107 protein-coding genes (1 of these 107 running past the window's edge) are annotated in these 111,786 nt (G+C 64.9%); 46 read left to right on the plus strand and 61 right to left on the minus strand.

All coding sequences use genetic code 11. The features are described 5' to 3' along the window. The first annotated feature begins 64 nt into the window (after positions 1 to 64). Positions 65 to 706 carry a YceH family protein gene (locus ACODRW_RS09975; RefSeq protein ID WP_107797836.1) on the plus strand — a complete coding sequence of 214 codons (642 nt, stop codon included), beginning with the start codon at positions 65 to 67 and terminating at the stop codon, positions 704 to 706. Positions 707 to 797: 91 nt separating this feature from the next. Further along, the gene (locus tag ACODRW_RS09980; RefSeq protein ID WP_107797835.1) at positions 798 to 1,334 is read left to right on the plus strand and encodes a YfaZ family outer membrane protein; all 537 of its coding nucleotides are present in this window, start codon (positions 798 to 800) and stop codon (positions 1,332 to 1,334) included. Positions 1,335 to 1,392: 58 nt separating this feature from the next. Here the strand turns inward: ACODRW_RS09980 and ACODRW_RS09985 are convergent, their stop codons facing one another. Next, a complete protein-coding gene (locus tag ACODRW_RS09985) occupies positions 1,393 to 1,764 on the minus strand; it encodes a cupin domain-containing protein (RefSeq protein WP_488905655.1) in 372 nt (123 codons plus the stop codon). A gap of 69 nt (positions 1,765 to 1,833) precedes the next feature. Continuing rightward, complete coding sequence (locus ACODRW_RS09990; RefSeq protein WP_488905656.1) at positions 1,834 to 3,006, minus strand: MFS transporter; 1,173 nt, start codon at positions 3,004 to 3,006, stop codon at positions 1,834 to 1,836. A 94-nt stretch (positions 3,007 to 3,100) separates the two neighbouring features. Here ACODRW_RS09990 and ACODRW_RS09995 point away from each other — a divergent pair, with 94 nt between their 5' ends. Beyond that, positions 3,101 to 3,877: an AraC family transcriptional regulator gene (locus ACODRW_RS09995; RefSeq protein ID WP_488905657.1), complete on the plus strand. Its 777-nt coding sequence runs from the start codon at positions 3,101 to 3,103 to the stop codon at positions 3,875 to 3,877. A gap of 26 nt (positions 3,878 to 3,903) precedes the next feature. Here ACODRW_RS09995 and ACODRW_RS10000 read toward each other — a convergent pair whose 3' ends face one another. The 4 genes from ACODRW_RS10000 to dsdA form a co-directional block, all read right to left on the minus strand. Beyond that, on the minus strand, positions 3,904 to 5,916 hold the full coding sequence (locus ACODRW_RS10000) for a M13 family metallopeptidase (protein ID WP_488905658.1): 2,013 nt from the start codon (positions 5,914 to 5,916) through the stop codon (positions 3,904 to 3,906). 202 nt (positions 5,917 to 6,118) lie between these two features. Next, complete coding sequence (locus tag ACODRW_RS10005) at positions 6,119 to 6,820, minus strand: glutathione S-transferase family protein (RefSeq protein WP_488905659.1); 702 nt, start codon at positions 6,818 to 6,820, stop codon at positions 6,119 to 6,121. A gap of 98 nt (positions 6,821 to 6,918) precedes the next feature. After that, positions 6,919 to 7,845 (minus strand): DNA-binding transcriptional regulator DsdC, encoded by a 927-nt coding sequence (dsdC, locus tag ACODRW_RS10010; protein ID WP_488905660.1) that lies wholly within the window; start codon positions 7,843 to 7,845, stop codon positions 6,919 to 6,921. A gap of 14 nt (positions 7,846 to 7,859) precedes the next feature. Next, complete coding sequence (dsdA, locus tag ACODRW_RS10015) at positions 7,860 to 9,218, minus strand: D-serine ammonia-lyase (RefSeq protein WP_488905661.1); 1,359 nt, start codon at positions 9,216 to 9,218, stop codon at positions 7,860 to 7,862. A 171-nt stretch (positions 9,219 to 9,389) separates the two neighbouring features. Here dsdA and panS point away from each other — a divergent pair, with 171 nt between their 5' ends. After that, entirely contained in the window at positions 9,390 to 10,343 is a 954-nt protein-coding gene (panS, locus tag ACODRW_RS10020) for a ketopantoate/pantoate/pantothenate transporter PanS (protein WP_488905662.1), read from the plus strand. A gap of 34 nt (positions 10,344 to 10,377) precedes the next feature. On the opposite strand, the gene moaC is transcribed toward panS, so the two are convergent. The 21 genes from moaC to gatC form a co-directional block, all read right to left on the minus strand. Next, a complete protein-coding gene (gene moaC, locus ACODRW_RS10025) occupies positions 10,378 to 10,857 on the minus strand; it encodes a cyclic pyranopterin monophosphate synthase MoaC (protein WP_486636388.1) in 480 nt (159 codons plus the stop codon). Positions 10,858 to 11,024: 167 nt separating this feature from the next. Continuing rightward, a complete protein-coding gene (locus ACODRW_RS10030) occupies positions 11,025 to 11,207 on the minus strand; it encodes a hypothetical protein (protein WP_019102328.1) in 183 nt (60 codons plus the stop codon). Positions 11,208 to 11,209: 2 nt separating this feature from the next. After that, positions 11,210 to 12,121 carry a UDP-3-O-acyl-N-acetylglucosamine deacetylase gene (lpxC, locus tag ACODRW_RS10035; RefSeq protein WP_199225982.1) on the minus strand — a complete coding sequence of 304 codons (912 nt, stop codon included), beginning with the start codon at positions 12,119 to 12,121 and terminating at the stop codon, positions 11,210 to 11,212. A 111-nt stretch (positions 12,122 to 12,232) separates the two neighbouring features. Further along, positions 12,233 to 13,423 (minus strand): cell division protein FtsZ, encoded by a 1,191-nt coding sequence (gene ftsZ / locus ACODRW_RS10040; protein WP_039755403.1) that lies wholly within the window; start codon positions 13,421 to 13,423, stop codon positions 12,233 to 12,235. Between the two features lie 90 nt (positions 13,424 to 13,513). Further along, a complete protein-coding gene (gene ftsA, locus ACODRW_RS10045; RefSeq protein ID WP_197081372.1) occupies positions 13,514 to 14,725 on the minus strand; it encodes a cell division protein FtsA in 1,212 nt (403 codons plus the stop codon). 46 nt (positions 14,726 to 14,771) lie between these two features. Continuing rightward, complete coding sequence (locus ACODRW_RS10050) at positions 14,772 to 15,497, minus strand: cell division protein FtsQ/DivIB (RefSeq protein WP_019102324.1); 726 nt, start codon at positions 15,495 to 15,497, stop codon at positions 14,772 to 14,774. Beyond that, entirely contained in the window at positions 15,487 to 16,398 is a 912-nt protein-coding gene (locus ACODRW_RS10055; RefSeq protein ID WP_235089845.1) for a D-alanine--D-alanine ligase, read from the minus strand. Before ACODRW_RS10055 ends, ACODRW_RS10050 begins: the two co-directional genes overlap by 11 nt. A gap of 23 nt (positions 16,399 to 16,421) precedes the next feature. Further along, positions 16,422 to 17,813 carry a UDP-N-acetylmuramate--L-alanine ligase gene (gene murC / locus ACODRW_RS10060; protein ID WP_488905663.1) on the minus strand — a complete coding sequence of 464 codons (1,392 nt, stop codon included), beginning with the start codon at positions 17,811 to 17,813 and terminating at the stop codon, positions 16,422 to 16,424. Positions 17,814 to 17,850: 37 nt separating this feature from the next. Further along, complete coding sequence (gene murG, locus ACODRW_RS10065; RefSeq protein WP_107797820.1) at positions 17,851 to 18,933, minus strand: undecaprenyldiphospho-muramoylpentapeptide beta-N-acetylglucosaminyltransferase; 1,083 nt, start codon at positions 18,931 to 18,933, stop codon at positions 17,851 to 17,853. Between the two features lie 130 nt (positions 18,934 to 19,063). Further along, positions 19,064 to 20,221, minus strand: coding sequence for a putative lipid II flippase FtsW (gene ftsW, locus ACODRW_RS10070; RefSeq protein WP_019102074.1), 1,158 nt, complete (start codon positions 20,219 to 20,221; stop codon positions 19,064 to 19,066). Next, positions 20,218 to 21,597 (minus strand): UDP-N-acetylmuramoyl-L-alanine--D-glutamate ligase, encoded by a 1,380-nt coding sequence (gene murD, locus ACODRW_RS10075; RefSeq protein ID WP_227106469.1) that lies wholly within the window; start codon positions 21,595 to 21,597, stop codon positions 20,218 to 20,220. The genes ftsW and murD overlap by 4 nt, the downstream gene beginning before the upstream one ends. Positions 21,598 to 21,605: 8 nt before the next feature. Beyond that, the gene (gene mraY, locus ACODRW_RS10080) at positions 21,606 to 22,691 is read right to left on the minus strand and encodes a phospho-N-acetylmuramoyl-pentapeptide-transferase (RefSeq protein WP_107797818.1); all 1,086 of its coding nucleotides are present in this window, start codon (positions 22,689 to 22,691) and stop codon (positions 21,606 to 21,608) included. A gap of 1 nt (position 22,692) precedes the next feature. Next, positions 22,693 to 24,054 carry a UDP-N-acetylmuramoyl-tripeptide--D-alanyl-D-alanine ligase gene (locus ACODRW_RS10085; RefSeq protein ID WP_488905664.1) on the minus strand — a complete coding sequence of 454 codons (1,362 nt, stop codon included), beginning with the start codon at positions 24,052 to 24,054 and terminating at the stop codon, positions 22,693 to 22,695. Continuing rightward, positions 24,051 to 25,532 (minus strand): UDP-N-acetylmuramoyl-L-alanyl-D-glutamate--2,6-diaminopimelate ligase, encoded by a 1,482-nt coding sequence (locus ACODRW_RS10090; protein WP_107797816.1) that lies wholly within the window; start codon positions 25,530 to 25,532, stop codon positions 24,051 to 24,053. The genes ACODRW_RS10085 and ACODRW_RS10090 overlap by 4 nt, the downstream gene beginning before the upstream one ends. A gap of 7 nt (positions 25,533 to 25,539) precedes the next feature. Continuing rightward, positions 25,540 to 27,288: a peptidoglycan D,D-transpeptidase FtsI family protein gene (locus ACODRW_RS10095; RefSeq protein ID WP_107797815.1), complete on the minus strand. Its 1,749-nt coding sequence runs from the start codon at positions 27,286 to 27,288 to the stop codon at positions 25,540 to 25,542. Continuing rightward, positions 27,288 to 27,560, minus strand: coding sequence for a cell division protein FtsL (ftsL, locus tag ACODRW_RS10100; RefSeq protein WP_107797814.1), 273 nt, complete (start codon positions 27,558 to 27,560; stop codon positions 27,288 to 27,290). Before ftsL ends, ACODRW_RS10095 begins: the two co-directional genes overlap by 1 nt. Then, positions 27,557 to 28,519, minus strand: a complete 963-nt coding sequence (gene rsmH / locus ACODRW_RS10105) for a 16S rRNA (cytosine(1402)-N(4))-methyltransferase RsmH (protein WP_107797813.1) — start codon at positions 28,517 to 28,519, stop codon at positions 27,557 to 27,559. Before rsmH ends, ftsL begins: the two co-directional genes overlap by 4 nt. Further along, entirely contained in the window at positions 28,516 to 28,962 is a 447-nt protein-coding gene (gene mraZ, locus ACODRW_RS10110) for a division/cell wall cluster transcriptional repressor MraZ (RefSeq protein ID WP_107797812.1), read from the minus strand. Before mraZ ends, rsmH begins: the two co-directional genes overlap by 4 nt. A gap of 375 nt (positions 28,963 to 29,337) precedes the next feature. Next, complete coding sequence (gene gatB, locus ACODRW_RS10115; RefSeq protein WP_488905665.1) at positions 29,338 to 30,765, minus strand: Asp-tRNA(Asn)/Glu-tRNA(Gln) amidotransferase subunit GatB; 1,428 nt, start codon at positions 30,763 to 30,765, stop codon at positions 29,338 to 29,340. 54 nt (positions 30,766 to 30,819) lie between these two features. Continuing rightward, positions 30,820 to 32,298 (minus strand): Asp-tRNA(Asn)/Glu-tRNA(Gln) amidotransferase subunit GatA, encoded by a 1,479-nt coding sequence (gene gatA / locus ACODRW_RS10120; RefSeq protein WP_488905666.1) that lies wholly within the window; start codon positions 32,296 to 32,298, stop codon positions 30,820 to 30,822. A 112-nt stretch (positions 32,299 to 32,410) separates the two neighbouring features. After that, on the minus strand, positions 32,411 to 32,698 hold the full coding sequence (gatC, locus tag ACODRW_RS10125) for an Asp-tRNA(Asn)/Glu-tRNA(Gln) amidotransferase subunit GatC (protein ID WP_043592439.1): 288 nt from the start codon (positions 32,696 to 32,698) through the stop codon (positions 32,411 to 32,413). Positions 32,699 to 33,063: 365 nt separating this feature from the next. Between gatC and ACODRW_RS10130 the strand changes: the two genes are divergently transcribed. The 6 genes from ACODRW_RS10130 to ACODRW_RS10155 all read left to right on the plus strand — a co-directional run bounded on the left by ACODRW_RS10130 (position 33,064) and on the right by ACODRW_RS10155 (position 41,747). Beyond that, a complete protein-coding gene (locus ACODRW_RS10130) occupies positions 33,064 to 34,107 on the plus strand; it encodes a rod shape-determining protein (protein ID WP_043592385.1) in 1,044 nt (347 codons plus the stop codon). Between the two features lie 139 nt (positions 34,108 to 34,246). Continuing rightward, complete coding sequence (gene mreC / locus ACODRW_RS10135) at positions 34,247 to 35,152, plus strand: rod shape-determining protein MreC (protein WP_107797809.1); 906 nt, start codon at positions 34,247 to 34,249, stop codon at positions 35,150 to 35,152. A 6-nt stretch (positions 35,153 to 35,158) separates the two neighbouring features. Beyond that, complete coding sequence (mreD, locus tag ACODRW_RS10140; RefSeq protein ID WP_107797808.1) at positions 35,159 to 35,662, plus strand: rod shape-determining protein MreD; 504 nt, start codon at positions 35,159 to 35,161, stop codon at positions 35,660 to 35,662. Between the two features lie 15 nt (positions 35,663 to 35,677). Further along, on the plus strand, positions 35,678 to 37,618 hold the full coding sequence (gene mrdA, locus ACODRW_RS10145; RefSeq protein WP_107797807.1) for a penicillin-binding protein 2: 1,941 nt from the start codon (positions 35,678 to 35,680) through the stop codon (positions 37,616 to 37,618). Next, positions 37,599 to 38,693 (plus strand): rod shape-determining protein RodA, encoded by a 1,095-nt coding sequence (gene rodA / locus ACODRW_RS10150; RefSeq protein ID WP_107797806.1) that lies wholly within the window; start codon positions 37,599 to 37,601, stop codon positions 38,691 to 38,693. The genes mrdA and rodA overlap by 20 nt, the downstream gene beginning before the upstream one ends. Positions 38,694 to 39,011: 318 nt before the next feature. After that, a complete protein-coding gene (locus tag ACODRW_RS10155; RefSeq protein WP_488905667.1) occupies positions 39,012 to 41,747 on the plus strand; it encodes a M16 family metallopeptidase in 2,736 nt (911 codons plus the stop codon). Positions 41,748 to 41,769: 22 nt separating this feature from the next. Here ACODRW_RS10155 and dinB read toward each other — a convergent pair whose 3' ends face one another. The 3 genes from dinB to ACODRW_RS10170 all read right to left on the minus strand — a co-directional run bounded on the left by dinB (position 41,770) and on the right by ACODRW_RS10170 (position 44,040). Then, complete coding sequence (gene dinB / locus ACODRW_RS10160; protein WP_107797804.1) at positions 41,770 to 42,927, minus strand: DNA polymerase IV; 1,158 nt, start codon at positions 42,925 to 42,927, stop codon at positions 41,770 to 41,772. A 13-nt stretch (positions 42,928 to 42,940) separates the two neighbouring features. Continuing rightward, the gene (locus ACODRW_RS10165) at positions 42,941 to 43,246 is read right to left on the minus strand and encodes an Rdx family protein (protein WP_107801578.1); all 306 of its coding nucleotides are present in this window, start codon (positions 43,244 to 43,246) and stop codon (positions 42,941 to 42,943) included. Positions 43,247 to 43,566: 320 nt separating this feature from the next. Further along, on the minus strand, positions 43,567 to 44,040 hold the full coding sequence (locus ACODRW_RS10170; RefSeq protein WP_488905668.1) for a copper chaperone PCu(A)C: 474 nt from the start codon (positions 44,038 to 44,040) through the stop codon (positions 43,567 to 43,569). A 188-nt stretch (positions 44,041 to 44,228) separates the two neighbouring features. Here ACODRW_RS10170 and ACODRW_RS10175 point away from each other — a divergent pair, with 188 nt between their 5' ends. The 4 genes from ACODRW_RS10175 to ACODRW_RS10190 all read left to right on the plus strand — a co-directional run bounded on the left by ACODRW_RS10175 (position 44,229) and on the right by ACODRW_RS10190 (position 46,989). Then, on the plus strand, positions 44,229 to 44,873 hold the full coding sequence (locus ACODRW_RS10175) for a MarC family NAAT transporter (RefSeq protein WP_488905669.1): 645 nt from the start codon (positions 44,229 to 44,231) through the stop codon (positions 44,871 to 44,873). 21 nt (positions 44,874 to 44,894) lie between these two features. Further along, positions 44,895 to 45,728, plus strand: coding sequence for an AraC family transcriptional regulator (locus ACODRW_RS10180; protein ID WP_488905670.1), 834 nt, complete (start codon positions 44,895 to 44,897; stop codon positions 45,726 to 45,728). Between the two features lie 248 nt (positions 45,729 to 45,976). Continuing rightward, the gene (locus tag ACODRW_RS10185; protein WP_107797801.1) at positions 45,977 to 46,681 is read left to right on the plus strand and encodes an AzlC family ABC transporter permease; all 705 of its coding nucleotides are present in this window, start codon (positions 45,977 to 45,979) and stop codon (positions 46,679 to 46,681) included. Next, the gene (locus tag ACODRW_RS10190; RefSeq protein WP_227106459.1) at positions 46,678 to 46,989 is read left to right on the plus strand and encodes an AzlD domain-containing protein; all 312 of its coding nucleotides are present in this window, start codon (positions 46,678 to 46,680) and stop codon (positions 46,987 to 46,989) included. Before ACODRW_RS10185 ends, ACODRW_RS10190 begins: the two co-directional genes overlap by 4 nt. Before the next feature lie 162 nt (positions 46,990 to 47,151). Here the strand turns inward: ACODRW_RS10190 and map are convergent, their stop codons facing one another. From map to ACODRW_RS10210, 4 genes are all read right to left on the minus strand, one after another. Next, positions 47,152 to 47,943: a type I methionyl aminopeptidase gene (map, locus tag ACODRW_RS10195; RefSeq protein ID WP_107797799.1), complete on the minus strand. Its 792-nt coding sequence runs from the start codon at positions 47,941 to 47,943 to the stop codon at positions 47,152 to 47,154. 39 nt (positions 47,944 to 47,982) lie between these two features. After that, positions 47,983 to 49,296, minus strand: a complete 1,314-nt coding sequence (locus ACODRW_RS10200; protein ID WP_107797798.1) for a sodium-dependent transporter — start codon at positions 49,294 to 49,296, stop codon at positions 47,983 to 47,985. A gap of 216 nt (positions 49,297 to 49,512) precedes the next feature. Continuing rightward, positions 49,513 to 50,889: an amino acid permease gene (locus ACODRW_RS10205; protein ID WP_488905671.1), complete on the minus strand. Its 1,377-nt coding sequence runs from the start codon at positions 50,887 to 50,889 to the stop codon at positions 49,513 to 49,515. A gap of 494 nt (positions 50,890 to 51,383) precedes the next feature. After that, positions 51,384 to 52,766: an amino acid permease gene (locus ACODRW_RS10210; protein ID WP_235084993.1), complete on the minus strand. Its 1,383-nt coding sequence runs from the start codon at positions 52,764 to 52,766 to the stop codon at positions 51,384 to 51,386. Positions 52,767 to 53,279: 513 nt separating this feature from the next. Here ACODRW_RS10210 and ACODRW_RS10215 point away from each other — a divergent pair. Continuing rightward, positions 53,280 to 54,008 (plus strand): glycine zipper 2TM domain-containing protein, encoded by a 729-nt coding sequence (locus ACODRW_RS10215; protein ID WP_488905672.1) that lies wholly within the window; start codon positions 53,280 to 53,282, stop codon positions 54,006 to 54,008. A 119-nt stretch (positions 54,009 to 54,127) separates the two neighbouring features. Here the strand turns inward: ACODRW_RS10215 and ACODRW_RS10220 are convergent, their stop codons facing one another. The 10 genes from ACODRW_RS10220 to bioB all read right to left on the minus strand — a co-directional run bounded on the left by ACODRW_RS10220 (position 54,128) and on the right by bioB (position 64,800). Next, positions 54,128 to 54,985: a sterol desaturase family protein gene (locus tag ACODRW_RS10220; RefSeq protein ID WP_235084995.1), complete on the minus strand. Its 858-nt coding sequence runs from the start codon at positions 54,983 to 54,985 to the stop codon at positions 54,128 to 54,130. A gap of 122 nt (positions 54,986 to 55,107) precedes the next feature. After that, positions 55,108 to 55,761 carry a glutathione S-transferase family protein gene (locus tag ACODRW_RS10225; RefSeq protein ID WP_107797795.1) on the minus strand — a complete coding sequence of 218 codons (654 nt, stop codon included), beginning with the start codon at positions 55,759 to 55,761 and terminating at the stop codon, positions 55,108 to 55,110. A gap of 90 nt (positions 55,762 to 55,851) precedes the next feature. Beyond that, complete coding sequence (locus ACODRW_RS10230; protein ID WP_107797794.1) at positions 55,852 to 56,751, minus strand: patatin-like phospholipase family protein; 900 nt, start codon at positions 56,749 to 56,751, stop codon at positions 55,852 to 55,854. A 15-nt stretch (positions 56,752 to 56,766) separates the two neighbouring features. Then, a complete protein-coding gene (locus tag ACODRW_RS10235) occupies positions 56,767 to 57,312 on the minus strand; it encodes a GNAT family N-acetyltransferase (RefSeq protein ID WP_488905673.1) in 546 nt (181 codons plus the stop codon). Between the two features lie 4 nt (positions 57,313 to 57,316). Next, positions 57,317 to 58,219 carry a malonyl-ACP O-methyltransferase BioC gene (gene bioC / locus ACODRW_RS10240; RefSeq protein WP_107797792.1) on the minus strand — a complete coding sequence of 301 codons (903 nt, stop codon included), beginning with the start codon at positions 58,217 to 58,219 and terminating at the stop codon, positions 57,317 to 57,319. After that, positions 58,216 to 58,980 (minus strand): pimeloyl-ACP methyl ester esterase BioH, encoded by a 765-nt coding sequence (gene bioH, locus ACODRW_RS10245; protein WP_488905674.1) that lies wholly within the window; start codon positions 58,978 to 58,980, stop codon positions 58,216 to 58,218. Before bioH ends, bioC begins: the two co-directional genes overlap by 4 nt. A gap of 24 nt (positions 58,981 to 59,004) precedes the next feature. Then, positions 59,005 to 59,634, minus strand: a complete 630-nt coding sequence (locus ACODRW_RS10250; protein ID WP_107797790.1) for a class I SAM-dependent methyltransferase — start codon at positions 59,632 to 59,634, stop codon at positions 59,005 to 59,007. Beyond that, a complete protein-coding gene (locus tag ACODRW_RS10255) occupies positions 59,624 to 62,473 on the minus strand; it encodes a bifunctional diguanylate cyclase/phosphodiesterase (RefSeq protein ID WP_488905675.1) in 2,850 nt (949 codons plus the stop codon). The genes ACODRW_RS10250 and ACODRW_RS10255 overlap by 11 nt, the downstream gene beginning before the upstream one ends. A gap of 72 nt (positions 62,474 to 62,545) precedes the next feature. Then, a complete protein-coding gene (gene bioF / locus ACODRW_RS10260) occupies positions 62,546 to 63,700 on the minus strand; it encodes an 8-amino-7-oxononanoate synthase (RefSeq protein WP_488877223.1) in 1,155 nt (384 codons plus the stop codon). A 116-nt stretch (positions 63,701 to 63,816) separates the two neighbouring features. Beyond that, a complete protein-coding gene (gene bioB / locus ACODRW_RS10265; protein ID WP_107797787.1) occupies positions 63,817 to 64,800 on the minus strand; it encodes a biotin synthase BioB in 984 nt (327 codons plus the stop codon). A gap of 144 nt (positions 64,801 to 64,944) precedes the next feature. Here bioB and ACODRW_RS10270 point away from each other — a divergent pair, with 144 nt between their 5' ends. The 3 genes from ACODRW_RS10270 (at position 64,945) to ACODRW_RS10280 (ending at position 67,165) form a co-directional block, all read left to right on the plus strand. Continuing rightward, the gene (locus tag ACODRW_RS10270; protein WP_488905676.1) at positions 64,945 to 65,655 is read left to right on the plus strand and encodes a double zinc ribbon domain-containing protein; all 711 of its coding nucleotides are present in this window, start codon (positions 64,945 to 64,947) and stop codon (positions 65,653 to 65,655) included. Positions 65,656 to 65,695: 40 nt separating this feature from the next. Beyond that, positions 65,696 to 66,160 (plus strand): tRNA (cytidine(34)-2'-O)-methyltransferase, encoded by a 465-nt coding sequence (locus ACODRW_RS10275; protein WP_081555202.1) that lies wholly within the window; start codon positions 65,696 to 65,698, stop codon positions 66,158 to 66,160. A 132-nt stretch (positions 66,161 to 66,292) separates the two neighbouring features. Continuing rightward, on the plus strand, positions 66,293 to 67,165 hold the full coding sequence (locus ACODRW_RS10280) for a septal ring lytic transglycosylase RlpA family protein (protein ID WP_107797786.1): 873 nt from the start codon (positions 66,293 to 66,295) through the stop codon (positions 67,163 to 67,165). 179 nt (positions 67,166 to 67,344) lie between these two features. Here ACODRW_RS10280 and yihA read toward each other — a convergent pair whose 3' ends face one another. Then, positions 67,345 to 67,977 carry a ribosome biogenesis GTP-binding protein YihA/YsxC gene (gene yihA / locus ACODRW_RS10285; RefSeq protein ID WP_107797785.1) on the minus strand — a complete coding sequence of 211 codons (633 nt, stop codon included), beginning with the start codon at positions 67,975 to 67,977 and terminating at the stop codon, positions 67,345 to 67,347. A 91-nt stretch (positions 67,978 to 68,068) separates the two neighbouring features. Between yihA and ACODRW_RS10290 the strand changes: the two genes are divergently transcribed. From ACODRW_RS10290 to ACODRW_RS10315, 6 genes are all read left to right on the plus strand, one after another. Beyond that, positions 68,069 to 68,686 carry a c-type cytochrome gene (locus ACODRW_RS10290; protein ID WP_107797784.1) on the plus strand — a complete coding sequence of 206 codons (618 nt, stop codon included), beginning with the start codon at positions 68,069 to 68,071 and terminating at the stop codon, positions 68,684 to 68,686. 167 nt (positions 68,687 to 68,853) lie between these two features. Continuing rightward, positions 68,854 to 70,872 carry a cytochrome c biogenesis protein ResB gene (locus ACODRW_RS10295; protein WP_107797783.1) on the plus strand — a complete coding sequence of 673 codons (2,019 nt, stop codon included), beginning with the start codon at positions 68,854 to 68,856 and terminating at the stop codon, positions 70,870 to 70,872. Then, on the plus strand, positions 70,872 to 72,017 hold the full coding sequence (gene ccsB, locus ACODRW_RS10300; protein WP_107801571.1) for a c-type cytochrome biogenesis protein CcsB: 1,146 nt from the start codon (positions 70,872 to 70,874) through the stop codon (positions 72,015 to 72,017). The genes ACODRW_RS10295 and ccsB overlap by 1 nt, the downstream gene beginning before the upstream one ends. A gap of 136 nt (positions 72,018 to 72,153) precedes the next feature. Beyond that, positions 72,154 to 73,734, plus strand: coding sequence for a TerC family protein (locus ACODRW_RS10305; protein WP_227106442.1), 1,581 nt, complete (start codon positions 72,154 to 72,156; stop codon positions 73,732 to 73,734). Further along, positions 73,721 to 74,080: a GIY-YIG nuclease family protein gene (locus ACODRW_RS10310; RefSeq protein WP_227106440.1), complete on the plus strand. Its 360-nt coding sequence runs from the start codon at positions 73,721 to 73,723 to the stop codon at positions 74,078 to 74,080. The genes ACODRW_RS10305 and ACODRW_RS10310 overlap by 14 nt, the downstream gene beginning before the upstream one ends. 75 nt (positions 74,081 to 74,155) lie before the next feature. Continuing rightward, complete coding sequence (locus ACODRW_RS10315; protein ID WP_199225780.1) at positions 74,156 to 74,497, plus strand: hypothetical protein; 342 nt, start codon at positions 74,156 to 74,158, stop codon at positions 74,495 to 74,497. 203 nt (positions 74,498 to 74,700) lie between these two features. Here the strand turns inward: ACODRW_RS10315 and ACODRW_RS10320 are convergent, their stop codons facing one another. From ACODRW_RS10320 to ACODRW_RS10345, 6 genes are all read right to left on the minus strand, one after another. Beyond that, positions 74,701 to 75,435 (minus strand): amino acid ABC transporter ATP-binding protein, encoded by a 735-nt coding sequence (locus tag ACODRW_RS10320; RefSeq protein WP_107797780.1) that lies wholly within the window; start codon positions 75,433 to 75,435, stop codon positions 74,701 to 74,703. A 5-nt stretch (positions 75,436 to 75,440) separates the two neighbouring features. Beyond that, positions 75,441 to 76,115 carry an amino acid ABC transporter permease gene (locus tag ACODRW_RS10325; RefSeq protein ID WP_107797779.1) on the minus strand — a complete coding sequence of 225 codons (675 nt, stop codon included), beginning with the start codon at positions 76,113 to 76,115 and terminating at the stop codon, positions 75,441 to 75,443. Further along, on the minus strand, positions 76,112 to 76,852 hold the full coding sequence (locus tag ACODRW_RS10330; RefSeq protein ID WP_474455403.1) for an amino acid ABC transporter permease: 741 nt from the start codon (positions 76,850 to 76,852) through the stop codon (positions 76,112 to 76,114). Before ACODRW_RS10330 ends, ACODRW_RS10325 begins: the two co-directional genes overlap by 4 nt. A 162-nt stretch (positions 76,853 to 77,014) precedes the next feature. After that, the gene (locus tag ACODRW_RS10335; protein WP_019102383.1) at positions 77,015 to 77,920 is read right to left on the minus strand and encodes a glutamate/aspartate ABC transporter substrate-binding protein; all 906 of its coding nucleotides are present in this window, start codon (positions 77,918 to 77,920) and stop codon (positions 77,015 to 77,017) included. A 126-nt stretch (positions 77,921 to 78,046) separates the two neighbouring features. After that, positions 78,047 to 78,844 carry a 16S rRNA (adenine(1518)-N(6)/adenine(1519)-N(6))-dimethyltransferase RsmA gene (rsmA, locus tag ACODRW_RS10340; RefSeq protein ID WP_107797776.1) on the minus strand — a complete coding sequence of 266 codons (798 nt, stop codon included), beginning with the start codon at positions 78,842 to 78,844 and terminating at the stop codon, positions 78,047 to 78,049. Between the two features lie 176 nt (positions 78,845 to 79,020). Next, positions 79,021 to 80,199, minus strand: a complete 1,179-nt coding sequence (locus ACODRW_RS10345; protein ID WP_253313540.1) for a multidrug effflux MFS transporter — start codon at positions 80,197 to 80,199, stop codon at positions 79,021 to 79,023. 19 nt (positions 80,200 to 80,218) lie between these two features. On the opposite strand from ACODRW_RS10345, the gene ACODRW_RS10350 reads away from it, so the two are divergent. From ACODRW_RS10350 to ACODRW_RS10440, 19 genes are all read left to right on the plus strand, one after another. Then, the gene (locus ACODRW_RS10350) at positions 80,219 to 80,374 is read left to right on the plus strand and encodes a hypothetical protein (RefSeq protein WP_158274200.1); all 156 of its coding nucleotides are present in this window, start codon (positions 80,219 to 80,221) and stop codon (positions 80,372 to 80,374) included. A gap of 73 nt (positions 80,375 to 80,447) precedes the next feature. Next, on the plus strand, positions 80,448 to 81,044 hold the full coding sequence (locus ACODRW_RS10355) for a Maf family protein (protein WP_488905677.1): 597 nt from the start codon (positions 80,448 to 80,450) through the stop codon (positions 81,042 to 81,044). 17 nt (positions 81,045 to 81,061) lie between these two features. Continuing rightward, on the plus strand, positions 81,062 to 82,558 hold the full coding sequence (gene rng, locus ACODRW_RS10360; RefSeq protein WP_048413615.1) for a ribonuclease G: 1,497 nt from the start codon (positions 81,062 to 81,064) through the stop codon (positions 82,556 to 82,558). A gap of 7 nt (positions 82,559 to 82,565) precedes the next feature. Then, entirely contained in the window at positions 82,566 to 83,276 is a 711-nt protein-coding gene (locus tag ACODRW_RS10365; protein WP_488905678.1) for a TIGR02117 family protein, read from the plus strand. A 34-nt stretch (positions 83,277 to 83,310) separates the two neighbouring features. Then, the gene (cysE, locus tag ACODRW_RS10370) at positions 83,311 to 84,090 is read left to right on the plus strand and encodes a serine O-acetyltransferase (protein ID WP_107797772.1); all 780 of its coding nucleotides are present in this window, start codon (positions 83,311 to 83,313) and stop codon (positions 84,088 to 84,090) included. Further along, complete coding sequence (locus tag ACODRW_RS10375) at positions 84,087 to 84,890, plus strand: DUF3658 domain-containing protein (RefSeq protein ID WP_488905679.1); 804 nt, start codon at positions 84,087 to 84,089, stop codon at positions 84,888 to 84,890. Before cysE ends, ACODRW_RS10375 begins: the two co-directional genes overlap by 4 nt. 134 nt (positions 84,891 to 85,024) lie before the next feature. Beyond that, positions 85,025 to 85,867 (plus strand): isopenicillin N synthase family dioxygenase, encoded by an 843-nt coding sequence (locus ACODRW_RS10380; protein WP_488905680.1) that lies wholly within the window; start codon positions 85,025 to 85,027, stop codon positions 85,865 to 85,867. Between the two features lie 277 nt (positions 85,868 to 86,144). Then, positions 86,145 to 86,375, plus strand: a complete 231-nt coding sequence (locus ACODRW_RS10385) for a DUF2061 domain-containing protein (RefSeq protein ID WP_019102374.1) — start codon at positions 86,145 to 86,147, stop codon at positions 86,373 to 86,375. A 118-nt stretch (positions 86,376 to 86,493) separates the two neighbouring features. Beyond that, positions 86,494 to 87,021: a GbsR/MarR family transcriptional regulator gene (locus ACODRW_RS10390; protein WP_107797769.1), complete on the plus strand. Its 528-nt coding sequence runs from the start codon at positions 86,494 to 86,496 to the stop codon at positions 87,019 to 87,021. A gap of 114 nt (positions 87,022 to 87,135) precedes the next feature. Next, the gene (locus ACODRW_RS10395) at positions 87,136 to 87,507 is read left to right on the plus strand and encodes a hypothetical protein (protein WP_488905681.1); all 372 of its coding nucleotides are present in this window, start codon (positions 87,136 to 87,138) and stop codon (positions 87,505 to 87,507) included. Next, complete coding sequence (locus ACODRW_RS10400; RefSeq protein ID WP_488905682.1) at positions 87,504 to 88,343, plus strand: NAD-dependent epimerase/dehydratase family protein; 840 nt, start codon at positions 87,504 to 87,506, stop codon at positions 88,341 to 88,343. The genes ACODRW_RS10395 and ACODRW_RS10400 overlap by 4 nt, the downstream gene beginning before the upstream one ends. Continuing rightward, positions 88,340 to 88,708, plus strand: coding sequence for a DoxX-like family protein (locus ACODRW_RS10405; RefSeq protein ID WP_107797766.1), 369 nt, complete (start codon positions 88,340 to 88,342; stop codon positions 88,706 to 88,708). The genes ACODRW_RS10400 and ACODRW_RS10405 overlap by 4 nt, the downstream gene beginning before the upstream one ends. Beyond that, positions 88,705 to 89,175 (plus strand): DUF2269 family protein, encoded by a 471-nt coding sequence (locus ACODRW_RS10410; protein ID WP_488905683.1) that lies wholly within the window; start codon positions 88,705 to 88,707, stop codon positions 89,173 to 89,175. Before ACODRW_RS10405 ends, ACODRW_RS10410 begins: the two co-directional genes overlap by 4 nt. A 70-nt stretch (positions 89,176 to 89,245) precedes the next feature. After that, complete coding sequence (locus tag ACODRW_RS10415; RefSeq protein WP_488905684.1) at positions 89,246 to 91,336, plus strand: acyltransferase family protein; 2,091 nt, start codon at positions 89,246 to 89,248, stop codon at positions 91,334 to 91,336. A gap of 121 nt (positions 91,337 to 91,457) precedes the next feature. Continuing rightward, positions 91,458 to 93,614 carry a UvrD-helicase domain-containing protein gene (locus tag ACODRW_RS10420; protein ID WP_488905685.1) on the plus strand — a complete coding sequence of 719 codons (2,157 nt, stop codon included), beginning with the start codon at positions 91,458 to 91,460 and terminating at the stop codon, positions 93,612 to 93,614. An 85-nt stretch (positions 93,615 to 93,699) separates the two neighbouring features. Next, a complete protein-coding gene (locus tag ACODRW_RS10425; protein WP_107797762.1) occupies positions 93,700 to 95,415 on the plus strand; it encodes a tetratricopeptide repeat-containing response regulator in 1,716 nt (571 codons plus the stop codon). Then, positions 95,403 to 96,143: a LytR/AlgR family response regulator transcription factor gene (locus tag ACODRW_RS10430; RefSeq protein WP_227106391.1), complete on the plus strand. Its 741-nt coding sequence runs from the start codon at positions 95,403 to 95,405 to the stop codon at positions 96,141 to 96,143. The genes ACODRW_RS10425 and ACODRW_RS10430 overlap by 13 nt, the downstream gene beginning before the upstream one ends. Positions 96,144 to 96,371: 228 nt before the next feature. After that, positions 96,372 to 98,072 (plus strand): hydrogenase maturation protein, encoded by a 1,701-nt coding sequence (locus ACODRW_RS10435; protein WP_488905686.1) that lies wholly within the window; start codon positions 96,372 to 96,374, stop codon positions 98,070 to 98,072. Positions 98,073 to 98,350: 278 nt separating this feature from the next. Beyond that, positions 98,351 to 99,808 carry a sensor domain-containing diguanylate cyclase gene (locus ACODRW_RS10440; protein WP_158274199.1) on the plus strand — a complete coding sequence of 486 codons (1,458 nt, stop codon included), beginning with the start codon at positions 98,351 to 98,353 and terminating at the stop codon, positions 99,806 to 99,808. 27 nt (positions 99,809 to 99,835) lie between these two features. On the opposite strand, the gene ACODRW_RS10445 is transcribed toward ACODRW_RS10440, so the two are convergent. The 7 genes from ACODRW_RS10445 to ACODRW_RS10475 form a co-directional block, all read right to left on the minus strand. Further along, positions 99,836 to 101,191, minus strand: coding sequence for a nucleobase:cation symporter-2 family protein (locus ACODRW_RS10445; protein ID WP_107797758.1), 1,356 nt, complete (start codon positions 101,189 to 101,191; stop codon positions 99,836 to 99,838). Positions 101,192 to 101,301: 110 nt separating this feature from the next. Next, positions 101,302 to 101,805 (minus strand): ureidoglycolate lyase, encoded by a 504-nt coding sequence (locus tag ACODRW_RS10450; RefSeq protein WP_488905687.1) that lies wholly within the window; start codon positions 101,803 to 101,805, stop codon positions 101,302 to 101,304. A gap of 42 nt (positions 101,806 to 101,847) precedes the next feature. After that, on the minus strand, positions 101,848 to 102,888 hold the full coding sequence (alc, locus tag ACODRW_RS10455) for an allantoicase (RefSeq protein WP_488905688.1): 1,041 nt from the start codon (positions 102,886 to 102,888) through the stop codon (positions 101,848 to 101,850). 47 nt (positions 102,889 to 102,935) lie between these two features. Then, the gene (locus tag ACODRW_RS10460; protein WP_486636360.1) at positions 102,936 to 103,553 is read right to left on the minus strand and encodes a LysE family translocator; all 618 of its coding nucleotides are present in this window, start codon (positions 103,551 to 103,553) and stop codon (positions 102,936 to 102,938) included. A gap of 24 nt (positions 103,554 to 103,577) precedes the next feature. Beyond that, positions 103,578 to 104,090 carry a 2-oxo-4-hydroxy-4-carboxy-5-ureidoimidazoline decarboxylase gene (gene uraD, locus ACODRW_RS10465; protein WP_253313552.1) on the minus strand — a complete coding sequence of 171 codons (513 nt, stop codon included), beginning with the start codon at positions 104,088 to 104,090 and terminating at the stop codon, positions 103,578 to 103,580. Continuing rightward, positions 104,081 to 105,019 carry an allantoinase PuuE gene (puuE, locus tag ACODRW_RS10470; protein WP_488905689.1) on the minus strand — a complete coding sequence of 313 codons (939 nt, stop codon included), beginning with the start codon at positions 105,017 to 105,019 and terminating at the stop codon, positions 104,081 to 104,083. The genes uraD and puuE overlap by 10 nt, the downstream gene beginning before the upstream one ends. Positions 105,020 to 105,036: 17 nt before the next feature. Continuing rightward, positions 105,037 to 105,777 (minus strand): GntR family transcriptional regulator, encoded by a 741-nt coding sequence (locus tag ACODRW_RS10475; protein ID WP_488905690.1) that lies wholly within the window; start codon positions 105,775 to 105,777, stop codon positions 105,037 to 105,039. 177 nt (positions 105,778 to 105,954) lie between these two features. Here ACODRW_RS10475 and uraH point away from each other — a divergent pair, with 177 nt between their 5' ends. From uraH to ACODRW_RS10490, 3 genes are all read left to right on the plus strand, one after another. Beyond that, positions 105,955 to 106,308 carry a hydroxyisourate hydrolase gene (gene uraH / locus ACODRW_RS10480; RefSeq protein ID WP_107797751.1) on the plus strand — a complete coding sequence of 118 codons (354 nt, stop codon included), beginning with the start codon at positions 105,955 to 105,957 and terminating at the stop codon, positions 106,306 to 106,308. Between the two features lie 33 nt (positions 106,309 to 106,341). Then, a complete protein-coding gene (locus tag ACODRW_RS10485) occupies positions 106,342 to 107,598 on the plus strand; it encodes a urate hydroxylase PuuD (protein WP_488905691.1) in 1,257 nt (418 codons plus the stop codon). A gap of 401 nt (positions 107,599 to 107,999) precedes the next feature. After that, complete coding sequence (locus ACODRW_RS10490; RefSeq protein ID WP_488905692.1) at positions 108,000 to 108,449, plus strand: hypothetical protein; 450 nt, start codon at positions 108,000 to 108,002, stop codon at positions 108,447 to 108,449. A 306-nt stretch (positions 108,450 to 108,755) separates the two neighbouring features. On the opposite strand, the gene ACODRW_RS10495 is transcribed toward ACODRW_RS10490, so the two are convergent. From ACODRW_RS10495 to ACODRW_RS10505, 3 genes are all read right to left on the minus strand, one after another. After that, positions 108,756 to 109,382, minus strand: coding sequence for a hypothetical protein (locus ACODRW_RS10495; RefSeq protein ID WP_107801121.1), 627 nt, complete (start codon positions 109,380 to 109,382; stop codon positions 108,756 to 108,758). Between the two features lie 182 nt (positions 109,383 to 109,564). Then, positions 109,565 to 110,026 (minus strand): YiiD C-terminal domain-containing protein, encoded by a 462-nt coding sequence (locus tag ACODRW_RS10500; RefSeq protein WP_488905693.1) that lies wholly within the window; start codon positions 110,024 to 110,026, stop codon positions 109,565 to 109,567. Then, on the minus strand, positions 110,007 to 111,786 hold the 3' portion of the coding sequence (locus ACODRW_RS10505) for a prolyl oligopeptidase family serine peptidase (RefSeq protein WP_488905694.1). 227 nt of this gene lie beyond the right edge of the window; 1,780 of the gene's 2,007 nt are visible here — the last part of the coding sequence; its start codon lies off the right edge, out of view; it ends in the stop codon at positions 110,007 to 110,009. The genes ACODRW_RS10500 and ACODRW_RS10505 overlap by 20 nt, the downstream gene beginning before the upstream one ends.

The raw sequence follows: 111,786 nt of genomic DNA on the forward strand, positions 1-111,786 counted from the left end.
ATCGCTAAATGCCAATCCGGCCAGCCGTCGCCCCCGGCGTCGGCAGCCTCAAGCGGAGACATGGATGGATACACATCAACTGGAAGCGCATGAAGTGCGCGTGCTGGGCGCCCTGGTGGAAAAACAGGCGCTGACCCCGGACGCCTACCCGATGACCTTGAACGGCCTGGCCTCGGCCTGCAACCAGCTGACCAGCCGCGAACCGGTGATGCAGCTGTCCGAAGCGGACATCAGCGCGGCGCTGGACAGCCTGATCGCCAAGAAGCTGGCGAGCGAGCGGCTGCCGGCCGGCAGCCGGGTGGCCAAATACGAGCACAGGCTCAATTACGAATGGAATATCGAAGGCGCGCGGCTGGCGGCGCTGGCCCTGCTGATGCTGCGCGGACCGCAAACCTCGGCGGAAATCCGCACCCGTTCCGGCCGCATCTACGGCTTCAGCGGCGTGGAGGAAGTGGAAACCGCTCTCAACGCGCTGGCCGACAAATACCCGCCGCTGGTGCTGAAGCTGGAGCGCCAGCCCGGCGAGCGCGAGGCGCGCTGGGCCCATCTACTCAGCGGCGAGCCGCAATCGCTGCCGGCCGCCGGCGACAACGGCTGCGGCGTGATCGAGGTGGGCATCGCCGGCCGCGTCGCCGCCTTGGAAGCGGAAGTGGCCGCCCTCAAAACCCGGCTGCTGGAGCTGGAGAATTTGCTGGCCAGTGAATAATTCACACTCGAATATTTGGCGGCTCGCCGAACTTGTTACTTAAAAAGCGGTCACTTCCCTTGTTGTCTAACTCACCCAAGAGAAGTGACCCATGAAAACTCTGCATCTGAGCGCCGCCGCCGCGCTGCTCGCCCTGACTGCGGCCGCCCACGCCGCCGATTACAGCTTTATCGCCGGCAAGGACTTCCAGCAATTCAGCCGCACCCCGCAGGGCCTGGGCCTGGGGCTTTCCATCGATTACCTGAACAGCGACCACAAGGGCAACGCCGGCGGCGCCGGCCTGGAGTTCGCGATTCCGCTGGGCCCGGTCACCCTGGCCGGCGGCGGCAAGCTGATGGGCCTGAATCCGGACAGCGGTTCCGGCACCGCCGCCTTGCTCGGCGGCCGCGCCAACATACAGCTGGCGCCCAAGCTCAGCCTCTACGGCCAGGCCTATTACGCCGGCGACAGCATGGCCAGCGGCAGCGTCAAGAACGTCAGCGACCTGGCCGCCGGCGTGCGCTGGAACCCCATTGGACCGTTCACCGTGGAAGCCGGCTATCGCTACTTCGACATCGAGCGCAAGGACAACAACCGCAATCGTCGTCTTGCCGACGGCATGTATATCGGCGCCGGCTTCACCTTTTAAGCCCGGCCCGCCGCCACGAAAAACAGCCCCGCAATGCGGGGCTGTTGCTTGTCGCGGTTCACTCGGCGTGTCGCGCTTCGAACACCGCGTAAGTCTTGCACGCCGGCTCCAGCACCTGCCAGGTACCGACAAAGCCCGCGGGGATCACGAAGTGATCGCCCTGCTTCAACTCCACGCTGTTCCCGGCCTCGTCGCTGACCTTCACTCGTCCTTGCAACAGCGTGCAGAACTCGTGTTCGCTGTAGCGCACTTTCCAGCAGCCCAGCCCGCCGCTCCAGATGCCGGCGTGGAACTGCCCGCTGGGATCGGAATAATGGTTGGCCACGCTTTGCCGGCATTCGCCGGCGACGCGGCGATCCTCGGTCGCCACAAACGATTCCAGCGCCACGTCGTGACGCTGGAACACAATGATATCGCTGGCCTGTTTCATCGCTCTGCTCTCCATGGCTGTTTGAAATTTTCAACACAATGCCATGAAGCAGACAGAATATTCAACTCCCTACCGATTCAATCGCCGCGCCGCCGGCCACATCGCCGCGCACAGCAGCGCCATGGCCATGGGCTGGTACAAGACATACGGCTGATAAGCCGCGCCAAGCAAACCCAGACCGCCGGCGATCAGCAGGTAGTACATCAGGCCCAATAAGGCGCCGGCCGTGCCCTGCACTTGGCGGTAATCCCGCAGGGCCCCCGCCAGCAGCGGCGGAATCGCGCAGCCGAAGGCCGCGGAAATCACCAGTTGGCTGAGCAACAGCACGCCGACGGCCGCGGTCGGCAGCAGACCCGGCCAGCCGCTGAGCAACTGAACCAGGGCCGCCGCGCCGGCGGCCATCAAGGCCAGGCGCGGCAAGCGTTCCGCGCCGCCTCGCGCCGCCAGCCGGCGATTGACCGCGCCGCCGAACAGGCCGCCGGCGGCCACCAGCAAACCGCTGAGGCCGAACAACCAGGCCGGCATGCCCAGCAATTGCAGCGTGAACGGGGCCAGCGTGTAAAAGCCGAACAACAGCAGATTGAAGCCGGCCACCAGCCATACCGTGGCCAGCACCCGCGGATCTCGCGCCATCCTGGCCGCCACCGCGCCCAAGGCCGCCGGCGGCGGCAGGTCCGCCGGCCGGGTCTCGCCGGCCAGCTTCCAGGACAACAGCAGCAACAGCGCCGCCAAGCCGCACAAGGCGGCGAACACGCCCTGATGACCGAAACCGGCCACCAGCACGGCGCCCAGCGGCGGGCCCAAGGCCGGCGACAGCGACAACACCGCGCTGACGGTGGCGAACACCGTCAGCAAGGCCGGGCCTTGATAGCGGTCGCGCAACATGGTCTGCACCACAACCGAACCCGCGCTGGCGCCGAAGGCCAGCAATAGCCTGGCCAGCAGCAGCGCGGTGAAATCGCGGCTCATCACCGCCAGCACCGCGCCCGCGCCGTAACAGGCCAGGGCGGCCAGCAAGGCCGGCCGCCGTCCGTATAGATCGGCCAGCCGGCCCCAGCACACCACGCCGAAGGCGAAAGCCAGAAAGTAGACGCTCATCGTCAACTGCGCCTGACCGGCGCTGACATGGTAAGCCTGGGCGATCTCGGTCAAGGCCGGCGCGTAAATGGTTTCACTCAATTGCGGGAAACCCAGCAATACAATCAGCAGCGCCAGCGGCGCCGCCCGGATCGCGGTTTTCATTTTGTCCTCCTAAAAACAACGAACAGGGATTGTAGGAGGATGAAGGCACGCCTATTATCGATGGATAGCCATAAAACATTGAGAATCGGACAAGATGCCGCGCTACCTGCCCGCCACGGCGCCGGACCCGGACCAGCTCGCCGATCCCATCGTCGGCATGGCCATAGACGCGCCGGCGCCGCATGACTCCGGCCTGCACCGCCATCGCCGCGCGCAGCTGATGTACGCGGTCAGCGGCGTGCTGCAAATCCGCATCGGCCACACCCGCTGCGTGCTGCCGCCGACAATGGCCGCCTGGATTCCCTCGGGGCTGTGGCATCAGGCCGAAACCGGCAAGCCTTTCGCCTATCGCAGCCTGTACTTCGATCCGGTCGTCTATCCCGCGCTGCCGCGGCGGCCGCAGATCATCGCCGTCAGCCCGCTGTTGCGGGAATTGATCGTGCGGGTGGCGGAATGGCCGCTGTCGCCGTTGGAGCCGGCGCAGCAGCGGCTGGTGGAGGTGTTGCTGGACGAGGCCGGCCGCGCGCCGGAGCAGGCGCTGAGCCTGCCGCTGCCGCAAGACCGGCGGCTGCTGCGCATTGCCGAGCAGCTATTGCAACAGCCCGGCGACGAGGCCACGCTGGAGCAATTGGCCGCCCAGGCCGGCGCCAGCGCCCGCACCGTCAACCGGTTGTTCCAACAACAGACCGGGCTCAGCTTCAGCGCCTGGCGGCGGCAATTGAAAATGATGGAGGCCAGCCGACTGTTGGCCGATGGGGAAAGCGTCAGCCGGGTGGCGGCGGAACTGGGCTATGCGCAGGACAGCGCCTTCATCGCCATGTTCCGCCGCCATGCCGGGCTTACGCCCGGCCAGCTCAAACGCTCAATCTGAGAACCGGTTTACGATCTGGGAATGACTCACCACCACAAATGGAAGCGCTGCTTGGGCGACAGATACATCTTGTCGCCCGGCTTGACGCCGAAGGCCTGGTAGAACGGCTCCATATTGCTGGCGGTGCCGATGGGCCGCCACAGGTCCGGCGTGTGCGGGTCCGACACCAGCTGTTTGAGCGTGGCTTCGTCGCGGCTCTTGCTGCGCCAGGATTGGGCGAAGGCGATGAAGAAACGCTGGTCGCCGCTCATGCCGTCCAGCACCTGCGCGTCCTTGCCGGCGAGCGCCAGATGATAGGCCTTGTAGGCCACTTCCAGGCCGGCGTTGTCGGCGATGTTCTCGCCCAGGGTCAGTTCGCCGTTGACATGGTGGCCGGGCACCGGCTGGTAGCGGCCGTATTGCTTGACCAGCTTGCGCGTGGCCGCCTTGAAGCGCGCCTTGTCGCTGGCCGTCCACCAGTTGCGCATATTGCCGTCGCCGTCGAACTGGCTGCCCTGGTCGTCGAAACCATGGCTGATTTCGTGGCCTATGGTGGCGCCTATGCTGCCGTAGTTGACCGCCGGATCGAAGCCGGGATCGAAATACGGCGCCTGCAGGATGGCCGCCGGGAACACGATCTCGTTATTGGCCGGATTGTAATAGGCGTTCACCGTCTGCGGCGTCATGCTCCATTCCTTGCGATCCACCGGCTGGCCCAGCTTGCCGCTCATATAGCGGTAGTTGAACACCGCGATGCGCCGCACATTGCCGGCCAGATCGTCCGGCGCCAGCTGCAGGCCGCCGTAATCGCGCCACTTGTCCGGATAGCCTATCTTCAGCGTGTACTTGGACAGCTTGATATGGGCCTGGCGCTTGGTGGCGGCGCTCATCCAGTCCAGGGTGTCGATGGACTGGTCGTAGGCCTGCAGCAGATTGCGCACCAGTTCGTCGGCCTGGCGCTTGGCCTCCGGCGTGAAATAACGCGCCACATAGAGTTTGCCCAGCGCCTCGCCCAGGCCGCTTTCCACCATGCCCACGCCGCGTTTCCAGCGCGGGCGGTTCTGCTTGCGGCCTTCCAGGGTCTTGCCGTAGAAGTCGAAGTGGGCGTCGACGAAGGCCGGCGTCAGGCTGGGCGCGTAAGCGTCCAGCGTGCGCGCCAGCAGGTAGTTGCGCAGCGTGGACGCGGGCGCGGCCCGCAAGAGCGGCGCCAGCTTGCTCAGATAGCCGGGCTGGTCCAGATTCAACTGCTTGGCGGCGTCCAGGCCGGCGTCGCTCAGCAAGGCCGGCCAATCGTAGCCGGGCTGCCGGCGCGCCAACTCGGCCAGGCTCAGCTTGTTGTAGGTTTTCTGGATGTCGCGGTTCTCGACATTGGTCCACTGGATTTTCGCCAGCCGGGTCTCGAAAGCCAGCACGTCGCGGGCGCGGCTTTGCGGCTGGTCCAGTTCCGCCAGCGCGAACAGCCGCTCCAGATAACTCAAATAGGCCTTACGCGCGGCGGCGAAGTCGGCGGACTTGCCCAGATAGTAGTCCTGGTCCATCGCCAGACCGGATTGGCCGACGCCGGCCAGGTAGGCGGCGGAATCCTTGGGGTCCTGGCCGACATAGAAGCGGAACGGCGTATCCACCGGCTGATCCTGCAGGCGGCCCATATAACGGACCGCCTCCGCCGCCGAGCCCAGGCCGGCCACGGCCCGCAGAGATTCGCGCAGCGGCTCCAGCCCGCGCCGGGCGACGACGTCCTCGTCCATGAAGCTGCGATACAGCGCGGCGATCTGCCCCGCCTCGGCATCCGTCCCCTGCCCGGCCTGTTCTATCAACTGGCGCAGCCGTTCCAGATTGCGGTCCGCCAAAGCCTCCGCCACGCCCGCCGAGGAACGCTCGGCCGGAATCACCGTGCGCTGGATCCAGCGGCCATTGGCGTGCAGCGACAGATTGTCCTGTACTCTCACCGCCGGATCGATACCGTTCAAATCAATGCCGTAGCGGCCATAATCCAGGCCGCCGTCCGCCCAGGCGCCGGCCGCGCACAGCAAGGCCGCCAAGGGCAGCAGTCTGCTCATCTTCAATGTTTTCCCCTTTGTTTTTGTCTTAGAACGTGTTTACGCTCTCGCGAGCTAAGGCGAGACAAGACCGAAACGAGCGAAAAAGCGGAATGTACACGCGGTACATGAGCATTTTGAGCTTGTCCTCACCGCGCAACGCTTCATGACGCGCAGCAGATCGTAAACAGGTTCTTACTGCGGCGCGGCGGACCCAGCCGGCCTATCCACTGTAAAACTCGGCCCTCAGTCTTTCCGCGTAGGCCGCCAGATTCAGCCGCGCCGCCACCAGCGCCCGCGACGGGGTTTCCCCCATCGCATCGGTCAAGGCGCCGCTGACGAAGGCGTAAACGCTGGCGTCTATCCAGGTGGCGGTCTCGCCCATGAAATAACGCTGCTCGCCCAACAAGGCTGACAGCGCCGCCACGTCCGCCTCCAGCAGCCGCAGGCGCTCCGCCGCGCTGAAACGGCCCATGCCCTGCCCCCATAGATTGGCGCGCACCTTGCGCCGCACCAGCGTCGTCACCAAGCCGCGCAGCAAGGCCGGCACGCCTTTGAAAAACGCGCTGGGCCCGCGCGCGAAGTGTTCGTCCACCATCCAGCGTTCATGCACGATGCCCCAGTAGAAATGATCGCCCAGCATGCAGTCCACGCTCCAGGCCAGCGCCTTCTGCGCCTCGCTGAGACCGGCATCCAGCGTGAGGCCGTGCTTGTCCGCCAGATGCAGGCGGATCAGCGTGGAGTCCGCCACGATCTGGCCGTCGTCGTCGATATAAGGCAGCTTGCCCTTGGGCGCCTTACGCATATCGCCGCGCACGCGGCGGTAGGACAGGCCCGACAGCTTCAGCAGCAGGTCCGCCTTCATCACGAAGGGGCTGGGGTCCACCAAGCCCATGGCTGGGCCGAACTGATACAGGGTGATCATCAAGCGCCTCCCGCGGCAGACATGACATTGAACTGAAGCAGACTAGCACGCCGCCGGGAAGGCGCGCGAGAGGGCGGGCGCGAAAAGGGGAAGGACGCCTAATCCGCCGCGCAAGCCCGCAGCCAGTCCATCACCGCCCACACCCGCGGCGACGGCGCTTGCGGCGCGCGCACCAGGTAATAAGCCTGCGGCCCCAGCGGTTGAAACGGCCCCAGCGGCAGCATCAGTTCGCCGCGTTCCAGCTGCCGCTGCACCAAACGACGCCGACCCAGCGCCACGCCGGCGTGATGCGCGGCCGCCTGCGCGCATAGGTCGGAACGGTCGAAGCTGATGCCCCGCGGCGGCAAGGCCACGTTCTGCCGCCGCGCCCACTCCCGCCATTCGGCGTCGTGAGCCGCCCGTTCCCAGGCCTGGGCGTCGTGCAGCAGCCGGCATGCGGCCAGGGCCGCCGGATTGTCGCGCAGGCCGTGCCGCTCCGCGTACTCCGGGCTGCACACCGGCGCCACCTGCTCGTCCATCAGACGCTGCGCGTCCAGGCCGGGAAACTCGCCGGCCGAGTAATACAGCGCCAGGTCTATATTCCAGGCGCGGAAGTCCACCATCTCGTTGCCGCTGCGGATGTCCAGCGCAATGCGCGGATAGCGCGCGGCGAAATCCGCCAGCCGCGGCGCCAGCCAGCATTGCGCCAACGAGGGCCGCGCATACAAGGCCACCGCGCCGGCCGGCTCGGCGTCGTCCTGTGGATTCAGCGCCGCCTCCAGCTGAGCCTGACCGGCCAGCCAGGCCTGATAGATGCGTTCGCCGTCCTCGCTCAGCCTCAGGCTGCGGGTCAGCCGCAGGAACAGGCGAGTGCCCAGCGCCCGTTCCAGCCGGGCGATGCGATGGCTGACCGCGCTGGCGCTCAGGCACAGTTCCTCGGCGGCGCGGGCGAAGCTCAGATGCCGCGCCGCCGCCGCGAAGGTGTGCAGATTGGACCATTGCGCGCCGTCCAGCCGGACACCGGCGCGCGGGGGAAGATTCAGCATATCGCCAGCATCGTTCACGCCGACAGCCGCCGCCGGCCTTCCGCCAGATAGGCGTCCATTTCCGCCGGCGGCACCATGCCGCCGCCGGTGCCCCACACCAGATGGCTGGCGCGCGACAGCCGCTCCGGGCTCAAGCCCGTCCGCTGGCGATAGCCTTGGGTCTCGCTCAACACCCACAGCGGCCCCGGCATGCCGGCCAGCGCCGACGGCTCCAATCGCAGCCCCTGCTCGCGCTCCAGCATGGCCAGCAAGCGGTAGAGCTCGCCATCGTCCACCGTGTAATAGCCGTCTATCAGCCGCTGCATCGCGCGCCCGACAAAGCCGGACGGACGGCCCACCGCCAGGCCGTCGGCGGCGGTCAGATTGTCGATGCCGAAATCCTGCACCGCCACCTCATCATGCAGCCCGGTGTAAACGCCCAGCAGCATGCAGGGCGCGTGGGTGGGTTCGGCGAACAGGCAATGCACGGCGTCGCCGAAAGCCAGCTTGAGGCCGAAAGCGACCCCGCCCGGCCCGCCGCCGACACCGCAGGGCAGATACACCAGCAGCGGGTGTTCGGCGTCCACCAGGACGCCCTGCTCCGCCAATTGGCCGCGCAGACGCTCCGCCGCCACCGCGTAACCAAGGAATAGATTGACTGAATTCTCGTCGTCGACGAAATGACAGCGCGGATCGGACGCCGCCTGTTTGCGGCCTTCGGCCACCGCCACGCTGTAATCGGACGGATACTCGACCACCTCGACCCCATGGCTGCGCAGCAAGTCCTTCTTCCACTGCCGCGCGTCCGCCGACATATGCACGCTGGCCTGGAAGCCCAGCTTGGCGCTGATGATGCCGATGGACAGGCCCAGGTTGCCGGTGGAGCCCACCGCCACCCGGTAGCCGCCGAAGAAGGCCCGCGCCTCGGCGCTGTCCAGTCCGGCGTAGTCGTCCCCCTCCCGCAGCAAGCCATGACTCAGCGCCAAGCTTTCCGCGTGCTTCAATACCTCGTAAATGCCGCCGCGCGCCTTGATGGAGCCGGAAATCGGCAGCAGATTGTCCGCCTTCAGCCACAGGCCGCCGCCGTCCGCCAACCCGGCCTCGGCCCATAAGGCCGCGCGCATCGCCGGCAGCGGCAGCAGCGGCGATTCGATGATGCCGCCGCTGGCGGCCGCGTCCGGAAACACCCGCGCCAGATAGGGCGCGAAGCGGCGCAAGCGCGCATCGGCGTCCGCGACGTCGGCCCGGCTCAGGCCCACGTCGGCCAGCGCTTCCGCCGCCAGCGCCAGCGCGGGGTTGAACCAGCTCAAAGGCTGCAAGGCCATCATGGGCGTCAATAAGGGGTGGCTGGCCTGCCAGTCGGCCACGGTCTTGCCGGCAATCGTCGCTTGCATCGCGCGCTCCATGGAATCGAAGACCCGATTAAACCGCGCCGCGCCGCCGCTGGCAAAAGACGATTGCGCAGCCGACGGCTGACGCTGGATCAGCCATGCTCGCGCGCGAGCTTGCCAGACACCGGGGCGCATCGCCTATGATGGGCGCATCGTCCGCCGCCAGGAGTCGCCGTGCACGCCACAATCACCCGTCTGTTCCCGCTATGGGCCTTGCTGCTGTCCGCCGTCGCTTACCAGCGGCCGGCGGCGTTCACCCCGCTGCTGCCGCATACCGGTCTGCTGCTGGCGGTGATCATGTTCGCGATGGGGCTGACGCTGACGCTGGACGATTTCAAACGGGTGCTGAGCCGGCCGGCGCCGGTGCTGGCCGGCCTGGGTCTGCACTATCTGGTAATGCCGCTGGCGGCCTGGGCGCTGGCGCGGCTGTTCCAGATGCCGCCGCAGCTGGCCATCGGCATGATTCTGGTGGGCAGCGTCGCCAGCGGCACCGCGTCCAATGTGATCATCTATCTATCGCGCGGCGACGTGGCGCTGTCGGTCACCATTTCCTCGCTGTCAACGCTGGTCGGCGTGGCGGCCACGCCACTGCTGACCCGGCTGTACGTGGACGCGGCGATCAAGGTGGAAGTGGCGGCGATGCTGCTGAGCATTCTGCAGATCGTCATCCTGCCGATAGGACTGGGCCTGCTGGCCCATCGCTTCTTCGCGCCCCAGGTCCGCCGGCTGGAGCCCTTGCTGCCGCTGTTGTCGATGCTGGCCATCGTCGCGCTGATCGCCGCCATCGTCGCCGGCAGCAAGAACCATATCGCCGCGGTGGGCGGGCTGACCATTCTGGCGGTGATGCTGCACAACGCCATCGGCCTGTTGGGCGGGTATTGGGGAGGACGCTTGCTGGGCTTCGACGAATCGGTGTGCCGCACGCTGGCGATCGAGGTGGGCATGCAGAACTCCGGCCTGGCCGCCCAGCTGGGCAAGGCCTACTTCAGCCCGCTCGCGGCCTTGCCCGGCGCGCTGTTCTCGGTCTGGCACAATATTTCCGGCTCGCTCTTGGCCGGCTATTGGCGGGACAAGCCCGCCGAGCGGGGGCGTCAAGCGTCGCGGGCCGGCACGCAGCAAAGCTTGTAACGACGCATGACGCGGCTTGCAAAACCGAGCAGGATCAGCCTTCCACCCGCCAATGCCCGCTCTTGCCGCCCTCTTTCTCCAGCAGCCGCACGCCGTCGATGACCATGCCGCGGTCCACCGCCTTGCACATATCGTAAATGGTCAGCAGGCCGACGTTGGCCGCGGTCAGCGCCTCCATCTCCACCCCGGTCTGGCCGCTGCATTCGGCGGTGACCTCGATGCGCACGGCGTTGTCGGCCTCCAGCAGTTCGAAGTCCACCGCCACCCGGGTCAGCGCGATCGGGTGGCAGAGCGGAATCAGGTCCGCGGCCTTCTTGGACGCCATGATGGCGGCGATGCGGGCGATGCCGAGCACATCGCCTTTTTTATGGCCGCCGTCCTTCACCAGCGCGAAGGTGGCGGGCAACATGTGGATGCGGCCTTCGGCCACCGCGCGGCGGCGGCTGTGCGCCTTGGCGCCGACGTCGACCATATGGGCCTGGCCGCCGGCGTCGAAATGAGTCAATTTTGACATGGGTTCATTACTCCTCCGGCCCGCTTAGAACCTGTTCGAAGTCTGCTGCGCTTCAGCGATACGGCGTTAAAAACCAGCTCAAAATGCTCATGTACCACTCGTACATTCCGCTTTTTCGCTCGTTTTCGCCTTGTCTCGCCCTTGCTCGCAAGACCTTGAACAGGCTCTTAGGACAGCAGCCGGTAAATCAGCCAGAAGGCGCTGACCAGCACTACCAGGCCGCCGCTCCAGCGGGCGATGCGGCCGAGATAGCGCAGGTAGAGCGGATTGCGGGTCAATAGGTAACAGACGCCTGCCCAGCCCAGCAGCAGGATGGTGACGAGCAGCCACAGGCGCCAGAAACCAAACACCGCTAGGCCACCTCCGGCAGCCGGTGGAAGCTGGACGGCGCGTCCAGCGGGTCGTCGTAGCTGACGTATTCCCAGGCTTCCGGCGTCTCCAGCAGCTTGCGCAACAGCTTGTTGTTCATCGCGTGGCCGGATTTGTGGCCGGAAAAGGCGGCGATCAACGGGTGGCCGATGATGTAGAGGTCGCCGATGGCGTCCAGGATTTTGTGGCGAACGAATTCGTCCGGGAAACGCAGGCCTTCCGGATTCAGCACGTATTCGTCGTCGATGACGATGGCGTTATCCAGGCTGCCGCCGCGGCCCAGGCCATGGTTGCGCATGTACTCCACCTCGTGCATGAAGCCGAAGGTGCGCGCGCGGCTGATCTCGTCGGTATAGGAATGACGCGCGAAATCCACCGCCACCGTCTGCGGCGCCAGATTGAAGGCCGGATGGTTGAAGTCGATGGACAGCGTGACCTTGAAGCCCTCGTGCGGCTCCAGCTTCACCCACACGCCGCGCTCTTCCACGGCCACCGTCTGGGTGACGCGGATGAAGCGCTTCTTGGCGTGCTGCTCGACCACGCCCGCGGTCTGCAACAGGTAAATGAAAGGGGCGGCGGATCCGTCCATGATGGGGATCTCCGCCGCCGTGACCTCAATCACGAGGTTGTCGATGCCAAAGCCCGCCAGGGCCGACATCAAATGCTCGATCGTGCCGACACGCACGCCGGTGTCTGTCACCAGCGTGGAGGAGAGTCGCGTGTCGTTGACGAGCGATGGATCCACTTTCACCGTCACCGGCTCGGGCAAGTCGGTGCGGCGAAAGACGATCCCGGTGTCGGGCGCGGCCGGCAGCAGGGTGAGCTTCACCCGCTCGCCGGAGTGCAAACCCACACCCGTGGCGCTTATCGCTTGTTTCAGCGTGCGCTGCAATATCATGTCGGGCTTCTCGAACGAATGGGAATGCCCGATTCTAGCACAGTCAAAAACCGCACTTTATTGATTGATTTGCAGTATTAAATAGCTTTCTTCTATAGCGGCTCCGCCTCAGTCCGCCTGCTTGCGCAGGAAGGCCGGGATGTCGTAGCTTTCGCTCACTTCCGGGTTGGAGAAGTCCATGGACGGCGCGGCGCGGCGACGGCCCTGGCGCATGATGGCCGGGGTGTCGAAGTCGTCGTAGCTGACCACTTCCACCGCGCGGTCGTCGGTGCCGGTCTTGACGATCTTGATGTATTCCGGACGCTCCTCGGTATTGCGCGCGGTCTTCTTCTGACCCAGGCCGGTGGCGATCAAGGTCACGCGGATGGTGTCTTCCGGCATGTCTTCCACTTCGGCGGTGCCGAACTTGATCTGCGCGTCTTCGTCCGCGTACTGGCGCACGATGCCCATGATTTCGCGATACTCGCTCATCTTCAGGCAACCCGGCGCGGTGGAGATGTTGACCAGCACGCCGCGCGCGCCTTCCAGCGTGATGTTGTCCAGCAACGGGCTGGCCACGGCCTGTTCGGCGGCCACGCGAGCGCGGTCGATGCCGGAGGCGTAGGCGGAGCCCATCATCGCCAGGCCCATTTCGCTCATCACGGTGCGCACGTCGGCAAAGTCGACGTTGATCAGGCCCGGGCAAGTGATCACCTCGGCGATGCCGGCCACCGCGCCCTTGAGCACGTCGTCGGCGGCGCGGAAGGCTTCGCGCATGGTCACGTCGTCGCCCAGCACTTCCATCAGTTTTTCATTGGGGATCACGATCAGCGAATCGACGTGCTTTTTCAGATCCTCGATGCCGTTCTGCGCCACTTTCATGCGCTTGCCTTCGTGCTCGAACGGCCGGGTGACCACGCCCACGGTCAGGATGCCCATTTCCTTGGCCACTTCGGCCACCACGGGCGCCGCGCCGGTGCCGGTGCCGCCGCCCATGCCGGCGGTGACGAACACCATATTGGAGCCGCGCAGCATCTCGGCGATGCGTTCGCGGTCTTCCAGCGCCGCGCTGCGGCCCACTTCCGGATTGGCGCCCGCGCCCAGGCCGCGGGTCAGATTGTTGCCCAGCTGCAGCTTCTGCGGCGATTTGTTGCGCAGCAGCGACTGAGCGTCGGTGTTGGCGCAGATGAACTCCACGCCGTGCACATTGCCGTCGATCATATTGTCGATGGCGTTGCAACCGCCGCCGCCGACGCCGATGACTTTGATGATCGCCACATTGGCGGTTTCTTGCATAACTTCAAAGACCATTCCGCTCATTTTCCTCTCCTCAATAAAGATGAGCTACCGACTTCATATACATCTGCCCGATCGCTATCGTGGCCAGCGAGTGCGCCGGCCGCGTAGCGCTTAGAAATTGCCAGCGAACCACGCCTTCATGCGCGTGAACATCTGGCCCACACCCGCCGTCTCCACCTTGGGGCCGGCATGCGTTTGAATCTGATCCTTGCCGTACAACAGCAGGCCGACGCCGGTGGAGAAGCGCGGGGTCTTCACCACTTCCGCCAGGCCGCCCACATACTTGGGCACGCCGACGCGCACCGGCATGTGGAACACTTCTTCCGCCAGCTCCACCATGCCGGGCATCAGGCTGGCGCCGCCGGTCAGCACGATGCCGGAGGACAGCAAATCCTCGAAGCCGCTGCGGCGCAGTTCCTGCTGCACCAGCTGGAACAACTCTTCCACCCGCGGCTCCACCACTTCGGCCAGCGTGGCGCGCGACATCTGCCGCGGCCCGCGCTCGCCCACGCCCGGTACTTCTATCATCTGGCTCGGGTCCGCCATCGCCACCAGCGCCACCGCGTGCTGGATCTTGATGTCCTCGGCTTCCTTGGTCGGGGTGCGCAAGGCCATGGCGATGTCGTTGGTGATCTGATCGCCGGCGATCGGAATCACCGCGGTGTGGCGGATCGCGCCGTTGGCGTAGACCGCGATATCGGTGGTGCCGCCGCCGATGTCGATCAGGCACACGCCCAGATCTTTTTCGTCTTCCGACAGCACCGCGATGGCGGAGGCCATCGGTTGCAGCACCAGGTCGGACACTTCCAGACCGCAGCGGCGCACGCACTTGGTCACGTTCTGGGCGGCGGACACCGCGCCGGTGACAATGTGCACCTTGGCTTCCAGCCGCACGCCGCTCATGCCCAGCGGTTCGCGCACGCCTTCCTGACCGTCGATGCTGTATTCCTGGGTCAGGATGTGCAGCACCTGATGGTCCGGCGGGATGGTCACCGCGCGCGCGGTTTCAATCACGCGGTCGATGTCCATCTTGGTGACTTCGCGATCCTTGATCGCCACCATGCCGTGCGAGTTCACGCTCTTGATGTGGCTGCCGGCGATGCCGGCGAACACTTCGTGAATCTTGCAGTCGGCCATCAGTTCCGCCTCTTCCAGCGCGCGCTGGATGGCCTGCACCGTGGATTCGATGTTCACCACCATGCCGCGCTTCAAACCGCGCGACGGGGTGTGGCCCATGCCGACGATATTGAGTTGGCCGTCCTCCAGGACTTCTGCGACGATCGCCACGATCTTGGATGTGCCGATGTCGAGGCCAACCAGCATGTTCTTGCTTTCCTTTGGTTTGCTCACCTGTCGCTCCAACTGCTAATTACTTGTTTCCCTTGGCCGGCGGCGCCTTGTAATCGGGCATCCGCACGGCGAATCCATTCGGGTAGCGCATATCCACGTATTCCACGTGATACGGCAACGCCGCCAATTTGCTCTTCCAGTACTGGGCGAAGCGGCGGGCGCGCGGACTCACGTCGTTGCGTCCCAGCTCCAGCTGCACCTGGTTGTCCAGCCCCACTTTCCAGGCGCGGCGGCTGGACAGCCACAGCGCCGCCGGCTTGACGCCCGCCGGGGCCAGATCCTGCCGCAGCCCTCCCAGCATTTCGCTCATGTCCTTCTCTGCCCCCGCCGGCCCGTAAAACACCGGCAGGTCCTGGTCGCTGGCGGCGTCGAACCGCTCTCCTCGGGTATTGACCAGGCCGTTCTCTCCCCAGCGCGCAAGCGCCACATGCTCTTCCACCGAAATGTCCAGCGCGTCCGGCCAGCGCCGCCGCACCTGGGCATCCCGCACCCACGGCAATTTGCCGAAGGCCGCCCGCGTCTTGTCGATGTCCAGCGTGAAGAAGGTGCCGGACAGCTCATGCTCGGCAATGAACTTCAGCTGTTCCGGCGTCACGCGTTTCATGTCGCCGCGAATCTGGATCTTCTTCACCGGAAACACCGGAGCGTGCGTCAACCAGAACCCTCCTGCATACAGCAACATCAGCGCTGCGGCGGCCAGCATCAGATTGGCCAGGCCTCTAAGCAGCCGATGGTTATCCCACATGCACCATATCCAGCACCTTGAGGCACAAATCCTCGTAACTGATGCCCATCGCCCGCGCCGCCATCGGCACCAGGCTGTGGCTGGTCATGCCCGGATTGGTGTTGGCTTCCAACAGGTAAATGCCGCCGGCTTCGTCCATCAGGAAATCCACCCGGCCCCAGCCGCGGCCGCCCAATACGCGGAAAGCCGCCAGCGACAGTTCGCGCGCGCGCGTCTCCACGTCTTCGCTCAGGCCGGACGGGCAACGGTAGACGGTGTCGTCGCGGAAATACTTGGCGTCGTAGTCGTAAAACTCGGTCGCCGGTTCGATCTTGATGGTCGGATACGCCGTGTCGCCGATCACCGCGCAGGTGTATTCGCCGCCGCCGATGAAACGCTCGGCGATCACGATGCTGTCGTATTTGCGCGCCTCTTCAAACGCCGCCTTCAGTTCGCCCGGCTGCTTGACCTTGGTCACGCCGATGCTGGAGCCCTCGGTGGCCGGCTTGACGAAGATGGGCAGGCCCAGCTTGGCTTCCACCGCGGCGAAGTCGCTGTTCTCGTCCAGCAGTTCGAAGGCCGGGATCGGCAGGCCGGCGCCCTGCCACAGCAGCTTGGTGCGCCATTTGTCCATGCAGATCGCCGACGCCATCACGCCGCAACCGGTATACGGCAGGCCCATGCTTTCCAGCACGCCCTGCAGGGTGCCGTCTTCGCCGAAGGGCCCATGCAGGATGTTGAACACGCGGTCGAAACCCTCGTCCTTCAGCGCGCTCAGCGGCTGTTCCGACGGATCGAACTTGTAAGCGTCCACGCCACGGGATTGCAGGGCTTTGAGCACGCCGGCGCCGCTCATCAGCGACACTTCGCGCTCGGAGGAACTGCCGCCCATCATCACCGCCACCTTGCCGTACTGCTTCATTGCCTTGTCCTTGTCATTCATCATCACGCGCCCGCCGCCACTTTGGCCGGCACCGCGCCGATGGAGCCCGCGCCCATGGTCACCACCACGTCGCCGTCGCGAGCTTGATCGAAAATGGTCTGCTGCATCTCGGCGATGTCCTCGACGAACACCGGCTCCACCTTGCCCTGCACCCGCACCGCGCGCGCCAAGGCGCGGCCGTCGGCGGCCACGATGGGCGCTTCGCCGGCGGCGTAGACTTCGGACAGCAGCAAGGCGTCCACGCTGGACAGCACTTTGACGAAGTCTTCAAACAGGTCCCGAGTGCGGGTGTAGCGGTGCGGCTGGAAGGCCAGCACCAGACGCTTGTCCGGGAAGGCGCCGCGCACCGCGGCCAGCGTGGCGGCCATTTCCACCGGGTGATGGCCGTAATCGTCCACCAGGGTGAAGCTGCCGCCATCCTTGGCCGGCACTTCGCCGTAACGCTGGAAGCGGCGGCCGACGCCGGCGAACTCGGCCAGGCCTTGCTGGATCGCTTCCACGCTGGCGCCGCACTCCAGGCCGATGGCGATGGCGGACAGCGCGTTGAGCACGTTGTGGCGGCCCGGCATGTTCAGCACCACCGGGAAGCGCACTTCCTTGCCGTTCTTCACCACCACGTCGAAATGCATCTGGCCGGCGGCGGCGCGCACGTTCTCGGCGTAGATGTCGGCGGAGTCGTCCAGACCGTAGGTGGTCACCGGCTTGGTGATGCGGCCGCGGATCTCGCGCACATTGGGGTCATCCACGCACAGCACCGCGCGGCCGTAGAACGGCAGCCGCTGCAGGAAGTCGACGAAAGCCTGCTTGAGCTTGTCGAAGCTGTGGTCGTAGGTGTCCATGTGGTCGGCGTCGATATTGGTCACCACCGCCATCACCGGAGTCAGATGCAGGAAGGAGGCGTCCGATTCGTCGGCCTCGGCCACCAGGAACTCGCCGGAGCCCAGGCGCGCATTGGTGCCGGCCGCGGTCAGCTTGCCGCCGATGACGAAGGTGGGGTCCAGGCCGGCCGCGCCCAGCACCGAAGCGGTCAGGCTGGTGGTGGTGGTCTTGCCGTGGGTGCCGGCGATGGCGATGCCCTGCTTGAAGCGCATCAGTTCCGCCAGCATCAGCGCGCGCGGGATCACCGGGATCTTGTTGGCGCGCGCTTCCAGCACTTCCGGATTGTCGGCCTTGACCGCGGTGGAGGTCACCACCACGTCGGCGCCGTGCATATAGGTGGCGTCGTGGCCGTAGAACACGCGGATGCCCTGATCGATCAGCCGCTTGCTGGTGGCGCTTTCCGCCATGTCGGAGCCGGACACGGTAAAGCCCAGGCCGTGCAGCACCTCGGCGATGCCGCACATGCCCACGCCGCCGATGCCGACGAAATGTATGTGTTTGACCCTGTGTTTCATGTCTGTGTCTCTGCTTGAGCGCTCGTATGACGCTCTGTCATTCCCGGGCCAGCTGCTGGCACAGGTCGGCCACCCGGCCGGCCGCGCCGGAACGCGCCAGCGCGCGCGCGCGTTCGGCCTTGTCCAGCAACTGCTCTCTATCCAAACCCGCCAGCAGGCCCGCAAGCCCGTCGGCGTTCAATTCTTTCTGCGGCAGATGCCAGGCCGCGCCGGCCTGCGCCATCCACTCGGCGTTGTCGCGCTGATGGCCGGTGGTGGACACCACCAGCGGCACCAGCACGCTGGGCACGCCGGCCGCGCACAATTCGCTGACCGTGATCGCGCCGGCGCGGCAGATCACCAGGTCGCACTCGGCCAGGCGCTGCGGCATATCGTCGACGAAGGGCAGCAGTTCCACTTGCTCCCGCAGGCCCGCGGCCTGATACGCGGCCTCGACCGCGCCGAAATTCGCCTCGCCGGTCTGATGCGTCAGTCGCGGCCGCTTGTCGGCCGGCAGCTTGGCCATCGCCTGCGGCAGCGTTTCATTCAATACCTTGGCGCCCAGGCTGCCGCCCACCACCAAGACCTTCAGCGGGCCGCTGCGGCCGGCGAAGCGCTCCGCCGGCGCGGCGATGCCCTCGATCTCGCCACGCACCGGATTGCCGGTGACCAGCGCCTTGCCGTTGCGCGCCGCGTCGCCGTCGAAACCGCAAGCCAGTTTCTTGGCGAAGGGCAGCAAGGCCTTATTGCTCAACAACAGGCCGGCGTCGGCGTTGACCAGGACCAGCGGTTTCCACAGCAGGCCCGCCATCACGCCGCCGGGCAGGCAGACGTAACCGCCCATGCCCAGCACCACGTCCGGGCGGTGACGGAAAATCTGCGCCGCGCTGCTGAAGAAAGCGCCGGCCAGCTGCAGCGCGCCCTTGAGCGAGCCCAGCAGGCCCTTGCCGCGCACGCCGTGGAAATTCAGCCGCTCCAGCGGAATGCCGGTCGGCGGCACCAGCTTGTTCTCCATGCCGCGCCGAGTGCCCAGCCACACCACCTTCCAGCCCCGGCTTTGCAATTCCTTGGCCACGGCGAGGCCGGGGACGATGTGTCCACCCGTGCCAGCCGCCATCACCATGACCGTGCGATTCGCCATCTCTATCCGTTCCGTTAACTCTCGTTGCCGCACATCATGCGCCGGTTTTTGCTTCGCCCTTCGGACTCGCAGAAACCGCCACCCTACGGGCTTACGCCCTAAGGCGCCTGACAGCGCTGCTCATGCGCGGCTACACTTTGTAGCCGCGCATGATGCGGCGGTTTTCATAATCAACCCGCAGCAGCACCGCCACCGCGATCAAATTCATCAACATCGCCGAGCCGCCGAAAGACATCAGCGGCAAGGTCAAACCCTTGGTCGGCAGCAGACCCATATTCACCCCGATGTTGAAAAACACCTGGATGCCGAGCCAGATGCCCAGACCCTGCGCCACCAGCGACTGGTAGTAACGCTCCAGCTTTTTCGACTCCACGCCGATGTGAAAGGCGCGGCGCACGATCCAGGCGTACAGACCGACCACCACGCAGATGCCGGCAAAGCCGAACTCTTCCGAAATCACCGCCATGATGAAGTCGGTGTGCGCCTCCGGCAGGTAAAACAATTTCTCTATGCTGCCGCCCAGACCGACGCCGAACCACTCGCCGCGACCGATGGCGATCAAGGAGTGCGACAGCTGGTAGCCCTTGCCGTACGGGTCGTCCCACGGGTCCATGAAGCCCAGCACCCGCTTCAGCCGGTACGGCGAGGAAATGATCAACACCACGATGGCGCCCACCGCCATCACCGCCAGCCCGCTGAAGATGCGCATATTGATGCCGCCGAGGAAGAGCACGCCCATCGCGATGCTCATCACCACCATCAGCGCGCCGAAGTCCGGCTCGCGCAGCAGCAGGAAGGCCACCACCACCATGGCGGCGAACATCGGCGCGAAGCCTTCCTTCAAGCTGTGCAGCAAATGGCTCTTGCGCACGGTGTAATCCGCCGCGTACAACACGGTGGCGAACTTCATCACCTCAGACGGCTGCAGGTTCAGCACGATCAGGTTGATCCAGCGCCGCGAGCCGTTGACCATCTTGCCGATGCCGGGAATCAGCACCAGCACCAGCAAGACCAGTCCGATCAGGAAAATCTTGCCGGAGTACTTCTGCCAGAACGCCGTTGGAATCTGGAAGGCGATATAGGCCGCGCTCAGCCCGATCGTCATGAAGATCATGTGACGGATCAGGTAGAAGTAGCGGTTGTGCGTGGCCGCGTCGGCCTCGGCGTAGGCGATGGACGCCGAGTACACCATCACCAGGCTGATCGACAACAGCAGGGCCAGCGCCCAGGACAGCGCCTCGTCGAACGGCTTGATGGCGGCGTAACGCCGGGCTCCGTGCACGATCATGGCCGCGTCGCCTCCGCTTGCCGCGCCTTCCACTCGCGCACGGCGTCGATGAACACCTGGGCGCGATGCGCGTAGTTGCGGAACATGTCCAGACTGGCGCAGGCCGGCGACAGCAACACCACGTCGCCCGGCTGCGCCAGTTCCGCCGCGCGGCGGGTGGCTTCTTCCAGCGTCTCGCAGTCGTGCAAGGGCAAGCCGGTGGCGGACAGCGCGGCGCGGATCTTGCCGGCGTCGCGGCCGATCAACAGCACGGCGCGGGCGATGCGGCGGCAGGCCGGCGCCAGCGGCGCGAAGTCCTGGCCCTTGCCGTCGCCGCCGGCGATCAACACCACCGGACGGGTCATGCCGTTCAGCGCCGCCTCGGTGGCGCCGACATTGGTGCCCTTGGAATCATCGATAAACGCAACCGAGGCGATTTCGTCTACCAGCTCGACGCGATGTTCCAAACCATGGAAGGTTTTCAGTCCTTGCAGCAGCGCGGCGCGCGGTGCGCCCACGGCTTCGCACAAGGCCAGCGCGGCCAGCGCGTTGGCGGCGTTGTGCAGGCCTTGCAAACGCATCTCGGCGCAATCGAAGGCCCGCTCGCCGTCCAGGCTCAGCCAGTAGCGGCCGTCATCCTGCCGCAACGCGTATCCGGCATCCTCTGTCAGCGAGAACCATTTGACCGCGCGGCCGGGGCGAACCATCGCGCGCACCAGCGCGTCGTCGCGGTTCAGCACCTGGACGCCGGCGCCGTGGAACACCCGGGTCTTGGTGTGGGCGTAGTCCAGCAGATCGTCGTAACGGTCCAGGTGGTCCTCGGAAATATTCAGCACCGTGGCGGCATCGGCCTCCAGCGTAAATGTGGATTCCAGTTGAAAACTGGACAGCTCCAGCACCCACACGTCTGGGCGCTTGCCGCTTTGCTCGCGTTCCAGCTGCGCTTCCAGCACCGCCAGGCCGATATTGCCGGCCACCACCGCGTCCAGGCCGGCGGCGGCGCACAGATGGCCCGCCAGGCTGGTGACCGTGCTCTTGCCGTTGGAACCGGTAATGGCGATCACCTTGCTGCCGTCGCCGCGGATCGCGCGCGCCAGCACTTCGATATCGCCGATCACCTCGCCGCCGGCTTGGCGGTAGGCGGCGACGGCCGGGTGTTTCAGCGGCACGCCCGGGCTCAGCACCAGCAAGTCGGCGTCGGCGAAGGTCTGGGCGCTGAAATCGCCGGCGCGCACTTCCGCCTGCGGCAGGAAGGCGCGCAGCTCGGCCACGCGCTCGGCCGACGGCTTGGCGTCGGCCACGCTCACGCGCGCGCCGTGCGCGGCCAGGTAGCGCGCGGCCGCCAGGCCCGAGCCTCCCAAGCCCACCACCACGACGTGACGATTCGCGTAGTCCATAGTCTTCCTCAACGCAGCTTGATGGTGGACAGGCCGGCCAACACCAGCATCATGGTGATGATCCAGAAACGCACCACCACTTGCGTTTCCTTCCAGCCCTTCAACTCATAGTGGTGATGCAGCGGCGCCATGCGGAACACCCGCTTGCCGGTGAGCTTGAACGAAGCCACCTGGATCATCACCGACAGCGCTTCCACCACGAACAGGCCGCCCATGATCAAGAGCACGATTTCCTGACGCACGATCACCGCCACGGTGCCCAGCGCCGCGCCCAGCGCCAGCGCGCCGACGTCGCCCATGAACACCTGGGCCGGATAGGCGTTGAACCATAAAAATCCCAAGCAAGCGCCGCACATCGCCGCGCAGAACACCACCACCTCGTGGGCGCCGGGAATGAAGGGCAGGCCCAGGTATTTGGAAAACACCGCGTGGCCGGCGACATAGGCGAAGATGGACAGCCCGGCCGCCACCATCACGGTGGGCAGGGCCGCCAGGCCGTCCAGGCCGTCGGTCAGGTTCACCGCGTTGGAGGTGCCGACGATGACGAAATAGGTCAGGATGCAAAAACCAATCGCGCCCAGCGGATAGGAGATGGTCTTGACGAAGGGCACGATCAGCTCGGTGGACGCCGGCAGCTTGGCGGTGGCGATCAGGAACACGCCGGCGCCGATGGCGATGGCGGACTGCCAGGCCATCTTGAACTTGGCGGACACGCCTTTCGGGTCCTTGTACACCACCTTGCGCCAGTCGTCGTAAAAGCCCAGCGCGCCGGTGCCGAACATCACAGCCAGCAGCAGCCACACGTATTTATTGGACAAGTCCGCCCACAGCAGCGTGGTCAGGCCGATGGCCAGCAGGATCAGCGAGCCGCCCATGGTCGGCGTGCCGGCCTTGACCAGATGGGTTTGCGGGCCGTCGTTGCGCACCGCCTGGCCCACTTTGAGTTCGGTCAGCTTGCGGATCACCCACGGCCCCAGCAGCAGGGAGATCGCCAGCGCGGTCAGCGCCGCCATCACCGCGCGCAGCGTGATGTAGTTGAAGACGTTGAAGGCCCGGATGTGGGAGCCCAGCAGTTCAGCCAGCCAGAGCAGCACGTTATTGTTCCTCTCTAAATTGTTGCATCAGGTGTTCCACCACCCGTTCCATGCGCATGAAGCGCGACCCCTTGACCAGAACGGAGGCACCCGACGGCAACTGCCGGTCGAGAAACTCGTACAACTCGTCAATCGAATCAAAATGTTTGCCGCGCGCGCCGCAGGCGGCGGCGGCGTGGCGCGAAACCTCGCCCAAGGTCAGCAGCAGGTCCACGTCGCGCGTCCGCGCGTACTCGCCCACTTCCGCGTGCAGCGCGTCGGCGGCTTCGCCCAGTTCGCCGATGTCGCCCATCACAAAGCAGCGCGGTGCCGGCAGGCGAACCAGCACGTCGATCCCGGCCTTCATCGAATCCGGGTTGGCGTTGTAGCTGTCGTCGATCACGCTCAGACCGCGCGGGCTTTGCTTGAGCTGCAAACGGCCCTTGGCGCCGCCGAAGGCCGCCAGGCCGGCGGCGATGTCGTCCAGCGGCACGCCGGCGGCCAAGGCCAGGCTGGCCGCGGCCAGCGCGTTGCGCACATTGTGTTCGCCCGGCGTCGGCAATTCGATCCGCCGTTCGCCGTCGGCGCAACGCAGCGTGAAGCGGCTGCTCAAGGCGCTCAGTTCGATGTCGACGGCGCGGACGTCGGCTTCGGCGCCCAGGCCGAAGGCGATCTGGCGGCGGCCGTCCGCCGCGCGGCGGAACAAGGCCAGATTGGCGTCGTCGGCGTTCAGCACCGCCGCGCCGTCGGCGTCCAGGCCTTCGAAGATTTCCGCCTTGGCGCGCGCCACTTCCTCGGTGGTGCCGAAATAACCGAAGTGGGCGCGCATCGCGTTGTTGACCAGCGCGATGCGCGGCCGGGCCAGGCCGGTCAGATAGCGGAGCTCGCCGTGATGGTTCATGCCCATCTCCAGCACCGCGTAGCGATGCGCCGGCGTCAGCCGCAGCAGGGTCAGCGGCAGGCCGATGTCGTTGTTGAAGTTGCCGGCGGTGGCCAGCACCGCGTCCGCGCCTGCATATTGGCGCAGAATGGCGGCCAGCATTTCCTTGACCGTGGTCTTGCCGTTGGAGCCGGTGACGCCGATGCGCAGCGCCGGCTGGCGTTGCGCCCAGCCGGAGGCCAGCCGGCCCAGGGCCAGGAGGGTGTCGTCCACGCGGATCAGGCTGGCGCCGGACAGCTCGAAATCCGCGCGCACCAGCGCGGCCGCGCCCTTGGCCGTCACCTCGGCGACGAAATCGTGGGCGTCGAAGCGTTCGCCCTTCAGCGCGACGAACAGATCGCCGGGGCCGGCCTCGCGGCTGTCGGTCACCACGCGCAGGATGTCGCCGTCCGGGCCGCTCAAAGCGCCCCGGGCCAGTTCGGCGGCCTGCAGCAGCGTCATCATGCGCGCTCTCCCCAGGCGGTCAGCGCTTCTTCCGCCACGCGGAAGTCGGAGAACGGCCGCTTGACGCCGGCGATGTCCTGGTATTCCTCATGCCCCTTGCCGGCCACCAGCACCACGTCGCCGGCGCGCGCCTGGCTCACCGCCCAGTGGATGGCGGCTTCGCGGTCCGCCTCGACGTGGGTGCGCGCGGCGTCCATGCCGGCGAGCACGTCGCGCAGAATGGCTTGCGGGTCTTCGGTGCGCGGATTGTCGCTGGTCAGCACCGCCACGTCGGCGATGTTCTCGGCGATGGCGCCCATCATCGGGCGCTTGCCCGGATCGCGGTCGCCGCCGCAGCCGAACACGCAAAACAGGCGGCCGCCTTCCGGGCGGATCTCGGCCAGCGTGGACAAGGCTTTTTCCAGCGCGTCCGGCGTGTGGGCGTAGTCGATCACTACCAGCGGCTCGTGCGCGCCGCCCACGCTCTGCATGCGGCCGCGCGCCGGCTGGATGCGCGCCATCACCGCGGCGGCGTCGCGCAGGCTGACGCCGTTGACGCACAGCGTGGCCAGACAGGCCAGCAGATTGGCGGCGTTGAAGCGGCCCACCAGGCCGGTGCGCACATCGGCGACGCCCCAGGGCGTGGTCACCGTCAGTTGCAGGCCGTCCAGCGTGGCGGCCAGCGCCAGCGGACGCACATCACCCTGCTCCAGGCCGTAAGTCACCACCTGAGTCTCAGCCGGGTCGATTTCGGCGGCCAGCTGGCGGCCGAATTCATCGTCGGCGTTGATCACCGCGTGCTTCAGGCCTTCCCAGAAGAACAGCTTCTTCTTGGATTCGCCGTAGGCTTCCATCGAGCCGTGGTAGTCCAGGTGGTCGCGGGTCAGGTTGGTCAGCACCGCGGTGGCGAAGTCCACGCCGTTGACGCGGCTTTGATCCAGGCTGTGGCTGGACACTTCCATGGTCACCACATGCGCGCCCTGGCGGCGGTATTCGGCCAGCTTTTGCTGGATGGTCACCGGGTCCGGCGTGGTGTGGGTGGTTTCGGTCAGCTCGCCGTAAAAGCCGTTGCCGACGGTGCCGATCAGCGCCGCCTTCTGGCCCAGCAGCGAGAAAGCCTGCGCCAGCCAGTGGGAAATCGAGGTCTTGCCGTTGGTCCCGGTGATGCCGATCACGCGCAGCGCGCGGCTGGGGTAGCCGTAAACCTCGGCCGCCAGCATGCCGATGCGGTCGCGCAGATGCGGCACCGGCAGATTGGGCGCCTGCCACAGCGGGTTCCAGGCGAAGCCGCCGGCGTCGTCCCACAACACCGCGGCCGCGCCTTTCGCCAGCGCGGCCTGGATGTAGTCACGGCCGTCGGAATGCAAGCCGGGGCACGCCAGGAACACGTCGCCGGGCAGCACGCGCCGGCTGTCGGTCTCCACCCGTTTGACGGGCAGTCCCAATTGTTTGATGTCGGCCGGATTCCAGTCCGGCATGGGGGTCAAACGGCTTTTCATGATCTGATCAAAAATCCACCGGCACCGGGGTGGATTCCGGCAATAAAGTGTTGTTGGAGGGCTCGTCCGGCTGCACGTTCAGCACCCGCAGCGCGCCGCCGGCGATCTGCGAGAACACCGGCGCAGCCACCGCGCCGCCGTAATATTTGCCCGCGGAGGGCTCGTCTATCATCACCGACACGATCACGCGCGGCGCTTTGCCCGGCGCGAAGCCCATGAACAGCGCACGGTGCTTGTTGGCCACATAGGCGCGGCCTTCCAGCTTGCGCGCGGTGCCGCTCTTGCCGCCCACGCTGTAGCCGATGATGCGGCCGCCGACGGCACCGCCGCCCGGCTGGCTGTTGGCGATCAGCAGATCGCGCATCTCGTGCGCGGTCTTTTCGCTCAGCACCCGCTTGCCCGGCATCGGGGTGGCGGTCTTGTACAGCGAGATCGGCAGCATCACGCCGTCGTTGGCGAACACGGTGTAGGCGCGCGCCATCTGGATCAGGCTGACCGAGATGCCGTAGCCGAAGGACATCGTCGCCTGCTCGATGGGCCGCCAGTTGTGCCAGTCGCGCAGCCGGCCGCCAGCTTCGCCGGGGAAGCCGGTTTCCGGCGCGCGGCCAAAACCCAGCGCGTCGTAATGCTTCCACGATTGTTCCGGCGAGCTCATCAGTGCCAGCTTGCTGGTGCCGACGTTGGACGATTTCTGGATGATGCCGAGAATGTCCAAGCTGGGGCGCGGCGCCACGTCGCGGATGGTGGCCGGGCCTATCATGTAGGTATGGGTGTCCAGCACCGTGTTGAGTCCGGCCTTGCCGTTTTCCAACGCCAGCGAGATGGACAGCGGCTTCATCGTCGAGCCCGGCTCGAACAGATCGATCACCCCGCGGTTGCGCATCATTTCCGGCGTCACGCCGCTGCGGTTGTTGGGGTTGAACGAGGGGTAATTGGCCAGCGCCAGCAACTCGCCGGTGTGGGCATCCACCACCACCACGCTGCCGGCCTTGGCCTTGTTCAGCTCCACCGCGGCCTTGAGCTCGCGGTAAGCCAGGTATTGGATGCGGTGATCCACCGCCAGCGCCAGCTTCTGGCCGTCGCGCGGCGGCTCGATGGCGGCGACGTCTTCGATGATGTGGCCGCGGCGGTCCTTCAGCACCACGCGGCGGCCGTCCTTGCCGGCCAGCATTTTCTCGCGCGCCAGCTCCACGCCTTCCTGGCCCTTGCCGTCCACGCCGGTGAAACCGATGATGTGGGACACGATTTCCCCGGCCGGGTAGAAACGGCGAAATTCCTGCTGTTTGGCGATGCCGGGCACGCCCAGCGCCATCACCTTGTCGGCCAGCTCCGGGCTGATCTGGCGTTTGACGTAGACGAATTCCTTCTTGCGGTCGGACAGTTTGGCCGACAGCTCCTCCGGCGACAGATCCAGCATCGCCGCCAGTTCGCGCAGCTTGGCCGGCGGCACCGGCTCCATGTCCGCCGGGCTGGCCCAGATGGTCTGCACCGGCGAACTGATCGCCAGCGGTTCGCCGTTGCGGTCCGTGATCACGCCGCGGTTGGCCTCCAGCGTCAGCGCGCGGCGGAAACGCGCCTCGCCCTGGTTCTGCAGGAAGTCCTGCTGCACCACTTGCAGATAGACCGCGCGGCCGATCAAGGCCAGGAACAGCAGCGCCAGCATCAGCAGCACAAAGCGCACACGGCCCGGCTTCATGCGCAGCGCGGGGCTGGCGTCCGGGATGCGTTGCTGGTGGCGAGGGGAGTAAGTGCGCATCACATCCCCTTCCCAGGCGAGATCACCTGGGTCTGGCGCGGGTCCGGGATATGCATGTCGAGGCGGCTGGACGCGGCTTTCTCAATCACCGCGTGCGCGCCCCAGGTGCTCTGCTCCAGCTGCAGCTGGCCAAACTCGATCTCCAGCTGCTGGGCGGATTTGCGTTCCTTCTGCAAATCGCTGTAGAGCTTGCGCGACACGTGGGTCGAGGTGACCACCGACCAGGCGGACAGCACCACGATGACCAGCAGTATCGCGTTGAGCTTGTTCATGCGTCGATCTCCCGCCACGGCGCGGCGGTGCGCTCGGCCACGCGCATAATGGCGCTGCGGGAGCGCGCGTTGGCGCGCACCTCCTCATCGCCGGCGCGCACCGGCTTGCCCACGGTGGACAGCGGCGGCTGGGCCATATCGGACGCGCGCACCATCGCCCACGCCGGCAGCTTTTCCTCGCTGCTGGCGTCGCGCAGGTATTGCTTGACGATGCGGTCTTCCAGCGAATGAAAGCTGATCACCGCCAGGCGGCCGTTTTCCGCCAGGCGGCGCGCCGCCTGCGGCAGCACCGCCTTGAGTTCGTCCAGCTCGCGGTTCACAAAGATCCGGATCGCTTGGAAGGTACGCGTTGCGGGGTCCTGACCCGGTTCCCGAGTACGGACGTTTTGCCCAACGAGCACGGCGAGCTCACGCGTGGTCTGGAGGGGGGCGTCAGCCCTTTGCGCAACAATGGCTGCTGCGATCTTGCGAGCAAACCGCTCTTCACCATAAGTCTTGATGACCTCTCTGATATCGGCCTCGTCTGCCGTCGCCAACCATTCGGCCGCGGTGATGCCGCGGGTGGTATCCATACGCATGTCCAAGGGCGCGTCGAAACGGAAGCTGAAACCGCGCCGTCCGTCGTCGATCTGCGGCGAGGACACGCCCAGATCCATCAACACGCCGTCCACCTGGGGCACGCCCAGGCGGTCCAATTCCTGCCCCAGCGTTTCAAAACCGTTGTGCACGATCTGAAAGCGCGGGTCTTCCTCCGCCAGCCGCGTGGCCACGGCGATGGCTTCGGGATCCTTGTCGAAGGCGATCAGGCGGCCTTGCGGCCCCAGTCGCGACAGGATCAAGCGGCTGTGGCCACCTCGACCGAAAGTGCAATCGACGTAGACGCCATCCGGCCGGATGGCGAGCGCGTCGACCGCTTCGGTCAAGAGCACCGTCAGGTGCACGAAAGGGGTGGTGCTCACAGCGTAAAGTCTCCAAGGTGTTGGGCCAGATCGGTTTGATCGATGGCCAGGGCGTCAGCGGTCTGGTTGTCCCATTCCTCGGCATTCCACAGCTCGAAGCGGTTGCCCATGCCCACCAGCGCGACGTCTTTGTCGAGTCCGGTGAGATCGCGCAGGCGCGCGGGCAGCAGAATGCGTCCGGCGCTGTCCATTTCCAGCGTTTCCGCGTGGCCGAGCACGAGGCGCTGATAACGTTTCAGAGTGGGATTGCCGGTGGGAAGGGCTAGCAGGCGGGCTTCGACCGGACGCCAGTTGGGTTCGGGGTAGATCAGCAAGTGGTCTTGGGACTCGAGGGTGACGATCAATTTGTGCCCGAAAGCGGACAGCAGTGTCTCGCGGTGTTTAGCCGGAATAGCCAAACGCCCCTTGCTATCGAGAGACAAGATGCTGACGCCACCAATCATGATTTCGAGCCCGCTGACCGAATAAACCTAAGGGGCCGTCGCCCCCTGGGACAAATGCCCCACTTTCACCCACTTCGCCCCACTTTCCGCCACTATAAGAAAGAACTTCCCCACGGTCAACATCGAGAAGTTCTAATTCACCTTTTGAGACAATGACTTAGCGGACCAGGCAAAAAGCGGATTCCTTGTCAAATCAGAGGCTTAAAAACATCAGTCAAAGTGAGCTGTTAACACTCGAACCATTTCCGAAACACCACACCCCGGGCCTGGGAATATTTCCAAGGACAGTCCAGAGCAAGACCACTTGTCGCGCCGCAACACAAAAACAGGGCGGCGGCGCCACGATCGGCGCCGCCGCCCTGAAGTTCCGCCGGATTAGGCCAGCTTTTGACGCAGAATATCCTGCACCTGAGCCGGATTCGCCTTGCCTTTGGAGGCTTTCATCACCTGGCCGGCCAAGGCGTTGAGCGCCTTTTCCTTGCCGGCGCGGAATTCTTCCACCGCCTTGGGATTGGCGGCGATCGCTTCTTCCACCATTTTCTCGATGGCGCCGACGTCGGACACTTGCTTCAGGCCGTCGCGCTCGATGATGGCGTCGGCGGACAGTTCGCTGTCCCACAAGGCGTCGAACACCTGTTTGGCCAGCTTGCTGGACAGCGTGCCGTCGGCGATGCGCGCGATCAGGCCAACCAGGCGCTCGGCCGAGATCGGGCAATCGGCGATCTCCTTGCCGTCGCGATTCAGCCGCGCGGCGATCTCGCCGTTGATCCAGTTGGCGGCCAGCTTGCCCTGACCGGAGGCCTTGGCCGCGGCTTCGAAATACTGGGCCAGAGCCAGGCTGGACGTCAGCAGCGCCGCGTCGTAGGCGGACACGCCGTAGGCCTCGGCCAGACGGACTTGCATCGCCGCCGGCAGCTCCGGCATCTCGCCGCGGATGCGGGCGATCTGCTCGTCGGAGATGCGCACCGGCAACAGGTCCGGGTCCGGGAAGTAGCGGTAGTCGTGCGCGTCTTCCTTGCTGCGCATCATCCGCGTCTCGCCGGTATCCGGGTCGAACAGCACGGTGGCCTGCTGTACTTTGCCGCCGTCTTCCAGGGTGTCGATCTGCCACTGGATCTCGTACTTGGCGGCCTGCTCCAGGAAGCGGAAGGAGTTGAGGTTCTTGATCTCGCGGCGGGTGCCGAATTCCTTCTGCCCCTCCGGGCGCACCGACACGTTGACGTCCATGCGGAAGCTGCCTTCCTGCATATTGCCGTCGCAGATGCCCAGCCAGGTCACCAGCGCGTACAGCGCCTTCACATAGGCCAGCGCCTCGTCCACCGAGCGCATGTCCGGCTCGGACACCACTTCCAGCAAGGGCGTGCCGGCGCGGTTGAGGTCGATGCCGGACAGGCCGTGGAAGTCTTCATGCAGGCTCTTGCCGGCGTCCTCTTCCATATGGGCGCGGGTCACGCCGATGACCTTCTCCTGCTCGCCCACCAGGATCTTCAGCTGACCGCCCTCGACGATGGGCAGATCCATCTGACTGATCTGGTAGCCCTTGGGGAGATCGGGATAGAAGTAGTTCTTGCGCGCGAACACGTTCTTCTGGTTGATCTTGGCGTCCAGCGCCAGTCCCAGGCGGATGGCCTTCTCCACCACCGCCTTGTTCAATACCGGCAGCACGCCGGGAAAGGCCAGCTCCACCGCGGAGGCCTGGGTGTTCGGCTCCGCGCCGAAAGCGGTGCTGGAACCGGAGAAAATCTTGGAGACGGTATTGAGCTGCACATGCACCTCGATACCGATGACGACTTCCCATTTCATGGTCGGAAAATCCTTTAATTTTTACGCATCTTTTTTAAAGAGACAAAAGCCCCTTTAAATAACTATTTTTACCTTTTGCTTTTCAAGCTTGGGTACTCGGGAGTGCCAATCAGTCGCAAGTTGGAACTGATGCGCGACGTTCAACATCTTGGCTTCACCGAAGTAGTTGCCGATGATCTGCAAGCCGATCGGGCGGCCATTCGCGCTAAAGCCGGCCGGCACGCTCATGCCCGGCAAGCCGGCCAGGTTCACCGACAACGTGTAGATGTCGGACAGATACATCTGCACCGGATCGTCGTTCATCGCGCCGATGTCGAAGGCCGCGGTCGGCGCCACCGGCCCCAGGATCACGTCGCACTGCTCGAAAGCGGCTTTGAAATCGTTGGCGATCAGGCGGCGGATTTTCTGGGCCTTCAGGTAATAGGCGTCGTAATAGCCGTGCGACAGCACATAGCTGCCCACCAGGATGCGGCGCTTGACCTCGCTGCCGAAGCCTTCGGCGCGGGTCTTCTCGTACATGTCCACCAGGTCCTTGTACTCGGCGGCGCGATGGCCGTAGCGCACGCCGTCGTAACGCGACAGATTGGTGGAGGCCTCGGCCGGCGCGATCACGTAGTAGGCCGGGATGGACAACTCGGTATTGGGCAGGCTGATGTCCACCACCTGCGCGCCCTGCTGTTTCAGCACCGTCACCGCCTCGTCCACCGCGCGCGCCACGTCGGCGCTCAGGCCGGCGGCGAAGTATTCGCGCGGCAGGCCCACCTTGAGGCCGGCCAACGGCTGATTCAGGTCGCGGGCGTAATCTTCGCGGGCGCGCTCCAAGCAGGTGGAGTCGCGCTGATCGAAGCCGGCCATCACGTTCAGCATCAGCGCGCAGTCCTCGGCGGTCTGCGCGATCGGGCCGCCCTGATCCAGCGAGGAGGCAAAGGCCACCATGCCGTAGCGCGACACCACGCCGTAGGTCGGCTTGATGCCGGTGACGCCGCAATGGGAGGCCGGCTGGCGAATGGAGCCGCCGGTGTCGGTGGCGGTGGCCACCGGCGTCAGCCGCGCGGCCACGGCGGCGGCGGAGCCGCCGGAGCTGCCGCCCGGCACCGCGTTCTGATCCCAGGGATTTTTCACGGCGCCGTAGAAGGAGTTCTCATTGGACGAACCCATCGCGAACTCATCCATATTGGCGCGGCCCAGCGTCACCATGCCGGCGGCCTGGCACTGCTCCACCACGTGGGCGCTGTACGGCGACACGAAGTTGTCCAGCATCTTGGAGCCGCAGCTGGTTTTCCAGCCCTGCTGGCAGAACAGATCCTTGTGGATGATGGGCACGCCGGTCAGCGCATGGGCGTTGCCGGCGGCGATGCGCGCGTCGGCGGCCGCGGCTTCGGCCAGGGTCTTGGCGCGGTCGACGGTGACCAGCGCGTTGAGCGCCGGGTTCAGCGCCTCGATGCGGTCCAGATATTGGGTGGCCAGCTCAAGGCTGGAGACTTCCTTGGCCGCCAGCTGCCGCGACAGTTGCTTTAAAGTAGACTGTGTCATTTCAAATGGAATCTTTAGCTATCCGGGAATGGCGTCGCCGTCCTTTCAGACAGCGACCGGCGCCGGCCTCCCGCGCGGGCGGGAACCTAAACCGGCGCAGGCAATCAGAGCATCACTCGATGACCTTGGGGACCAGGAACAAGCCCTTTTCCACTTGCGGGGCCACGGCCTGGAAAGCTTCGCGCTGATTGGTTTCGGTAACGATATCTTCGCGCAAACGCAAAGAGACATCCTGCGGATGGGCCATCGGCTCGATGCCGTCGGTGTTCACCGCCTGCATCTGTTCGATCAGGCCGAAAATATTATTGAGTTGCTTGCTTGTCGCGGCAATTTCCGCTTCATTGACATTGATGCGGGCAAGCTTGGCAATTCGTGCGACATCCTGATGCGTCAGCGACATGGTGTCCTCGTTCAAAACCTTTAATATTTCAAGCGTTATAGGGTATCATAGCCCGCTTGATTCTCCCAAGATCGACATCACGCCACGGCGTAATTTCGGCAACGCTTTCACCGCGCGGCCGACAGGCGGCAAGCCGCCGCGCCGGGGCCGGATCGTGCAGGCCTTATCGAACCGACACGGCGTCGGAAAATGATGCGCAAGGCCAGCGGGCGAAGCCGCTTAGCCGGCGTCGCCCAGTGGGCGCCAAGCGTCGTTTTGCCACGCGGCGGTTAGACTCGGGTCGTACGAGTAGACAACAAACAACAGATTAAGCGCGGACGCGACGGCGCGTCCGCCACATGACGAAAACTGACCAGGATCGCCCAATGTTTCGTTCGCTGACCGGATACTTCTCCAACGACCTCGCCATTGACCTTGGCACAGCCAACACCCTCATCTACATGCGCGCCAAAGGCATCGTGCTGGACGAGCCCTCGGTCGTCGCCATTCACAGCGACGCGCCCACCAACAAGAAATCCATCCTGGCCGTGGGCCTGGAAGCCAAGCGCATGCTGGGCCGCACCCCGGGCAGCATCCAGGCGATCCGCCCGATGAAGGACGGCGTGATCGCCGACTTCACCGTCACCGAACAGATGCTCAAGCAGTTCATCAAGAAGGTGAACCCCAACCGCTTCTTCGCCGCAAGCCCGCGCATCGTGATCTGCGTGCCCTGCGGCTCCACCCAGGTGGAACGCAAGGCGATCCGCGACTCGGCGCTGGCCGCCGGCGCGCGCCGCGTGGAACTGATCGAAGAGCCGATGGCGGCCGCCATCGGCGCCGGCCTGCCGGTTGAGGAGCCCACCGGCTCCATGGTGGTGGACATCGGCGGCGGCACCACCGAAGTCGGCGTGATCTCGCTGGGCGGCGTGGTGTACTCCAACTCCGTCCGCGTCGGCGGCGACAAGTTCGACGAAGCCATCATCAACTACATCCGCCGCAACTACGGCATGCTGATCGGCGAAACCACCGCCGAGGAAATCAAGAAGACCATAGGCTCCGCCTTCCCGGGCGCCGAAGTGCGCGAAATGGAAGTCAAGGGCCGCAATCTGGCCGAAGGCATTCCGCGCGCCTTCACCGTGTCCTCCAACGAAATCCTGGAAGCGCTGACCGAGCCCTTGAACCAGATCGTATCCGCGGTGAAGATCGCGCTGGAACAGACCCCGCCGGAACTGGGCGCCGACATCGCCGACAAGGGCATGGTGCTGACCGGCGGCGGCGCGCTGCTGAAAGACATCGACCGCCTGCTGGCCGAAGAAACCGGCCTGCCGGTGTTCGTGGCCGAAGAACCGCTGACCTGCGTGGTGCGCGGCTCCGGCAAGGCGCTGGAGAAGATGGACAAGATTGGCACCATTTTCACCAACGTCCCCTAAACCGGAACGACCGACGACCGCCTGAGCCCGGCTCCGGCGGCGGCGGCCGCTCGTAAAGCAAGCGATGATGGCGGGCGCGCGACAAGCGCGCCCGTTTTTGAAGCACAGCGCCCCGCGTCAAGGGGCGAGGTCTGAGCCGATGGACTTTGCCAACACCCCCAGCTTTTTCCGCTCCGGGCCGCCGCCCGGCGCGCGCTTGGCCATGGCCGTGGCCGCCTCGGTGGCGCTCCTGGTCGGCGACAGCTATTTCGGCCTGATGGAACAGGCGCGCGAAGCCACCTCGCTGGCGCTGTACCCGGTGCAGCGCGCGGTGAACATGCCGGCGCAGGCGATGCGCCACGTCAGCGATTTTCTCAGCTCCCAAACCGAACTGAAGCAGGAAAACACCGCCTTGCGCGTGCGCCAGCTGGAAATGTCCGCGCAGCTGTCGCGGCTGCAAACCCTGCAGCGCGAGCTGGACGAGGTGCGCAAGCTCAACGGCATCAAGTCCAGCTACCACCAGCAGGCGCAGATGGCGGAAACCCTGTACACCGGCCGCGATCCGTTTTCCTACAAAATCATCATCGACAAGGGCAGCGACGCCAATCTGAAAGCCGGCCAGCCGGTGGTGGACGCCAGCGGCCTCTTGGGCCAGGTCACCCGGGTGCAGCCGCTGACCGCGGAAGTGACCCTGGTCATAGACAAGAACCAGATGGTGCCGGTGATGGTGGCCCGCACCGGCCAACGCGCCATCCTGTACGGCTATGGCGGCGGCGTGGAAATCCGCTACCTGCCGCAAAGCGCGGACATCAAGGACGGCGACCACATCGTCACGTCCGGCGTGGACGGCGTTTATCCGGCCGGCATCCCCGTGGCCCGCGTAACCCGGGTGGAGCGCAACCAGGGCGCCACCTTCGCCCGCATCGCCACCGCGCCCTTGGCCGGCGTGCAGCAAACCCGCTACATGCTGGTGCTGGGCGACAAGCAGGCGCCGCCGCGCCCGCCGGAACCGGCCCCCATCGTCAAAAAGAGCAGGGGCGGCAAGAAAGCCGCCGCCGAGGAGTAAGCCCCGATGACGTTCGAGCGCCCCAAGGAACTGCTCAAACCGGTGAAGCGCCGCTTCATCCTGTTCACCTTCATCTTCGCCGTCCTGATCGAACTGATCCCGCTGCCGCACGGCAGCACGCGCTGGCTGCCGGATTTCATCGGCATGCTGATCCTGTACTGGGTGATCAACCAGCCGCGCCGGGTCAATATCGGCACCGCCTTCTTGCTGGGCCTGGTGGCCGACATCTCCACCGCGGGATTGTTCGGCCAGCACGCGCTGGCCTATTCGATCACCGCCTATCTGGCCTTGGCGCGCCAGCGCCAGGTGGTGATGTTCAACCTGGGCCAGCAGACGCTGGTGGTGCTGGGCCTGCTGCTGACCAACCAGCTGATCATGGTGGTGGTGCGCATGCTCACCGGCTCCGCCTTCGTCGGCTGGGGCTATTTCCTGCCGCCCTTGATCGGCGCCCTGCTATGGCCGCTGCTGACCAAGCTGATGCTGATGCCCTACCGCCATAACGCGGTCTAGCGCCGCGGACCGTCCATGCCTCAACCCACCCGCTTCAAGAACCCGCAGGCCGAAGACAGCCAGTTCCAGCTGCGCCTGATCGTCGCTTACGCGCTGATCGTGCTGATGTTCCTGGTGCTGCTCACGCGCTTCATCTGGCTGCAAGTGCTGCAGCACGAACACTTTTCCACGCTGGCCCAGAACAACCGCATCTCGCTGGTTCCCATCCTGCCCAACCGCGGCCTGATCCTGGACCGCAACGGCGTGGTGCTGGCGCAAAACTACTCCGCCTACACGCTGGAGCTGACGCCCAGCAAGATCGCGGACCTGGCCGCCACCGAGGCCGAACTGCGCAAGCTGGTGGACATCACCCCGCGCGACGAGCGCCAGTTCAAGCGCCTGCTGATCGAGAGCAAGAACTTCGAATCCATCCCGCTGAAAACCAAGCTCAGCGAGGAAGAGGCCGCGCGCGTCGCCGCCCAGTCCTGGCGCTTTCCCGGCGTGGAGGTCAAGGCGCGGCTGTTCCGAGACTATCCGTTCAAGGAAATGACCAGCCATGTGCTCGGCTATATCGGCCGCATCAACCAGCGCGACAAGGAAAGGCTGGAAGAAGAAGAGAAAACCGCCAATTACAAGGGCTCCAACTACATAGGCAAGACCGGCCTGGAGGCGGTGTACGAGGACGATCTGCACGGCAAGGTCGGCTTCGAGGAAGTGGAAACCGACTCCGGCGGCCGCGCGGTGCGCTCGCTGCGACGCACGCCGCCGGTCAACGGCAACACCTTGAAGCTGGCGCTGGACATCCGGCTGCAGGAAATGGCGGACAAGCTGTTCGGCAGCCGCCGCGGCGCGCTGGTGGCGATAGAACCGTCCACCGGCGGCGTGCTCGCCTTCCTGTCCAAGCCGGGCTTCGACCCCAATCTCTTCATCGACGGCATCGACACCCAGACCTGGACCAATCTGAACAGCGACTGGCAGAAGCCGATGATCAACCGCGCGCTGCGCGGCACCTACCCGCCCGGCTCCACCTTCAAGCCCTTCATGGCGATGGCCGCTTTGGAAAACCACGCCATCGGCATGCGCGACATCCGCCCGGCGCCCGGCTACTTCACCCTGCCCGGCTCCAGCCACCAGTTCCGCGACAGCAAGAAGGCCGGCAACGGCATGATCAATCTGCAGCGCGCGATCGAAGTCTCCAGCGACACCTTCTTCTACAAGCTGGCCTGGGACATGGGCATAGACAAGATCCACCCGGCGCTGGCGCAGTTCGGCCTGGGCAGCAAGAGCGGCATCGACCTGGACGGCGAATCCATCGGCGTGCTGCCGTCCAAGGAGTGGAAGGCCCGCCGCTTTTCCCGCTACAAGGAAGAGTTCCGCCGCTGGTATCCGGCCGACGTGGTCAGCATCGGCATCGGACAGGGCTTCAACGCCTATACACCGCTGCAAATGGCCAACGCCACCGCCATCATGGCCAACGACGGCCAGGTGTTCAAACCGCACCTGGTCCAGCAAGTGGTGGACACCCGCAGCGGTAAAGCGCGCATCATTGAACCGATGCCCACCCGCCAGATCCCGTTCAAACCGGAAAACTTCGAATACGTGAAGCGCGGCATGGAAGGCGTGATGACGCGCGGCACCGGCGCTCGGCTGGGCGTGGGCCTGCAGTACTCGATGGCGGGCAAAACCGGCACCGCCCAAGTGGTGCAGATCAAACAGGGCGCCAAGTACAACGCCTCCGCGCTGGCCGAGCAATACCGCGACCACAGTTGGTTCATCGCCTTCGCCCCGGTGGACAAGCCTCGCATCGCCGTGGCGGTGATCGTGGAGAACGCCGGCTTCGGCGCCGCCGCCGCCGCGCCCATCGTGCGCGCGCTGTTCGATTACTACTTGCTGGGCAAAGTGCCGAAAGACATCGAAGGCACGCTGAAGACCATGCCCACCGACACCGCCAACGACAATGCAGACCTCTCTAATTAAACGCGTCTGGGAACAGGTCAAAGAGCCGCTGGACGGCTGGCTGATGCTGTTCCTGGGCATGATCTTCGTAGTCAGCATGGTGCTGCTGTACTCGGCCAACAATCAGTCCTTCGACAAGATAGACAATAAGCTGATCTACACCAGCCTGTCGCTGATCATCATGTGGATCATCGCCCGCATGCGGCCGCAAAGCATCATGAACTTTGCGCCGCCCATCTACGGCCTGGGCGTGCTCCTGCTGCTGGCCGTCCACTTCAAGGGCGTCACCGTCAACGGCTCCACCCGCTGGCTGGAACTGGGCATTACCCGCATCCAGCCGTCCGAGATCATGAAGATCGCGCTGCCGATGATGCTGGCCTGGTTCTTCCAGAAATACGAGCTGTCGATGCGCTGGTGGCACTATCTGGTGGCCGCCTTGCTGATGGCCGTGCCCAGCGCGCTGGTGCTGAAGCAGCCGGACCTGGGCACCACCCTGCTGATCGCCGCCGCCGGCCTCTTCGTGCTGTTCTTCGCCGGCCTGCCGTGGAAAGTGATCTTCGCCGGCATCGGCCTGGGCGCGGCCAGCCTGCCCATCGTCTGGAACCTGCTGCACGACTACCAGCGCCGCAGGGTGCTGACCATGATAGACCCCACCACCGACCCGCTGGGCGACGGCTACCACATCATCCAGTCCATGATCGCCATCGGCTCCGGCGGCCCCTGGGGCAAGGGCTGGCTCAACGGCACCCAGACCCACCTCGATTACATCCCGGAACGCACCACCGACTTCATCTTCGCCGTGTATTCAGAGGAATTCGGCCTGGCCGGCAATGTGCTGCTGCTGACGCTCTACCTGCTGGTGCTCAGCCGCGCGATGATGATCACCGCCAGCGCGCAAACGCTGTACGGCCGGCTGATGGCCGGCTCCATCACCCTGTCCTTCTTCGTCTACGCCTTCGTCAATATGGGCATGGTGTCCGGCATCCTGCCGGTGGTGGGCGTGCCGCTGCCCTTCATGTCCTACGGCGGCACCGCCACCGTCACCCTGTTCGTCGGCATGGGCATGCTGATGAGCATCAGCAATCTAAAACGCTGAGAGCCTGTTTACGATCTGCTGCGCTTCGGCGATACGGCGTTGGAAATGACCTCAGAATGCTCATGTACCGTATGTACATTCCGCTTCTTCGGTCATTTCCGCCTTGTCTCGCTCTTGCTCGCGAGATCGTAAACAGGCTCTGAGTTCCATGGCGGGAACCAATGCCCCGCCGCGGCGGCCTACCCCTGTTTGCCCCAGACTTACGTCATGCCCGGAATGTTTCCGACTTGACGAAGGCAAGCAAAATCGCAAGCCTATAGCATTCCGGCGCCATCGCGCGCCGCCGTCCCGCATTCATGCCAGAGGAAACGCCACCGCATGCGCATCAAGACCCTGAGCCTGCTGCTCGCCCTGTCCCTGGGCCACGCCCTGCCGGCCATCGCCGCCGAACCCGCCGCCGCCAGCCAAAGCCAGCTGCAAGCCTACACCAGCGTGGAAGGCGTCACCGAATACCGGCTGCCCAACGGCCTGCGCGTCCTGCTGGCGCCGGACGCCTCCAAGCCCACCACCACCGTCAACATCACCTATCTGGTGGGCAGCCGCCACGAAAGCTATGGCGAAACCGGCATGGCCCACTTGCTGGAGCACATGTTGTTCAAAGGCACGCCCAGCAGCGGCAATCTGATGCAGGAGCTAGGCAAGCGCGGCATGCAGTTCAACGGCACCACCTTCCTGGACCGCACCAACTACTACGAAACCTTCCCCGCCAGCGACGCCAATCTGCGCTGGGCGCTGGAGATGGAAGCGGACCGCATGGTCAACAGCAAGATCGCCAGGAGCGATCTGGACACCGAGTTCTCGGTGGTGCGCAATGAAATGGAGATGGGGGAGAACAATCCCCGCCGCGTGCTGTGGAAGCAGATGACCGCGGTCAGTTACGACTGGCACAACTACGGCCACAACACCATAGGCGCGCGCTCGGACGTGGAAAAGGTCCGCATCGACAATCTGCAGGCCTTCTACCGCAAGTACTACCAGCCGGACAACGCGGTGCTGATGATCAGCGGCAAGTTCGACCCGGCGGCGACGCTGGCCGTCGTCCAGCAGGCCTTCGGCAAGATCGCCAAGCCGCAGCGCCAGCTGACGCCGACCTGGACCGAAGAACCGCAGCGCGACGGCGCGCGCGAACTCACCGTGGAGCGCGTCGGCGACACCCAGCTGGCCGCAGTGCTCTATCCGATCTCCGCCGGCAGCCACCCGGACGCGGCCGCCGTCCTCGCGCTGGCCGACATCCTGGCCAGCACGCCCAACGGCCGGCTGTACCAGGCGCTGGTGGGCGGCAAGAAAGCCGTAGGCGTCGAGGCCTGGCCCTTTGCGCTGGCCGAACCCGGCTACATCATTTTCTGGGCGGAGTTGAACAAGGGACAGAAGCTGGCCGACGCGCGCCAGGCCCTGCTCGCCGCCATCGAAGGCTTCAAGAGCAAGCCGGTGACCGAGGCCGAACTCAAGCGCGCCAAGGCCAGCCTGCTCAATGAGATCGACAAGACCTTGAACGATCCGCAGCAGTTGGCGGTGGAAATGTCCGAAGCCATCGCCAAGGGCGACTGGCGATTGTTCTTCCTGACCCGCGACCGCATCGAGGCGCTGAGCGTCAAGGACGTGGAACGGGCGGCCGAGAACTACTTCAAGCCGTCCAACCGCACCTACGGCCAGTTCATGCCCACCGCCAAACCGGAACGCAGCGTGATCCCGGCCACGCCGGACGTGGCCAAGCTGGTGGACGGCTACAAGGGCCGCGCCGCGATCAGCCAGGGCGAAGCCTTCGACCCCAGCCCGGCCAATATCGACGCCCGCACCGAGAAAACCACGCTCGCCAACGGCGCCAAGCTGGCCTTGCTGGCCAAGAAGACCCGCGGCGAAACCGTCAACGGCAGCTTCAGCCTCGCCTTCGGCGATGAGAAAAGCCTGTTCGGCCGCGGCGCCGTTCCCGGCCTCGCCGCCGACATGCTGGAGCGCGGCAGCGGCAAACTCAGCCGCGCCGAAATCAGCAATCGCCTGGACCAATTGAAAGCCAAGCTCAGCATCTCCGGCTCCGGCCAAGAAGTCAGCGTGGACTTTGAAACCACCCGCACGCATCTGCCTGCCTTGCTGGACCTGATCGCCGGCCTGCTCAAGCAGCCCAGCTTCCCGGAACGGGAATTCGAACTGCTGCGCAAGGAGGAACTGACCGCCATCGACGCCCAGCGCAACGAGCCTCAGGCCATGGCCACCCAGGCCGTGGGCCAGGCGCTCAATATCTATCGCAAGGGCGATCTGCGCTACCGTCCGACGCTGGACGAGGCCGCCGCCGAATTGAAAGCCGCCAAGCTGGACGATCTGAAGCGCTTCCACCGCCAGTTCTACGGCGCCAACCACGCCCGCTTCGCCCTGGTCGGCGACTTCGACGCCAAGGCGGCGCAAAGCCAGCTGCAAAAACTGTTCGGCGGCTGGAACAGCCCCGTGGCGTACAGCCGCGCGCCCAGCCAGCTGCCGCCGGCCAAACCGGGCCAGCGCCAATTGCTGGCCAAGGACAAGGCCAACGCCTTCTACCTGGCCACCGCGCCGCTGGCGATGCGTGACAGCGACGCGGACTACCCGGCGATGCTGGTCGCCAACAAGATTCTGGGCGGCGGCGTCAAATCGCGGCTGTTGGACCGCCTGCGCCAGAAAGACGGCATCAGCTACTACGCCGGCAGCCAGTTCAAGGCCGGCAGCTTCGAGCCGGTGGCCAGCCTGAGCCTGGTGGCCATTTACGCGCCGCAGAATCTGGACAAGCTGAAACAGGGGGTGGCCGAGGAATTGACCCACTTCATCCGCGACGGCGTCAACGCCACCGAACTGGCCGACGCCAAGAAAGCGCTGCAGCAGGAAAGGGAGATCGCCCGCGCCCAGGACGGCGCGCTGAGCGGCGCTCTGGACGGCCAGTTGCAGATCGGCCGCGGCATGGACTTCAACGCCAAGGTGGACGCCGCCATCGCCGCGCTGACGGTGGAGCAGGTCAACGCCGCGCTGCGCAAGCATATAGACCCGGCCCAGTTGTTCCAGGTCTACGCCGGCGACTTCAAAACCCCCTGATCCGGCCTTGCGCTGACCCGCCTCAACCGTTCGGGGGCGGGTCGGCGTCTCGCGCTGGCGGCTCCGCCTCGCCCGCGGCGGCGTCCGCCGCCGGCAGGTCCGGCAAGGGCCGGCCGTCCCGGCCGAACAGGCGCAACTGACGCGGCAGGTCATGCTCGTCCGCCAGCTTGACGCCGACGCCGACCAGACGCACCGGCCGCCGTCCGCGCTCGAATCCCACTCGCAGCAGTTCCCCGAAACGCGCCGACGACAGTTGTCCGCCGGCGTGTTCCACCGTGGTCTGGTTGAAATCGTCGAACTTGAGCTTGACCGACAAGCCCTTGAACGCGGGATTGCCGCTGCGCGCGATACGCGCGCTCAAGCGGTCTATCAGCTCCGGCAGCTTGGACAGACAGGCGGCGACGTCGGGCAGGTCCACCGCGTAGGTCTCCTCGACGCTGATCGATTTGCGGCTGCGGTCGGTGGACACCGGCCGCGGATCCACGCCGCGCGCCAGCTCGTGGAGACGCTCGCCGAAACGGCCGAAGTGACGCAGCAGATCGGCCAGCTCCCAGGCCAGCATATCGCCGCAGCGCCGTATGCCCAGCTCGTTCAGCCGCTGCGCGGTGACCCGGCCCACACCGTGTATCTTCTCCACCGGCAGCGCGGCGACGAAACCGGCCACGTCTTGAGGCCGGATCAGGAATTGCCCGTCCGGCTTGTTCCAGTCGCTGGCCACCTTGGCCAGGAATTTGTTGGGCGCGATGCCGGCCGAGGCGGTGATGCCCACCTCCTCGCGGATCTGGCGGCGTATCGCCTCCGCCATCCGCGTGGCGCTGCCCTGCTCATGCGGCTGACCCGTCACATCCAGATAGGCCTCGTCCAGCGACAAGGGCTCGATCAAGGGCGTGTAGCGCTCGTAGATGCGCATGATCTTCTGGCTGGCTTCGCGGTAGCGCGCCATATCGGGCGGCAGAATCAGCAGATCGGGGCACAGGCGCAGCGCGCGCGCCGACGACATCGCCGAGCGCACGCCGTAGCGGCGCGCGATGTAATTGCAGGTGGCGATCACGCCGCGGCTTTCCGGCCGCCCGCCCACCGCCAGCGGCAAGGGCCGCAAGGCGGGATCGTCGCGCATCTCGATGGCGGCGTAGAAACAATCGCAATCGACGTGGATGATTTTGCGCAGCGGCTCGCTCATGGCGACGGCCGGATCAGGAAACGGCGCCGTCGCTATGGCCCAGCGAACGCTGCGGCGCCACCCGGTCTCGCACCCGCTGCTTCAGCAGCTTGATGTCGGGGAAACCGCCGTCGGCCTTGCGGTCCCACAGCAGCTCGCCGTCCAGTTCGACGCGGAACACGCCGCCGCTGCCGGGCTGCAAGGCCACTTCCGCCAATTCCTTCTCGAAGGTGGTCAGCAGCTCCTGCGCCATCCAGGCGGCGCGCAGCAGCCAGCGGCAGCCGGTGCAGTATTCAATGCTCAGGCGCGGAGATTTGGCGGGGGGGATAGAGGGTGTCATGCGGGAAAACGCGGTCGGCAAGAAGATGGCTGACAGCATACATCATGGGAGGGGAAAGGAACTGCCGGCGTCCCTGGATTTTGTTGTGCGCGGGCGCAAGCGCTCGCTCCTCCATCGTTTCTCTCTTTGTGCAGACTTGGCGTTTTGACCTTGTTCAGGGCGCCGGCAGTGGCAATGACGTCTTGTTCTCAACACATTCCCGAGGCCAAGTCTGCCCAGTCGCCGGCGCGGGGTAAAGCATTTACTCCAGCCCGCGCCGATTGCTGCACTGCACGATGTAACTTCGGCGCAACGTTACCGGTAGCATCGCGCCTTGCCGTTCAATGCGCGTGCTCGGCCGGCGCGGCGGCGGCCATGCCGTCTTCCACCACCACTTCCACGGTCACGCTGCCCGCTTTCTCGAATCGCAATGTCAGCGGAAAGCGGTCGCCCACGCGCAGCGGCTGCTTCAGGCCCATCAGCATCACGTGATAGCTGCCGGGCGCGAACTTGACTTCCTGGCCTGCGGCCACGGCCACGCCGCCGGCCACTTCGCGCATGCGCATCACGCCCTTGTCGTTGATGTGGGTGTGCAGTTCGGCCTTGTCCGCGCGCGGCGTGCTGGCGGACAACAGTTTGTCCGCGGCCTTGCCGCGATTGCTCAGCGACAGGTAAACGCCGCCGGTGGGGCTGCTTTCCGGCATCGCCCGGCTCCATGGATGGCCGATCTTCATATCGCCCAGCTTGAATTCGTGCGCCATCGCGCCGGCGCTCAGCAGGCACAGGCCCAACAGGGCGCTCAATGTCTTTTGCATAATGGATTCCTCGGGTTTTCCGCACTCTAGCACAGCCGCCGCAGGCAGCTGTGCGGCATAATGCCACAGCCAATGTCATGCCGCGCGCGCTTCGCGCCGCCGGCCGCAGAATTTCCCTTGTCACTTGCCCGCGGCCTCAGGCAGACTGCGTCCATTCCATGTAATGTTCGCTTCATCAGCGTAGTGCCATGCTCAAGACGTTGTCGCTCCAATTCCTGTTCGGCGGGCTGCTCAGCCTGATCACCATCACCAACCCGCTATCCAAGATTCCGCTGTTCATCACCCTGACCCGCGAGATGAGCGACTCTGCGCGCGACAATCAGGCGCGCCGCGCCTGCGTGTTCGCAGCCGCCATCATGGTGGTCAGCCTGCTGGCCGGCAACGTGATCATGTCCGCCTTCGGCATTTCCTACGGCGCGCTGCGCATTTCCGGCGGCTTCGTCGTCGCCGTGCTCGGCTACCGCATGCTGTTCCTGTCTCAGGACCCGGGCAACGCGCCCAAGACCGGCGAACGCGAGGACTACGCCTTCTTCCCGCTGGCCATGCCCGGCATCAGCGGTCCCGGCACCATCGCCGTGGTCATCGGCATTTCCACCGAGATCGCCGAACTGACCACGCTGCCGGCCAAGGCGCTGGCCTTCGCGATGACCTTCACCGCCATCGGCGGCACCTGCTTCGGCATGTGGCTGACGCTGAAATCCTCGCAGCTGATCGCCCAGCGTCTGGGCCGCGGCGGCCGCGAAGTGATGACGCGGCTGATGGGCTTTTTGCTGATCTGCATCGGCGTGCAGTTCGTCGGTTCCGGCATCCGCACCTTCATGGCCGGCTCCTAAGGCCGGCCGCGACGCCCCGCCATGTCCCGCCCAGCGTCCGATCGTTCCGATTTCTTCCGCGCCGACGACATCGGCGCCTTGGAATGCCTGGACGCCAGCTACGCCCAAAGGGTGTTTCCGCCGCATTTTCATGAAGAATACGTGGTCAACGCGCTGACCCTGGGCGCACAGTCCTACCGCCACCGCGGCGGCACCCACCGCGCCGGCGTCGGCGCGCTGGTGCTGATCAATCCCGGCGAAGTGCATACCGGCGAAACCGCCGACGCGCGCGGCTGGGCCTATCGCGGCTTCTATCCGTCCGCGGACTTCCTCCAAAAGCTGGCCGCCGACATCAGCGGCGACGCCCACGCCCGGCCTTATTTTCGCGACACCGTGGTGCTGGACGCGCCGCTGGCCGCCGGCATGGACCAACTGCATCGCCTGCTGCGCGACAGCCGGGACCGGCTGCTGCGCGAATCTGCGTTGCAGCGCATGTTCGGCGCGGTGCTGCAACGCCATATGCAGGTGCGCGGCCAGACGCAGGCGGCCGCCCCGCGCGCGGTGGAGCTGGCGCGGCAGATGCTGGCCGACGCCATCAGCGACAATCTGTCGCTGCAGACGCTGGCGGAAGCGGCCCAGCTCTCGCCCTGGCAGCTGTGCCGCCAGTTTCGCCAGCACTTCGGCCTGCCGCCGGTGGCTTGGCGCAATCAGCTGCGCGTCAATCGCGCGCGCCAATTGCTGGCGCAGGGACAAACGCCCGGCGCGGTCGCGCTCAGCCTGGGCTTCGCCGACCAGGCCCACCTGACCCGCGCCTTCCGCCACACCGTGGGTCTGGCGCCGGCCGCCTATCAACGCGCGCTGGGCCTGCGCCGCTGAGAACCTGTTCAAAGTCTGCTGCGCTTCAGCGATACGGCGTTAAAAACCAGCTCAAAATGCTCATGTACCAGCTGTACATTCCGCTTTTTCGCTCATTTTCGCCTTGTCTCGCCCTTGCTCGCGAGACTTTGAACAGGCCCTGAGAAGCAGCTCAAAGCCACGCGGCCATCCCCCGCAAAATCGTTCAAGACGGCGGCCGGTTTCGGCGGCATGATGAATCCATCTCATTGCCGCAAGGATACGCCCCGATGACCCGCCCCACCCCCGCCGCCTGGGCCTTGCAAGGCGCGCGCGACAGCCTGCCCATGCTGATAGGCGCCGCGCCCTTCGGCGTGATTTTCGGCACCTTGGCCATCGCCGCCGGGCTCAGCCCGCTGAGCACCCAAGCCATGTCCTTGCTGGTGTTCGCCGGCTCCTCGCAATTCATCGCCGTCAGCCTGGTGGCCGCCGGCGCCGCGCTGCCGGTGATCTGGCTGACCACTTTCGTGGTCAATCTGCGCCACGCGCTGTACAGCGCCACCCTGCTGCCCTATGCGCGGCAATGGCCGCTGGCCTGGCGCTGGCCGCTGGCGTTCTGGCTCACCGACGAAACCTTCGCCGTGGTCGAACACCGTTTCCGCACCCAGGCCGCGGCCGGCGGCCAGTGGTATTGGCTGGGCTCCTCGCTGGCGATGTACGGCAATTGGCAGGCGTGGACGCTGGCCGGCGTGCTGCTGGGGCGCTCGGTGCCGGGGCTGGCGCAGCTGGGCCTGGACTTCGCCATGGTGGCCACTTTCGCCGCCATCGTCGCGCCGCAATTGAAAAAGCGGCCCACGCTGGCGGCCGCGGCGGTGGCCGGCCTGACCGCGCTGCTGGCGCGCGGCCTGCCCTACAAGCTGGACCTGATGCTGGCGGCGCTGCTCGGCGTCGGCGCCGGACTCTTGCTGGAAGGCAAGCGCAAGGAGGCGGCATGAACCATTGGTGGATGATTTTCGGCATGCTGGCGGCCACTTTGCTGATCCGCGCCAGCTTTCTGGTGTTCGGCCAGCGGCTGGCCTTCCCGGACTGGCTGAACCGCGCGCTGCACTATGTGCCGGCGGCGGTGCTGTCGGCGCTGGTGGTGCCGATGGCGCTGGCCCCGGCCGGGCGCATTGATCTGTCGCTGGGCAACGCCTATCTGATCGGCACCCTGGTCGCCATCGCGGTGGCGTGGAAGAACGGCAAGACCCTGCTCGCCATTGTGGTCAGCTTTATCGTCTACGGCTTGCTGCGCTGGCTCTAAGAATCTGTTTACGATCTGCTGCGCGTCGGCGAGATGGACGGAACGGGCTTAAGAGCCGCTCGCAACGCCTCGCGGAGAAGCCGAGCCAAGGCGCGCCGGCGCAGGCCGTACAAAGAGTGCGGCCAGGAGGCGCAAGCAGGATCAGGAGTTTGCTTGGCGGGTCTAAGCCGCCAGCAGACCCAGCGCCGCCAAGCCCGCTTTTTCCTCTTCGCGCAAGGTCAGGATGCGGCAGCCGTCGGCGGTGACCAGGAGGGTGTGCTCGAACTGAGCCGACAGGCTGCGGTCCCGCGTCACCACCGTCCAGCCGTCCGGCAACACCTTCACGTCCTTGCCGCCCTGATTGATCATCGGCTCGATGGTGAAGGTCATGCCGGCCTCCAGCTTGAGCCCTTGGCCGGGCCGGCCGTAATGCAGCACTTGCGGCTCCTCGTGCATGGCGGCGCCGATGCCGTGGCCGCAATACTCGCGCACCACGCTATAGCCCTGCGCCTCGGCGTGCTGCTGGATTGCGTGGCCGATGTCGCCCAGCGTCGCGCCCGGGCGGACCTTGGCGATGGCCAGATACAGGCAACGCTGGGTGACGTCCACCAGGCGCTGCGCGTACGGGCTGATCTCGCCGACGGCGAAGGTCTTGCTGCTGTCGCCGTAATAGCCATCCTTCAGCACCGTGACGTCGACGTTGACGATGTCGCCGCGCTTCAGACGCTGCCGCTCGGACGGCCAGCCGTGGCACACCACCTGATTGACCGAGGTGTTGACGCTGAACGGGAAGCCGTACTGCCCCTTGCTGCCCGGCCGCGCGCCCAATCGCTCGACGATGTAACGCTCGCAAAAGGCGTCGATCTCCAGCGTGCTGACCCCGGGCCGGATCTTCTCCTCCACCGCCTGCAGCACTTGCGCGGTCAGGGCGCCGGCCAAGATCATGCCCTGGATGTCGGACTCGGTTTTAATCATGGCCGCCCCCTTTCTTGCCCATGCCAACGGCAAAGCGAATCAGATATTGTATACCAGCACCAGGCTGATCAGAATGGGCGCCGCCCAGCAATAGATGAAGCGCACGCCGGCGCTCAGCGCCGCGGGCAATTGCAGCTCGGCGCGCATGGTCGGCCAGATCACCCAGCCGGCGAAGCAGGCGGTGCCGATGCCGCCCAGCGGCAGCAGGATGTTGGACGCGGTGTAGTCCATCAGCTCGAACACATTGCGGCCGAACAGCTTCCAGTCCGCCAAGGGCCCGAAGGACAACGCCGCCGGAATGCCGGCGCAAAACACCAGCAGGCAGATCAGCAGCGTCGCCTTGCGCCGGCCTACGCCCCACTCGTCGATGGGAAACACCGCCACCAGTTCCAGTAGGGACACCGAGGAGGTCAGCGCCGCCATCAGCAGCAGCAGAAAGAAGGCCGCCGCCAGGGCTTGGCCGAAAGGCAGGTGGTTGAACACCACCGGCATGGTCATATAGGTCAGGCCCGGTCCGGCCTGAGGGTCCAGCCCAAAGGCGTAGATCGCAGGAAAGATCATCAGGCCGGCCAAGACCGAGGTCAGCGTGGTCAGGCCGGTCACCCACAGCGCGGCGCCCGCCAGTTTCGCGTCCCGGCCCAGATAGGAACCGTAGGCGATCATGCAACCGGCGCCCACCGACAAGGAAAAGAAGGCCAGGCCCAGCGCTTCCACCAGCATGCCCGGCGTCACCTTGGAGAAATCCGGCGTCAGCAAGGCCGCCACGCCGGCCCCTGCGCCCGGCAAGGTCAGCGAGCGGGCGATCAGGCCCAGCATCAGCAGGAACAGCAGCGGCATCAACACCTTGCCGGCGCGCTCAATCCCCTTTTGCACCCCGCACATCACCACCAGCAGCGTCAGGCCGGTGAACAGGGCGTGAGTCAGCAGGGATTCGAAGGGGTCGGACACGTAATCGCCGAACAAGCGCGCCAGCGCCGCCGGGTCGTTGCTCATCACCCGGCCGTCCACCGCGCGCAGCAGATAGCCCAGCGTCCAGCCGCCCACCACGCTGTAGAAGGAAAACACCAGGAAACCGCACAGCACGCCGGCGTAGCCCACCAGCTTCCAGCGGCGCGAACCCAGCCGCGCGAAGGCGCTCACCGCGCCGCAGGCCGCCGCGCGGCCGATGGCGATCTCGGCCAGCAGCAAGGCGATGCCCAGCGTGAAGGTCAGCAATAGATAGATCAGCAGAAACGCGCCGCCGCCGTTCATCGCGGTGACGTAGGGAAACTTCCAGATGGAGCCCAGGCCGACCGTGGCGCCGGCCGAAGCCAGAATGAAACCGAGGCGGGAACCCCATTGTGTGCGAGACATGACAACTCCTGAGTCAGAAAAATTTGCCGCCGCACGGGGTAACGCTGGATACAACAAGGCCGCCCATGACGGCGGCCCGGAAAATAGATGCGAACATCCCTGGCGCGCCGATTAGCTGCGCCACCACCACGTTTTGGTCTGGAATGGGATCGTTTGCTTCATAAGCGTGGAAGCATGCCGGTTTACGCCCCAGTACGTCAAGCCCGGCATGCGGATTCACGCCTTGTCGACGGCCAGACCGGCCGCGTTCGCCCCCGGCCGCTTCAGCCGGAAACCCAGCCACAGGACCAGCAGCCAGGCCGGCAAAACGTACACCGACACCGACACCCCCGGCGTGAACAGCATCACTCCCAGGATCATCAACATGAAGGCCAGGCACAGCCAATTGGAGAACGGATGCCACAGCGAGGCGAACACCAGCTTGCGGCCGCCCTGGGCGCGGCGGAACTTCAGGTGAGTCAGGCTGATCAGCGCCCAATTGATCACCAGGGCGGTGACCACCAGCGACATCAACAAGGCCAGCGCGCCGCTGGGCAGCAGGTAATTGAGCACCACGCCGGCGAAGGTCGCCAACGCCGACAGCAAGGTGGCGTTGACCGGCACCCCGCGCTTGTCCAGCCTGGCCATGCTCTTGGGCGCATTGCCCTGTTGCGCCAGGCTGAACAGCATGCGGCTGGTGGCGTAGACGCCGCCGTTGTACACCGACAAGGCCGCGGTCAACACCACGAAATTAAGCCCGTGAGCGGCGAAGCCGGCGCCGATCTGCTCGAAAATCATCACGAAGGGGCTGCCGCCGGCGGCCACCTTGCTCCACGGATACAGGGACAGCAGCACCAGCAGCGAGCCGATGTAGAAAATCAGCACGCGGTAGATCACCTGATTCACCGCTCTGGGAATGGTTTTCTGCGGATCCTGGGTCTCCGCCGCCGCCATGCCGATCAGCTCCAAGCCGCCGAAGGAGAACATGATCACCGCCATCGTCATGAACAGGCCGCCTACGCCGTGCGGAAAGAAGCCGCCGTCGCTCCACAGATTGCTCACCGAAGCCTGCGGGCCGCCCTTGCCGGACAAGAGCAGATAGCCGCCGAACACGATCATCGCGATCACCGCGCCCACCTTGATCAGCGCGAACCAGAACTCCGTCTCGCCATAGTATTTGACGCTGCTCAGATTGACGCCGGTGATCGCCGTGAAGAAGACCAGCGCGGTGACCCAGGTGGGCACATCCGGCCACCAATAGCGCACGTACTCGCCAGCGGCCGTCAGTTCGGCCATGCCGGCCAGCACATACAGCGCCCAGTAATTCCAACCGGACAGGAAGGCGGGAAACTTGCCCCAGTAACGGCCGGCGAAATGGCTGAGCGAGCCGGCCACCGGCTCTTCGGCCAGCATCTCGCCCAATTGGCGCATGATCAGGAAAATGATGAAGCCGGCGACGGCGTAGCCGAGAATCATCGCCGGTCCGGCCGCTTTCAACACGCTGGCCGAACCCAGGAACAGACCGGTGCCGATCGCGCCGCCCAGCGCGATCAATTGGATATGGCGGTTTTTCAGCTCGCGCTTCAAACCGGTGGAAGTGGGGGTAACGCTCACCTTGGCGCCTCCTGCCGATGGAAAGCTGTTTACGATCAGCGGCGCGCGGCGATGCGGCTTTGAATCCGGCTTGGCATTGCTCGTGCGCCATGCGCGCATTCCGCTTTCTCAGCCGCAAAACCTTGTCTCGCCCCAGCTCGCGCAATCGTAAGCAGGCTCTCTTGTGAATGGGACGGTATTGCTTCATCAATGCAGCAAGGCCCTCACCACCCGTCAATCAGACAAAAAGTCCAAAAAGCAAGCAAGACATCCTTATTACATACATCAACTTCAAACAAACCACGTTCAGACTAAACAAAATACGACAAAATGTCAAAAACCTTTTTCAAACCATCTGGTGATGATCCATAAGACCATCATCAGCACTAAGCAAATTAGACAATAAGTCTAATTAAATGCAAGTCGAGGAGACGGACCGCGCGGGGCAAAAAGCAGGGCCGCCCGGATAAGGCGGCCCTGCCGATACGCTCGCTGCGCGAGCGTCGTGAAAACACTCAGGAGGTCTGGCGCACAGGCTCCGCCGCCGGCGCGCCCTTGGCTTTGGCGCGATAGCCCACCCACAACAGCCCCAGCCATATCGGCAACACATAGACCGATACCGCGGCGCCCGGGGTCAGCAGCAGGATCAACAGAATCATCGCCATGAAAGCCAGGCAGATCCAATTGGTCAGCGGGAACCAGAAGGACTTGAACACCAGTTGCTCGCCGGCTTCGACCTTGGCGCGGCGGAACTTCAAATGCGTCAGGCTGATCATCGCCCAGTTGGTCACCAGCGCGGCCACCACCAGCGACATCAAAATGCCCAAGGCCTCGCCCGGCAGCACATAGTTCAGGATCACGCAGGCGAAAGTGGCCAACGCCGACACCAGGATCGCCGGCACCGGCACGCCGCGCTGGTCCACCTGCATCAAGGCCTTGGGCGCGTTGCCCTGTCTGGCCAGGCCATACAGCATGCGGCTATTGGCGTAAACGCTGCTGTTGTACACCGACAGCGCCGCGGTCAGCACCACGAAGTTGAGCAGATTGGCGGTCAGCCCGGAGCCGATTTGCTGGAAGATCATCACGAAGGGGCTGCCGCCGGACGCCACCTTGCTCCATGGGTACAGCGACAGCAGCACCACCAGCGAACCGATGTAGAAGATCAGGATGCGGTAGATCACCTGGTTCACCGCCTTGGGAATGGTGGTGCGCGGGTTATCCGCCTCGGCCGCGGTCAGGCCAATCAGTTCCAGGCCGCCGAAGGAGAACATGATCACCGCCATCATCATGAACAGGCCGCTGAAACCATGCGGGAAGAAGCCGCCATCGCTCCACAGATTGCTGAACGAGGCTTGCGGACCGCCGGTGCCGGTCAGCAGCAGGTAGCCGCCGAACAGAATCATGGCAATCACCGCCACCACCTTGATCAGCGCGAACCAGAACTCCGCCTCGCCGTAAACTTTGACGTTGGCCAGATTGATGCCGTTGATACAGACGAAGAACACCAGTGCCGACACCCAGGCGGGGACATGCGGCCACCAATACTGGACATAGGCGCCGACGGCGGTGAGTTCCGCCATGCTGACCAGGATGTACAGCACCCAGTAGTTCCAGCCGGACAGGAAGCCGGCGAAATCGCCCCAGTAACGGTAGGCGAAGTGGCTGAACGAGCCGGCCACCGGCTCCTGGGCCACCATTTCGCCCAACTGGCGCATGATCATGAAGGCGATCAGGCCGGCGACGGCATAACCCAGAATCATGGACGGACCGGCGGCCTTCAGCACGCTGGCCGAGCCCAAGAACAGGCCGGTGCCGACCGCGCCGCCCAAGGCGATCAATTGGATGTGGCGGTTTTTCAAACCGCGCTTCAAACCGGCTTCGGTGGAGATATCAGTCAAGGCTGCCCCCTAAAATCATCATTTTCCAGCAACATTAATACCAACAGCATGACAATTCAGGCAAGCCGCTTCGTTTCTGTTGCAAACATCAACAAGCTGGACATTAAGCACTCATGCTCGCCTCGCGTCAAATGAAGACATTGGATTTTTATGCCTTAATAGCGTCATATATTGGATACAATGAAATTAAATTCGATTATTTAAACAAAAACTTTGCTCTAATTGCTCAATTACCTGCAGACTACTGCAAATTTCTGCCACGCTCCCCATCGCGGGGCCCAGCATGCCAATTTGCATATAAGCAAGCGTTCACTCGCTGATATATTGATTTAAATCAAATTGCTAGCGCCGCTGCAACATCGGAGTCCCCGCCGCAAACGCTAACGATTCGCCACTTTTAGTAACAAATGGAAAACATTTGATTTGCAACTGTCTGCCACCATGAAGTGTCTGAATTTCATCTCACTCATCATGATTACGGCCGCATAGACGGCCCGCTTTTGGAGACGAACCATGAAACAATCCTTGTTGATCGCCAGCGTGCTGGGCGGCGGCATCGCGCTCGGCGGCCTGGGCGTGGCCGGCTATCAAGCCGTGAAATCCAATCCTCAGACCGCGGCCGCGCCGCAGCAAACCACCAGCGCGCCGGCAACCGCATCCGCCGCGGTGGCGGTGCTGCCGCCCGCCGTGGCCTCCGCCCCGGCGGTCGTCGCCGCGGCCGCGCCCGTCGCAGCCGCCCAAGCGGCCAAGCCGGCGGAGAAAACCGCCGAACCCAGCGCGCCGGCCAAGCCGGCCGCTCCGGTCCACGCCACCCATGCCCGCATCCTGGCGGTGACGCCGATCAAGGAAACCGTCAATGCACCCAAGCAGGTCTGCCATCAGGAGCAGGTCACCCATCAGGCGCCGGTCCAGGATCAAAACCGCATCGCCGGCTCGGTGATAGGCGGCGTGATCGGCGGCGTGCTGGGCAATCAGGTGGGCGGCGGCAACGGCAAGAAGGCCGCCACCGTGATCGGCGCGCTGGCGGGAGGCCTGGCCGGCAACAAGGTGCAGGAAGGCATGCAGCAACGCGATCAGGTCAACAGCACCCAGACCATTTGCAATGAAGTGAACGAAAGCAGCGAGAAGGTGGTCGGCTACGACGTCAAGTACTCGCTGGACGGCAAGACCGGCACCGTGCGCATGGACCGCAAGCCCAAGGGCAAGACCTTGCCGGCCAAAAACGGCAAGGTGCTGGTTTAGCATCCTGCTGTAGCGTTGCGCCGACTGGCTCAGCGCTGACGCTGATGCTTGCTAGCCACGCAGGCTGGCAAGACCATGCCATGCAAAAGCGGACCTCCCGGTCCGCTTTTTTCATGCCCTCAGCGCCAGCGCGCCGCGGCCGCCTCCGCCTCTTCCGGCGGGCCGAACAAGACCGTCCAGCGGTCCTTCCAGTTGGGCGCGCGCCAGGCTTCCCGCAACATATCGCGCCATTCCACCACGCTGACCCATAGCGGATTGAAGCTGTTCACCGGCTTGACCGTGCCGTAGTCGCAGGGATCGTCGGCGCTTTCCTCCACATAGGTTCCGAACAGGCGGTCCCAGACCACCAGCACGCCGGCGTAGTTGTGATCGATGTAGCGCGGATTCTTGGCATGGTGGCCGCGATGGATGGACGGGGTGTTGAGAACGTATTCCAGCCAACCCAGCTTGGGGCAGGCCTGGGTATGCACGAAGAACTGGAAGGCCAGGTTCAGCAACACCACGCCGACCACCTGCTCCGGCGGAAAGCCCAGCCAGGCCAGCGGCAGCCAGAACGCCCACATGCCGGCCAGCGGATACATCAGGCTCTGGCGGAAGGCGGTGGTGAAATTCATCCGGGTGGAGCTGTGGTGCACGCTGTGGGCGGCCCACAGCCAACGCACGCGGTGGCTGACGCGATGGAACCAGTAATAGAGGAAATCCTGGCCGATGAACAACAGCAAGAAGCTGAGCCAGGAGTCGGAAAATTGAAACAGCCGGTGTTCTTGGTAAATCCACGCGTACAAGGGCAGCGCCAGCACCCAGGCCAGCTTGTCCGCCCCCTGGTGCAGCAAGCCCAGACAGGCGCTGCACACTGAATCGCGCCAATCGTACAGACTGAGCCGGCCCTGCCGGCGCAAATGCCACAACTCGCCGGCGACGAAGGCCAGGAACACCGGCGCCATCGCCAACAACAGCAGCTGAATATCGAACTTCATCACGGCCTCCCGCTTGGGCAAGGCGTTTGCGTCAGGGGCAAACACTTGATTGGAGTTTGAGCTCTATAATTACTCAAACGCCGAATGCCGGCAAGCGGGTCGGTCCTGTCCTGCGGTTTATCCTATTGCTGCTGACGCGCGCGGAACGCGGTCAAGGACGCCTCACGCTCGCTCCAGGTCCGGCTCACGCTCTTGCGGGCGGACAGGCGCTGCAGATAGGCGTCGCGATCGGGGAAGCCGGCGGTCAGGTCTTCGCCCAGCAAGGCCTTGCTCATCTGCTCCAGCGCCGGCAGGACGCAGGCGGCGCCGATGTCGGCGCTGCTGAAATCCTCGCCACAGGCCCAAGGGCCGTAATCCAGCAACTGGGCGCAGGCGGCCACGCCGCGGGCGATCTGCTGACGCGCGGCGTCGATCGCGCCCGCTTCCAGCGGGCTGCCGAACAGCCAATGGCGGTATAAGGGCAGCGCCGGCATCAGCACGTACAAATCCAGCATCGCGCTCAGCTGGCGCGCGTGGGCGCGGCCGTTCGGCGTCGGCGGCAGCAAGGAGGCGGTGGGATAGGCGTCCTCCAGCCATTCCAGGATCACCGATGACTCCGCCATGGCGTGGCCGCCCACTTCGACAAAAGGAATCTTGCCCATCGGGCTCTTCGCCAGCAGTTCTTCCTGCTGCGAAGGGGCGGTGAGGATTTCTTGGAAGTTGACGCCCTTTTCCAGCAAGGCGATTTTGACCTTGTTGTAATAAGGGGACAGCGCAGCGCCGTAAAGCTTGATCATTCAGGTCTCCAGGCAGGCCGGGCCTGCGGTTGCTGATGGAAGGCGGCCGGCCATGCTGCAATGCAGGGCCAGCCCGGCAGCATTATGCCATTACTTATTCATGGCAACGGCTTTTTGCTGCAGCAATTGCCTGATCTGCGGCAGCGCCGCCTGCGCGGCGCGCTCTCCTTCCAGAATAGCCTGATGACGCGCGTCGAATTGAGCGGATCCGATATTCTGCACTTGCGGGCGGATCACCACGTCGGCCTGCTTCAGTTCTTGCGCCAGCGCCGGCCCGTTCATGATGTTCAGGCTCTGATCCAGCATGGACAGAAAGCCGGTGGCGGCGCCCTTGCGCGGCCGCGCCGAGATATCGACGGCGATGACGAAGTCCGCGCCCATCTCGCGCGCGGCGCTGACCGGCACCGGGCTGACCAGGCCGCCGTCCACATAGCTCTTGTTTCCTATCTTCACCGGCAGGAAGACGTTGGGAATGCTGGCCGAGGCGCGCACGGCCTGGCCGGTGTTGCCCAGGCGGAACACCACCTTGCGGCCGCTGTCCAGTTCGGTGGCCACCGCGCCGAACGGCCGCGGCAATTGCTCCATGGTCTTGTTGGCCACCTGAGCGTTGATCCAGTTCTGCAGTTTCTCGCCCTTGATCACGCCCTTGCTCGACAAGGTCCAATCGGTCAGATTGGATTCGTCCAGTTGAATCGCCCGGCTTTGCAGCTGCATGCCGCTGAGGCCGGAGGCGTACAGACTGCCGACCACGCTGCCGGCGCTGGTGCCGGTCACCAGATCAGGCGTGAGGCCAGCGGCTTCCAGCACCTTGATCACGCCGACGTGGGCAAAGCCCTTGGCCGCGCCGCCGCCCAGCGCCAAGCCTATCTTGGGCTTAAGCGCCGGCTTGGGCGGCTGCGCCGCGGGAGGGGAGGACAAGGTGGAACAAGCCGACAACAGCGCGGCCATGCCCGCCAACAGCCAGGGGCGGAGTGTGTGTTTGCTCATCATGATTTCATCGGGCTTTCAGGCATCGGCGGTGGTTGGAACCGCCCCAACGGGCGCGCAGTCCAGCATCACATAGTTCAGATGCCGCGCGCCCTCCAATTCGAAATGGCATTCGCCGTGGACGGTCATGCCCAGCCGGCGGTAGAAGGCGATCGCGCGCTCGTTGCGGTGCCACACCGTCAGCCACAAACGCGCGGGTTCGGGAAGGGCGAGCGCCCATTGCCGCGCCGCTTCCAGCAAACGCCGGCCCAGGCCCTCTCCGGTGCGGCTTTCCACCAGGTAGATCCTGCACACTTCCACGGTGGGGAAGTCGCAGCCTTGGCAGGGGCTATCCAGCTTCATCAGCGCGTAGCCGAGCAGAAAGCCGTCTTGCTCCATCGCCAGCAGATGATGCGAGGGGCTGGCGATCAGCGCCTCGAAATTGGCCGGCGTGAATTCGCTCAGCACATAGTCGGCCATGTCCCGGCGGACGCCGTCGGTGACGTAGGTGCTCAGCCACACTTGAATCGACAAGGCGGCCAGGCAGCCTGCATCCTTGGGCGCGGCCAGGCGGATGGTCGACATCGTCTTAGTCCGGCCGCTTCTTGACGAACTCGATCACCTGGCGGCCGTCCTCGCTGAATTTGGCCAGCTTCTTGTCGCCGCCCTTCCAAGCGTGGCCGTACACCACCTCGTAGGTGGCCGGCAGCTTGCCGTCGCGGCGCAGGCTCTCGTAGGCCGCCTCCACCCGCTGCCAGGCGTGCTTGCCCATCAGGCCGCGGCCGCGGCCGCTGGTGGCGTTGTGCGCGCCTATGGCCTTCAGGTCCGCCATCACCTCGCGGGCGCGGCCGTAGGTCAGCACGATTTTCTCCATGTCCATCACCGGCTCGGCGAAACCGGCCCGCATCAGCGCGTCGCCCAGATCGTGCATGTCGATGAACTGGTTGACGTGGGTGGCGCGGTCCACGCCGGCGAAAGCGCCGCGCAGCTCATGCAGGGTGTCGGGGCCCAGGGTGGAAAACATCAGCATGCCTTCGGGCTTCAACACGCGGCGGAATTCGGCGAACACGCTGTCCGGCACATTAACCCACTGGATGGTGAGGCTGGACCAGATCATGTCCACGCTGGCGTCGGCCAGCGGCAGGCGCTCGACGTCGGCCACCACCTGCCACGGCAGGCTGGGGCGGAACAGTTTCTTCAACAGGCCGTCGCCGCTTTGCTGCTTAGCGCGCGAGGCTTGCAGCATCGCCTGCGCCAGATCCAGCTCCACCACGCGCGCGTCCGGGTAGCGGGCGCGCAGCTGGGCCGAGCCGTAGCCGGTGCCGGCGCCGGCGTCCAGCACCACTTGCGGCTGAAACTTGATGTAGTCCAGCCGCTCGGACATCCGGTCGGAGACTTCGCGCTGCAAGACCGCGGCGGAGTCGTAACTGGCGGCGGCCTTTTCGAACGAGGCGCGCACTCGCGCCTTGTCGGTGTAAAACGCTTCAGTCATGCATGGGCTTCCAAATGCTGGGCAAGCGCGGCGACGAATTCGGCTTCGTGCGACAGAAACGGCGCGTGCGACGCTTGCGGAAATTCATAAAGCCGGGCGTCGCCCAGCGCGTCGGCCAGCCAACGGCCGGCGCCTATCGGGGTGATGGCGTCGCGAGCGCCGTAGAACAGGCCCGCCGGGCAGTGAATGCGTCCGGCCAGCGCGCGCGCGTCCGCCGTCAGCAGCAGTTCCAGCGCCGGCAACAGGCCTTGCGGCCTGCCGTGGGCGAACAAGTCCGCGCGCAAGGCCTTCAGGGTGTCGCGCGCCGACGGCGCGCCCATCATCTGCAAGGCGAGAAAACGCTCCAGCGTCTGTTCGAAGGCGCCGTCCAGGCTGGCGGCCACCGCTTCGATGGACTTGCGCTCCTGCGCGTGCGGCCAGCTGTCGTCGCGCACGAAGCGCGGGCTGGTCGCCACCAAGGCCAGGCTTTTGATCTTGTCCGGATGGCGAGCGGCCCAGTGCTGGGCGATCAAACCGCCCAGCGACCAGCCCACCAATTGCAGCGGCAATGGAAAGGCCTGGTCCAGCAGATCGGCCACCGCGTCGGCGTCGAAGGAGGCCAACGGGGCGGAAGCGCCGTGACCGGGAAGGTCGACCAGATGCACGCAATGACTGGCGGCCAAGCACGCCGCCACGCGGCTGAACACGCCGCCATGCAGGCCCCAGCCGTGCAACAGGACCACGTCCGGGCCTTGGCCCAGCGTTTCAACAAACAGACTCATGGACGACCAGATGGGGTGAAACCTTCATTTTCGCAAGATCGCGATGCGAAAGAAACCACCTAGTCCGGCATCTTCGTCATGAACCTTGCTCAAACGACAAGCCGCCAGGATATCTTCCAGCCGGCGGTTGATATCGGTGGCGATCGCCCGCGACAGCAGATTGCCGGCGCTGCGCAATAAGGACGGCCGCCGGCCGTCGGGCAGGAATTTGTCGAACACCGCCGCTCGGCCGCCGGGCTTGAGCACGCGCTCCACTTCGCGGATGCAGGCTTGCGGGTCCGGCACCACCGCCAGCGCCAGATGCAAGACCACCGCGTCGAAGCTGGCGTCGGGAAAATCCAGCGCCTGCGCGTCCATCACCCTGGCGTCCACCGCCATGCCCAGCGCCGCGGCGTGGGCGCTCAGCCGCTCCAGCATGCCGTCCGAGATGTCGATGGCGGCCACATGTCGGCAACGCACCATGAAATCCAGATCCAGGCCGGTGCCGGCCGCCACCAGCAGGATGCGCTCCTCCGGCTGCGGGTTGAGCAGGGCGATGGAGCGGCGCCGGCGCGCGGCGAAGGCCTGCGCCACCCGGTCGTAGACCGGCGCGTACAGATTGTAGCGCCAGCGGTTGAACGCCAGCGGCCAACGCCGCCATCCGCTAGCGCTCACTCTGGAACTCCTGCCGGAAGCGGGCCAGCCGCTCCCAGTCCACGCCCTCCGCCGGCGCCGGGGCGGCGAAGTAGAAACCCTGCAGCTTGCCGCAGCCCATTTTTTTGAGCATGGCCAGCTGGGCGGCGGTCTCCACGCCCTCGGCCACCACCTCCAGATCCAGCGCCTTGGCCAACGCCAGGATGGCGCGCACAATGGCAGCCGACTCCTGGGTGCGGTCAAGATCGAAGACGAAGGACTGGTCTATCTTCAGCACGTCGAAACGATAGCGGTGCAGATAGGACAGCGCCGAATAGCCGGTGCCGAAGTCGTCCAGCGCCAACCTCACGCCCAGTTCATGCAGCGCGTGCATCACGGTGGCGGCGATTTCCGGCTGATCGATCAGCGCGCTCTCGGTGATTTCCAGGTGCAGCGTCGCCGGCGGCAGCCGGTAATGCCGGATGCGCTCTCCTATCCAGGCCGCCAGTTCCGGATCGTGGAAATGGGCCGAGGACAGATTGATGTGCAAGGCCACCTCCGGCCCCACCCGGCCCTGAACGCGCCACACGCTCAATTGGGCGCAGGCCGCGTTCAGCATATAGCGGTCCAGCCGGGTGATCAGCCCGCTTTCCTCGGCGATGGGCAAAAACAGGCCGGGCGAAATCAGGCCGCGCTGCGGGTGCTGCCAGCGGGCCAAGGCCTCGAAGCCCACCAGCTCGCCGCTGTCGCCGTCGATGAAGGGCTGGAAATACGGCTGCAGCTGCCCCTCCTCCTCCAGCGCGCGCCGCAGTTCGCTTTCCATCGCCAGCTGGTCCGCCTGATTGATGCGCAACTCGTGGTTGAACAGGGTATAGCCCTGCCGCCCTTGCTGTTTGGTGCAATACATCGCGTGGTCGGCGTCGCGCAGCAGATCGTCGGCCTTGTGGTAATGCTCATGGTCCGCCAGCACCACGCCGACGCTGGCGGTGGAGAACACCTCCCGCCCCGCCAGGATCACCGGCCGTTCGAACTCGCTGACGATGCGCTGGGCGATGCGCTCGCAGTCGCCGCCGCCGTCCATGCCGAACATCAGCACCGCGAATTCGTCGCCGCCCAGCCGCGCCAGGAAATCGTAATGACGCAGGCAGGAGCGGATGCGCGCGCCGGCCTCGAACAAGAGGTGGTCGCCGGCCAGATGGCCCAGGGTGTCGTTGACCAGCTTGAAGCGGTCCAGATCGATGAACAACACCGCGAAGCGTTCGCCGCCGCCATTCGCGTACGCCTCCCAGGCCCGGCGCAAAGCCTTGGAAAAATAGCTGCGGTTGGGCAGCTTGGTCAGCGGATCGTGCAGGCTGTCGAACTCCAGCTGGGCATTGACCGCGTCCAGCTCGCTGGTGCGCTCGCGCACCCGCTGCTCCAGTTCCACGTAAGCGGTTTGCAGGCTCTCCAGCGCCTTGACCCGGGTCAGCGCCGCGCCGATGTGGTTGGCGACGAACTCCAGCACTTCTTGGTCGCGGAAGTTGTAGACCACGTCGTCTTCATAGCTTTGCACCGCCAGCACGCCCAGAAGATCGGTGCCGCAATACAGGGGCACGCCCAGCCAGCTCTTGGGCCGGGGCAGTTCTTCGTCGGCGTCCGGCTGGCGGTTCTGTTGCGAATAGGGATCGATCAACAAGGGCCGGCCGCTGTGCAGCACCTGTTCGACGAAGCCCTTGCCCGGCCGGTGCGGCTTGAGCGGCGGCGCGTATTCGTCTGCGCAATAGGGGAAGCTGATGCAATCCTCGGTCTGGTCGTACAAGGCCACCAGGCAATTGCGCGCCGGCACCATCTCGGCCAGCAAGCGGTGCAGGCCGCCGAGAAAGGCCTCCAGCGACAAGCTGGTATTGGACAGTTCCGCGATCCGGAACAAGGCGCCCTGGAAACGCTCGGCGCGCTTGCGCTCGGCCACCTCGGCGCGCAGCCTCGCGTTGGCGCCCTCCAGCTCGCTGGTGCGCAGCCAGACCTGACGCTCCAGCTGGCTGCGGTGCAAGACCCGCTCCAGCACGAAGCCGACATGGCGGGCGGCGAACAGAAACAACTGCTGCTCGGCCGAGGTCAGCGGCGTTTGATCCTCGTACAGCTGCAGCACCACCGCGCCGATGACATGGCCGCCGGCATTGGCCAGCGGCGCGCCCATCCAGCTGGCCGGCAACAGCCCTTGCCGGCTCAGGCCCTCCTGCTGACACACTTCCAACAGGCGCTCCCGGCTCAGCACCACTGGCTTGCCCCCGCGTATCAACCAGGCGGTCAGGGACTGGGCGTGGCCGCTCAGCGGGAAAATGGCGTCGCTGGCGGGCGGCGCGGGATCGCGCTGGTCAATGTAGAAGGGAAAGTGGATGACCTGGGCTTCATCGTCGTACAGGGCGATGTAGAAGTTGCTGGCGTCCATCAGCCGCATCATCTGCCGGTGCAGGCCGGGCAATACCTGATCGATGGTGCCGCACTCTTCGGCCAGCTGAGAAATATCGAACAAGGCCTCGTTGGCCTCGCGCGAGGCCACCTGCTCCGCGCCCAGCCGCGCGCACAGCAGATGGGCGCACAGCAAGGCGGCGGACGGATTCAACGCCGGACCGGCGTCGCCGCGCCACACCAGCCAACCCAGCACTTGCTCGCCGGCGCGCAAGGGCATCGCCTCGCAGCCGGCGTCCAGCCTGTCCCCGCTCGCCAGCGCTTCCGCGCCGGGCAAGGCGTCGGCGTCGCCCAGCGCGGCCAAAAGCTGCCAAGCCGCCCCCAGCTGCCGCCAGACCGCGGCAACGCGCACCCCTCCCTGCTCTTGCAGCAGAGACAGCGCCATAGCGGCGGCCTGCTCTGGCGTCGCCAGATATTCAGCCATGCTCTTCATGTGATTATCGTAGTATGAGTTAGCTGGAAAATCCGGCCATGCCGGCGCGCCCCTCCCCATGGGCGCGTCGGCTCAGGACGCCGCGGCGTGCTGAATACAGGACAGCAGGCGCTGCAAGTGTTCCGGCTGGTGCATGGCCGACAAGGACAGACGCAAGCGCGCCGTCCCTGCGGCCACCGTGGGCGGGCGGATCGCCGGCACCCACAAACCTTGGTCGCGCAGACGGGCGGCCAAGGCCAACGCCTGTTCATCGCCGCCTATGATAAGTGGCTGAATCGGCGTTCGGGAAGCCCCTGCGGAGTATTTGGACTCGGATAGTCCGGATTTGATGATTGCTATCGATTCGCGCAAGCGCGCGCGCCGCTCGTCGGCCTCGGCGATCAGGCGCAGGCTGGCCAAGATCGCACAGGCCAGCGCCGGCGGCTGGGAAGTGGTGTAGATATAGCTGCGGGCCGCATTGATCAGCCATTCCACCAGATCAGCGCCGCCGGCGATGAAGGCGCCGGCCACGCCGGCGGCCTTGCCCAGGGTCGCCATGTAAATCAGCCGCGGGCTGGACAAGCCGTGCTCGGCCAGCGCGCCGCGGCCCTCGCCCAGCACGCCGAAACCATGGGCGTCGTCCACGTACAGCCAGGCCTCGTAACGCTCGGCCAGCGCCAAGAGCGCGGGCAGCGGCGCTTCGTCGCCGTCCATGCTGTACACCGACTCCACCGCGATCAGCTTGGTTTTGGCGTCGGACTCGGCCAGCAAGCGCTCCAGCTGCGTCAAATCGTTGTGATGGAAGCGTTTGAACTCGGCGCGGCTCAGCCTACAGGCGTCGTTCAGCGAGGCGTGGTTCAGCCGGTCGGCGAACACCGCGTCGCCGCGATCCAGCAAGCTGCTGACAATCGCCAGATTGGCCGCGTAGCCGGAGCCGAACAATAATGCAGCCGGCTGGCCGACGAATTCCGCCAGCGCCTCCTCGGCTTCTTGCTGCACGCTGAAGTGGCCGGCCAGCAGATGCGATGAACCGCCGCCCACTCCCCAACGCTCGAGACCCTGCTGCGCCGCGCGCACCAGGGCCGGGTGATCGGCCAGCCCGAGGTAATCGTTGCTGGCGAAAGAAACATAGGAACGTCCGTCCACCACCACTTCAACCCCCTGCGGGCTGTCGACGACCGCGCGTTGGCGGCGGCGGTGGGTGGCGGAAAGATCCATCAGGGCGGCAGGCAGGTCTTGAAGGCGCATATCGGCTCGAAATATCCCGTGTAAAGGGCTTGGCGGAAACCGGCCTCGCCGTCCGCCCAAGCTATTCCTTATATATACATTTTTTACATCGCCCGCGAATCCGCCGCCCAAACCGCTCAAAGCGGCGTCAGATCAAGCTTTTCCAGCAAGAGCCGGTCGGCGTCCACCTCGGGGTTGCCGGTGGTCAACAGCTTGTCCCCGTAGAAGATGGAATTGGCCCCGGCCAGGAAGCACAAAGCCTGCGTGGACTCATCCATTTCACGGCGTCCGGCGGACAATCGCACATAGGTTTTGGGCATCACGATGCGGGCCACCGCGATGGTGCGCACAAACTCGGTCCAGTCCAGCGGCGCGGCGCCTTCCAGCGGCGTGCCCTCCACCTTGACCAGCTTGTTGATAGGCACCGATTCCGGTTGCGGCTCAAGATTCGCTAGCTGTGCAATCAGACCTGCGCGATCGTTGCGGGTTTCATTCATGCCAACAATACCACCGCAGCACACCGACAGACCGGCGCTGCGTACTTTTCCCAAAGTGTCGAGGCGGTCTTCGTAGTCGCGCGTGGCAATGATATCGGAATATTTGTCCGGCGAGGTGTCCAGATTGTGATTGTAATAATCCAGGCCCGCCGCCTTCAGTTTTTCCGCCTGGCCTCCCTTCAGCAAACCGAAAGTGGCGCAGGTTTCCAGGCCCAAGGCTTTGACTTCCTTGACCATTTCCAAAGTTTTCTCCAAGTCCGCGTCCTTGGGGCCGCGCCAGGCCGCGCCCATGCAAAAGCGGCTGGCGCCGTTGGCCTTGGCCGCGCGCGCGGCGCTCAAAACTTCATCAACCGTCAGCATCGGCTGATTGGGCACCGGGGTGTCGTGATGCGCCGATTGCGGACAGTAGCCGCAGTCCTCCGGACAGCCGCCGGTCTTGATGGAAATCAGCGTGGACAGCTGCACTTTGGCGGGGTCGAAAAACTGACGATGAATCTCGGCCGCGCGAAACACCAGCTCCATGAAGGGCAGCGCCAGCAGGGTTTCGATTTCCGCCACAGTCCAGCTGGGAGACTCCGGGTGCGGGGTGGCGGAAGGCTTGAATTCGATAGCGGAAGAATGCATGGTCTATCCTGGCTGTGGTCGCTGTCCGGCGATGGAAGACCTTGATCAGGCAAGGATAATTCCGGCTTGCGCCGTCAGGACCGTCAGAGTGCCACGCCCGGCCGGGCGTGGGGCGAATCAGCGCATCTTGCTGGGGAGGGCGCCATGCTGTCAAACCTGAAAAGCCTCATAATTGACAAGTGCACAATATTTAATCAACCATGCTGGCTCTGCGGGGATTGGCGGGCAAGCCGGGGTTTCTGCGCGGACTGCCGCCGCCGGCTGCCGGCGCTGCCGTCCGCGCAATGCGCGCGCTGCGCCGACCCCCTGCCGGTTTCCGGCCTGTGCGGCCAATGCCAACGCCACCCGCCCGCCTTCGACGCGCTGTACGCGCCCTACTGCTTCGACTACCCGCTCGCCGAGCTGATCCACGCCTTCAAATACGGAAAACAGCTGCAGATGGGCGCGGCGCTTAGCGGCCTGCTCGCCGATTTCGCCCGTCCGCGCCGCCAAGACTATCACCTTGTCATTCCCGTTCCACTGGCAAAAGAACGACTTGCCGAGCGCGGTTTCAATCAAAGTCATGAGTTGGCAAAAGCATTCGCTGCTACAATGGCGAGCTGTTTGAGCGCCGAGGTTTGTTGGCGAAAATACAACACTCCGTCCCAGGCCTCGCTCGGGCGCGCCGAACGCCGGAAAAACCTCCGCCATGCTTTCGGCGTAAATTGCCGCTGTGACGGGCTTTCCATCGCCATTGTCGATGACGTCGCCACCAGCGGCGCCACCCTGTCGGCGCTGGCCGAAATTTTGAAAAAACAGGGGGCAAAACGGGTCGATGGCTGGGTGCTCGCCAGGGCCTTTTCTCCTAAAACTTGACCAAGATTTTGATTCTTTGGAACAATCCAGGCTGCCAACGATGTTCACTGTAATTCTTTTTCAGCCGGAAATACCGCCCAACACGGGCAATGTGATTCGTTTATGTGCCAACACCGGCTGTGAACTGCATCTGGTCAAACCCATGGGCTTCCCTTTGGAGGACGCCAAGCTGCGACGCGCGGGACTCGATTACCACGAGTACGCTCGCGTAGTGGTTCATGAGGATTGGGCGGCTTGTCAAGAGACTTTGCGCGGACGGCGTATTTTCGCCGCCACCACCAAGGGCTCCGAGCGCCATGACCGGATATCCTATCAACCTGGGGACGTTTTTTTGTTCGGTCCCGAATCCCGCGGTCTGCCGCCTGAAGTGCTGGAGTCTTTGCCTCCGCAGCAGAGGATTCGTTTGCCGATGCGTCCAGAATCAAGAAGTCTCAATCTTTCGAACGCGGTCGCGGTGACGGTGTTCGAGGCTTGGCGACAGCTCGATTTCGCAGGGGGAAGCTGAAGCGGTTCGCAGATCGGCCCAACAAGGGACTCTGGAAAGCCTGGACTTGGCGCTTGCAAGCAAGCGCGAAGCGCCGACGTTGAAACGGCGCGCCAAGGTTTTGCAGTGGTTCCGACAGCATAAGGGAGATCTATGCAATCAGTACTCCGATGGCTGTGGCTTGTGTTCGTCAGTCTCGTACTCGTGGCCTGTTCCACCGTGAAGACGGCCAGCGCCACCAACCAGTCGGCGTCCTCGTCGACCGGCAACAAGAAGACCGTTGCCAAGAATGGAGCTTATTTCCAGAACGATGGTCCCGCGGACCATATCCCGGTCAACCTGAACCTGGTGCCGGACGCCGTGCCGCAGGAAGAGCCGCTGATCAAGTCGGCCAATCTGCCCTACACGGCGCTGGGGATGAGCTTCCGTCCCGACACGCGCGAAAAGCCCTATCAAGCCACGGGCCGCGCCTCCTGGTACGGCAAGCAGTTCCACGGCCGCAAGACGTCCTCCGGCGAGAAATACGATATGTTCGCCATGACCGCCGCCCATCCTACGCTGCCGATCCCGAGCTACGCCCGGGTCACCAATCTGAACAACGGCAAATCCGTGGTGGTGCGCGTCAATGACCGCGGCCCCTTCCACAAGAGCCGCCTGATGGACCTGTCCTACGCGGCGGCCTACCGCCTGGGCTTCATCAAGCAAGGCAGCGCCAAGATCGCCATCGAACGCGTATGGCCGGACGCCGGCGGCGAGAACATCGCCAGCACCCGTCCCGTCAACACCGCGCGACGCGTAGAAGACACGCCCAAGTATCTGCAACTGGGCAGCTTCTCCAAACTGTCCAACGCCGAGGCGATGGTGCAGAAAATGCTGGGCGAGATGGACGACAAGTACGAGTCCAAACTTGGCATCGTGAATCAGGAAGGCGTCTACAAAGTGCGCCTGGGGCCTTTCCGCTCCAGCGACGCGGTGCGCAACGCCGCCGAGAACCTGCACGTGGAGACCGTAGTCACCAGCTTGTAAGCCATCAAGCCGGGTTCATGACAAAGGCGAAGGAGAAATCTCCTTCGCCTTTTTCGTTTCCGCCGCCGATAAAAAACCCCGGCAAGCTGCTGCCGGGGTAAGCCTGATCAATCCAGGCCCCGCTCAGGGAGGCAAGCGGGAGGTGTTGGCCACCTGCTTGTTTAGGTGGGGGCCTGTTCCTAAAGTTCCGGCGGCGCGGCCTCGTCCGCGGCCGGCTGTCCCATGTACTGCTCGAACCAGCCGTTCACCACCCGCTCCACGTCCTCTACCCCGCTTTTCTTCAGGCTGGAGAACATCTGCACGCTGACGTCCGGATAGTCTTTCAGCTCGCTCTTGACCAGGGCCAGCACCTTGGATTGCTCCTGGCGCGACAGTTTGTCGGCTTTGGACAACAGGATATGCACCGGTCGCCGGTTCACCCGGAAGAACTCCAGCATCTTGCGGTCCAGCTCTTTCAAAGGATGGCGCGCGTCCATGATCAACAGCAGACCGATCAGGCTCTGGCGCGACTGCAGATAGCGTCCTAGCAGTTCCACCCAGTGCGCGCGAACCGCTTCAGGCACCTCGGCATAGCCATAACCGGGCAAATCGACTAGAAAACATTCGTTACCCAGCTCAAAAAAATTGATGTGCTGAGTGCGGCCCGGCGTCTTGGACACCCGCGCCAGGCGGCCGTGATTGGCCAATGTGTTGATGGCGCTGGACTTGCCGGCATTGGAGCGTCCCACGAAAGCGACCTCCGCTCGGGTAGGCGGCAAGTCCTTCATGTGGTTGACGGTGGTATAAAATCGGGCGTTTTGAAAAGTCGACATAGTAGTAAGGGTGAAATCAGTTGGTATAGAATAGCAGGTTTGAAATTGCCACTTTTACAGATATTTAGGGATAGCCCCTAAAGGAGCGACCATGAAACGTATGATGCTGTTGGCGATGGCGGCTGCAACCCTGGCCGGAAACGCGTTGGCGGCTGCGCCGGTAGCCGTCAAGGCGGACCCGGTGAAGGCCAAACAGATCGTAGAAACGGTTTGCGCGGCTTGCCACGGCACTGACGGCAACAGCGTAGCCGCGGCCAACCCCACGCTGGCGGGTCAGAACGCGCACTATCTGTACACCCAGTTGAAGGCGTTCAAGGCCGGCGTGCGCAAGGACCCGACCATGCTGGGTATGGCCTCCATGTTGTCCGAGGACGATATGCGCAATGTCGCCGCCTACTACAGCGAGCAAAAGCCGAAGGACCGCGAAGCCTCCGACAAGGCGCAAATGCCGCTGGGCGCCAAGATTTACCGCGTCGGCAACGCCGGCACTCAGGTTCCCGCCTGTATGTCCTGCCACGGTCCCGCCGGCAAGGGCCTGCCCGACCAGTATCCGCGTCTGGGCAGCCAGCACGCCGGCTACATCGTCAAGCAGTTGAACGAATTCAAGGGCGGCGCGAACCGCAAGAACGGCCCGATGCAGGACATCGCCAATCGCATGAGCGACGCCGAAATGAAAGCGGTGGCCGAATACATTTCCGGCTTGCGCTAAGCGTTGAGCAGCCCGGCCGCATCGGCCGAGCCTGACGGCCCCTCAGGGGCCGCCCCTGCGGGGGCTCCGCCGCCCGCGCTCCGGGGCGCGCCGGCAACTTTGCCCGGCACGCCGGCTCAAAAGGGAAGACCCGTCCACGGGCTTTCCTTTTTGCACTTTACGCCACTATGAAAAAAACTAGCCGCAACAGCCTGGCTCACGCCTGGTATGAGTTGCTCAGTTCGATGCGATTCGCCATCGGCCTGCTGACCATCTTGGCCATCGCCTCGGTGATCGGGACGGTTCTGAAACAGAACGAACCCTATCCCAACTACGCTTTCGAGTTCGGGCAATTCTGGTTTCAAGCGTTTGAATGGCTAGGCTTGTACGACGTCTACCATTCGGCGTGGTTCCTCACCATCCTCACCTTCCTGGTGCTGTCCACCAGCTTGTGCATTCTGCGCAACGGTCCCGGCTTCATCAAGGACATGCGCGCCTACCGCGAAAAAGCCTCCGACAACTCCCTGGCGGCGATGAAGCACAGCGTCAGCTTCCAGGCCGAAGGCTTCGACGCCGACGCCGCGCGCGCCTATTTGCAGGCGCAAGGCTTCCGCCTCAAGGAGCAGCCTCGCGCCGACGGCGGCCTGGTGCTGGCGGCCAAGAAGGGCGCGGCCGGCAAGCTCGGTTATTTCTTCGCCCACATCGCGCTGGTGGTGATCTGCATCGGCGGCCTGCTGGACGGCAACCTGCCGCTGAAAATCGGCGAGCTCACCGGCCGCGTGGTGCCGGAGACCCGCGACGTGCCGCAAAACCAGATTCCGGCGGCCAGCCGGCTGGGCTCGAACAATCTGTCCTTCCGCGGCAACGTCACCATCGCGGAGAACAAGAGCGCCGACGTCACCTTCCTCAACGCCGGCAACGGCTATCTGGTGCAGGAACTGCCCTTCATCATCACCCTGAAGAAGTTCCACGTCGATTACTACAGCAACGGCATGCCCAAGCTGTTCGCCAGCGACATCGTGGTCACCGACAAGGCCAGCGGCAAAACCACCGAGGCCACGGTCAAGGTCAACCATCCGCTGATCGTCGACGGCATCGCCATCTACCAGTCCAGCTTCGGCGACGGCGCGTCCCCGCTCAAGTTCAAGGCCTGGAATCTGGCCGCGCCGCAAGCGCGTCCGACCGAGATTCCGGCGGTGTCGATGTCCAGCCAGCCGCTGAAAGCCAACGGCAAGGACTACACGCTGGAAGTGGGCGAGCTGCGCGTCTTCAATATCGAAAACATCGGCAAGCCGCAGGAAGGCCAGCGCACGCTGTCGCAGCGCATGCACGACGCGCGCGAGGTCAAACAGGACAAGCAGCTGAAAAACCAGGGCCCGTCGATCAGCTTCAAGCTGCGCGACGCCCAGGGCCAGGCGGTGGAGTTCATGCATTATATGGCGCCCATCCAGCAGGACGGCGCCAGCTATATGATGGCCGGCGTGCGCAAGACCGTGGCCGAACCGTTCCAGTACGTGCGCATCCCCTTGGACGAGGAGATGAGCGTGGAGCGCTTCATGCGCCTGCGCGCCGCCTTGCTGGACCCGGCGCGTTACGACGAGATCGCCCGCCGCGCCGCGCACAAGGCGCTGAAAGGCGACGCCATCAGCCCGGCGATGCAGCAGCAGTTCACCGACAGCGTCAAATGGGTGCTGGCGCGCTTTGGCGACAGCGGCTTCGTCGGCCTGGAGAAATTCCTGGACGACCGCGTGCCGCAGGACAAACGCCAGGCGGTGGCGCAAACCTATATCAAGATCCTGCAAGGCGCGGTGGTGGACGTGATGTCGGTGGCCGACGAAAAAGCCGGCCTGCCGCCGATGAAGCTGGACAGCGAGCATTACCGCTTCTTGCTGGACAGCCTGGTGGCGGCCAGCTCGCTGCACGACTACGGCGCGCCGGTCTTCCTGCAGCTGGAAGGCTTCGAGCAAGTGCAGGCCTCCGGACTGCAATTGACCCGCTCGCCCGGCAAGACCTTGGTCTATCTGGGCTCGGTGCTGCTGGTTTTCGGCATCATCCTGATGTTCTATGTGCGCGAGCTGCGCCTGTGGGTGCGCGTCAACGGTTCCAAAGTACGGGTCGCGATGACGTCAAACCGGCATAATCGCGATCTGGACGGCGACTTTGCGCGCCATACTCAACTTATCAAACAGCTGGTACGAGGTGCATGATGGAACTGGCCCACGCTTCTTTCTCGCGGCAGCCGCTACTGAAACGGCTGACCCCGGCCGACTGGCTCTACGCGCTGCTGGTGCTGGCCGCCGCCGGCTACAGCTACGCGCTGTACAACCATTACATGGACGGCTACGAACAGGCCATCCTGGCCGGCTCCGCGCTGGGACTGATCGGCCTGGGCTGGTTCTGGAAAGCCTGGCGCTGGTTCTTCCCGCTGGCCGGCTGTATCTCGCTGCTGGCGATCCAGGTGTATCAGCACGAGCTGGCGCGCGGCCAGACCGCCTTCCTGCTCAAATACATGCTGTCCAGCCAATCCTCCATCATGTGGATGTGCACGCTGTTCTTCCTGGCCGCCTTCTCGTATTGGGCCGGCTTGCTGACCCGCTCCGACACGCTGAACCGCATGGGCAGCGGCCTGACCTGGGCCGCGTCGGTCATGGGTCTCGCCGGCCTGTTCACCCGCTGGTACGAAAGCTATCTGATCAGCCCGGACATCGGCCACATCCCGGTCTCCAACCTCTACGAAGTCTTCGTGCTGTTCACGCTGATCACCGCGCTGATGTATCTGTACTACGAGGCCAAGTACGCGGCGCGCCAGATGGGCGCCTTCGTGCTGCTGGTGATCTGCGCCTCGGTCGGCTTCATCCTGTGGTACACCTTCGACCGCCAGGCCCATGAGATCCAGCCGCTGATCCCGGCGCTGCAATCCTGGTGGATGAAGATACACGTGCCGGCCAACTTCGTCGGCTACGGCGCCTTCGCCATCGCCGCCATGCTCGGCATCGCCGAACTGCTGGCGTTGAAGGGCTGGCTCAAGGACAAGCTGCCGCCGGCCGAAGTGCTGGACGAGGTGATGTACAAGGCCATCGCCGTCGGCTTCCTGTTCTTCACCATCGCCACCATTCTGGGCGCGATGTGGGCCGCCGACGCCTGGGGCGGTTACTGGAGCTGGGACCCGAAGGAAACCTGGGCCTTGATCGTGTGGCTGAACTACGCCGCCTGGCTGCACATCCGCCTGGTCAAGGGCTGGCGCGGCGCGCCGCTGGCATGGTGGGCGGTGGTGGGCTTGTTCGTCACCAGCTTCGCCTTCCTCGGCGTCAATATGTTCCTGGCCGGCCTGCATTCCTACGGCGGCTTGTAAACCGCCTCCCGAGCCACCCCGCCTCGGCGGGGTTTTTTCTTGCCGCCGCGGCCGGGCGCAATGGATTTTTGTTAATCGCGCCCCGACTGTGCTATTTTTACCCCGTTTTTATCTATAAGGAATCTTCGTTTTCATCATGGACGTTTCGTGGCTGTCTGACCCTTCCGCCTGGCTTGGCCTCCTCACGCTGATCATCCTGGAGGTGGTGCTGGGCGTTGACAACCTGATCTTCGTCGCCATCCTGGCGGAAAAGCTCCCCCCGCACCAACGCGACCGCGCCCGCATCACCGGCCTGTCGCTCGCCCTGATTATGCGTCTCGTGCTGCTGGCCAGCATCTCCTGGCTGGTGACGCTGACCTCGCCGCTGTTCCACGTGCTCAGCCAGCCCTTCTCCGGGCGCGACCTCATCATGCTGGGCGGCGGTGTATTCCTGTTGTTCAAAGCCACCACGGAACTGCACGAACGCCTGGAAGGCGTGGATGAAGTGAAGAGCAACGGCCAGAAGGCTTACGCCGCCTTCGGCACCGTCGTCGCCCAGATTCTGGTGCTGGACGCGGTATTCTCCATCGACTCGGTGGTCACCGCCATCGGCATGGCCGAACACCTGCCGGTGATGATGCTGGCCGTCATCGTCGCCATGCTGATGATGATCGCCGCCAGCAAACCGCTGACCGCCTTCGTCAACGCCCACCCCACCGTGGTGATGCTGTGTCTGGGCTTCCTGCTGATGATCGGCTTCAGCCTGGTGGCGGAAGGCTTCGGCTTCCATATTCCCAAGGGCTATCTGTACGCGGCCATCGGCTTCTCGGTGCTGATCGAAGCCTTCAACCAGGTGTCGCAGGCCAATCGCATCCGCTACCTGAACCGCAACCAGTCCTTGCGCGAACGCACCGCCAACGCGGTGCTCAGCCTGATGGGCAGCAAGCTGACCAGCCCCAGCGCCGACGAAGGCAAGGTGGAGGACAGCAAGGACGCCGAGCCGCAGGAAGCTTTCGCCCAGAACGAACGCGCGATGATACACAGCGTGCTGACCCTGGCCGAGCGGCCGATCCGCGTGATCGCCACGCCGCGCGCCGACGTGCACCGCCTGGACCTGAGCCAAAGCCAGGATGCGCAGCGCAAAGTGCTGCGCGACAGTCCTTACTCGCGGCTGGTGGTGATCAAGGACGGCAGCATCGACGAGCCTCAAGGCATCGTCGCGCGCAAGGACTTGCTGACCCAGTTGCTGGACGGCGGCGAAATGAATATCGACGCCGCGCTGCGCCAGCCGCTGGTGCTGCCGGAAACCGTCACCGTGCTCAAAGCGCTGGAGAGCTTCCGCCAGCACTCGGCGGACATGGCCTTCGTGGTCAACGAGTTCGGCAGCCTGGAAGGCATCGTCACCCAGAAGGACTTGATGGAGGCGATCGCCGGCGAGTTTCCGGAGGAACACGAGCGTCACGAACTGCCGGCCATCGTGCCGCAGGCCGACGGCAGCTTCGACGTGGAAGGCAGCCTGGAACTGGTGACGCTGGAGCAGCACATCGTGCTGGGCGACTTCGAGGACGAAGACTTCCACACCGTGGCCGGCCTGCTGATGGACTGCCTGGAGCGCATTCCGCGCGAAGGCGATGAAATCACCGTCGGCGAATGGAAGCTGCGCGTCACCGTGCAAAAGGGCAACCGCACCGAACGGGTGCTGATCAGCCCGCTGGCCAATCTGGATGCCAGCATCTAAATCCGCCGACGCGCGGGACACGCAGGGCCGGGCTTCCCCCCGGCCCTGGTTTTTATATGTGCTGCGCTGCCGCGACGGCGCGCTCTACACCGGCGTCACCACCGATGTGGCGCGCCGCTACGCCCAGCACGCCGCCGGCAAGGGCGCGCGCTACACCCGGCTCAACCCGCCGCAGGCGCTGGCCCTGGTGCTGGTCTGCGCAGGCCGCTCCGAGGCGCTGAAGGCCGAATACGCGTTCAAGCGGCTAGACCGCGCCGCCAAACTGGATTTTCTGAACCGCCATGCGCCCGCGGACGGAGATTTCTTAGTTTTCATGTCTAAGCCCGCCGCGGGCAACACAGATTAAACAGCCTTAACAAACACTTGCCCTGCCCCCTTCTAGGATGACATCTGGCAATCATTGCCATCCCAGGAGATCAAGATGAAAACGAACGCTCGCCCCCTGCTGCTGACCGGCCTGCTCGCCGCCAGCCTATTGCTCGCCGCCCAGGCCCGGGCCGAATCCGAATGGCAGAAGGAGCATCCTCGCCGCGAGGAAGTCAATCAGCGCCTGCATCATCAGGACCGCCGCATTCACCGCGAACTGAAGGAAGGCAAGATCAGCCGCGACGAAGCGCGCAAGCTGCACGGCGAAGACCGCGACATCCGCCAGCAGGAGCAGGACATGGCCAAGCTCGATCACGGCCACATCACCAAGCAGGAGCAAAAAACGCTGAATCAGGAAGAGAACCAGGTCAGCCAACAGATCAAGAACGGCAACTGATCGCGCCGTCCAAACGAAAAGCCCGCCAAACGGCGGGCTTTTACTTTGACCAGAACCTGGCTTAGAACCTGTTTACGATCTGCTGCGCGTCGGCGATACGGCGTTGAAACCAAGCTCAAAATGCTCATGTACCCGTGTACATTCCGCTTTTTCTCTCGTTTTCGCCTTGTCTCGCCTTAGCTCGCGAGATCGTGAATAGGTTCTTAGTGCTGCAAGATCTTGGACAGGAAGTGACGGGCGCGCTCGGAACGGCCGTCCAGATTGCCGAAGAACTCGTCCTTGTCGCAATCCTCCACGATATGGCCTTGGTCCATGAAGATCACGCGATTGGCCACGCGGCGGGCAAAGCCCATCTCGTGAGTCACGCACATCATGGTCATGCCCTCGTGCGCCAGTTCGGTCATCACGTCCAGCACTTCGTTGATCATCTCCGGGTCCAGCGCGCTGGTGGGCTCGTCGAACAGCATCGCGATCGGATCCATCGCCAGCGCGCGCGCAATCGCCACCCGCTGCTGCTGGCCGCCGGACAGCTGGCTGGGAAACTTGTCGGCATGCGCCTTCAGCCCCACCCGGTCCAGCAATTTCAAGCCCTTGTCGCGCGCCTCGTCCTGGCTGCGGCCCAGCACCTTGACCTGGGCGATGGCCAGATTCTCGGTAATGGACAGATGCGGGAACAGTTCGAAGTGCTGGAACACCATGCCCACGCGGCTGCGCAGCTTGGGCAGATCGGTCTTGGGCGCCCCCACCGAAATGCCGTCGACGATGATCTCGCCCTTCTGGAACGGCTCCAGCGCGTTCACGCACTTGATCAGGGTGGATTTGCCGGAGCCGGACGGCCCGCACACCACCACCACCTCGCCCTTGGCGACCTGGGTGGTGCAATCGGTCAGGACCTGGAACTGGCCATACCATTTGCTGACTTGCTTCAGGGAAATCATTGCGCTCATACAGCCAACCTCTTTTGCATACGCTTCACCAGCCGCGAAGCGCCGAAACTGATCACGAAATAGACTGCGCCGGCAAACAGCAGGAACTCATGCGGCAAGCCGACGACGTCGCCCTTGGAGCGGGCGGTGTTGAGAAAATCCATCAAGCCGACAGCGTACACCAGCGAAGTGTCCTGGAACAGGATGATGGACTGTTGCAGCAAGAGCGGCGTCATCTTGCGAAAGGCCTGCGGCAGGATCACCAGACGCATCACCTGGCCGTAATTCATGCCCAGCGCGTAGGCGGCGCCGGCCTGACCCTTGGGAATGGCCTGGATGCCGGCGCGGACGATCTCGGAGAAATACGCCGCCTCGAACATCACGAAGGCCACCAGGCAGGAAGTGAACGCCCCCACCGGCTCGAAATTGCCGGTGATCCAGTTCAGCAACAGCGGCACCACCAGGTAGAACCAGGAGATCACCAGCAATAGCGGAATCGAACGGAAGTAATTGACGTAGAACTTGGCCAACGGCGCCAGCACCCGGTTGTCGGACAGCCTGGCCAGCGCCAGCAGAGTGCCCAGCACCACGCCGCCCACCACCGCCATCACCAGCAGCTTCAGCGTCAGCTGCATGCCCTGCCACAGTCCCGGCAAGGCCGGGCCGATCTGGCTGAAATCGAAATCCATCATTTGCCCCCCATCATGCCGGGAATGCGCACCCGCTGTTCAATCCAGGCCATCAGCGTCATCAGGCTCATATTGAGCACAAAATAGATGATGGTGGCCAAGGTAAAGGCCTCGAAGATGTTGGCGGAGAACTCCGCGGTCTGCTTGGTCTGCGCCAGCAGTTCCATCAGGCCGATCAGCGAGGCCACCGAGGAGTTCTTGAAAATATTCAGAAACTCGCTGGTCAGCGGCGGAATGATGATGCGGAAAGCCTGCGGCAGCAACACGTGGCGATAGGTTTGCGCCAGGGAGAAACCCATGGCCAGCGAAGCGTTGCGCTGCCCCAGCGGCAAGGCTTCGATGCCGGTGCGCACCTGTTCGCACACCCGCGCCGCGGTGAACAGGCCCAGACACACCACCACCGACAAGAAGGCGGATGTGGCCGGCGCCAGGTCCTGCTTGAACCAGGCCTGCGCGCCCTCGGGCAGCAGGTCCGGGATCAGGAAGTACCAGACGAATAATTGCACCAGCAAGGGCACATTGCGGAACAACTCGACATAGGCGGCGGCGATGCCGGCCACCCAGCGATTCGGCACCGTGCGCATCACGCCCAGCACCGAGCCCAAGGCCAGGGCGATCGCCCAGCCGGCCAGCGCCACGGCGATGGTCCAGCCCAGGCCGGTGACGAACCAGTTCAGATAGATCTCGCTACCCACCCCGGTGGACTTGAAAAACACCATCCAGTCCCAGTGGTAATTCATGCTTCACTCCCACAACGCCAGCCCGCCGGGCGCGCTCATGCGCAGGCGGGCCGCGGCCGGCGCGAACGCCCGGCCACACACAAAGAAAGCGGGTACGGCCGCGCGCCCCGGGCTCCGCGCCAGACAGCGGGGAGGACGGGGCCGCGGCGCGCCAACCGCGACTTACATCTGCTCGGCAGACTTGTCGGTCGGCTTGGCGATCAGCTCCTTGAATTCATCGGACATCGGGAAGTTCAGGTTCAGGCCCTTGGGCGGCACCGGGCTGGTGAACCACTTGGCGTAGATCTTGTTGACCTCGCCGGACTTGAAGGTGTTGCTCAGCGCGGCGTCCACCACCTTCTTGAAGGCGGGGTCTTCCTTGCGCATCATGCAGCCGTAGATCTCGTAGGACTGGGCCTTGCCGGTCACCACCCAGTTGGCCGGGCTCTTGGCCTTGGCCATCTCGCCGTAGAGCAGCGCGTCGTCCATCATGAACGCCGCGGCGCGGCCGGACTCCAGCATCAGGAAGGATTCACCGTGATCCTTGGCCGAGATGATGTTCATGCCCAGCTTCTTGTCGGCGTTCATCGCCTTGATCAGGCGCTCGGAGGTGGTGCCGGCGGTGGTCACCACGTTCTTGCCCTTCAGATCCGGAAAGTCCTTGATGCCCGAGGTCTTGGCGGTCAGCAAACGGGTGCCGATCTCGAAGATGCCCACCGAGAACGCCACTTGCTTCTGACGCTCCACGTTATTGGTGGTGGAGCCGCACTCCAGGTCCACGGTGCCGTTCTGCACCAGCGGGATGCGGGTCTGCGAGGTCACCAGATTGTACTTGACCTGCAGGTTCGGCATTTTCAGCTCTTTTTTCACCTGCTCGACCACTTTGTTGGCCAAGTCCACCGAGTAGCCCACCGGCTTCTGGTTGTTGTCGTAGTAGGAAAACGGAATGGACGCGTCGCGGTTGCCCAGGACGATCACGCCGGAATCCTTGATCTTCTTCAGGGTGCCGGTCAGTTCGGCTGCCATGGCCGGAGCGGCGCAGAAGGCGCCCAGAGTGGCGGCACAGATCAGGGTGGAGCGAATACGCATGAAGTTTCTCCTTTTTCACTTCCTGTGATAGACAGCCCCCGCCGACAAGGACGGGGACGGACGACTCTTTGTAGTGCGGCGGGCGCTGAACGCCCGCTCGTATTTTTTTACGTTGCCAAAGCCCCGTTACTGACGTTTGGCCTTGTGGCCTTTCGCGCTCAGATAATTGGCCAGTCGGACGTAATCCTCCACCGGCAGATTCTCCGGCCGCAATCCGGGGTCCATTTCCAGCGCGGCGAAACCCTCCGCGTCCAGCAGGCCCTTCAGATTGTTCTTCAGCGTCTTGCGCCGCTGCGAGAACGCCGTGGTCACCACCTGCTCCAGCAGAAGCTCGTCGCTGGCCACGCCGCAGCGGCCCGGCGCCGGAATCATCCGCACCACGGCGGAATCCACCTTCGGCGGCGGCCAGAACGCTTCCGGCGGCACGTGCAGGATATTCTCCATTTCAAAACGGTACTGCAACATCACCGTCAGCCGGCCGTAATCGGCGGTGGACGGCTCCGCCACCATGCGTTCAATCACCTCTTTTTGCAACATGAAATGCATGTCGGTGACTTTCTGGCCGTAAGTGGCCAGATGGAACAACAAGGGCGTGGAAATATTGTAGGGCAGATTGCCGACGATCTTCAGCTTGCCCTCCGCCACGGAGGCGAAGTCGAAGGCCAGCGCGTCGCCGGCGTGGATGCTCAGGCGCTCGGCCGGAAACTCCTTTTGCAAGCGGCTGATGATGTCGCGGTCGATCTCCACCACGTGCAAATGCTTGAGCGCCGCCAGCAGCGGCTTGGTGATCGCGCCCAGGCCGGGACCGATTTCAATGACGACGTCGTCCGGCTGCGGGTTCACCGCATGCACGATGTTGGCGATGACGCTGGCGTCTTGCAGGAAATTCTGGCCGAAACGCTTGCGCGGAATATGTTTGTTCATGAAATCTGCTAATCAGTGCAAAGAACGGAGAAGCGCCGGGTGATTTGCCGCCGCGCCTCATTGTCGAAGTCAACTCTCAAATTTGGGCCAATTGTCTGCCGATTGTAGGCTGCCCGACAAGAGCTAAAGCCGGACCCGCGCCACAAATCTCACAATACATGCCAAACGCTTGAAAATCAGTGAGGATTTTCCCGAATCGCCGCCGCGGGCCGGGTCAGCCAGCGGCACAGGCCGGCCAGCAGCAGGACCGTCGCGCCCAGCGCCCATTCACCCGGCAAGGGCAGCGCCGCGAGCCCCGCCGACACGCCGGCGGCGAACAGCATCTGACCGCAGCCCAGCAAGGCGGCGGCGCGGCCGGCGCCCTGGGAAAACGGCGCCATGGCCATGCCGCTGGCCGGCCCCAGCGTCCAGGCGAAGCCCACGCTCAGCACGCCGATCGGCAACATATAATGCCAAGCGCCCGGCTGGCCGGACAGCGCCAGCAGCAATACGCCGGCCAGCAACATGATGTTGAGGCCGTAACGCAACATCGCCTTCTGGCCGAAGCGGCCGATCAGCTTCAGACCCAGGAAGCTGGCCGCCATCACCAAGAGAGCGTTGCCGCCGAACAGCAGGCCGAAGGTGGTGCTGTCCACCCCGCCGCGCTCGATCAGCACCGCCGGCGCCAGCGTCACATAGCTGACGATCAAGGCCAGCGCCGCGCAGCAGCAAGCGCCGTAACGGCGCAGCGCCGGCGTCGCCAGCACCTGGCGCATGCCCATCGCCGGCCCGGCTGCGCTGGAAGCCGCGGGCCGGGTTTCCGGCATTTTCCAGGCCAGCCACGCCGCCGCCAGCACAGCGCTGCCGGCCAGCGCCAGAAAGCAGGACTGCCAGCCCCAGCGCGCGGTCAGCCAGCCGCCCAGCAAGGGCGCCATCGCCGGTACCACGTTCAGCGCGGCGTTGAGCAGGCTGTAGCGCTGGGCCGCCGCGTTGCCGGAGAAACAATCGCGCACCAGGGTGAACGCGCACACCGAGCTGGCGCTGGCGCCCAGGCCTTGCAGCGCGCGCAGGCCCAGGAAACCGCCCAGGCTGTCGCTGCGGCTGGCCAGATAGGCCGCCGCCGCATACAGCAGCAGGCCGCCCAGCGCCACCGGCTTGCGGCCGATCCGGTCCGCCAGCGGGCCGAACAGCAACTGCCCCAGCCCCAGGCTGAAGATGAACACGCTGAGGCTGATCGCGACGTCGGCCTGGAAATGCCGCTGCATCGCCGGCATCGCCGACAGGTAAAGATCGATGCCCAAGGGATTGAACAGGATCAACAGAATGGCCGCCAAAGTGGCGGCGCGGGCAAACGGGGAAACGCTGGACTTGGGCATCGGGGTATGACAACAGGAGATGGGGAAGCAAGCCGCCATGATACCGGGCAGCGCGCTCCGCCGCAGCAGGCCGCCGGAAAAAAACCCGTCCGCGCGCCGCTTCCACGCCTTTAAAAACAGGAAATTGACGCCATTTGAATGGGAGCTTGCCGGCCTGAAAACGCCCGGCGTCTGATGGATTCGATGGTTGCGGCATCACGCGTCTGGTAACCTAGACGACGACCGAAAGAACAAATGAGCAGACTATCATGACCGCAAATGACACCCGGATTTACCTGTCTTCCGGCAGCCCGCGCCGCCGCGAAATTCTGGAACAGTTGGGCATGCACCTGGAGCGCATCCACGCCGACATCGACGAATCGGTGCGGCCCGGCGAGTCCGCCGTCGCCTATACCGAACGGCTGGCGCTGTCCAAGGCCGAGGCCGGCTGGCAGGTGGTGGAGTCTTGCGGACTGCCGTCCCGGCCCTTGCTGGCCGCCGACACCACGGTGGCGATGGACGGCGAAATCTTCGGCAAGCCGGAAAACGCCGACGACGCCCGCCGCATGCTGCGCGCCTTCTCCGGCCGCGGCCATCAGGCCATCACCAGCGTGGTGGTGCGCGAAGGCGAACAAGTCAGACTCAAGACCTCGGTGACCGAGGTGTTCTTCCGTCCGCTCAGCGAGCAGGACATCGAGCGCTATCTGGACAGCGGCGAGCCTTTCGACAAGGCCGGCGCTTACGGCATCCAGGGCAAGGCCGGCGTCTTCGTCGAGCGCATCCACGGCAGCCACAGCGGCGTGATGGGCCTGCCTATCTTCGAAACCGCGGCGCTGCTGAGCGAATTCGGCTTTCAGTTTCCATGAGCGCGCGGGGAACCACCATGCTGCATCAATCGATACCCCTGCCGCGCGATCTACCGCGCCCCAAAGAACAAATCCTGGTCAACATCACCCCGCAGGAAACCCGGGTCGCGGTGTTGGAAGACGCCGTCGTCCAGGAGCTGCACGTGGAGCGCGCCGCCAGCCGCGGCATCGTCGGCAACATCTACCTGGGCCAGGTCAAGCGCGTGCTGCCCGGCATGCAGAGCGCCTTCATTGAAATCGGCCTGGAGCGCGCGGCCTTCCTGCACATCGCCGACGTGCTGGAACAACGCCAGCACCCGACCGAGCCGCAACGCATCGAAAAAATGCTGTTCGAAGGCCAGACCGTGCTGGTGCAGGTGATCAAGGATCCGATCGGCACCAAGGGCGCGCGCCTGTCCACTCAGATCTCTCTGGCCGGCCGCTTCCTGGTTCACCTGCCGCAGGAAGAGCACATCGGCGTCTCGCAGAAAATAGACAGCGAAAGCGAGCGCCACAATCTGAAGTCCCGGCTGGAAAAGCTGTTGCCGGCCAATAGCCCGCGCGGCTACATCATCCGCACCAGCGCCGAAACCGCGCGCGACGACGAGCTGGCCGCCGACATCGACTACCTGTCCAAGCTGTGGTCCGACATCCGCCACAAGTCCCAGCACCTGCCGGCGCAAAGCCTGCTCTACGAGGACCTGCCGCTGGCGGTGCGCGTGCTGCGCGACATGGTCAGCGACTTCACCGACAAGGTGGTGGTGGATTCCACCGAGAACTACAGCCGCATGGTGGAGTTCGCCGAGCAATACGTGCAGATCGCCGTGGACAAGATCGAGCGCTACAGCGGCGAACGCCCGCTGTTCGAGCTGCACGGCATCGAAGCCGAGATCGACAAGGCGCTGGCGCGCCGCGTCAACCTCAAGTTCGGCGGCTATCTGATCATCGACCAGACCGAAGCGATGACCACGATAGACGTCAACACCGGCGGCTTCGTCGGCAACCGCAATTTCGACGAAACCATCTTCAAGACCAATCTGGAGGCCACCCAGACCATCGCCCGGCAACTGCGGCTGCGCAATCTGGGCGGCATCATCATCGTCGACTTCATCGACATGGACAACGACGAGCACCAGTCCGCGGTGCTGGCGGAGCTGGCCAAGGCGATGGCGCGCGACCGCACCCGCGTCACCCTCAACGGCTTCACCAGCCTGGGCCTGGTGGAAATCACCCGCAAGCGCACCCGCGAAAGCCTGGCCCACGTGCTGTGCGAACCCTGCCCCACCTGCCAGGGCCGCGGCGAGATCAAGACCGCGCAAACCGTGTGCTACGAGATCCAGCGCGAGATCGTGCGCGAGGCGCGCCAGTTCGACGCCAAGGGCTACCGCATCCTGGCCGCACAATCGGTGATCGACATGTTCATAGACGAGGAATCGCAAAGCCTGGCGATGCTGATCGACTTCATCGGCAAGCCGATCTCGCTGTCGGTGGAAGCCACTTACACCCAGGAACAATTCGACGTCGTCCTGTTGTAAGCCGCGCATGCCATCCCGCCCGCCCCGTCCGGCGGCCCGGCTGCCGCGCCTGTTGTTCCGCGCGGCGCTGGGCCTGCTGGCCCTGATCGCCCTCTATCTGCTCGCCGCGCTGACCCTGGGCCTGTTGCCTGTCAACCGGGACTGGCGGCCGGCCGAGTCCGGCATACCGGTCTACCTGGACAGCAACGGCGTGCACGCCGGCCTGCTGCTGCCCCGCCGCGCCCCGGGCATGGACTGGGACGAGACCTTTTCCCCGCGCCATCCGCGGACCGGGGCCAATCTGGACAAACTGCCCTATGTGGGCATAGGCTGGGGCAGCCGCAGCTTTTACCTGGAAACGCGGAACTGGTCCGACCTCACCCCAGGCAAGGCGCTCTACGCGCTGTCCGGGCTGGACGGCGCCGTGCTGCACGTGGAATACCTGCCGACGCCGCGCGAAGGCGCCGCCACCCGGCGCCTGCTGCTCGCGCCGGAACAATACCGACGGCTGACCGGCTTCATCCAGGCCGCCGTCGCCCGCGACGCGGCCGGCCAGGCCCTGTGGATGCCGGGCTATCATTATCATGATCAGGACGCGTTTTACCTGGCCAACGGCCGCTACAGCCCGTTGACCACCTGCAACCAGTGGGTGCGCGACGCGCTGGCCGCCAGCGGCGCGCGCACCGCCTGGTGGTCCCCGTTCGACCGCGCACTATTCTGGCAATTGAAAGACCGCTGAGGCGCGCCGCCCCAGCGCAAGGGAGTTTCGCAAAATGAACGAAGCAAACGGCGACCCGCTCTGGTCCGCCATCCGGCGGGAAGCCGAACAAGCCGCGCAAGACGAGCCCATGCTGGCCAGTTTCCTGCACATGACCGTGCTGCGCCACACCACCCTGGAAGACGTGCTGGCCTTCCACCTGTCCAGCAAGCTCGCCAGCCCGGTGATGGACGCCCGCGCGCTGATGGAATTGTTCCGCGAGGCGCTGGACGCCGATCCGGCCATCAGCGCCGCCGCCCGCGCCGACATCAGCGCCTGTTTCGACCGCGACCCGGCCTGCGACAACTACTCCACCCCGCTGCTTTACTTCAAGGGCTTCCACGCCATCCAGTGCCAGCGCATCACCCACTGGCTGTGGCGGGAGGAGCGCAAAACCCTGGCGCTCTTTCTGCAGAACCGCATCTCCGAAGTCACCGGCGCTGACATCCACCCGGCCGCGCGCATCGGCCAGGGCGTGATGCTGGACCACGGCACCGGCGTGGTGGTGGGCGAAACCGCCGTCATCGGCGACAACGTCTCGCTGCTGCAGGGCGTGACCCTGGGCGGCACCGGCAAGGAACACGGCGACCGCCATCCCAAGATCGCCGACGGCGTACTGATCGGCGCCAACACCTCCATTCTCGGCAACATCCTGGTGGGCGCCTGCGCCAAGATAGGCGCCGGCAGCGTGGTGCTGGAAGACGTGCCGGCCCACACCACCGTGGTCGGCGTGCCCGCCCGCGTGGTGGCCCGCGCCGAAGGCACCCCGGCGCTGGACATGGACCAGCGCGTATGAACGCGGAGCGGGTTCACCTCGCCGTCGGCGACTCCGCCGCCGGCATGCTGAACGCGCTGCGGCGCGACGGCCTGCTGGACGGCGAGGTCCTGCCCTTCATCGAAGACCTGAGCGCCGGGCCGCTGCTGGACGCCGACGCCATCGATCAAGGCCTGCGCCTGGCCTGGCATCAGCAACTGCTGCAGGCCCAGCCCTGGCTGCCGGAATACGAGGACGATTGGCTGCGCCGGCATCAAGCCGGCCGCAAAGCGCTGCTGCGGCTGCTGGAGCGGCCGCGGCCGCTCACCGTCTGGCAAGGCCGCAACGCCGGCGACCGCCTGGCGCTGGCGCTGCTGGCCGAGCAACTGCCGGCGGACTGCCCGTTGACCGTCTGCGCCGCGCCGGAGCCCGTCTGGCAGGCCGGCGACGAGATGGCGGAATGGAGCATGGCCATGCTGCCGCTGGAACGGCTGGCGGATTGCCGGCGGCGGGAGCGCCCGCTGGCGGCCGGCGAACGCCAGGTGCTGGCCTCGCAATGGCGCCGCTGGCGCGAACACGGCCAAGGCCTGCGCCGCCTACAAGACGATGACGTCGTCGAAGCGCCGCTGGACCGCTACGACGCGCTGCTGCTGGAACTGAGCGGCGAGCAGCCGCGCGCGGTGTCCCGCCTGGTCGGCGACGCCCTCGTCCACATCCGGGAAGCGCTGCTGTCCTCCGACATCCTGTTCTGGCGCGTCCAGCAGTTGCTGCGCGCGGGCCGGCTCCGCGCCGACACCACGGCCGGCGGCGGCTCCTCGCCCTTCATCCGCGCCGGCGGCTGAACCGACGTTGCCGCGACGCGACACCCCCGCGGCCCGCGCTTGGTGATGCCGGGAGCCGCGGGTAAAATCCCAGCCCTCGGCGCCTGCCCCGCCATTGAATGGCAGCGTCCTGCAATCCTCAGGAACCCCACCCCATGAATGTCAGAGTTGTCGACTACCACGCGCCGGACGCGGCGGAACAATTCACCCGCTCCCTGCACGAAACCGGCTTCGGCGTGCTGGTCAACCATCCGATCCCGCAAAGCCTGGTGGAAAATATCTACGCCGACTGGCTGGCCTTCTTCAACAGCCAGACCAAATACGACTACGCCTTTTCCATGGAACGTCAGGACGGCTGGTTCTCCCCGGAGGTATCGGAAACCGCCAAGGGCGCAAGCCTGAAAGACATCAAGGAATACTTCCACATCTACCCCTGGGGCCGCGTGCCGCCGGAACTCAAGGCCGACGCCGACCACTACTACGCCGTCGCCAACCAGCTGGCGCAGGAGCTGCTGTCCTGGGTGCAGCAATACACACCGGCCCATATCGCCGCCAGCTACACCGAGCCGCTGTCCCACATGATCGCCGACAGCCAAAAAACCCTGCTGCGCGTGCTGCGCTATCCGCCGCTCACCGGCCAGGAGCCGGCCGGCTCCCTGCGCGCCGCCGCCCACGGCGACATCAATCTGCTGACCATCCTGCCCGCCGCCAACGAGCCCGGCCTGCAAGTGCAGGACAAGCAAGGCGAATGGCTGGACGTGCCCTGTGATTTCGGCACCCTGGTGGTCAATATCGGCGACATGCTGCAAGAGGCCTCCGGCGGCTACTATCCGTCCACCCAACACCGCGTGGTCAACCCCAGCGGCGAAGGCGCGACCAAGAGCCGCATCTCGCTGCCGCTCTTCCTGCACCCGCGTCCGGAAGTGGTGCTGTCCGAACGCTATACCGCGGACAACTATCTGAACGAGCGCCTGCGCGAACTGGGCGTCAAGATGTAAGAACCGCCGCGCGTCGCGCGGCCTAACCCGGTGGGTGCGGCTTCGCAGCCTCATCCATCGTCCCCTTGCCGCAACGCCTTGTCTCGTCTGCGCTCGCGCGATCGTGAACTGACGGCAAACCCCTCGCAGCGGAGGCTTCCCACCGCCGCTGGCGGCCATCCGCAATCAAATCCAAAAATTCATTAGTAAAATGCTATCGCTCTGAGCAAAATATTCAACTGGCCCACTCAAATGATAATGACTATCATTCAATGAATACTCAACGTGGAGCCCTGCCATGCTCAAGACCATTACTTTCGCCATCTGCCACTTCACCGTCGCCTTCAGCGTGGCTTATCTGCTGACCGGCAATATAGGCGTCTCCAGCCTGCTGGCCCTGGTGGAACCGCTGGTCAACACCGTGGCCTATTACTTCCACGAGAAGGTGTGGGACCGCATCCGCGGCCGCAAGGCCCAAGCCGCCGAAACCGGCGCCGCCGGACACAACGCCCTGTTCCATCAGCACTGACGCCAACGGCGCCGCGCCCCTGTCCGGGCGCGGCCTTGCTCTCACGGCGCGTCGTCCCGCTCCATGCCAATGAATTTCTGTATTGACAGAAATTTCGGAAACAACTATCGTAAGCACCATGGAACTGACACCCGTATCCCAACGCTTCGTGCTGCACTGGGGCGAAATGGGCACCCGCTGGGGCGTGAACCGCACCGTCGCTCAAATACACGCGCTGCTCTTCATCACCGGCCGCCCGCTGAACGCCGAAGAACTGGCCGACACCCTCAACGTGGCCCGCTCCAACATCAGCAACAGCCTGAAAGAGCTGCAGAACTGGCAACTGATCCGCATCGTGCACGTGCTGGGCGACCGCCGCGACCACTTTGAAACTTCGGGCGACGTTTGGGAACTGTTCCGCATCATCGTGGCAGAGCGGCAGCGCCGTGAAATCGAGCCCACCCTGCTGGTGCTGAAGGAATGCATGGACAGCCCGGACTTCCAGCAGGAGAGCCCGCTGGCGCAGGAACGCATCCGCAACACCTGGCAGTTCATGGACACTCTCACCTCCTGGACTCGGGAAATGCTGCGCCTGTCCACCGCCACGCTGAGCCGGGTGCTGAAGATGGGCGCCAGCATTCAGAAACTGCTGGGACGGGATAAATAAGTTCGCCGCGCACGCGGGCGGCGCCGGGCGGCCTTGCGCCGCCGGAAACTCCGCATATTTTTTTGCCATTACATTTCCGTTTTGACAGAAATTTCAGAAATAAAGGAGAACACCATGAGCGGATTCATCACCAGCATGATCATCGTCCCCCTGCTGTGCAGCCTGTTGTGCTGGTGGCTGCTGGCCGGCCCCTTGCGGCAAGTGACCCAGGCCCTGTGCGAGCACGGCGCGGGCGGCCCGTTCTGGCAGCGCGCCTTCTTGATCCTGATCCTGGCCGGACCGCTGCTGGCCGTGCTGCTGTTCGCGCCGGACGCCCCTTCCGCCTCTCTATGGCTGGACATCCGCGCCATCCTGATGTGGGCGCTGCTGGGCGTGGTGGCCCAGTTGCTGGTGCTGCTGCGCCTGGTCTGGCGGCAGGTGGCGCCCCGCCCCGTCCCGCGGCAGGTCCAGCCCCTGCCCGCCGCGCCTCAGGAGACCGCGCAATGAAGATACTGCTCTTGGGCGGCGGCGGCTTCATCGGACGGCCGCTGCGCCAGCGGCTGGAACGGGACGGGCACCAAGTCAGCGCGCCCTCGCGCCGGCAGCTGGACCTGCGCCAGCCGCGCGCCGACTGGCGTCAATGGCTGGAAGGCGTCGACACGGTGGTCAACGCCGCCGGCCAGTTGCTGGACCGCCCAGCCGGCGCGCTGGAAGCCGTTCATCACCTGGGACCGCTGCAGTTGGCCAGCATGGCCTATCAAGCCGATGTGCGCCGCTGGGTGCAACTGTCGGCGCTGGGCGCGGACCCGCAGGCCGCCACCCCGTTCCTGGCCGGCAAGGGCCGCGACGACGCCGCCCTGCTGGCCAGCGGCCTGGAAGCCCGCATCGCGCGGCCCTCGCTGATCTACGGCCCGCAAGGCGCCAGCAGCCGGCTATTGCTGCAACTGGCGCGGCTGCCCCTGTGGCTGCTGCCCGACGGCGGCAATCAGCGCATCCAGCCGCTGGCGCTGGACGACGCGGTGGAGGGGCTGGCGCGGCTGGCCTTGGCCGACGACGCGCCGGAAGGCGTCATCGAGTTCGTCGGCGCCGAGGCGCTGACCCTGGCCGACTACCTGCGCCAGTTGCGTCGATTGCAAGGACTGAACGCCCCGGCCTACATCCTCAACCTGCCGCCCCAGGCCAGCCGGACACTGGCGGCTTTGGCCGAACGCTGGCCGTCCAGCCTGATCAGCCGCGACACCCTGGAGATGCTGAACCACGGCAGCTGCGGCGACCCGTCCACCCTCGGCGCGCTGCTGCAACGCGCGCCGCTGGCCAGCGGCCAATTCCGGGAAGCGCCATGACGCCCTCCACGCGCAACATCGAATACGCGTTGGCGGCGCTGTGGCTGTGGAGCGGCCTGCAGCCGCCGCTCAGCGCCTGGGACGCGTCCGTCGCCATGCTGCAGCGGCTGCCCTTGCCCGCCGCCTGGGCCGCGCCGCTCTTCCTCGCCGCCTGCGGCCTGGACCTCGTCTTCGGCCTGCTGACGCTGGGACGCCCCTGCCGCGCCTTATGGCGGACCCAGGCCGCCGTCGTCGCCGGCTACAGCCTGACGTTGGCGCTCTGGCTGCCGGAAAACTGGCTGCATCCGTTCGCCCCCTTAGTGAAAAACCTGCCCATCCTGGCCATGCTGCTGTGGCTGGGCGCCCGCCGGGAGACTTCCGCATGAACGCCTATCTCGTGGTCAAAACCCTGCACATCCTGTCCGCCACCCTGATGGTGGGCACCGGCTTCGGCTCCGCCTTCTACCTGTTCTTCGCCAACCGCGGCCGCCAGACCGCGGCCCAGGCCGAAGTGGCGCGGCTGGTGGTGCGCGCCGACTGGTGGTTCACCACACCGGCGGTGATCTTCCAACCGCTGTCCGGCCTGTGGCTGGCGCGGCAGGCCGGCTGGCCGCTCTCCAGCGACTGGCTGCTCGCCTCCATCGGCCTGTTCCTGTTCGCCGGCCTGTGCTGGCTGCCGGTGCTGCGGCTACAAACCCGCATGGCGGCGATGGCGCACGCCGCCGCCGCCGCCGGCCAGCCGCTGCCCGTGCGCTACTGGCGCTACGCCCGCTATTGGGAATGCCTGGGCTATCCGGCCTTCCTGGCCATGCTTACGACATACTTTCTAATGGTGATAAAACCGGGAGCTTGAGTAGGAATAAGGATAGAATGTTTGGTTTTTTATTATTCAAGCCAGAATCATGGCTTGAGCCTTCCGCACTATGTCGCTCACTCCCCACTCCTGTATCGACGCCAAAGCTTATCGGCCGGACATCGACGGCCTGCGCGCGCTGGCCGTGCTCAGCGTGGTCGCTTTCCACATCGGCCTGCCCGGATTCGGCGGCGGCTTTGTCGGCGTAGATATATTCTTCGTCATTTCCGGCTTCCTGATCAGCGGCCTGCTGCGGCAGGAATTGCTTGCGCAAGGCCGCATCGACTTCAAGGCTTTCTACGCTCGCCGCATCCGCAGGCTTGCGCCCGCGCTGGCGCTGGTGCTGGCCGTCAGCCTGGCGCTGGCCTACTTCGTGATGCTGCCGGACGACCAGATCAAGCTGGGACGGGAAGTCCGCGCGGTCGCCACGCTGTCCGCCAACCATCACTTTCTCAAGCACGCTTTTGATTATTTCGACTCCGACGCCGACCTCAAAGTCTTGCTGCACACTTGGTCGCTGGCGGTGGAGGAGCAATATTATCTGGTCTGGCCCTTGCTGCTATGGGGCGTCTTCCGCCTGAGCAAGGGGGATCGCCATGTCACCGACCTGCGCATGCGTCTGGCCCTGGGCACGGTCTTGCTCGGATCGCTGGGCTTGAGCTTATGGCTAAGCTATCGCGATACGCCGCAAGCCTTTTACCTGATGCCCGCCCGCGCCTGGGAATTCGCCGCCGGCGCCCTGCTGGCCTTGCTGCCGCCCCCGCGCGGAGGCCGGCGCCTGGCCTTGCCCATCGCCGCGCTGGGCCTGGCGCTGCTGCTGGCGTCCATCGCGCTGCTGAATGAACGCATGGTCTTTCCCGGCGTCATCGTGTTGCTGCCGGTCATCGGCAGCGTGCTGTTCATTCTGGCCGGCATGCTGGACCCGTCCAATCCGATAAGCCGCTGCATCGGCTCCCGTCCCTGGACCAGCATCGGCCTTCTGTCCTACGGCTTTTATCTGTGGCACTGGCCCTTGCTGGCGCTGGGCCGCTATTGGGGCCTGGGCGAACGCGATCTGACACGCGACCTGTTCTTGGGCGGCGTTCTGGCGCTGGCACTGGCCTGGCTGAGTTACCGCTATGTGGAACAACCGCTGCGCCGGGGACAATGGCGGAAGCTGCGCGATACCCGATCCACGCTGCGAACCGGCCTCGGCATCACCCTCGGCCTATGGCTGCTGGGCACGGTCGCCATGTATTTGCCCAAGCACTTTCCTTGGCCGGGACAGCAAAGCATTCTGCAGGCCAAGCGCGACGCTTTCCATTTTGTCGGCGATTGCGGCATGCCGGCCGCCGGCGTCCCCTTGTCCCCGCGCGCCCAATGCCTGGTCGGCGCGCCCGGCGCGCCGCTTAAACTGCTGGCCTGGGGCGATTCCCACACCGACCATCTGATGCCGCTGTACGACGCGCTGGCCAAGGAGCGCGGCATCGCCATCCTGCGCCGGGTCTACCACGGTTGCCCGCCGCTGGCCGACGCCATGCCGGTGGGCGAAGGCAAGAAACGCAGTTGGTGCCCCAGCTTCGCGCGGGCCGTGCGCGCGGAATTGCCGCAGCTGGCGGCCCAAGGCGTCACCGGCGTGCTGCTCAACGCGCGCTGGAACAGCTATACCGCCCAAGATCTGCCGGGCAGACCGGCCATGACCGGTCTGGTGGCCGCCGGTCTCGAAGGCGTCCCCAGCGTATCCGGCGGCATGAAGGCCGGCGTCGCTCCGCTGGACCGCGCCTCCTCGCTGCAGGTCCTGGAGCAATCGCTGGACCGCAGCGCGCAAGACATGGCCGGCCTGGGACTGAAAATCGTCCTGGTGCTGCCGGAGGCGGAGATGAGCAAGTCGCCGCCGGAATGCGTGGCCCGCTTGGGCGCGGCGGCCTGCAACGCGCCGCGCGCGGACGTTGAGCGCCATCGCCTGCAGATTGTCCAGCTGCTGCAACGCGTCGCCGCCCGTCACCCCAACATCCGCTTGTGGGACCCCCTGGATCCGTTCTGCGACGCCAAGACCTGCTTCGCCAGCCGCGACGGCAAAGTGCGCTACCAGGACAAGGACCATATCACCGCCAGCATGGCGCTGACCTTGACGGACAGTTTCCGCCCCAGCTTCGACTGGGCGAGAAGCGCCGAACGCTGAACCCGCCCTCCTCGAAATGGCAGCCTCCCGGCTGCCATTTTCGCTTTTACCCACGCAATGCCGACGATGCCGACGCCTGGTGTAAAATGGCGTTTTGCCTGAACCAGATAGACACCTCGCCATGACAGATCTCCTCGCCGGCCTCAATCCAGAACAACTGCGCGCCGTCACCTGGCCCGACAAGAGCGCGCTGGTGCTGGCCGGCGCGGGCAGCGGCAAGACCCGGGTGCTGACCACCCGCATCGCCTGGCTGTTGTCCACCGGACAAACCAGTCCCAGCGGCGTTCTGGCGGTAACCTTCACCAACAAGGCCGCGCGCGAGATGCAGACCCGGCTGGCGACCATGGTACCGGTCAACGTGCGCACCATGTGGATAGGCACTTTCCACGGCCTGTGCAACCGCTTCCTGCGCTCCCACTACCGCGACGCCGGCCTGCCGCAGACCTTCCAGATTCTGGACTCCGCCGACCAACAGGCGGCGATCAAGCGTCTGCTGAAAAGCCTGGAACTGTCCGACGAGAAATTCCCGCCGCGCGCGGTGCAAAGCTTCATCAACGGCAGCAAGGAAGCCGGCCTGCGCGCCGACAAGCTGCCGCCGGCGCTCAATCCCTACGAAGCCAAGCTGGTGGAGCTGTACGCCACCTACGACGCCCAATGCCGCCGCGAAGGCGTGGTGGACTTCGCCGAACTGCTGTTGCGCAGCTACGAGCTGCTGAGCGCCAACCAGGCGCTGCGCCAGCATTATTGCAGCCGCTTCCGCCACATCCTGGTGGACGAGTTCCAGGACACCAACCGCCTGCAGTACGCCTGGCTCAAGCTCTTGGCCGGCGACGGCGGCGCCTTGTTCGCCGTCGGCGACGACGACCAGAGCATCTACGCCTTCCGCGGCGCGGAAGTGGGCAATATGCGCTCCCTGCTCAACGACTTCTCGGTCAGCGAGCCGGTGCGGCTGGAACAGAATTACCGTTCGATGGGCAATATCCTCAATGCCGCCAACGCGCTGATCGAGCAGAACGACGGCCGGCTGGGCAAGAATCTGTGGACCGACGCCGGCGAGGGCGAAAAGATCCGCCTGTTCGAAGCCTACTCCGACGGCGAGGAAGCCGAGTTCATCAGCGACGAGGTGCGCAGCCTCAAGCGGGACGGCTTCAACCTGTCCGACATGGCCATTCTCTACCGCTCCAACGCCCAGTCGCGCTTGCTGGAACACGTGCTGGTCAACGCCCAGATTCCCTACCGCATCTACGGCGGCCTGCGCTTCTTCGAACGCCAGGAAGTCAAACACGCGCTGGCTTATCTGCGCCTGATCGCCAACCCGGAAGACGACAACGCGCTGCTGCGCGTGATCAATGTGCCGGCGCGCGGCATCGGCGCGCGCACGGTGGAAGGCCTGCAAGCGGTCAGCCGCGAGCAGGGCGTCACCCTGTGGCAGGCCGCCTGCGCCTCCGGCGGCGGCCGCACCGCGGCCAAACTGGGCGAGTTCGTGCTGCTGGTGGAACGCATGCGCGAACGCGGCCGCGAGCTGCCGCTGGCCGAAGCCGTCAGCCTGGCCATAGACGACTCCGGCCTGCGCGCGATGTACGAGCAAGATAAGAAAGAAGGCGAAGAGCGGCTGGCCAACCTGGACGAATTGATCAACGCCGCCGCCGGCTTCATGCCGGACGAGCCGGCGCAAGCGCTGACCGAATTCCTCAGCGCCGCCAGCCTGGAAGCCGGCGAACACCAGGCCGAAGCCGGCAGCGACGCGCTGCAACTGATGACGGTGCACGCCGCCAAGGGTCTGGAATTCGACGCCGTCTTCGTCTCCGGCCTGGAAGAAGGCCTGTTCCCGCATGAAAACAGCATGAACGACGGCAAGGGCCTGCAAGAAGAACGCCGGCTGATGTATGTGGCCATCACCCGCGCGCGTCAGCGCCTCTATCTGTCCAACGCGCAAAGCCGCATGCTGCACGGCCAGAGCCGCTACCCCATCCGCTCGCGCTTCGTCGACGAAATCCCGGCGGAGCTCACCCACGACCTATCTGCTAAAGTGAAAGCGACGGCCAAGACAAATGCATCGACAAATGCATCCTGGCGCACGGTTCCGAAGGTGGGCCGCGTGGCCGCCGACAACAGCCAGGGCTTCCGCATCGGCCAATCGGTGGAACACGCCAAGTTCGGCAGCGGCGTGGTGATCAACGCCGAAGGCGGCGGCGAGGATGTGCGCCTGCAAATCAACTTCGCCGAGCACGGCGTGAAGTGGCTGGATCTGCGCTACGCCAAGCTGAGCGCCGGCTAAGCCTCTCGCCACGGCGGCGGCCGCTTGAGCGATTTTTGTAAGTCGCACTGATGACAGTTTGCGGAGAATCGTCAAAGATAGCGAGATGAGCACAGCCAACACCAACTCGACCACCTTCCAGAGCGTCGCCGCCGCCAGCAAGACCGGCGCCGCGCCTCGGAAAAGCTACGACGATCCGTACAGCAAGCGTCTGTTCCTGATCATAGACAGCCTGCCGGAAATGCAGCGCGCGCTGGCGATGACCCTTTCCTCCTTCGGCGCCGACAAGGTGGAGTACGCCAGCAAGGCCGGCGACGCGCTGGCCAAGATGGGCAAGTACGAGTTCGACGTGGTGCTGTGCGACTACGATCTGGGCAACGGCTACGACGGCCTCTACCTGTTCGAAGAGGTCAAGGAACGCAATCTGATCAAGCAGTCCTGCGTGTTCATGATCGTCACCGGCGAGCGCCGCTCCCAGCGCGTGATCTCCGCCGCGGAACTGGGGCCGGACGACTACCTGCTCAAACCCTTCACCGGCGAAGTGCTGCGCGAGCGGCTGGAAAAAGCGATGCGCCGCCGCGAAGCCTTCCGTCTGGTGGACGAGGCCATCATGCGCCACGAATACCTGAGCGCCATCGAAGTCTGCACGCGCCTGATCGGCGAGCGAGGCGAATTCACGCTGGACTTCATGAAGCTCAAGGGCTCGCTGGCGCTGAAGATAGGCGACTTCGACAGCGCGCGTTCCCTGTACATGGACGTGCTGCGCATCAAGCCGGTGCCCTGGGCCAAGATGGGCCTGGCCAAATCGCTGACCGGGCTGAAAGCCTACGACGAGGCGCGGCTGCTGTTCGAAGAGGTGCTCACCGACAACGACCGGGTGATGGAAGCCTACGACTGGCTGGCCAAGCTCTACCGCAGCAACCACAATCTGGACGAAGCCCAGGCCACCTTGAAACAGGCCACCGACATCTCGCCGGTGGTGTTCCGCCGCCAGCAACAGCTGGCGGAAGTGGCCCTGCTCAATAATCAGCTGGAGGTGGCGGAAGGCGCCTGCCAGACCACGCTGGACATCGCCAAATACACCTGGCACCGCAGCCCCACCCACTACGCCGCGCTGGCGCGGGTGCAACTGGCGCGCGGCGACACCGCCAACGTCGGCCGCACCCTGTCCAATCTGCGCCGCGACTACCGCTACAACGAAGAAGGCGAATGGATGGCCGGCGTGGTGGACAGCCAGCTGCAAAACAAAAAGGGCAACCGCGACAAGGCGCGTCAGTTGTTTAGCGACGCCGAGACCAAATTCCGCCAGCTGGCGCCCAAACTCAGCAGCGACGCGCAGATGGAGTTCGCCCGCGCCTGCTACGCCCAGGGCCACAAGGACGCCGGCAACAGCGTGATGCGCGACCTGGTGCGCAACCATCACGACGACGAGGAACTGCTGGCGCGCTTCGGCGACATGTTCGAAGAAGTGGGCCTGGGCGAGGACGGCCGCCAGCTGATCGCCGACAATGTGCAATCGGTGCTGGAACTCAACAACCAGGCGGTGCGCGAAGCCCAGGCCGGGCAATTCGACTCCGCCATCGAGCGCTTCGTCAAAGCCCACGAGGAAATGCCGCAAAACATCCAGGTCATGCTCAACCTGATCAACGCCACCATGGCCTACGTCCACCGCCAGGGCTGGCACGAAAGCCATATGCGCCGCGCCCACGACATGCTGAGCAAGGTGCGCGACCTCGCCCCCACCAACAACAAGTTCCAGAAAATCCTGCAAGCCTGGCGCATGCTGGTGGAAAAGCTGGGCAAGCCGCAATGGGTGCTGTAAGCCCCTGGCAAGATTGGCGCGCGCTGGTGGTGGACGACGAACCGCTGGCCTGCGAGCGCCTGCGCCAACTGCTGCGCGAGCAAGGCCTGCAACATGTTTACTGCCTGACCGACAGCCGCCAGGCCATGAGCTGGCTGGCGCAAAACCCGGCCGACATCGTGCTGGCCGACATCTCCATGCCCGGCGTTTCCGGCCTGGAACTGGCTCAGCAACTGCGGCGCCAGCCGCTGGCGCCGCAGCTGATCTTCACCACCGCCCATGAACAGTACGCGGTCAGCGCCTTCGAACTGGAGGCCATAGACTACCTGCTCAAGCCGGTGCGGCGCGAACGCCTGCGTCAGGCGCTGGAGCGCGCCGCCCGCCAGCGCGGCGATGCGCCGCAGCCGGAGGCCAGCTTCACCGTGCGCCAGCGCGACCGCCTGCTGCCCATCCCCTTCTCCCAGGCCCGCTACCTCAAGGCCGAACTCAAATACGTCACCCTGGTGACCCCGGACGCGGAATACCTGCTGGACGAAACCCTGATCGCGCTGGAACAGCGGCTGGGCGACGCCGCCGTGCGCATCCACCGCAATTGCTTGGTGATGCGCCACGCGCTGCGCGAGCTGTTCCGCGCCAGCGCGGACGGCGAGGAACAATGGCAGGTGCGCCTGGCCGATATCGGCCAGCCTCTGCCGGTCAGCCGGCGGCAGCTGGCCGGCATCAAGCAATGCCTGCACCAGCAGGACTAGGCGCGCCCTTCCCTCCCCGCGCGCCGTCGCCATATATACAGATCACAAAACCAAAGCATCTGTAATCATTAATGGCAGAAAGCTGCGTTCTGCTTTTCAATCGCATCAAGCTTGACTTTAGTCATTTGTCATTATCAGAACTAAAACTATCATCCTCGCCCATGCGCACGGTTCGCGCGGCAGCGTCCCGCCGCCGGCCATACATTCATTTTTGGGCAAGGAGCGGTCATGCGGTCATTGAAAATCATCTTGTTGTCGTCGGCGTTCAACGGACTCACCCAGCGTGCCTGGCTGGAATTGCGCCAGTCCGGCCACCAAGTCAGCGTGCAGCTGTTCACCAATGAACAGGAAGTCAGCGCCAACATCCAGCAATCCGGCGCCGATCTCGTCATCTGCCCCTTCCTCAAGGACCGGGTGCCGGAAACCCTGTGGCGCGACGCCAGCCGGCCGGTGGTCATCATCCACCCCGGCATCGTCGGCGACCGCGGCGCCTCGGCGCTGGACTGGGCCATCACGCTGCGGGAAAAACGCTGGGGCGTCACCGCGCTGCAGGCGGTGGAGGAAATGGACGCCGGCCCGATCTGGTCCAGCTGCGAATTCGACATGCCGCCGGACGTGCGCAAATCCGAGCTCTACAACGGCCCGGTCAGCGACGCCGCCCTGTATTGCATCCGCGACGTGGTGGAGAAGTTCGGCACCGGCTTCAAGCCCGCGCCGCTGGACTACGGCCAAGCGCATGTGCGCGGCCGGCTGCAAGCCAATATGCGGCAAAGCGACCGCGCCTTCCTGTGGCAACAGCCCGCCGCCGAGATCAAGCGCCGCATCGACGCCGCCGACGGTCAGCCCGGCGTGCTGACGCAACTGGCCGGCGGCGACTACTACGTCTACGACGCCCATCTGGACTACCGCGCCGGCCAGCCTGGCCAACTGCTGGCGGTGCACGACGACGCCGTGCTGGTGGGCGCCGGCGAGCACAGCCTGTGGCTGGGCGCGCTGCGCCGCAAGCCGGAGGCCGGCGAAGAAACCTTCAAACGCCCGGCGCGCCATGTGCTGGCCGGCTTGCTGGACGACGTGCCGCGGTTGGACTGGAGCCTCGCCACCCATCCTCACTGCGAGGAAAGCTATCAGCCCATCCGCTACCGCGAATACGGCCGCGTCGGCGAGCTGACCTTCGAGTTCTACAACGGCGCGATGAGCACCGAGCAATGCCGACGGCTGAGCGAGGCCCTGCGCTGGGCCAAGGCCCAGGACACCAGCGTGCTGCTGGTGCGCGGCGGCCGCGGCAGTTTCAGCAACGGCGTCCACCTCAACGTGATCCAGGCCGCGCCGGAACCGGGGCTGGAAGCCTGGGCCAATATCCAGGCCATAGACGACGTCTGCCAGGAAATGCTGACCGCGCGGCAGCTGGTGGTGTCCGGCCTGACCGGCAACGCCGGCGCCGGCGGCGTGATGCTGGCCCTGGCCGCCGATCTGGTGTTCGCCCGCGGCGGCGTGGTGCTCAACCCGCACTACAAGACCATGGGCCTGTACGGCTCGGAATACTGGACCTACAGCCTGCCGCGCGCGGTGGGCGAGGAACAGGCCCGGCAACTGACCGAAGCCTGCCTGCCGCTGAGCGCGCGCGAAGCCTGGCGTCTGGGCATGGTCCACGACATCGGCCCGCACGACCCGCACGACTTCGGCGTCTGGCTGCGGCAGGCCGCCGGACTGGCGCTGAGCGACGACCGCTTCCGCCCGCAGCGCGCGCGCAAGGCCGAGCTGGATCTGGAGCGCATGGAGCGCTGCCGCCAGACCGAGCTGCTGGAGATGCGCCAGGACATGGTGGAAAACCGCGGCCAGTTCCTGGAAAAATGCCGCAACTTCGTGCTCAAGCGCAAAGCCTGCGGCACGCCGCAACGCCTGATCGCCGACTGGGCGCAGGCGCGCTGAGCAACGGCGAGACGGCGTTTAATACAGCCTTCAAAGAGCAAAGGCCCGTCTCTTCAACGCCCAAACGGCCCGCCCTGGCGGGCCGTTTGATTTCAATCTCATCCCGAAAAACCACAGTATTGTTTTACGTACAACTACTTAAAACCCGCTTTTTCATCAGTCAAAGCTAAAAAATAGCCGCTCCTTCTTATAAAATCTGTCATCCCCTCTTTCCCCCTTCCTACGGTTGCTACATGCGGACACGGCTGGTTTATGCAGGATGCATCGCGATATGGCTGGTGCTGAGTGCGCTAGTGGCCCTGTCGGTCGCCAGTCACGCGCTGCTGGGCGCGGAGCAGCAATTCAACCGCGACGCCCTGCTGCTGTCCGAACAGCTCAATCAAAAACTGCAAAGCCATGAAACCGTGCTGGACAGCTACGCCACCTTCAGCACGCTGGACCGCAGCTGGAGCCTGCCGTCCGAGAAAAGGCTGGCCCGGCAACTGCTGCGCCGTTATCCACAGATCCAGTGGCTGGGGCATATCGAACGCATCAGTCCCGGCCAATTGCCGATGTTCAGACAACGCTTGAAGCAGCTGTACGGCCAGGCGCTGCCCCTGCCCGCCGCCAGCGGCGACGGCTGGGAAGGCCGCTTCGGCCTGTTCCCGCTCGCCTTCATCGAACCCATGCCCCAGCCCGGCCTGCTGGCCGCGGACCTGGGCCGGCTGCAAGCCGCGCGCCAAGCCCTTCAGAACGCGCTGGAAAGCGGACGGATGGAAATCTCCAGTCAGATCAAGTTGCCCGGCCTGCCGGCCGGCTATCTGCTGATCCGCGCCATGGACGATATGCTGAGCAAACCGCTGGCCGCCCCGCTGGCGCCGGCCCACTTCGCCGCCATGGCGATACGCGCCGACAGCCTGCTGCCCAGCCCGCTGGCACTGCGCGAGGGCGTGGAAGTGCGCCTGTTCCACCGCAACGACCCGCCGCCCGGCCCGCCCACCCTGCTGCGCGACGCGGCACGCGCCAGCGCCCTGGAAACCCTGCTCTTCCCCCGGCTGGAAGCCCGCCATCCACTGGGCGGCGCCAGCCAGCCGCTCTTGCTCACCATCAGCCAGCAACTGGGCTGGCGGCAGATAGGCGCGTTTGAATGGGGCATGCTGCTATTCCTGTCGCTGGCCTTGCTGGCCGGCTTGCTGCTGGTATCGCACCACTATCTGCAACTGGCGCACGGACGTCGCCAGCGCGAAAACCAACTGTTCTACCTGGCCAATCACGACCGTCTGACCGGCCTGGCCAACCGCAATCTGTTCTACGATCGGCTGCAACACGCCATCTCGCGGGTGGACCGCAGCGGCAAGCGGCTGGCCTTGCTATTCCTGGATCTGGATCGCTTCAAACCGGTGAACGACACCTACGGCCACATCACCGGCGACCGCATCCTGCAACTGATCGCCGCCCGCATCAAGGAAGAATTGCGCGGCGAAGACACGGTGGCGCGGCTGGGCGGCGACGAGTTCGTGGTGTTGATGGAAGACATAGAATCCAACCGCGAGGCGGACAAAATCGTCAATCGCCTGAAACAGGTGATTCATCAGCCCTACGAGGTCAACGATAACCTGATCACGGTGGGCGTCAGCATCGGCATCGCCTATTACCCGGAGGACGGCCTGTTGATCGACGAACTGCTGACGGTGGCGGACCGCAAAATGTACGGCGACAAGCGCGAGATCGCGGCGGCGGGCGCCGAGACGGCCTGATCCCAGGCCGCCACAACCCCGCCCCCGCTAATGCGCGGCCTCCCCAAGCGCGACGCCTGACGACGCCGTCTCCCGCGGCCGCGCCAGGCCGTTGAACCAGACATTCAGCGCCACCGCGCTGACCGTGGCCAACAGGATGCCGCTGTGCAGCAGCGGCGCCAGCACCTCCGGCAGCTGCCGGAAAAAACCGGGCGATACCGTGGGAATCATGCCCAGGCCCAGGCTGATGGCCACCACCAGCAGATTATGCCGCTGCGTCTGATAGTCCACCTTGCCCAGAATCTTGATGCCGGTGGCCAGCACCATGCCGAACATCACCAGGCCGGCCCCGCCCAACACAAAGGGCGGAATCGAGGCCACGATCAGCGACATCTTGGGCACCAGGCCAAACACCACCAGGATGCCGCCGGCCATCACGCACACCCAGCGGCTGCTGACCCCGGTGACGCCCACCAGGCCGACGTTCTGGGAAAACGAGGTATGCGGGAAGGAATTGAACAGACCGCCGATCACCGTGCCCAGCGCGTCCACCCGCAGACCGCGCACCAAGGCCGCCCTGTCCACCGGACGCTCCACGATCTCCCCCAGCGCCAGAAACATGCCCATGGACTCCACGAAGATGATCAGCATCACCACGGTCAGCGTCAGGATGGACCACAGCTCAAAGCGCGGCATGCCGAAACGGAAGGGCGCGATGGGCGCGAACCAGGCCGCCTCGCCCAGGCCGCCCAAATTGACCTTGCCCAGCAGCAAGGCCAGGACAAAGCCGAACAGCAAACCCAGCAACACCGCGATATTGCAGAAAAAGCCTTTCAGATAGCGGGTGATCAATAGGATGAACACCAGCACCGCCACCGACACCCCCAGATAAAGCGGATGGCCGTAATCCGGATTGCCCCTGCCGCCGGCGGCCCAGTCTATGCCGACGCGGATGATGGACAGGCCGATGGAGGTGATCACCACCCCAGTGACCAGCGGCGGAAACAGGCCGATCAAGCGCCCCATCAGCGGCACCAGCAACAGGCTGAGCACCCCGGCGCCGATGGTGGCCCCGAAGATGCCGGGCAGGCCCAGCGCCGGGTTGCCGCCAATGGCCACCATCGGGCCCACGGCGGCGAAAGTCACCGCCATGATCACCGGCAGCCGGATACCCAGACCGCGGAAGCCCACGCACTGCAATAGCGTCACCAGCCCGCAACAGAATAAATCGGCGCTGATCAAGAACGCGATCTGCTCCTTGGGCAAGCCCAGGGAACCGCCGATGATCAGCGGCACCGCCACCGCGCCGGCGTACATCACCAACACATGCTGCAGGCCCAGGGTGAACAGCTTGCCCGCCGGCAGGGGCTGATCCACCGGGTGCACCGTCTGCTTGCCATCCATGCTCGTCTCCTTGGTAGATGCCGGGCCGCTTTTTCAAACACGCGGTCCTGGCGACTTGCGGGTATTACACAATCGACTCCTTGACAGCAAAAAGGGAAGGCGGCGCAGGCTCAGCCCGCGCCGCCCGGTTTGATCAGGCAGGGGCGCGACAAGACGGCCTCGTCGCAGTTGTCGCCGGTGCCGATGCGGTCCAGCAGAATGAAATCGCCCACCTGCTCCAGACAGGTCAGCGGGTGGTGCCAGGTGCCGCGGTGGTAGTTGACGCCCTGATCCCCGCGCGCCAGGAAGGCGCGAATCCGGTCTTCGTCCGGGCGGTCGCCCATGCCTGCCGGCGCCACCACCACCACGCAGGCGGCGCCGCTGCAGGGGATGAAGGCCTGGCTGCCCAGCGGATGCCGTTCCAGCATGCGGATCTCCAACGGCAGGCCATGCGCGTCGCCGCGCGCCATGCTGATGCCGGGCTGGCCGCCGCCGGCCTCCACCAGGCCCAGCCGGTGATAGCGGCGAGTGCTGCCCTGATTGATGGGAAACCAATCGCTGCCGTCGATTTCGATCACATCGCCAAACGGGGCGAACGCCTGTTTGGTCAACGGTTCCAAGCTTAGAATCCTCATGCCTCGCTCCTCAACAGAACGCCGTCGGCAAGGGCGAGCGGCTCAATCCGCCAGCCGTCCCCAAATCCGCAACCGGCTGACTCCGCCGTCCGGGAAGATGTTCAGCCGCACATGGGTGACCGCGCCCAGATCGCGCAGCATGGTCTTGTCGTAAAAATGCTGCCGGTCCATCTCGGTTTTCTGCTCCGGCAACAAGTGCTCCCAAAACATGGCTTGGGTCACGATGGATTGATCGGTGCCTTGACGAACGTAAGCCGCCTGCACCGAGACCCGATCCGGGTAATTGCCCTTGAAATGCGCGGTGTCGACTTCGATGCTGTCCACCAGCGCCGCATGTCCCAGCTCGACGATGCACCAGTCGTTGCCCGGCTCTCGGCGGCGACGGGTTTCCCAGCCGTCGCCCATATTCACGCCGCGCCCCGGCATGATCAGCCGGAAGGGCACGCCGAAGTGGGCATCGTTATAGGCGACGATGCGGCCGCCCTTTTCCAGCGCCGACACCTCATGCAGCGCGTCCGGGTCCTGTCGCGCCCAGTCGCAGGCGGGCTGGCCGTAGACGCGGAAACGCGCCACGCCGCCGTCCGGGTAAATATTCAAACGCAGATGGGTCCAATCACGCGCATCGTCGATGGCGATGAAATGATGAGCGCTGGCGCCCAAGGAGGTGGCCGACAGGATTTCCACCCACTCGCTGCCTTCGTCCGGATCGCCGGCCGAACGGCAGGCGTCCACCGAGGCCGCCGGCGGGTAGTTGCCGCTGAAGTGGCTGGTATCGATGTCCAGCCCCTTGATCACCCCGGGCAGGCCCAGCTTGATCACCGCGTGGTCGTAGCCGCCGTTGCGGCGGCGGCGGGTTTCCCAGCCGTCCATCCATTTGCCGTGATCGTCGAACTCGCCGACGATGAACACCGGCTCGGACGCTTGCAGCATCCGTTCCGCCGCGGCGAACCACTGATCGGAACAGGCAAGGACCCTGGCGCCGAAATCCGCCGCGGCCAGATTGGCGTAACGCCGGGCGAACTCCGGCACCTCGACCGCCGGGGCGTGCAGCGCCGTTCCCGCCGGGTGATTGACAAGCGCCATCAAACTTTCTCCTTATCAATGACGTCGGCGCGCGCGCCGTACGCCGTTCATGCCGCCAGCCGGCTCCAAATCAGCGCCAGCCCCAAGGCGAGAAAAAACAAGGCCGAAACCTTGAGGAAGACGAGCCGCAGCACCGCCAGACGCTGGAAGAACAGCTCCGCCAACAGGCCGTACGCGGTCTTGCACGATAAATCGATCGCCACCCAGCCGGCCGCCATCCAGCCCAGTTGCGGCGCCAGCGGCGCTTGGGCGTTGATAAACTGCGGCAGCAGCGCCACGAAAAAAGCGATGTCCTTGGGATTGCTGATGCCCAGCAGAAAAGCATGGGAAAACCATTGCGCCGGCGCCGCCTTTCGGCTGCCCTGAGCCGCCGCGGCCCGGCCGGCGCCGCGCCAGGTCTTGAAACCCAGCCACAGCAGATAGCCGGCCCCCAGCGTCTGCAGGACGGAGAACAGACCGGGAGAGGCCAGGATCAGCGCGCCCACGCCCAAGGCGGACAAAAGCAGCAGCGACAAAGACGCCAGCACGCCGCCGGCAAACGCCGGCCAGGCGCGCAACAGGCCATGCTCGGCGCTGGTGGCGACCATGAACAGCGACAGGGGGCCGGGCACGGCGATCACCACCAGGATGGACAACAAGTACATGACGAGAATCTGGCTGGACATGGCGGCTCCGGTCTAGGCGCGGGATCAGGAAGAAATCAGTTCGGCCAAGCGCAGGCCGGCGATCCGATAGATTTGCTGCAAACAGGCTAGCCGTTCCGCCTCCGGCTCCGCAGCCAGCCGCCGCTGGAACTCGGCGATGACGCCGGCGCGCCCATAGCCGCGCACCGCCAGGATGAAGGGAAAACCGAAACGGGCCCGGTAGTCGGCGTTCAGCCGCCGCAACAACTCCAGTTCCTGCGGCGAACACTGATCCAGGCCGGCGCCGCCTTGCTCGGCGGCGGATTCGGCGGTCAACTCCCCGCGCAGCGCGGCCTTGCCGGCCAGCTCCGGGTGGGCGCGGATCAGTTTCAATTGCGCCTCCGCGCCCGCCTCCTCCACCTGCCGCCGCATGCAGCCGTGCAGGTCCGCCACGCTGGCGAACGGCCTCAGGCCGGCCGCCTGCGCCGCCACCCACGGCGAGTGCTCGAAAACACCGCCCAGCGCGGTGACGAACTGCTCCGTCGGCAGGGCGTTGATGCGTTCCAGCGTCAAGGACATGGCCGCTCTCCGGTGAAAGGATGCGTCTCCCACCAATGCCGGGCGATGTCCAGCCGCCGGCAGATCCATACCCGCGGATGACGCTCCAGATAATCGAGAAAACGACACAGGCCGGCAAAGCGGCCGGGCCGGCCGATCAAGCGGCAATGCAGACCCACCGACAACATGCGCGGCTTGTCCGCCCCTTCGGCGTACAGCACGTCGAACGCGTCTTTCAGATAGCTGAAAAAATGCTCGCCGGTATTGAAGCCCTGCGCGGTGGCGAAGCGCATATCGTTGGTGTCCAGCGCGTAAGGCACGATCAGATGCGGCTGCTCGCCGCCGTCGCTGCGCCGCACCAGGGTCCAGAACGGCAAATCGTCGCCGTAGTAATCGGAGTCGTAGAGAAAGCCGCCGTCGTCCGCCACCAGCCGGCGCGTATTGGGGCTGTCGCGGCCGGTATACCAGCCGGACGGACGCTGGCCGGTCAAACGACGGATCGCCTCCACGCAGCGCCGCATGTGCTCGCGCTCCACCGCTTCGTCCACCTGCTGATAATGCAACCAGCGATAGCCGTGGCCGGCGATCTCGTGGCCCAGCTCCGCCAGCGCGCCGGCCAGCTCCGGATGCCGCTCCAAAGCCATGCCGACGCCGAACACCGTCAAGGGCAGGCCGCGCCGCTCAAACTCGCGCAGAATGCGCCACACCCCGGCGCGCGAGCCGTACTCGTAAATCGACTCCATCGACAGATGCCGCGCCGGGTAGGCCGCCGCGCCGATGATTTCCGACAAGAACTGCTCGGAGCCGGCGTCGCCGTGCAACACGCAACTCTCGCCGCCTTCCTCGTAATTGAGCACGAACTGCACGGCGATGCGCGCCGCGCCCGGCCAATTGGCCTCCGGCAGATCGCGGCCGTAGCCGATCAAATCGCGTGGATAATCCGCCTGCATGGCCATCCTTCCCGCTGTCAGCGCTTAAGATTGAACACCGTCCACGGGTCCAAATGGGTATGGGTTTCCACCTTCATCCGCCGCTCGCAATCCTCCAGATGATGGTGCATCGCCGCCGCCGCGCCGGCGCGGTCCCCCGCCTCCAGCCGCGTCAGAATCGCTTCATGCTCGTCGAAGGAACAAGCGCTGCGGCCGGGCACATCGTACAAAGCGATGATCAGCGAAGTGCGCGAACACAGGCCGTGCATCAACTCGGTCAACACCTCGTTGTCGGCAAGCCGCGCCAATTGCACATGGAAGGCGTTGGACAGACGGATCCAGCTGACCCGGTCGCCGCGCTCGAAGGCGGCGCGCTCGTCGGCCACCATGCGCCGCATCGGCGGCAGGCGCTCGGCCAGATCGGGCAAGGCCAGCAGCTTGTCCAGAATCGCCGCCTCCACCATGCGCCGCGCCTCGAACACATCGCGGGTTTCCTTCTCGTCCGGCTTGGCGACGAAAGCGCCGCGGTTGGGCAGGATGTCGACGATCTTGTCGTGCGCCAGCTGGGCCAGCGCGCTGCGGGCGCTGCTGCGCGAGCATTGAAAGGCGTCGCACAGCACCGCCTCGGTCAGCTTGACCCCCGGCAATAAGCGCTGGTCTATCACCGCGTCGAAGATTTCCCAGTACAAACGATCGGCGTCATTGCTCGGCGCGCCGTCGCCCACCAAGGTGGACGCTCTGGGCGCCGCGGCCTGCGTTCCGTTAGCGGAATGCAACATGTCCTCTCCCGGTATTTCCATATCCCGCTCTATGCCTTCAGAATTTTGTTGACAATTATTGTCGTTGGCAAACACTATCGTCAACATAAATTGTCGACAATTTTAAATCGCCATCGCGAACAACAAGATCGACAACAGGTCCGCCAGATCGGGCCGCACAACAAAGGAGAAACAACCGTGGGCAAATTGACCACCCATGTGCTGGACACCATGCACGGCAAGCCGGCGGCGGGCGTGCGCTGCCAGTTGTACCGGCTGGACGGAGAACAAAGGCTGTTGCTGGCCGAGGCGACGACCAACAGCGACGGCCGCTGCGAACGTCCGCTGCTGGAAGGCGAGCAACTGCGCGCCGGCGTGTACGAACTGCTGTTCCATGCCGGCGATTACTTCGCCGCCCAAGGCGTGAAGCTGCCGGAACCGCGCTTTCTAGATCAGGTGCTGCTGCGCTTCGGCGTCGCCAAGGCGGACGAAAACTTCCATGTGCCGCTGGTCCTGACGCCGTGGAGCTATTCCACCTACCGCGGCAGTTGACGCTGTTCCCGTCCCCCACCCGGAAACCTCGCCATGGAAAACTACCTGCTGGAGCTGGGCAACCTGCTGCTGCGCTGGTTGCACGTGATCGCCGCCATCGCCTGGATAGGCGAATCGATTTACTTCGTCATGTTGGACAACAGCCTGTCGCCGCCCGCTGCCGCCGATGCCCGGCGCGGCCTGCACGGCGAGATGTTCGCCGTGCACGGCGGCGGCTTTTACCATAACCAGAAATACCTGGGCCAACCGCCCTTCCCGCTGGACGACAAACTGCACTGGTCGTTCTGGAAATCCTACGCCACCTGGCTGTCCGGCTTTGGCCTGTTCTCCCTGCTCTACCTGCTCAATCCCGCCTTCTACCTGGTCAACCCCGCCAGCCCCTGGGCCTGGGCGGCGGCCTTGTCCGGCGGCGCGGCCGCCTTAATCGCCGTCGCCTTCCTCTTGGGCGGCTGGCTGGCCTACGATCAGCTCTGCCGCCGCATCAGCCCGGACATGAACCGCGACGGCGCGCTCAGCCTGGCCGTGGCGCTGCTGATGGCGCTGGCGGCCTACGCCAGCAGCCACATCTTCCAGGGCCGCGCCGCCTTCCTGATCACCGGCGCGGTCATGGCCACCTGCATGTCGGCCAATGTCCTGTTCTGGATCATTCCCGGTCAGCGCCGCATGGTGCGCGCCATCCAGGCCGGCGACAAACCCAATCCGCTGGATGGGCTGCGCGGCAAGCAGCGCTCGGTGCACAACACCTATTTCACGCTGCCGGTGGTGTTCCTGATGATCAGCAACCACTACGCCTTCACCTTCGGCAGCCGCCACGCCTGGCTGATCATGGTGCTGTTCATCCTGTCCGGCGCGCTGATCCGCCAATACTTCGTGCTGCGCCACTCCGGCCGCCAGCGGCCGCTGCTGCCGGCGCTGGGCGGCCTGCTGCTGGTCGGCGTGGCGCTATTGGCCGCGCCGCCCCCGCCCAATACCGCGCCCGCGGCGCCGCAAGCCGCGGCGGACGCCGCTGAACCGGCGGCGGCGCAAACGGCGGCCGATGTCCGTCTGCGGCAGATTCACGCCATCATTCAAAACCGCTGCCTCTCCTGTCACTCGGCCACGCCCAGTCAGGCCGGTTTCGTGGCGCCGCCGGCCGGCCTGAAGTTTGACGATGCGCAGGAGATCCTCATCAACGCGCACCGGATCAAGCAGGCGGTGGCGTCCAAATACATGCCGCTGGCCAATTTGACCCAGATGACCCAGGAGGAGCGCGAGACTCTGGCGAAATGGGGGCCGGCGCCCGGCCGCTAACGCAACGCCGACCCGTTTGAAAGTGGCGAGCGGCTTAGCCATATGGGTTGACTGGGGATAACTTTCCCATTCCGCCCCATCTGTGGATATCTTGAAACGATCAAGAAGAAGCCGCCTCGCCTTGACCCCCGCCCGCCGCTCGGCAACAATCCCCACGTTGCCGCCCACATGCGGCACACGGGATTGGCGTCCCGTCCTCTACTTACCAACTTCTGCTTACGCGGCATGCCGCGTGAGCAGCTTTACTATGGCCGTGCCATTTGGCAGGCGCATGGTGGGGGAGTGCCATGCACTCACTGGTTTGGTAAGTAGACCAGTACGCCAATCCTGCCACGCGCCTGCCCAATACCTCAGCCTTCCCCGGCAGGTGGTTTATCTTGTGTCACAGCAGGAGAAACACCATGCAACACCCTCAAAACTTTCCCCCGCGCCGCCGCTACAAACTGAATGCTCTTGGACAACAGGAAGCGCTGCTCCCCTTCGTCCGCTTCTGCCCCGGCCGCACCTACCCGCATTACTGGCAAATGCCCACGCCCAGCAAGGATCTCCTCGCCGACCACGCCTATGGCCGCGAATGCGCGGCTCACCTATTGCAATGGCTGAAGGACAATCGGGAATACGTCGGCAAAGGTCTGCTCAGCCGCGTGGCGCGCGACATCGATTTTGACGACCGCGCCGGACGCGGTCAGTGGATGGGTTTCTTCAACTATCTGGAAATCATGATGCTGCTGGGCGCCGACCGGGTCCGGGTCTACCGCCATGTCGATAGCCAGCACCAGATCTACCTGGCGCTGGGGCAGCGCTTCAGCCTGGAAGCGCGCTTCCGCCGCATCCGCCTGCGCAACCGCTAAGCGTCTTGCGGTGGGTATCGCTGCGCTTCACCCACCCTACGGCGGATGGTTTGGTCGGGGGCATTTGTAGGGTGGGAGGAGCCGAGAGGCGATACCCGCCAAGACCCAAGCATCAATCCCATCGCGTTTCCGCGTGGGTATCGCTGCGCTCCACCCACCCTACGGCGGATGGTCTTGTAGGGTGGGTGGAGCCGCAGGCGATACCCGCCAAGCCTCGCCGCCTTGCCTTGCGCGTCACGCTTAAGGAGTGTGTGGAACGACGGCTACCGCAAACACGAGCCGGAATGAAAACGCGCGTCCTAGCCTTCAGGACGCGCCGCCTTGCCAACAGACGCCGCCGAGCATGGGTTCCGCCCAAAAAGGCGGACGGACGCCCTCCTCCGTTGTTTTGGCCATTTCCACCCAGGCGTCTTGCTTGCTCCACTCGTACAAAACGCCGGGCTGGATCAGATGCAGGTAGACGCGCTCGAAGGCGGACGACTCCAACAGATGATGGGTGGCGGCGGTCAGCGCCGCTTCCTGGATGAAGGCGGGAAACAGGGTGGTGGCGGCCACGCCGCCGAACTGCGGGATATTGGCCGCCAGCAGCAGGCTCAATTCATAGCCGGGCTTGGCCGCGTAGCGCTTCACGCACTTGGCTTGGATACGGTATTTGATCGCGGCGATGGGCGCGTTGGGCACGCTGATCGCCGCATCCTCGCCCTGCTGCGCCTGGCGCACTTCGCGGGCGCGCAGACAGCCCTTGCCGCCGCCGAACAAGTGCTCGTCCGCATGCACTTCCGTCACTTCGAAAGCGATCCGCCGGCCGTCGCTGAGGGTGGCGCCCACATCCGGCAGCGGCGGCGGCCAGGACTGCCGGTCCACTGCGTGCAAACCCTTGCGCTGCAATAAACGCAGCACCAGTTCCAGCTCTTTTTGCGCTTTTGAAGCCATCGGCCTCCCCCAGCCTGCGTCCGCTGGCGTTGCGGCGCGGCTGCGGCCGAAACGCCGGGGCGCGGTTATTTTGGCTATCGCTCAACCCAACCCGGCACAAGATATTTCTTTTTAGCACAAAAAATAAGCTATTCAGATTGGATTTAAAGTTTGATAAGCGATAGCGCTGCGCCGGGGGGGCTTCAGTGCTGGGAATCTCCTTCGCCGGGCAGCACCACGAACTCGCCGTTCAGGCTGCCCACCGCTTCGCCGCCGCACTCCAGCGCCACGGCAAGCCGCAAGCGCCCCATGCGTCCGCGCCGCAAAGCCCGCTCCAGCTTGTCCCAATCGGCGGCGTCCGGCGCGGCGGCGCGGGCGAGAAAGTCGGCGACGATGGGCTTGTCGTAGCGCATGTCGTTGCCGTGAATGATGACGCGGCCGGCCAGGCCGCGCTCGCGCAGGCGCATGAACACCAGGCACCAGGCGGCGAGGATGGCCACCGCCGAGGCGCTGCCGCCGAACACGGTGGCGCGGTGGTTGATATTGGGCGCCAGCGGCGCGCTCAGGATCACGCGCTCGCCGCTGGCCTCGGCCACGCTGACCGCCATCGCGGCGGACAGCGGGATGTGTTGATGGAGGTAGTCTTCAAGCGCCTGTGGACTCATGTTGTTCTCCCGATTCGGCACGCCCGGCTTTGGCGCCGCCGCCCTCATTCTGCCCCAAGAGGTGGCGCTGGAAAAACCACAGGCTATGGCCCAGTTGCAGCACCTGGTTTTCCCGTTTGGCCGCGCCGTGGCCTTCGTCCGGGAACAGGATCAGGCCGCCGTCCACGCCCTTGCCGGCCATCGCGCGGTACATTTGCAGCGCCTCGCCCACCGGCACCCGCGGGTCGCTGACGCCCTGGATGATCAGCAGCGGATCGCGCAGCTTGTCGATGTGATTGATGGGCGACAATTGCTCCAGCGCGGCGCGGTCGCGCTCCAGGTCGCCGTATTCGGCGGCGCGCAGCGCGCGGCGGTAGGGCGCGGTGTTTTGCAGGAAGCTGACCAGATTGGCGATGCCGACATTGGACACGCCGGCGTCGTAGGCGCCGGCGAAGATGGTCATCGCCGCCAGTGTGGAATAGCCGCCGTAGCTGCCGCCCATCACCCCGATCTTGGGCGCCACGCCGTCCGCGCCCCACTGGCTGCGGATGTAGCGCGCGGCGTCTTCGATATCGGACAGCACTTGCAGCCGGCGCGGACCGTTGTCGCTGTCCAGCCAGCTCTTGCCGTAGCCGACGGAGCCGCGCACATTGGGCTGCACATAGATGAAGCCGGCGTCGACGAATAACTGGGCCTGCGGCAAGAAGCCGGCCCGGCTCTGGCTCTCCGGCCCGCCGTGAAAGTGGACCACCACCGGGCAGGGCGTGGCCGCGCAGCGCGTCGGCCGGCGCACGAACATCGGAATCGGCGTGCCGTCGCGCGCCGGGTAGCTTTCCAGGCTGACCTTGGCGAAGCCGCGGGTGTCCAGTTCCGGCGCGGACGGCAACAGCCACTGGCTGAGTTTGCCGCGCTTGCTGTCCCAAACATGACTGCTGGCCGGCGCGGTGTCGGTTTCCACGCTGAAGTTGACGTAGCGGCCGTCGCGGCTGAGGTTGACGACGTTGACCTGGGCCGCACCGGGGAAGGCCGGCAGCTTCAGCGCGCGATAGCCGCGGCGGCCGTCCAGCGCCAAGGCCTTGCCGTAACCATCCTGGCTCAGCGTGTAGTAGATGCGGCCCCGCTCATGGTCAATGTTGAGGTTTTCCACGTCGCCGCGCGCTTCCGGCGTCAGCGCCTGGAAAACGCCGGCGCTCCACAGATAAAGACGGTGGTATTCGCCGAACTTATTGCTGCGCACCAGGTATTCGCCGTCGCGCAGGCCGAAGTCCATCCGATAGTCGACGGCCTCGCCCTGGCCCAGCAGCGGCTGCAAGGCTTTGCCGTCCGGCGTCCATAAATAGAATTCCGCGCTGGCGTTGCTCAGCGTCTTTTGCAGCAATAGACGGCCGTCGTCGCGGTGATCGGCGATGCTCCAGGCCCCTCGCTCGCCGAACAGACGCTCGCGGCGGCCGTCGGCCAGCCGATAGCGATACAGGGTGTAGCTGTCGGCCCGCTCGTCGTTGCTGCGGTAGTACAGCCATTGGCCGTCCTTGCTGAGAAACTGGAACTGGGTCTGCACGCCGGGCTTGTGCTGGACTTCGCGCAGCGCGCCGCCGCCGGCGGCTTGCAGATAGAGGCCGGGATTTTCCTCGCCCTTGCGGTCGCGGCTGAGCACCAGCCAGCGCCCGTCCGGACTGACGTCCTGGATCAGGGTGGCGTCTTCGCCGCCGGTAAGCTGCACCGGAAAGCGTTGCGGACCGTCCAGCCTCCAGACCTGCGGCACGCCGGTGACGCGCCAGCTG

The organism is Chromobacterium sp. FG89 (assembly GCF_057808735.1).

Bases quoted from the DNA above. Each gene is read 5' to 3' on its own strand.
- ACODRW_RS10005 (WP_488905659.1), bottom strand. From the start codon at position 6,820: ATGATCACCCTGTATCAGTTCGGCCCAGCCATGGGCTTGGTGGACCCC.
- ACODRW_RS10335 (WP_019102383.1), bottom strand. From the start codon at position 77,920: ATGCGTATTCGCTCCACCCTGATCTGTGCCGCCACTCTGGGCGCCTTC.
- ACODRW_RS10460 (WP_486636360.1), bottom strand. From the start codon at position 103,553: ATGTCCAGCCAGATTCTCGTCATGTACTTGTTGTCCATCCTGGTGGTG.
- ftsL (WP_107797814.1), bottom strand. From the start codon at position 27,560: ATGAACAAGCTCAACGCGATACTGCTGGTCATCGTGGTGCTGTCCGCC.
- ACODRW_RS10430 (WP_227106391.1), top strand. From the start codon at position 95,403: ATGGGTGCTGTAAGCCCCTGGCAAGATTGGCGCGCGCTGGTGGTGGAC.
- ACODRW_RS10320 (WP_107797780.1), bottom strand. From the start codon at position 75,435: ATGATTTCCCTGAAGCAAGTCAGCAAATGGTATGGCCAGTTCCAGGTC.
- ACODRW_RS10380 (WP_488905680.1), top strand. From the start codon at position 85,025: ATGAATGTCAGAGTTGTCGACTACCACGCGCCGGACGCGGCGGAACAA.
- ftsW (WP_019102074.1), bottom strand. From the start codon at position 20,221: ATGATCGTGCACGGAGCCCGGCGTTACGCCGCCATCAAGCCGTTCGAC.
- ACODRW_RS10475 (WP_488905690.1), bottom strand. From the start codon at position 105,777: ATGTTGCATTCCGCTAACGGAACGCAGGCCGCGGCGCCCAGAGCGTCC.
- ACODRW_RS10095 (WP_107797815.1), bottom strand. From the start codon at position 27,288: ATGCGCACTTACTCCCCTCGCCACCAGCAACGCATCCCGGACGCCAGC.
- mreD (WP_107797808.1), top strand. From the start codon at position 35,159: ATGACGTTCGAGCGCCCCAAGGAACTGCTCAAACCGGTGAAGCGCCGC.
- ACODRW_RS10365 (WP_488905678.1), top strand. From the start codon at position 82,566: ATGCCATCCCGCCCGCCCCGTCCGGCGGCCCGGCTGCCGCGCCTGTTG.
- uraD (WP_253313552.1), bottom strand. From the start codon at position 104,090: ATGTCCTTGACGCTGGAACGCATCAACGCCCTGCCGACGGAGCAGTTC.
- ACODRW_RS10490 (WP_488905692.1), top strand. From the start codon at position 108,000: ATGCAACACCCTCAAAACTTTCCCCCGCGCCGCCGCTACAAACTGAAT.
- ACODRW_RS10315 (WP_199225780.1), top strand. From the start codon at position 74,156: ATGAAAACGAACGCTCGCCCCCTGCTGCTGACCGGCCTGCTCGCCGCC.
- ACODRW_RS09990 (WP_488905656.1), bottom strand. From the start codon at position 3,006: ATGAAAACCGCGATCCGGGCGGCGCCGCTGGCGCTGCTGATTGTATTG.
- ACODRW_RS10330 (WP_474455403.1), bottom strand. From the start codon at position 76,852: ATGAATTACCACTGGGACTGGATGGTGTTTTTCAAGTCCACCGGGGTG.
- alc (WP_488905688.1), bottom strand. From the start codon at position 102,888: ATGGCGCTTGTCAATCACCCGGCGGGAACGGCGCTGCACGCCCCGGCG.
- ACODRW_RS10130 (WP_043592385.1), top strand. From the start codon at position 33,064: ATGTTTCGTTCGCTGACCGGATACTTCTCCAACGACCTCGCCATTGAC.
- ftsA (WP_197081372.1), bottom strand. From the start codon at position 14,725: ATGCTGGTTGGCCTCGACATCGGCACATCCAAGATCGTGGCGATCGTC.
- ACODRW_RS10410 (WP_488905683.1), top strand. From the start codon at position 88,705: ATGAACGCCTATCTCGTGGTCAAAACCCTGCACATCCTGTCCGCCACC.
- ACODRW_RS10415 (WP_488905684.1), top strand. From the start codon at position 89,246: ATGTCGCTCACTCCCCACTCCTGTATCGACGCCAAAGCTTATCGGCCG.
- ACODRW_RS10485 (WP_488905691.1), top strand. From the start codon at position 106,342: ATGGAAAACTACCTGCTGGAGCTGGGCAACCTGCTGCTGCGCTGGTTG.
- bioC (WP_107797792.1), bottom strand. From the start codon at position 58,219: ATGACTGAAGCGTTTTACACCGACAAGGCGCGAGTGCGCGCCTCGTTC.
- rsmA (WP_107797776.1), bottom strand. From the start codon at position 78,844: ATGAACAAACATATTCCGCGCAAGCGTTTCGGCCAGAATTTCCTGCAA.
- ACODRW_RS09985 (WP_488905655.1), bottom strand. From the start codon at position 1,764: ATGAAACAGGCCAGCGATATCATTGTGTTCCAGCGTCACGACGTGGCG.
- ACODRW_RS10355 (WP_488905677.1), top strand. From the start codon at position 80,448: ATGACCGCAAATGACACCCGGATTTACCTGTCTTCCGGCAGCCCGCGC.
- yihA (WP_107797785.1), bottom strand. From the start codon at position 67,977: ATGTCGACTTTTCAAAACGCCCGATTTTATACCACCGTCAACCACATG.
- ACODRW_RS10050 (WP_019102324.1), bottom strand. From the start codon at position 15,497: ATGTGGGATAACCATCGGCTGCTTAGAGGCCTGGCCAATCTGATGCTG.
- ACODRW_RS10405 (WP_107797766.1), top strand. From the start codon at position 88,340: ATGACGCCCTCCACGCGCAACATCGAATACGCGTTGGCGGCGCTGTGG.
- ACODRW_RS10500 (WP_488905693.1), bottom strand. From the start codon at position 110,026: ATGAGTCCACAGGCGCTTGAAGACTACCTCCATCAACACATCCCGCTG.
- bioH (WP_488905674.1), bottom strand. From the start codon at position 58,980: ATGAGTCTGTTTGTTGAAACGCTGGGCCAAGGCCCGGACGTGGTCCTG.
- ACODRW_RS10390 (WP_107797769.1), top strand. From the start codon at position 86,494: ATGGAACTGACACCCGTATCCCAACGCTTCGTGCTGCACTGGGGCGAA.
- ACODRW_RS10400 (WP_488905682.1), top strand. From the start codon at position 87,504: ATGAAGATACTGCTCTTGGGCGGCGGCGGCTTCATCGGACGGCCGCTG.
- gatA (WP_488905666.1), bottom strand. From the start codon at position 32,298: ATGACACAGTCTACTTTAAAGCAACTGTCGCGGCAGCTGGCGGCCAAG.
- rng (WP_048413615.1), top strand. From the start codon at position 81,062: ATGCTGCATCAATCGATACCCCTGCCGCGCGATCTACCGCGCCCCAAA.
- ACODRW_RS09980 (WP_107797835.1), top strand. From the start codon at position 798: ATGAAAACTCTGCATCTGAGCGCCGCCGCCGCGCTGCTCGCCCTGACT.
- ACODRW_RS10190 (WP_227106459.1), top strand. From the start codon at position 46,678: ATGAACCATTGGTGGATGATTTTCGGCATGCTGGCGGCCACTTTGCTG.
- ACODRW_RS10085 (WP_488905664.1), bottom strand. From the start codon at position 24,054: ATGATGACGCTGCTGCAGGCCGCCGAACTGGCCCGGGGCGCTTTGAGC.
- ACODRW_RS10495 (WP_107801121.1), bottom strand. From the start codon at position 109,382: ATGGCTTCAAAAGCGCAAAAAGAGCTGGAACTGGTGCTGCGTTTATTG.
- ACODRW_RS10255 (WP_488905675.1), bottom strand. From the start codon at position 62,473: ATGAAGAGCATGGCTGAATATCTGGCGACGCCAGAGCAGGCCGCCGCT.
- puuE (WP_488905689.1), bottom strand. From the start codon at position 105,019: ATGCAGGCGGATTATCCACGCGATTTGATCGGCTACGGCCGCGATCTG.
- ACODRW_RS10345 (WP_253313540.1), bottom strand. From the start codon at position 80,199: ATGCCCAAGTCCAGCGTTTCCCCGTTTGCCCGCGCCGCCACTTTGGCG.
- bioF (WP_488877223.1), bottom strand. From the start codon at position 63,700: ATGCGCCTTCAAGACCTGCCTGCCGCCCTGATGGATCTTTCCGCCACC.
- ACODRW_RS10280 (WP_107797786.1), top strand. From the start codon at position 66,293: ATGCAATCAGTACTCCGATGGCTGTGGCTTGTGTTCGTCAGTCTCGTA.
- ACODRW_RS10395 (WP_488905681.1), top strand. From the start codon at position 87,136: ATGAGCGGATTCATCACCAGCATGATCATCGTCCCCCTGCTGTGCAGC.
- mrdA (WP_107797807.1), top strand. From the start codon at position 35,678: ATGCCTCAACCCACCCGCTTCAAGAACCCGCAGGCCGAAGACAGCCAG.
- moaC (WP_486636388.1), bottom strand. From the start codon at position 10,857: ATGTCAAAATTGACTCATTTCGACGCCGGCGGCCAGGCCCATATGGTC.
- dsdC (WP_488905660.1), bottom strand. From the start codon at position 7,845: ATGCTGAATCTTCCCCCGCGCGCCGGTGTCCGGCTGGACGGCGCGCAA.
- ACODRW_RS10175 (WP_488905669.1), top strand. From the start codon at position 44,229: ATGCTCAAGACGTTGTCGCTCCAATTCCTGTTCGGCGGGCTGCTCAGC.
- ACODRW_RS10450 (WP_488905687.1), bottom strand. From the start codon at position 101,805: ATGAGGATTCTAAGCTTGGAACCGTTGACCAAACAGGCGTTCGCCCCG.
- bioB (WP_107797787.1), bottom strand. From the start codon at position 64,800: ATGCATTCTTCCGCTATCGAATTCAAGCCTTCCGCCACCCCGCACCCG.
- ACODRW_RS10435 (WP_488905686.1), top strand. From the start codon at position 96,372: ATGCGGTCATTGAAAATCATCTTGTTGTCGTCGGCGTTCAACGGACTC.
- ACODRW_RS10220 (WP_235084995.1), bottom strand. From the start codon at position 54,985: ATGAAGTTCGATATTCAGCTGCTGTTGTTGGCGATGGCGCCGGTGTTC.
- ACODRW_RS10155 (WP_488905667.1), top strand. From the start codon at position 39,012: ATGCGCATCAAGACCCTGAGCCTGCTGCTCGCCCTGTCCCTGGGCCAC.
- cysE (WP_107797772.1), top strand. From the start codon at position 83,311: ATGAACGAAGCAAACGGCGACCCGCTCTGGTCCGCCATCCGGCGGGAA.
- ACODRW_RS10215 (WP_488905672.1), top strand. From the start codon at position 53,280: ATGAAACAATCCTTGTTGATCGCCAGCGTGCTGGGCGGCGGCATCGCG.
- ACODRW_RS10055 (WP_235089845.1), bottom strand. From the start codon at position 16,398: ATGAAGCAGTACGGCAAGGTGGCGGTGATGATGGGCGGCAGTTCCTCC.
- ACODRW_RS10445 (WP_107797758.1), bottom strand. From the start codon at position 101,191: ATGGATGGCAAGCAGACGGTGCACCCGGTGGATCAGCCCCTGCCGGCG.
- murC (WP_488905663.1), bottom strand. From the start codon at position 17,813: ATGAAACACAGGGTCAAACACATACATTTCGTCGGCATCGGCGGCGTG.
- ACODRW_RS10290 (WP_107797784.1), top strand. From the start codon at position 68,069: ATGAAACGTATGATGCTGTTGGCGATGGCGGCTGCAACCCTGGCCGGA.
- murG (WP_107797820.1), bottom strand. From the start codon at position 18,933: ATGGCGAATCGCACGGTCATGGTGATGGCGGCTGGCACGGGTGGACAC.
- ACODRW_RS10420 (WP_488905685.1), top strand. From the start codon at position 91,458: ATGACAGATCTCCTCGCCGGCCTCAATCCAGAACAACTGCGCGCCGTC.
- ACODRW_RS10305 (WP_227106442.1), top strand. From the start codon at position 72,154: ATGGACGTTTCGTGGCTGTCTGACCCTTCCGCCTGGCTTGGCCTCCTC.
- ftsZ (WP_039755403.1), bottom strand. From the start codon at position 13,423: ATGAGCGGAATGGTCTTTGAAGTTATGCAAGAAACCGCCAATGTGGCG.
- ACODRW_RS10375 (WP_488905679.1), top strand. From the start codon at position 84,087: ATGAACGCGGAGCGGGTTCACCTCGCCGTCGGCGACTCCGCCGCCGGC.
- ACODRW_RS10000 (WP_488905658.1), bottom strand. From the start codon at position 5,916: ATGAGCAGACTGCTGCCCTTGGCGGCCTTGCTGTGCGCGGCCGGCGCC.
- ACODRW_RS10310 (WP_227106440.1), top strand. From the start codon at position 73,721: ATGCCAGCATCTAAATCCGCCGACGCGCGGGACACGCAGGGCCGGGCT.
- ACODRW_RS10270 (WP_488905676.1), top strand. From the start codon at position 64,945: ATGCTGTCAAACCTGAAAAGCCTCATAATTGACAAGTGCACAATATTT.
- ACODRW_RS10425 (WP_107797762.1), top strand. From the start codon at position 93,700: ATGAGCACAGCCAACACCAACTCGACCACCTTCCAGAGCGTCGCCGCC.
- ACODRW_RS10185 (WP_107797801.1), top strand. From the start codon at position 45,977: ATGACCCGCCCCACCCCCGCCGCCTGGGCCTTGCAAGGCGCGCGCGAC.
- rodA (WP_107797806.1), top strand. From the start codon at position 37,599: ATGCAGACCTCTCTAATTAAACGCGTCTGGGAACAGGTCAAAGAGCCG.
- ACODRW_RS09995 (WP_488905657.1), top strand. From the start codon at position 3,101: ATGCCGCGCTACCTGCCCGCCACGGCGCCGGACCCGGACCAGCTCGCC.
- ACODRW_RS10350 (WP_158274200.1), top strand. From the start codon at position 80,219: ATGGGGAAGCAAGCCGCCATGATACCGGGCAGCGCGCTCCGCCGCAGC.
- ACODRW_RS10230 (WP_107797794.1), bottom strand. From the start codon at position 56,751: ATGATGAGCAAACACACACTCCGCCCCTGGCTGTTGGCGGGCATGGCC.
- gatC (WP_043592439.1), bottom strand. From the start codon at position 32,698: ATGTCGCTGACGCATCAGGATGTCGCACGAATTGCCAAGCTTGCCCGC.
- ACODRW_RS10385 (WP_019102374.1), top strand. From the start codon at position 86,145: ATGCTCAAGACCATTACTTTCGCCATCTGCCACTTCACCGTCGCCTTC.
- ACODRW_RS09975 (WP_107797836.1), top strand. From the start codon at position 65: ATGGATACACATCAACTGGAAGCGCATGAAGTGCGCGTGCTGGGCGCC.
- ACODRW_RS10225 (WP_107797795.1), bottom strand. From the start codon at position 55,761: ATGATCAAGCTTTACGGCGCTGCGCTGTCCCCTTATTACAACAAGGTC.
- ACODRW_RS10295 (WP_107797783.1), top strand. From the start codon at position 68,854: ATGAAAAAAACTAGCCGCAACAGCCTGGCTCACGCCTGGTATGAGTTG.
- ACODRW_RS10165 (WP_107801578.1), bottom strand. From the start codon at position 43,246: ATGACACCCTCTATCCCCCCCGCCAAATCTCCGCGCCTGAGCATTGAA.
- ccsB (WP_107801571.1), top strand. From the start codon at position 70,872: ATGGAACTGGCCCACGCTTCTTTCTCGCGGCAGCCGCTACTGAAACGG.
- ACODRW_RS10180 (WP_488905670.1), top strand. From the start codon at position 44,895: ATGTCCCGCCCAGCGTCCGATCGTTCCGATTTCTTCCGCGCCGACGAC.
- ACODRW_RS10170 (WP_488905668.1), bottom strand. From the start codon at position 44,040: ATGCAAAAGACATTGAGCGCCCTGTTGGGCCTGTGCCTGCTGAGCGCC.
- ACODRW_RS10090 (WP_107797816.1), bottom strand. From the start codon at position 25,532: ATGAAAAGCCGTTTGACCCCCATGCCGGACTGGAATCCGGCCGACATC.
- ACODRW_RS10200 (WP_107797798.1), bottom strand. From the start codon at position 49,296: ATGTCTCGCACACAATGGGGTTCCCGCCTCGGTTTCATTCTGGCTTCG.
- mraZ (WP_107797812.1), bottom strand. From the start codon at position 28,962: ATGATTGGTGGCGTCAGCATCTTGTCTCTCGATAGCAAGGGGCGTTTG.
- mreC (WP_107797809.1), top strand. From the start codon at position 34,247: ATGGACTTTGCCAACACCCCCAGCTTTTTCCGCTCCGGGCCGCCGCCC.
- map (WP_107797799.1), bottom strand. From the start codon at position 47,943: ATGATTAAAACCGAGTCCGACATCCAGGGCATGATCTTGGCCGGCGCC.
- ACODRW_RS10325 (WP_107797779.1), bottom strand. From the start codon at position 76,115: ATGATGGATTTCGATTTCAGCCAGATCGGCCCGGCCTTGCCGGGACTG.
- ACODRW_RS10235 (WP_488905673.1), bottom strand. From the start codon at position 57,312: ATGTCGACCATCCGCCTGGCCGCGCCCAAGGATGCAGGCTGCCTGGCC.
- dinB (WP_107797804.1), bottom strand. From the start codon at position 42,927: ATGAGCGAGCCGCTGCGCAAAATCATCCACGTCGATTGCGATTGTTTC.
- ACODRW_RS10275 (WP_081555202.1), top strand. From the start codon at position 65,696: ATGTTCACTGTAATTCTTTTTCAGCCGGAAATACCGCCCAACACGGGC.
- murD (WP_227106469.1), bottom strand. From the start codon at position 21,597: ATGGACTACGCGAATCGTCACGTCGTGGTGGTGGGCTTGGGAGGCTCG.
- gatB (WP_488905665.1), bottom strand. From the start codon at position 30,765: ATGAAATGGGAAGTCGTCATCGGTATCGAGGTGCATGTGCAGCTCAAT.
- dsdA (WP_488905661.1), bottom strand. From the start codon at position 9,218: ATGCAAGCGACGATTGCCGGCAAGACCGTGGCCGACTGGCAGGCCAGC.